Genomic DNA, 85,394 nt, shown 5'->3' with positions numbered 1-85,394 from the left:
GGCTGGGCTACGCATTGCATGAGGAACATACGATCGGCGAGGATGGTTGTATCAGGCAGGACAGCCTTGAGACCTACCGAGTGCCGCTGGCGCTCGACACCGTGCCTGTCGAGATCGACCTCTATGAAGGCGCACCGTCCATTGGTCCGTTGGGCGTGAAAGGCGCCGGTGAAGTACCGATCATGAATCCCCCTGCCGCGGTCGCCTGCGCCGTCGCCAACGCAACGGGGTGCCGGGTGCAGCAAACGCCGCTCACGCCACCGCGCGTGTTGGCGCTTTTGCTGGGCAGGGAGCCAGCTGTCGAGTTGCCTCACATCGCCGACAATTGGTGGGACAATGTGCTGACGAAGCCCAAGACACAGTGATTGGCGATACTTCGGCATCAATTGCCATCGGCAGGCGATTTCGAAGCCGTGCACGAATAGGTGCTATCGCGTTGCCTGCCGAACCTGGCGGTGCCTCCCACAGGGCCGATGGCCTCTGTGACGAAGATATAACCTACCTTCCCGCTTGACGAACGCATATCCCAATGGTTATACGTCAATCAATAGCCGTTCGGTTATTGATTATGAAATGACGCGGCGCACACTGCGAACGTGACAGACGGAGAACGTGCAAGATGAAGCTCAAATTGACCAGCGTATATGTCGACAACCAGGAGAAGGCCCTGCGCGTCTACACCGAGGTGCTCGGCCTTGCCAAGAAGGCCGATTTCAGCAACGGGCCGTATCGCTGGCTGACCGTGGCCTCGCCCGACGAGCCGGATGGAACCGAGCTGCAACTCGCGCTCAACGACAACCCGGCGGCCAAGGCCTACCAGCAAGCCATATTCCAGCGGGGCCAGCCCGCGGTCATGTTCTTCACCGACGACGTCAAGGGCGACTACCAGCGCATCAAGGCGCGCGGCGCCGAGTTCACCATGCCGCCGACCGAGGTGACCGGCTCGACCATCGCCCAGCTCAACGACACTTGCGGCAACCTTGTCCAAATCACCCAGCTGGCGCGCTGGTAAGGTGAGGACCATCGATCCCAAATGACGAACGCTCACGATGTGCTCTTCAGGACGCTCGCCGACCCGACCCGGCGGGCGATCTTCGAACGGCTGTGCCGCCAGGGAGAGCAGACCGTGGGCGCCCTGACTGCTCAGGCCGGAATCTCGCAGCCGGCCGTCTCGAAACATCTCGGCCTTCTGAGGCAGGCCGGTCTGGTGCGCGATCGCCACGAAGGACGACAGACCCATTATAGCGCGCAGCTCGGCGCGCTTGCCCCCTTGATGGACTGGACAAGCGAGATGGCCGGGTTTTGGGAAGCCCGGTTCGACCGCCTCGAAGACTTGCTGAAAAGGATGGACCAATGAATGAGACAACGGCCGAAACGCGTTCCGTCGTTGTCGAGCGTGAAATCCCTTATCCGCCGGAAAAGATCTGGCGCGCGCTCACGCAATCACACCTGATCGAGGAGTGGCTGATGATGAAGAACGATTTCAAGCCGGACGAAGGCAGCCGTTTCAATCTTAGCGCGGACTGGGGCGGCGTGGACTGCCAGGTCCAGGCAGTCGAGCCGGCCAAAACGCTGTCCTACACCTGGGACACCAAGGACCTCAGGAGTGTCGTCACCTGGACGCTCACCCCGACGAGCACGGGAACCCATCTGCGCATGGAGCAGTCGGGCTTCCGGGCGGATCAGCGGCCCTATTACCAGGGCGCGACGGTCGGCTGGCGCAAATTCTTCGCGAACCTGGAACAGGTCTTGGCGCGGTTGGACTGAGGTCTGCCAGACTGCAAAGAAAGCCCGCGCCAGGCGGGCCACTTCGGCTTGTCTTCAGAGGAGGTGTGAATTGAATTGGAACAATTGGGTCAGGCAGATCCACCGCTGGCTGTCGATTGCCTTTACGGTGACCGTCATCGCCAACTTCGTCGCCATGGCAAGAGGGGAACCTCCTCTCTGGATAGTCTACTCGCCGCTGCTGCCGCTCGCCTTGTTGCTGTTCACTGGCCTGTACATGTTCGTGCTGCCCTATGCCGGCAAATGGCGCAGCGGGCGAGGCGCCAGCGCAGTGGAGTGAACAATGGCCAGGACGTCGAAGAAGCCGGAGAAAATCGCAAAGGAGACCGCCGCCCAGCCGGCCGCCGGCAAGCCCGCCCTCCTCTCAGGCGGCAATCCCCAGATCGCGAAGGCCTATGGGGATGCCCCGGTGCAGGCCTATATCGCGGCCATGCCGGGCTGGAAAAGCGACGTCGGGCGCCGCCTCGATGCGCTCATCACCCGCACTGTCCCCGGCGTCTACAAGGCGGTCAAATGGAACTCGCCCCTCTATGGCATCGAGGGGGAAGGCTGGTTCCTCGGCATCCATTGCTTCACGAGATACGTCAAAGTGACTTTCTTCCGCGGCACGTCGCTGCAGCCTGTTCCTCCCGGCCAGTCCAAGCAGAAGGAAGTGCGCTATCTCGACATCCACGAGGACGACCGGCTCGACGAAGCCCAGCTCGCTGATTGGGTGAAGCAAGCCAGCCAATTGCCCGGCGAACGGATGTGAGCCGAGGGCAAGCGACAGCAACAATGAAGAAACGAGGACAACATGAAGAAGAGCGGCTCGACGGAAGGAGAAGCCTCTCCCTCCCAGTTGATAGATGCGAGAATCAGGGAACTGGGTGATTGGCGCGGCGAGACGCTCGCCCGGATTCGGCTTCTCATCAAGCAGGCCGATCCCGACGCTGTCGAGGAGTGGAAGTGGAGAGGGGTTCCGGTGTGGTCGCATGCCGGAATCATCTGCACCGGCGAAACCTACAAGAATGTGGTGAAGATGACCTTCGCCAAGGGGGCTTCCTTGGAGGACCCCTCGGGCCTCTTCAACTCCAGCCTCGAAGGCAACACCAGGCGCGCCATCGATATTCATGAGGATGACACGATCGATGAAGAGGCGTTGAAGGCGCTCATTCGCGCCGCCGTGGCACTGAACATGTCGGCGCGAACCCGCTCCGCCAGTTCCCGGAAGACGCCAAAGAGCGCTTGATGAGCATCTCCGGTTCTTGAAGCGGCTCCTTCGCCTGCTGATCGGCGCATGCTCGGCGTCTGCGATCACACACAGCAAGCACGTGTCGGGAAGGAAATTTGTTGCATCTTGCAATCAAATTTCTTTCCACGTGTCAAATTTCTTTCCATATGGTTCATACTTGCGTCCTGACGGGCAACGGGCCTGGAATTCTGCAACCAACGGAGCACCTTCGTGACCAAAACAACCGTCTCAAATCCACTGGGTGTTCATGCTCTGGTGTGGGTTGGCGACACGTCGCGCCAGTCGATCGAACGCGCTGTCGCCCGCACCTCGGAGTCGGGTTTCGACCTTCTCGAACTGTCGCTGCACGATCTCGACCGGCTGGACGTCGCTCATGCCAAAACCTTGCTGCATAATGCAGGGCTCCAGGTCGCCTGCTCGCGCGGCCTCGCCTTTGATGCGGACGTGTCCAACGAGGACACAGCGGTGGTGGAACGCGGCGCGCAGTTGCTCAAGGCATCGCTCGATGCGACGGCGGGTCTCGGCGGCCGCGTGCTCACCGGCGCGCTCTACAGTGCGCTTGGCAAATACGGCTATCCGGTAAGCGCCCGCGGCCGCGCCAATGCGGTATCCGTGCTTCGCGACCTCGCCAGGGCTGCCTCGGAAGTCGATGTCGTGCTTGGCCTGGAGGTCTGCAATCGCTACGAGACAAACGTCGTCAATACGGCGAGGCAGGCTCTCGAATTGGCCGACGACATCGGCGCCGACAACATCATGATCCACCTCGACACCTATCACATGAACATCGAGGAGGACGACCTGGTGCGCCCGTTGCATCTGGTTGGCGATCGGCTCGGCTATGTGCATATCGGCGAGAACCATCGCGGTCTGCTGGGCTCCGGCCATATCGATTTCACCGGTTTCTTCCATGCGCTCGACGACATTGGCTATCACGGGCCGATAACGTTCGAATCCTTCTCATCGGCGGTGGTGGCGCCAGGGCTGTCGCACGATTTGGCGATCTGGCGGGATCTGTGGACCGACGGCGGCGCGATCGCCTTGCATGCCCGCCAGTTCGCCGCGTCCCAGATCGAAGCGGCGAAGGCGAGGCCAAGTTCAGGCAAGCGACGCTAGAGGCCTCAGCGCCGCCCGTACCGGCCGACGACGAAATCGAGGAACGAGCGGATTTTTGGCGGCGGATGCCGGTCCGGCAGAGTCAGGACGTGCATCGGCTTTGGCAAGGGCAGGAAGTCCGGCAGCAGCGGGATCAGGCGGCCGGCCCGGACATCGTCGTCAAGCAGTATCTCGGGCTGCATGATGATGCCGAGCCCGCTCAAGGCCGCCTTGCGCAACGCTTCCCCATTGTTCACCGTCAAGGCGAGGGAGACAGGGACACTGATCTCGCCTTGCGGTCCTTGCAGCCGCCACTCGCGGCTGGCGACGGGATGGGCAAAGCCCATGCAGACATGCTCGGAAAGGTCCCTGGGGTGCTTGGGAGTCCCGTGGCTCTCAAGATAGGCGGGCGCGGCGCATACGATGGAGCGATAGGCCAGCAGCGGCCGGGCGATCATGGTGGAATCGGCCAGTTCGCCAATCCGAACCATGATCTCGAAACCCTCCTCGACCATGTCGATCGGCCGGTCGCTCAAGACCAGGTCTATGGCCACCTCTGGGTTCGACGAAAGATAGTCCGCGCAGGCCGGCGCCAGGGCATGAACGCCGAATGAGACCGGCGTCATCACCCGCAAACGGCCGCGCGGAACAGCCTGAAGGCGGGCAGCGCTGGACTCGGCATCGGCCACGTCGCCGAGGATCTGCTTGCAACGCTCGTAGTAGAGCTTGCCGACGTCGGTGAGGCTCTGCCGGCGTGTGGTTCGGTTGAGAAGACGTGCGCCAAGCCGCTCCTCAAGCGCCCGCACATGCATCCCAACCATCGTCCCCGTCAGCCGGAAGTCCTCGGCCGCGGCTGAAAAGCTGCCGCGTTCCACGGCTCGAACGAAAATGGCCATGCTCTGCAGGCGGTCCATGATTGCCAGTTGCCCCTATTGCCAAGTGCTGCTTCAGAAAGATCGAAATACTGGGCATGTTTATCAGATCGTACTTCCGTATCACAATCACAACACACAGGCCGGATGTGCTCGCTCAACTGATGAAGGCGCTCCCATCGCATCCAAATTCGTCTTGAAAGGAGAAACTGGAATGATCTCCAATCCCGAACTTCGCCGGCGCGGCCTTGCCCATTTCGAACGGCTTTTCGGCGCCGGAGCCGGCGAGGCCCTCGTCCAGGACATGGAAGGGCTCTGCCCCGACTTCACCGACATGTCGATAGAATGGGCGGTCGGCGGCATCACCACCCGTCCGGGTCTTGACATCGTCACCCGGGAGCTGGTGGTGATCGCCTCCTGCGTGACGCTTGGGCACACCGTCACTCAGTTGCGGGCGCACACGCAAGCCGCGCTCAGCGCAGGCGCAACACGCGAACAGATCATCGAGACTATCCTTCAACTTACCTTCTACGCCGGAGGTGCTGCGGTCCGGAATGCGCTTGTCAACGTCAAGGACATCCTGAACGGCACGGCGCCATCCTGAATCTTGTCATTGGTGATCCGATCGCGCAGCTTGTGCGCTGCGAACAGGGAGAACCAATCGATGGCCACCATGCCTGTTGATCACGAGTATTTTCTTCGCCATGCCTTCAAGGTTGCGATCCGGGCTCAGGAAACCGGCAATCATCCTTTCGGAGCGATCCTGGTCGGACCGGACGGCAGCGTGCTGATGGAGCAGGAGAACGCTTTCAACCCGACCCGCGACATGACCGGTCATGCCGAGCGCGTGCTGATGACCCGGGCCTCGCAGGGCTACGAGCCTGCTTTCCTGCGCCAATGCACCATGTACACGTCAGCCGAACCCTGTGCGATGTGCGCGGGCGCTGCCTATTGGACTGGCATTGGCCGGGTCGTCTATGGGCTCGGCGAAAGTGAGCTGAAGGCAATCACCGGCAATCATCCGGAAAATCCGACCCTCGATTTGCCCTGCCGGGTGGTCTTCGAAGCTGGTCAGCGTATCGTCGAGGTCATCGGGCCGATGCTGGTCGAAGAGGCCGCGAAATTGCACGAGGGTGTCTGGCAGGGTCCAGCTTAATCCCGGAGCAGGTCGAACATCAGTTCGAAGAAACGGTCCGCTCGCTTGTCATCCGCGCATGGCGACGAGAGCCTCTCAGCTCCCATCCAGTTTGGTCTGAAACTGGCGGGATATTCCTCGACGCCGGTACCAGTGTCCGAGTGCGGCTGGCGGCCAGTGATATGCATGATGCGATCGCTAGTCCGATCACCCTAGGTGATATGACGTTGTTGCACTCGAGGCTTACTGCTGTACCTTCCAAGGTTGTGGAGGTGTGAGCTCTTATGCTGCTTGAGCGAGAGGGGCCGCTTGGAACGTTGCTGGCCCAGGTCGAGAGAGCTGCGGCCGGCCACGGCGGGACTGTGCTGGTGGACGGCGAGGCGGGCGTTGGCAAGACGTCGCTCCTGCGCGAATTCGCGCAGGAGGTCGACGGGAATTGCCGCGTGCTGTGGGGCTGGTGCGAGGCGCTCTTTACACCACGCCCGCTCGGTCCTCTTCAGGACATGGCGCATCTGCTGGACCCTCGCGTGGCGGCTCTGCTCGAGGAGACCGCGGCGCCGGAGCGGCTTTTTCCGGCATTGTTGAGCGCGCTTCAGCACACCAAGGGCACGACCGTGCTTATTTTCGAGGATATGCATTGGGCTGACAATGCGACACTTGACCTGGTGAGATATCTCGGTCGCCGCGTCTCCCTGCTCCGCACGATGCTGGTGCTCAGCATGCGCAGGGACGAGATGAGTGCCGATCATCCTCTGACCCACGTGCTTGGCGACCTTCCGTCCGCCTCGGTGCGCCGGCTGACGCTGGAACCGTTGTCTTCCCAGGCAGTGACGGTGCTGGCCGAGCAGGCCGGCCGCCCCGCCGACGAACTCTATCGCATTACCGAGGGCAATCCCTTCTTCGTCACCGAACTTCTGTCCAGCAGTGAGGCCGAACCGGGGCGCGTGCCCGATTCCATACGCGACGCGGTCTGGGCGCGCCTCTCACGCCTGACGCCCGGAGAGCGCGAGGTGCTGGAGGTCATGAGCATTATGCCGGGCAGCGTTGAGCCATGGCTGATCCGCTCACTTCTCGGGCATGAGACAGAAGCTCTCGTGGACCGGTGCGTCGGGCGTGGATTGCTGCGGCGCGACGATCAGGGCGCGCTGACGTTTCGCCATGAGCTTGCCAGGGAGGCCACCCTCGACCGCCTCGCTCCGTCTCTTCAACGGTCGCTTCATGCGAAAGTCGAAGCAGTACTCTCCGAGCTTCCAGCGGCGCAGGCAAGCGCCCTGCTTTGGCGACGGGTGCACCATGCCGGGGGCGCCGACAACGGCGAACGCGTCCTGGAGCTTGCGCCGCGGGCCGCCCGGCAGGCCGCGCGTCTGGGCGCGCATCGCGAGGCGGCTTCACATCTGGCGACAGCACTCAGATATGTTTCAGAGGCGCCGTCGGCGCAGGCAGCCCAGCTTTGGGAAGACTGGGCCTATGAGGCGGGCCTGTCACAGTTCGTCTATGACGAAATCATCGAGGCACGGCATCGCGCCATTGCGATCTGGCGAGAGCTTGGGCGCATCGACAAGGTCGGGGCCAACCTGCGCTGGCTGTCGCGTCTCCACTGGCGCCGCGGAGAGGGCCAGGGGGCGGAAGACCACGCGGATCGGGCGGTGCGTGAAGTGGAGACTCTGCCGCCTGGGCCGGAACTGGCGATGGCCTACAGCACGCGCTCGCAGCTCCACATGCTGCATTATCGCTTTGACGAAGCAATCGATTGGGGCTCGCGCGCGATCGCGCTGGCCGATCAATTGGGCGAAGTCGAGACACGCGTCCACGCTTTGAACAATGTCGGCACCTCTCTCCTGTTCGCAGACCGACCAGGCGGTCGCGAACGGCTGGAGGAAAGCCTCGCGCTGGCACTCGAACACGGGTTTCACGACCACGCGTCGCGAGCCTATACGAACTTCGCCGAAGGAGCGGTGGTGTCCAAGGACTTCGCCTTGGCCGAACGGCTGCTCGCGGAAGGGATTGCGTATTGCGCCAGGCACGACCTCGATTCGGCGGCGCAATACCTGCTCGGCCGGCAAGCACAGCTTCGTACCGAGCAGGGCCGCTTTCGCGAGGCCGAGACGATTGCCCAGGGCGTCATGAATCTGGAACGCCTGCCGATGGTGATGCACCTGCCGGCTCTGACGGAACTCGGCAGGGCGCGGGTCCGGCTGGGTGGGCCCGGTGGCGCGGCCCTGCTGGAGCAGGCCCTCCAGGAGGGTCTGTCGACCGGCGAGGCTCAACGCATCATACCGGTTCGCCTGGCGCTGGCCGAGGCCGCCTGGCTTGCCGAGGAGCCCGGCGCCGGCCACGAGCAGCTGACGGCCCTCGCCGAAATGGACCTCGACAATTTCCGTCCCTGGGATATCGGCGAACTGGCAGTCTGGTGGCAGCGCTGTGGAATGGCGGGATCGCTGTCGGTGCCGGCCGCCCGCATTCCCTTGCCGCGAGCATTGGAACTTCGTGGCGACCCGCTGGCGGCGTCGGCCGAATGGTCCCGCCTGGGCCTTCCCTATGAGTCGGCGCTCGCCCTCATGCAGGTTCGCGGAAGCGATGCTGGCGCGGCGCTGGGTCGCGCCGTGACGACATTGGAGGGCCTCGAAGCGCGCCCAGCGGCAGTGCTGGCGCGAAAGCTGGCGCAGCGCATCGGAGCCGCCGGTCAACTGCCGAAGCAGCGCCGTGGGCCGTACACCGTGGCCAGGCAGCATCCGCTAGGCCTGACGAGGCAGGAACAACAGGTGCTCACGATGATTGCCCAAGGTTTGGGCAACAAGGAGGCGGCACGGCGCCTGTCGCGCTCACCGCGGACGATCGAGCACCAGGTTTCCGCCGTGCTCGGCAAATTCAGCGCGGCAAACCGGATGGAAATTCTGCTGCGCCTTCGCGGTGAGCCCTGGCTTTTGCCGCCAGCAGACGCACTGCAAGCCCGTGAAAGCTAGGCAGTTCGCGAAATCTGGGGAACCGGCCGCCCAAAAATGGGTGATGGCACCGATTTGCAGGCCCGCCGGCACACATAAAGTTGGTCTTGCAGCGTGGAAGATCCCCCAAGATCCATCCACGCCTTCCTGATCCGAAGGAACAGGGGCACTGGGGTGAGGCACAGGAAGCCGCTGACGGCGCCGAAATCGCGCGCCGTCGGCGGATGTGCGCACCTTCAAGCCGGGAGCGCCGCCCTTAGCGATCCACGCAATGATCAGGAGGTGCCGTGTCGCCTAATCCCGCAGCAGGTCGAACATCAGTTTGAAGAAACGATCCGCATCGACCTCATGCGCGATGCGGGCATTTTCCTTTTCGCCACGCTCGCCCCAGAAATCGGCGACGGTCGCGCCGAATGCGTAGCTGCCGGACAGGTCGACGCCGATATGGACGGGACGCGTGCGCACCAGCGTCGGATCGATCGCCAGCGCCAGGACGAGAGGATCGTGCATGGCCCCGCCGACGCCCATCGAGTTGCGGTGCAGCTTCTCGTAGAATAGCAGCCAGTCGTTGACGAGCCGGCCGAGCGGCGTATCGATCGTCGCCAGTTCGGCATATTGCGGCGCCTCGATCAGCACCTGCATGGTGACATCGAGGCCGACCATCAGGATCGGTATGCCGCTGTCGAGCACGATCTTCAGCGCCTCCGGGTCGCAGAAGGCATTGAACTCGGTCGGCGTGATGATCTCGCTCCTGCGGTAGAACACGCCGCCCATCCAGATCAGTTCCTTGATCTTGGGCAGCACGTCGCGATGCTTGAGGATCAAAAGGCCGATATTGGTCAGCGGTCCGGTCGCGACGACCAGGATCGGTTCGGGCGAAGCGCGCAGCGCATCGGCGAGGAAATCGACCGCATGCTGCTTGACCGGCTTGATCGTTGCCTGCGGCAGATAGGGCGAGCCTTCGAGACCGCTCGGTCCGTCAGCGGTGCCGAGCACCAGGGGCCGCGCCAGCGGACGGTGGCAGCCCTGCGCCACCGGCACGTCGCCGGCGCCGATGAATTCGAGGATGCGCAGCGCATTGGTGGTCGTCTTCTCGACCTCGGCATTGCCGCAGGTCGTGGTGACGCCGAGCAGTTTGATGGCCGGCGAGCGGTGCGCCATGACCAGCGCGATGGCATCGTCGTGACCGGGGTCGCAGTCGAACAGGATGGGCGTTGCAGTGGTCATGGTACCGTCCTTCATGCCGCCCGCTCGTACCGCGCGACAGTCTGCTTGAACATGTTGAGGAAGCGCCGGCCGTCGAGGTCGGTGCAGATGCGCGTGGTCTTCGGCCCGCCGCCGGGCAGCAATTGCCGGCCGCGATGGGCGACGGTCTGCCCGCGCGCGATGCGCCCGTCCAGCACGACATCGACGAACAGCGGCTCGCTCATGATGGCAAGGTCGGGATCGAAGGCCAGCGCCACGGTGATCACGTCGTCCATCGGGAACCCGACCAGGTCGAAGAACTCGCGCCAGATGTCGATGTAGATCGGGAAGCTGTCGGCGATCATGTCGAAAACGGGATTGTCCCTGGCGAGCGCCTGCATGTCGGCGATGTCGTCGCGCGTCAACATGGAGGCGGCGACGCGGTTGTCCTCGCAGATGTCGAGCGGCACGAGGATCTTGTCGACATCGGCGTTCAGCACGATGCGCGAGGCCTCCGGGTCGGCCCAGATGTTGTATTCCGACAGCGGCGTGATGTTGCCGGGCGTCTGGAAATTGCCGCCGAGCACCAGGAGGCGCTTGAGCACATCGGTCAGACGAGGCTCCTGCAGCAGCGCCATCGCCGCATTGGTCAGCGGGCCCGTCGTCACCAGCGTGATCTCGCCGGGATTGGCCATGACCGTGTCGATGATGAAATCGACGGCGTGCCCTGGCGTTGCCTGACGCGACGGGACAGGTGCGGGCGGATTGAATTTCTTCAGGCGGTCGCCGAAGCGAGCGACGAGCCGTTTCTCGAAATGGACCGGCGCCTCCATATCGGCCTTGGCATTGCCGACGATCGGCCGCCACGCGCCGGCGTGAACCGGGATGTCGTCACGCCCTGCAAGCGCCAGCGTGTTGAGGACGACATTGGTGACCTGCTCGATCGGGCCGGCCGCACCGGTCACGGTGGTCACGCCCTCAAGCTTCAGGTTTGGATTCGCCGCGGCAAACAGCACGGCGAGAATGTCGTCGCCGGCAGAATCCACGTCGAGGATTATGCGTTCCATGGAAAGTTCCTTCATGAGGGATGTTTGCCGCCTTGCTCGATATTCTTGTCGGTCGACAGCAATCTCTGCATCGAAGCCAGCGTCTCTGTGATGATTTTTGGTCGCGCGCGATAGGACAGCGCGAACAGCGCCGTGAGCGCCACGACATAGGGGACGGTGAGAACCAGATAGGATGGGTAGCCGAACGTCTGCAGGCGAAGCGAGAAGGCATCCGCGAAGCCGAACAACAGGCAACCCCACAGCACCTTCAGCGGATCGCCATTGGAGAAGATCAGGATGGCGACCGCCATGAAGCCGCGGCCCGACGACATGTTTTCGGTGAACATGGTGATATAGCCGAGCGACAGATGCGCGCCGGCAAGGCCCGCCAGCAATCCGCACAGCAGCGAAGCGATGTAACGGACGCGGGTGATCGAAATGCCGAGCGCCTCGGCGGCTTCGGGTTTTTCGCCGACAACCCGGATATAGAGCCCGAGACGGGTGCGATTGTAGAACAGCACCAGCAGCGGCACCGCGATGAAGCCGACATAGACGATCGGCGTGAAGCCGGAGATCAGCGGCGCCCATGAGCCGAGAACGGCGCGGGCGCCGGGCAGCTGGACTTTCGGCAGGCCGACGATGCCGTGGCCGACGATGGAGCCGCGCGTGCCGAAGATCGCCTTCATCAGCGAGATCGTCATGCCGCCGGCAAGGATGTTGAGCGCCAGCCCGACGACCACTTCATTGGCCCGGAAACTCACCACCAGGACGGCGAAGACCAGTGCAAAGGCGAGGGCGGCCGCGACGCCGCAGGCAACGCCGGCGAGTGCCGAACCCGTCCAGATCGAGCCGATGACGGCGAAGAAGGCGCCGGCAAGCATCTGGCCTTCGAGGCCGATGTTGAAGATGCCGGCCTTCGTGGTGAACGAGCCTCCGAGCGCGACCAGAAGAATGGGCGCGGTGGTCCGCAGCGTCGCCGCGATCAGCGCGACATTGACGAGCTTGTCTAGAATTTCCATCGCCGCTCCCCGGCCTGGCTGTCGCCGCGGCGCCTGACCAGAACCTGCGCTGACACGCTGAGGATGATCAGCGCCTGGATAACGGTGATGATCTCGCGCGACGCGCTGGTATCGACCTCGAGCAGCAGCGATCCGCTGCGGAGCGCGCCGAAGAACAGCGCGGTAAAGATGGTGGCGACGGGCGAGCCGTTGGCGAGCAGTGCGGCGATCAATCCGTCGAAGCCGAAACCCGGAGCGAAGCCCTCCATGAACCGGTGATGGACGCCGAGCGTCTCGATGCCGCCGGCCAGGCCGCCGACGGCGCCCGAAAGGAGCAGGACGACAAAACCCTGCCGTTTCACGTTGACGCCGCCATATTCGGCGAATTTCGGCGCCGAGCCGACCATCGTCACGCCGTAGCCCCAGCTGGTGTAGCGGAAGATCAGGGCCGCGCCGAGCGCCAGCACCAGGCCGATGATCAGGCCCCAGTTCAACCGCGAGAAGCTGAAGAGTTCCGGCAGATAGGCGCTTGGCAGGATCGGCGGCGTCTCCGACCAGCCACCTGGCCGCTTGAACAGGAAGATCGTGAAATAGGAGGTGAGCAGCACCGCGACGTAGTTCGACAGGATGGTCGAGACGACCTCGTTGGTGTTGTAGCGGGCGCGGAAATAGGCGGGGATGGCGACCCAGGCAGCACCGGCCACGACCGCGAGCGCCAGCGCCGCCAGCATGTGAAGGCCCGCTGGCAGGGCAAAGGCGAAGCCGACCCAGGCGGCGGCGAAGCCGCCGAGGAAAAGCTGGCCCTCGATACCGACATTGAACATGCCGCCGCGCAAGCCGATGCAGGCGGCGACGCCGCAGATCAGGATCGGCGTCGTCTGCAGCAAGGTGCCGGCGATCTTCTCCTGGTCGCCGAAGGCGCCGCGCAACAGTGTCGTCAAGACACGCAGGGGGCTTTCGCCGACCAGGAGAATGATGATCGCACCCAGGATCAGAGCCACGGCAATGGCGATGATCTGGCCGGAAACGTCACGCAAGCGATCCCTGATCATGCCGGCTCCGCGGCGGGTTCCGGCGCGGCCACGCCTGCCATCATCATGCCGATACGATCTTCGTCCGCGCCATCGCCGGCGACCTCGCCCATGATCCGCCCGTTGAACATCACCAGGATGCGGTCGGCAAGGGCGGCAAGTTCGTCGAGCTGCACGGATATCAAGAGGATGGCGCGCCCGGCGGCGCGCTGGCGCATGATCTCGTCATGGATGGCCTCCTGCGCGCCGATGTCGACGCCGCGCGTCGGCTGGTCGATCAAAAGGAAATCGGCGTCATTGGTAAATTCTCGCGCCAGCACGACCTTCTGGATATTGCCGCCCGAAAGCCGCTTCACGGCATCGCCTGGTCCTTGCGCGCGAATATCGAAATCCCTGATCAGCCTTGAGGCATTCTGGCTGATAGCGGTCCAGTTGAGCACGCCGCCGCTGCTCCATGGCGCGCGGTGCTGCCGGCCCATCAGCATGTTTGCCGCTATCGATGCGTTGCGGTCGACACCGCGCACCATCCGGTCGCCCGGAACATGGGCGAGACCGGCTTCGCGGATTTCCCTGGGGGAGAGCGTAGCAAGATCCCGGCGCTTCAGCCGGGCTGAGCCGTGGCTTGCAGGTCTGAGGCCCGAAAGCACCTCTGCCAGTTCCGTCTGTCCGTTGCCGGCAACGCCGGCGATCCCCACCACCTCGCCGGAGCGGACCGTGAAGCTGACATTGCGCAGCGCCGGCAGCCGGCGGTCGTCGCGCGCCCATAGTTCCTTGACATCGAGCACGACATCGCCTCGCGACGGCGTGCGCGGCCGGCGGTCGAAGCTGACCTCGCGGCCGACCATCATGCGCACCAACTCGTCCTTGTTGAGCTCGGCCGTCGGGCGCGTCGCCACCTTCTTGCCGTTGCGCAGCACCGTCACCGTGTCGGAGACCTCCATGACCTCTTCCAGATGGTGCGAAATGAAGATCACCGTCATGCCCTCCGCCACGAAGCTGCGCAGCGTCTGGAACAGTTCGCGGCTCTCTTGTGGCGTCAGCACCGCGGTCGGTTCGTCGAGGATGATGGTGCGCGCGCCGCGCACCAGCACCTTCAGGATTTCGATGCGCTGTTCTATGCCGACCGAGAGCAGCCCGACGCGCTCGGTCGGATCGACCTGCAGCCCGAACCGCTTCGACAATTCGCGCGTGCGCGCAATCTGCGCGGCGTGGTCGATCAGCCCATGGCGACGGATCTCCATGCCGAGAAAGACGTTGTCGGCGACCGAGAGCGAGGGAACCAGCTTGAAATGCTGATGCACCATGCCGAGCCCCGCCTTGATGGCGACGGCCGGGTCGGTGACCACCGTTTCCTCGCCGTTCAGACGGATCGAGCCTTCATCGGGCTGCAGCAGCCCGAACAGGATGTTCATCAGCGTCGTCTTGCCGGCGCCGTTCTCGCCGATGATGGCGTGGATTTCGCCCCGGCGCACGGCAAGGTCGATGCCGTCATTGGCGACGAACGCGCCGAAACGCTTGGTGATGCCTGTCAATGCGACGGCCATCTCGGCTTTCATGTGAAGGGTCGGCGACCCGGCGTTCGACACCATGGTTCTCACGGATTGGACGCTGGTCCGTCGCGGCAAGCCACGGCGAACCAGCGTAGCGCTTTCTTGGGAGGATGCGCTGTTGTTGTCCTATTTCGCCTTGGCGATCTCGATCTTGCCGTCGAGGATGCCCTTCTTGATCTCGTCCAGCTTGGTCGTCACGTCGGCCGGGATCGTCGGGGCAATGTCATCGCAGACCTTCACTTCGACGCCGCCCGAGGCGAGGTCGAAGGTGCGGGTGCCGGCGGTGACCTTGCGGCCCTCGACCTCGTCCTTGATCAGCGTGTAGACGGCGATATCGCCGCGCTTCAGCATGCTTGCGAGCACGTTCCCGGGGGCCGAGCCGCACATGTCGATATCGACGCCGATCGAATATTTGTCGGCCGCCGCACTCGCCTGCATGACGCCTTCGCCCGTGGGGCCGGCGACGTTGTAGACGATGTCGGCGCCCTGGCCGTAAAGCGCCTGGGCAAGTTCGCTGCCCTTGGCCGGATCGTCGAAGGTTCCGGCGAAGACGGAGTTCACCTTCACATCCGGAGCGGCATATTTCGCGCCTTGCTCATAGCCGCCGAGGAAGTTGCGGATGACGGGAATGTCGCGGCCGCCGACAAAGCCGATCGCCTTGCCGTCACCAATCTTGGGAAATTCGCTGCCTTTGGCCTCGATCATGCCGGCCAGCGCACCGGCCACGAAGGACCCTTGCTCCTCTGCGAAATTGGCATAGATCATGTTGGGATTGTCGAGCACGCCATCGATGAACACAAAGCGCTGGTCCGGGTATTCCTTGGCGACCTTCTGCAGCGAATCCACCAGTTCCCAGCCCATCACGAAGATGAGATCGTACTGTTTCGCCTTGGCCAGGTTCTCGAACTGCTCTTCGTAGTCGAGAGCACGATTGCCGGTGTCGACCAGTTTGAGGTCGATGCCGAAATCGGTCTTGGCCTTGTTGAGGCCATTGACGATGGAAACACCGAAGCCCTGTGCGAAATATCCGGAAATGGCGGCGATGGACACTTTGTCCTGGGCCGCGGCGGATCCGAACGAGATGGCAAGCATCGTGCCGGCCATGAATAAACTCTTGAGCGCCCTTTTCATGTCATTCCCCTTCAGCTTTTTTCAGCTTTTCAAGCCACGCCTTGACCATCCGCGCATAGTGCCGAGACAGCGGCTATTTTCGTTGATGGTCATATGAGTTTATGAGCGGCCCCGCAGGCTGTCAATCGTTCTGCAAGGCAGTTTCGTTGTGCCTTTTTTCACTTGCCTGATGTCGAAGCTTGACAAATGGTGGCTGGGGATAATTGTTGATACTCTAACGAGTTAGCAAACGACGGGAAGAGAGAGCGGACAATGCCGGCTGTGGTCGTCAGGAAATTTCTGGTTCAGGTCGAGGAGATATTCCATGAGGGCGGCCCCGTTGCGGCGCACCCGCTCAAGCGCGGCGCGGTCGTCGCCGTCATCGCCAATCCTTTTGCCGGGCGTTATGTCGAAGAGATCACCGGCTTCATGGACGATTTGAAGCCGCTCGGCCTCGATATGGCTCGACGCCTTATCGATGCCATCGGCGAGGGCGCCTCGGCGATCGAAGGCTACGGCAAGGGCGCCATTGTCGGTGCCGCCGGCGAGCTTGAACACGGCGCCCTCTGGCACAATCCGGGCGGCTACGCGATGCGCGAGCTGCTTGGAAACGCCAAGGCGATCGTGCCCTCGACCAAGAAGGTCGGCGGCCCCGGCACGCGCATCGACATTCCGATCACGCACATCAACGCCTCCTATGTGCGCAGCCATTTCGATGCGATCGAGGTCGGCATCACCGACGCGCCGCGCGCGGATGAAATGGCGGTCATCCTGGCGATGACGACCGGTGCGCGCGTTCATGCGCGGGTGGGCGGCCTTGCCGCCGCCGACATCAAGGGCGAGGACGGATTGAGATGAGCGTAGAAATCCGCCGGATCATCACCATCGTCGAAGAAACCCTGAGCGAGGGCGGTCGTCCCGTCGATCCGCCGACCCGCCGCGCGGCGGCAATTGCCGTGATCCGCAACCCTTATGTGGGCGACTATGTCGAGGACCTGTCGGCGTTGAGCGACATCGGCGAGGAGCTGGGCGAGATTTTGCCGAAGCGCGCGGTCGCCGCGCTCGGCATTCCCGGCGCCCGGGTCGAAAGCTTCGGCAAGGCAGCCGCGGTCGGCGCCGACGGCGAACTGGAACATGCCGCCGCCATCCTTCACCCCAAGCTTGGCGCCCCGTTCCGCGATGTGCTCGGCAAGGGCGCCGCACTCATTCCCTCGTCGAAAAAGCGGGGCGGCCTCGGCGTGCCGCTCGACATCCCGCTCGGCCACAAGGACGCCGCCCGCGTGCGCAGCCATTTCGACGGCATGGAGGTTCGCGTGCCCGACGCGCCGCGTGCCGACGAGATCGTCGTCGCCATCGCCGTGACCGATTCCGGCCGGCCTCATCCACGTGTCGGCGGGCTGACCAAGGACAAGATCGTCGGCAAGGATGGCGTCAGCTGAATCTCAGCGCACCCTGACGTCGTCAAACGGTGACGACTTCCGGCACCCGCATTGCCGGCGGAGTGTTGCGGCTCCGGCCGGTTCGCGCCACGCCGTCGATGACGACCATTCCGATACCCGGAAGGTTGCCCTGCGCCACGCTGTCGAGCAGCCCATCGCCGGCGCCGCCGATCGCCTGGTCCATGAAGACGAGGTCGGCGGCGCGGCCGACCTCGATCATGCCGCGATCGTGCAGCCCGCGCACGCGCGCTGTATTGCCGCTGGCAAAGCAGAATGCCACTTCCGGCGCGACGCCACCCAGCGAGGCCAGCATGGTCAGCGTCCGCAATATGCCGAGCGGCTGCACGCCGGATCCGGCCGGGCTGTCTGTGCCAAGCACGATGCGCGAAAGCTCGCCGCGCTCCCTGGCGAGGTCGAGCACGAACAGGCCGGTGCGCAGATTGCCGTTATGGACGATTTCCAGCGCCCGCGAACCCTTCTCGCAGATCTGCCGGATTTCCGCCTCAGGGAGCGCTGTCGGTCCGCCATTGACGTGGGCGACTATGTCGGCGTCGACCTCAAGCACGGTATCCGCGCCGATGCGGCCGGAGCCGGGCAGGGACGGCCCACCGGTATGGGTCATCGAGGTCATGCCGTATTTTCGCGCCCAGGCGATCATTTGCCGGCCGGTCGGCCCGTCCTTGACGCCGCCGAGGCCGACTTCGCCGATCAGCGTCACGCCAGCTTCGGCCAAATAGCGGAAATCCTCCTCGGTCAGGCCGGGCTCCAGGATCGGCGCGCCGGCCAGGACCTTCATGCCGTTAGGACGGAAATTGGAGAAGATCCGCTGCGCCGCGATGGCCAATGCCTTCAGCCCGACCAGATCGCGCGGGCGGCCTGGCGTGTGGACCTCTCCCGCCGAGACGATGGTGGTGACGCCGCCATGCACGGTCGAATCCATCCAGCCGATCTGGTTTTGCCTTGGCGTCCAGTCGCCGGCCACCGGATGGACGTGATTGTCGATAAGCCCGGGCGAGACGGCCGAGCCGCCGGCGTCGATCACGGTGTCGGCGGCGCCGACGTCAAGCGCGCCGGCCTTGCCGATGGCGGTTATCTTGCCGTCGACCACGACGATCATGTCGGCGTCGAGGATCGGCTGGGCGAGATCGCCGGATAGCATCAGGCCGATGTTGCGCATGACAAGCGTGTTGGGTTTCGGGTCGGGCGACATCGGCACCTCGTCTGTTATTCCTGGAAGTCGTTGGGACGCGGATTACTTGCCGCCGTCGCCGTTCGACGGGTCGTCGTCATTGATGCGGTTGAGCAGGCGAAGCAGCGTCGCCTGCTCGGCTGGCGTAAGCGGCGACAGAAACCGCCGCCCGACTTCGACGCTGCGTTCGAGCCGGTCGAGCGTGTATCTGGTTCCCTTGTCGGTCAGCGCGATCATCGACAGGCGCTGGTCGGTATCGGATGCACTGCGGGTGATAAGCCCGTTCTTGAGAAGCTTGCGCACGACGATGCTGATGGTCGACGGGTCCATCGCGGTCAGCCGTCCCAAATGGTTCTGCGACACCTCGCCCTGCCTGAGGATCGTGGCGAGCGCCGCGAATTGCGTTGGCGAAAGGTCTTCGCCGGCCATCACCTGCTGGAAGCGCAGCGTCGCGCGCTGATGCGCCCGGCGGATCACGTGCGCCGGATGGCGGTCGAGTTCGTAGCCGGTCTTGGCGTATCGCTGCAGCACCTGCTCGCGGCTCAGCGGCTTGGCGCCGTCATCCGGTCCCTTGGGCGCGGCTGCGCTGCTTTCGGGTTGCGATTCGATTTCAGTCTTCACGTCGCACTCCTGTCGCCGCTGTCTCGGATGCCGCAGGCTGGAAAGACGTTCAAGCCGCGACTTCAGTCGGTTGAAGCGACGCCCCGTCGCGAAGGGCCGCGACGACGCTTGCCGAATCGCTGACCACGCCAAAATGCGTCGCTATGTCGTAAAGCGAACTTTCCTGCTCGCGTGGTCCGGTCGCCGCACAGCAATCGCTGGGCACCACCACCTCATAGCCCTGGAAAAAGGCGTCATGGACGGTCGAGCGCACGCAGATATTGGTGACCACGCCGAAGATGACCAGTTGATCGACCTGCATGTCCTGGAGCGTAAGGTCGAGATCCGTTTGAAAAAACGCCGAGTAGCGCCGCTTGATCAGGTGGATTTCATCGTCGCGGGCGCCAAGATCCTCGATGATTTCCGGCCCCCAGGTGCCTTCCAGACAATGCGGCGTGCGCTTCACCCATTCGCGCTCGCGGCGCATGCCGGCCCGGTGGGTATCGTGCACCCAGATCACCGGGACACCAACGGCGCGCGCGGCCTCGATGACAGCCAATTGCGGCGCGACCAGCGTCTCATATCCCGGCAGCACCATCGCGCCGCCGGGCTTGCAGAATTCATTGACCATGTCGATGACGATAATCGCCGCGCGTTGCGGATCAAGGCGCATCGCGTCATCGTGCCGATGTGAGGAAAAGACGTCCACGGGCATGGCGAGCTCCTTTGGTCGATCGTTGATACTCATACAAAAAACCGTTGGGGACGCCAAGTCAATCCCGTTCAAAGCAAAGCCGGTTGCCGAATGTGCGCAAGCAGCGCCGACAAGGGCTTGCGCCGATTTCCGCCGCGAAAATGGCATTGACAAGCGAATACGATCATGTGTTCGATTTGTATGACCATCAATGATATTCAAATTCGCCGGACTTGCCGGGCCGAGGGCTGAGCCATGAGGACAATCGTTACCGGATCCAGCGGTCTGCTCGGCCGCCATGTGGCGACAGCGCTCGTCGCAGCCGGTCATGATGTGTTGGGCATCGATGCCGTTGCACCGAACGCTGTACCATGGCGGCATGCAAGCGCCGACCTGACGGATCTGGGATCGGCACTGCAATTGGTGCGCGATTGCGACGCGGTGGTCCATGTCGCGGCCATTCCGCGCCCGACCGGACGGGCCGGCGGCGAGGTGTTCAAGACCAATATCGCGACCGCCTACAATGTCGTCGAGGCGGCTGCCATGGCTGGCGCCAGCCGCTTCGTCTACGCCTCGTCCTTCAGCGTTTTCGGTTATCCTTTTTTCGAGAAGACCGTGCGCCCGCCCTATCTGCCGGTGGACATGAACCATCCTGTCGGTGCACAGGATCCTTACGCGCTGTCGAAATGGCTCGGCGAGGAAATCGTCGACGCGGTGGTGCGCCGCGGCGCTTTTTCGGCCGTCAGCATCCGCATGCCCTGGATCCAGACGCCGGAAACCTTCTTCGCCGGCGTCGGCCCGCGCCGCGCCACCGCCGACAGCGCCCGCGATCTCTGGGCCTATCTCGACGCGCGCGATGCGGGGCAGGGCTTCCTGCAGGCGTTGGAATGGGGAGGCGAGGGCCATCTCCGCGTCCTGCTCAGCGCCGCCGACACGTTCATGGAAGAGGAGACCGAGCCGCTGGTGCGCCGGGTCTACCCGGATGTCCCGCTATCGCGGCCGATCGCCGGCCATGACGCCGTGCTCGACACGGCCCATGCGCGCGAAACGATCGGCTTCCAGCCCAGCCATTCGTGGCGTTCCTATCCCAAGTTGTGTTGATATTCAGGTGATGCCGGCCTGCAAACGGCGATTTTCTGCGCTTCCGGTGCTCACGGACCCAAATGTCCGCTCCGCTCCGGTTCTCGAAAACCACCATTTTCGGCTCGTCCTGACCTGAATCTCAACACACCTTAAGCCGGAGTCTGGAAAATGAAGCGATTCGACGAAAAATGCGTGCTCGTCACCGGTGGCGCCGGGGCGATCGGCAGTGCGGCGGTAAGGCGTTTCCTCGATGAGGGTGCAAAGGTCGCCATTGTCGACCGCAACGGGGCGGCAGCGCATGCACTGGCCGCGTCTCTTGGCAAGCGCACAGTCGCCATCGAAGCCGACATCACGGATGAGGCAGATGTGCGACGCGCCGTCGAAAGGACCGTGGAGACATTCGGCGGGCTCGATGCCGTCTTCAACAATGCCGGCATTTCCGGCGTTATCGCTCCTGTTCACGAACTGCCCGTCGAGGACTGGGACACCATCATCCGCATCAATCTGCGCGGCATGTTCCTCGTCCTGCAGGCATCGCTGCGGGCGATGATCGCGGCCGGCAATGGCGGCTCGATCGTCAATATGGGCTCGTCCATGGCCGGCTGGGACGTGCTCGCCGGCGGCGCCGGCTATGTCGCCTCCAAGCATGGCGTGGTCGGGCTGACGCGGGTCGCCGCGCTCGATGCCGCGCCCTACGGCATACGGGTCAACGCCATCTGTCCGGGCGTGATCGAGACGACGCTCGGCGTGCCGGCGAGCGACCGCGATTTCAAGAGCAGTGTGCAGCATTTTGCCGACCGCATCCCGTTGCGCCGCATCGGCCAGCCGGACGATGTCGCCGCCGCCGTGGCCTTCCTCGCTTCCGACGAGGCTAGGCATGTCACTGGCGTGGATTGGCTGATCGACGGCGGCCAGACCTTGCAGAGCTGGGCCAACGCGCCGGCCGGCGGCGCGTTTCCGAAATTCAGATAGGGGCCTCGTCTCAAAGCCGCTTTGGCGGCATTGCCTGGATGATCTGGACGGCAAGGTCGAGATCGGCGAGACCGCCCGAAAGCGGCGTGCGCGGTTTTGCTCCGGCAAGGATGCAATCGGCGAAATGCTGCCATTCGCGCCGGAATGCGGTGTCGGGGATACCCGGGATCACGCGTTCCGACGCCGTCTCGCCGGCTGCTTCGCGCACCCGCACGATGGCCGAGGCGTTGCGGAAATAGGGGTTCTGGAAATCGATCCGCACCTCATCGCGCTCGCCATGCACGTGGATCCATTCGTCCCACCATTCATATTGGGCGAGCGCCATGTCGAAGAGACAGGGAATGCCGTCATAGTCGAGCACGGCCAGAAGCTGGTTCGGGCCGGTCTGCTGCGCATGGACGACGTGGCTCGGCGTGCCGAAGGCGCCGCGCATGACAGCGAGATCGTGGCTGCTCAGGCCGAGCAGCAAGAGATAGAGATCGCGGTAGCCGGCGTGGTCCGGCCCCAGCGCCACGTCCACGCGTCGCGCGACGGCGTCTCGCCCAGCCGCGAGCAGATCGGCCGGCACATCGGCGATGCGGGTCTGCGTGTAGAGCTTGCCGTAGCGGTCGAAGCGGCCGGCGAAATCATGGACATGGATCGACTTCGGCCGGCCGATGGCGGCAATGCGCTCGAGGCCGATCTCATAGCCGGGATCATAGAATTTCATGTAGCCGACAAGGGCGACGAGGCCACTGCGTTCAGCCTGTTCGACCAGCGGGCGTGCCTCCTCAGGCGTGAAGGCAAGCGGCTTCTCGACGATCAGATGCTTGCCGGCGCGGATGGCATCAGTGACCATCTCGCCGTGGTCGTAGGTGCAGATCACCACGGCATCGACATTCGGGTCAGCAAGCAGCGCGCGATGGTCGGTATAGCGGGCCGCGACACCATAGTGATCGCCGATCTTGTCGACAGTGCCCGGTGAGATGTCGCACAGCGCGGCGATGCGAAACGCCGGCAATTCCTGGAGATAGGGCAAGTGCATCAGCTGGGCGATCTCGCCGCAACCGATAACGCCAACGCCGATAATTCGATCCTGCATGTCAACCCTTGACGGCCCCGGCCGTCAGGCCGGCGATGAACTGCCGTTGCATGGCGACGAAGACGACGATCACCGGCAGTGTCGTGATCGTCAACGCGGCGAAATAGAGCGTCCAGAGCGAGTCGTATTGCTGGAAGAAGCTGACGAGCCCGAGCGGAATGGTCTGCACGGACGGGTCGCGCAGCAAGAGGAAGGCAAGGAAGAAATCGTTCCAGATCTCGATGAAGCCGAAGATCAGGATCAGCGCCACGCCCGGCCGGATCAGCGGCAGCATGATGTGGATCAGAATCGCCAGCCGGCTGGCGCCATCGACCCGCGCGGCGTCTTCGAGATCGGCGGGAAGCGTGACGAAGAAGCTGCGCAGGATGAAGACCGACAACGGCAATGACGTCGCGGCGTAGACGAAGGCGATGCCGAGCCGGTTGTTGATCAGGCCCAGATCGCGCGCCACCATGAACAGCGGAATGGCCATGACTTGCGGCGGCACCAGCATGGCCGCCACGGCCACCGCCAACACCAGGCCGCGTCCGGGAAAACGCAGCCGCGCCAGCGCGTAGGCGCAGGGGGTCGCGACGACGACCAGGATGATCAATGCCGAACCGGTGACGAAGACGCTGCTGACAATGCGCGATCCCATGCCGGCGATGCGCCAGGCGTCGACATAGTTCTGGAACACCAGGCTCGACGGCGGCCCCCAGATGTTGCTCAGCATCTCCTGCTTGGTCTTGAGCGAGCCGAACAGCACCCAGAGCAGCGGGTAGATCGTCTCCAAGAGCACCAGGAACAGTGCCGCATAGATGCCGACAAGTTCGAGGATGCCGCGCGCGCCGAGGCGGCGGCGATGGCTGGCCATGCCATTGCCAAGCGGAAGGGAAGGGTTGGCCGCGGTGCCCATCAGACGTCAAGCCTTTGCCGCCGCATCAGGGCGAGCAGCGCGACGCTGGCCAGCCCGACGATCAGGAAGAGCACGTAGCCGATGGCCGCGGCATAGCTCATGGCGCCGTCCTGGAAGGCCTTGCTCATCATGTAGGTGAGCACGACCTCGGTGGCGTGGTTCGGGCCGCCCTTGGTCAGCACGTAGACGATGTCGAAGTTGCGCACGAAGGCGCCGGAAAGGCCGAGAATCGTGTTGATGAAGACGATAGGCATCATCATCGGCAAGGTGACATGCCAGAAGCGCTGGATCGGTCCGGCGCCGTCCATCTTTGCCGATTCATAGAGTTCGGACGGGATCGTCTGCAACCCCGCGAGATAGATCACGGCGTGGAAGCCCAGCCACTTCCAGACATCGACGACGATGATCGAATAGAGCGCGATATTGGCATCGCCAAGCCATGATTGCTTCAGCCCGCTGAGACCGAACAGATCGAGCGCGCCATTCAGCAGGCCGAAGACCGGATTGTAGATCCATGACCAGAGCAGTCCGACCGCGACGAAGGACATCGTCACCGGGATGAAGGCGGCGGCGCGAAAGAAGGTGCGGCCGACAAGCGCCCGGTCGAGAAGCAGCGCCAGCCCGAGACCCAGCACGTTCTTGAGCACGACGACGGCGACGACGAAAATCAGATTGTTGCGCAGCGCGCCGAGGAAGATGCGGTCATGCGCGAGGCGTTGATAGTTGGACAAGCCTGCCCAGGTCGGGTCGGAAAACCCGTCCCAATTGTGCAGGCTGAGCCAGAAACCGTTGACGAAGGGCCAGAGGTAGAACAGACAAAAGAGGATCGCGGCTGGCAGGATCATGACGAAGGCGACCGCGCCATCGCCTGAAGCGAAGCGCCCGAAACGGCTCGTGGAAGGAGCCGCCTCTTGCGGTCGCGTGCTCATGCGGCCTTCGCGGTTTTCGGCGTCAGCACCAGCCCGAGTGTGTCGCTGATATAGGCGATGCTTTCCTGCGTGCTCTGCTCGGCCGTCTTCTTCGAAGCATCCAATTCGATGATGGCGAGGCCATCGTAATTCGCGTCGAGCAGCACGTCGACAATGCCGGCAAGGTCGACGACGCCGGCGCCGAGTTCGCAAAAGGCGCCGTAGCGGTCATAGCCTTTCAGCGCCGGATCGACCTTGGTGTCCTTGAAGTGCATATAGCGCACGGCCGAGATGTAGGTTCTGACCGCATCGACCGGATCGGAATTGGTATGGGCAAGATGCGCCGGATCGATGCAGAGGCCGGCGAGGTCCGTGTCGAGTTCATCCATCATCCGGTCGAGCTGGTCGCGGCGTTCGATGAAGGTGTCGAGATGCGGGTGATAGACCGTCTCAATGCCGAGGTCCTTGGTCCGCTTGCCGATATCCTCGAGCGCGCGGCAAAAGGCGCGGTAGTCGTCGGCCGTGTGAAGGCCGGCAATGGCTTCCGACGGGCCGCCGCCCAGAACCAGCACCGGTGAACCGAAGCCCTTCAGCATCCGGGTCAGCGCGACAAGCACATCGCGCTCATAAGGCCAGGCGACAGGGTTGGTGAAGATCGCGTTCACATAGAAGGAGGACAGCCTGATGCCATACTCGCTCTGGCCTTCCGAAAGCAGCGCGTAGCGCCGCAGGATGTCGGTGTCGGTGGTGACCCCCATCGGCGCCTGGTTGCCGAGCTGCATGTATTTGCGGGCGTACTGGTCCGAGAGGCTGGTGAAGGCGAGGATCTCGAACCAGCCGAAACCCTGATCGGCCAGGAATTTGATGGCTGGCCTGAGCGGAAGACCGGCGAGGTCCCAACTGTTCAGATGATAACCGATCGAGAAGCGCTGCCGCTCGGCGCGATTTGTCGTCATGTCCCTGTCTCCGGTAAGGGAGGCAGCCCGAGACGGGCGGCCCCTTTGTTTGATGGCTGGGTTTCATGCCTGCCAGGTCAGCCGAATGCGAACTCACTTGGGCGGCCAGTTGCCCTGCGCCTTGAGGTCGTCGAACGTGGTCTGGATCGAGGCCGCCGCATCCTCTGGCGTCGTCGTGCCGCCGACGATGCCGGCGATTGCCGAGGCGGTGGCTGTCGCGACTTCCGAAGGCCAGATCCAGTCGAGGAACTTGATCGTGCTCGGGAAGGCCTCCTTGCGCAGTTCGACGGCATAGGCATCGTCGACCTGCGGCACACCCTTGATCGAAGCCGCGATCGGCTGCTCGGGCGCAAGATAGAGCGTCGCCACCTCCGGCCGGGTCAGGTACTCGATGAACTTGATGGCCGCATCGAGCTTCTCCGGCGGGATCGACGAGGCCACGCAGATACCGTTGTCGGCGCCGCCGCCATGGCCGGGGGCGCCCGGCGTTCCGTCCATCTTCGGAAAGGCGAAGACGCCCCATTTGAAGTCCTTGACGCTCGACTGGAGCGACGGGATCTCCCAGGTGCCGCCATAATACATGGCGCTCTTGCCGGCGGCGAAGGCCGCGCGCATGCCGTCCTGGTCGACGGATAGCGAATCCTTGGAAAGGATGCCGTCATCGACCCATTGCTTGATCAGCTTGAACCCTTCGACATCAGCCGCATCGGTGAATTTCGCCGTGCCTTCCAGGTTCTTCTGCGTCTTGCCGATCGGGTCGCCCGAGGCCTGCGAAAAGGTCTCGAAATACCACATCGGCCACATGACCGTATTCGAGCCCTGATGCAGCAGCGGGATCACGCCTTCGGTCTTGAACTTCGGCACCGCCGCCTTCAGGTCGGCATAGGTCGGCGGCGTCGGGATACCGAGTTTTTGAAAGAGGTCGACATTGTAGAATATCGTCGATGTCGACAGGGTGGAGATGGGAACGCCATAGACCTGGCCATTGATCGTGAAGGCGCCCAGTGCTGCGGCGTCGATCCTGTCCTGGAACGGCTTGATCTTGTCGGTGATCGGCATCACCAGCTTGCGCCGGACATAGGCGCCATTGGTGTAGAAGGCCGGGCAGGCGATCAGGTCCATTTCCTGGCTGGCCAGTTTGGCGGTCATCAGCCGCTGGATGGAATCAGTCTGCGGCCCCTGCGCGTCCCACTCCACCGCCGAGACGTCGGGATTGGCTTTGAGGAAACCGTCGATGACCTGCTGCTGGATCTTTTTCTGCTCGTCCGGGGGTTGACGCGGAGCGAGCTGGTCGAGGGACGAACCGCCGAAAACCTTGAGCGTGATCCCGTCGGCATGGGCGATGCCGGGTAGCGTGATCAGGCTCAGGCTGAGCAGTGCGGCAGCAAGGATGGTGGGGCGTTTTGAACGATGGGTCACTCTCTGCTGAACGGGCATCTGGCTCTCCTTTACGCCAATGCCGAGGGGCAACCTCGGGACCAAGATCGTTGATGGTCATATGATCTTGGTCGCCTGTCGGGATTTTTGTCAATCGGAAGATGTGCCTGTTGTTTGATCAATCCCGAGGTCGGAGTTCGGTAATACGCGCGCAGATTGCCGCGCCGGTCGGGCTCGCCCCATCCGGTTGCCGAATCTCGGCCTTGCGTGTTGGTCGACGCTCTGCACGGCATCTAACGGCAATGCCAAGGTAAGACCTTGCAGGTTGACAAAAAACCAGCGCCCCACTAATCCGTATATTGGATGCAATTTGTTGAGCCTGTGCGAAGGGGCCGTATCCGCCGGCAGTTTCGTCACAAACCTGAGGATGACCGTCAATGAACCTGGATCGCGTCATTACCGTCGTCGGAGCCCATGCCGAAGGCGAGGTGGGCCGGGTCATCACCGGCGGCGTCCTGCCGCCGCGCGGAGCGACGATGTTCGAGCGCATGGAGGCGCTGGAACGCGACAGCGCCTGGCTGCGCAACATGCTGCTGTTCGACCCGCGCGGCAGCGTCAACGCGGCCGTCAACCTCATCACGCCGCCGATACGCGCCGATGCCGATATCGGCATGATCGTCATGGAGTCGGACTATTTTGTGCCGATGTCGGGCTCGAACCTGATCTGCACGGTCACGGTCGCCCTAGAGGCTGGCATGATCCCGATGCGCGGCGCCAGGACCATCGTCAGGGTCGATACGCCGGCCGGTCTCGTCGAGGTCGAGGCGGATTGCAGCGGCGGCAAGTGCCGCCGCATCACCTTCCGCAACATCCCCTCCTTCGTCATGCATCGCGACCGGATGGTCGAGGTGCCCGGGATCGGATCGCTGCGGGTTGATGTCGCCTATGGCGGCATGATCTACTGCATCGTCGATGCGCAGGACGTCGGCGTGACGCTGGCCCGCGACGAGGCGCGCGACCTGATCGGGCTAGGCGAGGCCATCAAGGCCGCCGCCGCCGAACAGCTTCCCTCGATCCATCCGGAGAACCCGTCGATCAACACCGTCAACCAGACGGAATTCGCCGGCCCGTTGCGGATCGTCGATGGCGTGAAGACCTCGAAGAACGCCGTCGTCGTTTCGCCCGGCCGGCTCGACCGCTGCCCCTGCGGCACCGGAACCTCCGCGCGGATGGCTTTGCTGCATGCGCGCGGCGATCTCGCCGTCGGCGAGAAGTTCCGGCACACCTCGATACTCGACACCGTCTTCGATTGCCGCATCGTTGAGCCGGCCATGGCTGGCAGTGTTCCCGCGGTGGTAACCGAGGTATCCGGGCGCGCCTGGCTGACCGGAGTGAGCCACTACGGAGTGGATCCGGAGGATCCATTCCCCGAGGGCTATCGGCTGTCGGACACATGGTTCAGGTAGCCGGCACATTTTGCCGGCTAATCAGACTGCGCAAGACCCATCACGCAACACGAACCGGACAGGCAAGCAAGCCATGACCACATCACAGGATACCGACCTGACCTGGCTCAACCCGCCGCCGCACCACGCATTCGGCGATAACACTTTGCAGGTGCGCACCGGCAAGGAGACCGATTTCTGGCGCGAGACATTCTACGATTTCTGGCGCGACAATGGTCACTTCCTGTATCGCCAGGTCGAGGGCGACTTCAGCGCCGAGGTCACGATCAGGGGCGACTATAAGGTGCTTTACGACCAGGCCGGATTGATGGTCCGGCTGAGCGAGACGCACTGGGTCAAGGCCGGCATCGAATATACCGACGGGCTGATGTATTTCTCCGTCGTCGTCACCAACGACGCTTCCGACTGGTCGCTGGTCAGCATTCCCTCAAGTCCGGACGGCATCAGAATCCGCTTGACCCGCCACGCCGAGGCGATCCGCGTCCAGTATCTGGATGCGTCCGACGGCCACTGGAAACCGGTTCGGCTTGCCTATTTCCCGCCCTCGAAAACGATCGATGTCGGCATGATGTGCTGTTCGCCGCAACGCGAGGGCTTCGAGGTCACATTCAGCGATTTCTCGGTCGGCACGGCGATTTCGAGGGAACTCCATGACTGAGGCGTCCAAAGTGATGCCGACCGCGAGCCGCGCGCGTCGAGATGCGGGCAAGGTCCGCTGGGCAATCGTGGGGGCGAGCCAGATCGCCCGCTCATGGGTCGCCAAGGCGATCCAGTCCGTGCCGGATGCAGAATTGGTGGCGGTCGTCAGCAGGAGCGCCGACCGTGGCCGCGCCTTCGCCGACGATCTCGGGATACCGGTATCCGCGACAAGCCTCAAATCGCTCCTTGCCGAAACCGCGATCGACGCGGTCTACGTCTCGACCAACAATGACAGGCATCGCGACGACACGCTTGAAGCCGCGGCGGCGGGCCTGCATGTGCTCTGCGAAAAGCCGCTCGGGCTGACGCTCTATGATGCGGTCGAGATGGCCAGGACCTGCGATCGCGCCGGCGTCGTCCTGGCGACGAACCATCATATGCGTGGCGCGGCGACGCACAGGGCGATCCGCGACCTGGTGCTGACAGGCCAGATCGGCCGGCCGCTCGCGGCACGCGTCATGTATTGCGAGTACCTTCCCAAGGAATTGCAGACGTGGCGTACGAAGGACAAGACGCAAGGTGGGGTCATTTATGACCTCACCGTGCACAATGTCGACGTTTTGCGCTTCGTGCTTGCGGACGAACCGGTCGAGGTCATGTCGATGAAGGCAAGCAGCCTGATCGGCGAGAATGGCGTGGAGGACCAGGTGCAATCCATCGTCAACTTCGCTTCCGGGTTGATTGCCTACATGCATGAGGGCCAGGTCTTCGCCCATCACGAGACGGCGCTCGAGATCCATGGCACCGAAGGGTCGATCTATGGCCGGGGCATCCTGGATGAGGCGCCGTCCGGTCGTGTCTACGTCCGCCGCGGCACCGAGATGACGGAAATCCCGGTCGAGCCCGCCAACCTCTACGCCACCACCATCGCCCGGTTCAATGCTGCCGTGCTGCATGGCGATCGTCCGGCGGCGACGGGATGGGACGGCGTCGCCTCGCTTGCCACGGCGCTGGCCGTCAGGCGCTCGGCGCAGGAGGGGGTGCGTGTGTCCGTGCCGCGTTTCGAGAAAAATCCGCCCGTGCCAGTGGCGTGACATGCCCGTTTTGACGCTGCAGCAACGCGGATTTCACGGTAGACTTTTGAATAGAATATTGTAGATTGGATACATTATTGCGAAAGCGAGTCCAAGGAGAGACCAGACGATGACGCATTGGCAGGGGGTATTCCCGGCGGTTACGACCAAGCTCGAGCAGGACGGTTCGATCAATCTCGAAGCGACACAGGCAAGCGTCAACCGTCTGATCGACAACGGCGTTTCGGGCATCATCGTCCTGCCGATGCTGGGCGAGAATGCCTCGCTGCTGCCGCGGGAGAAGGAAGCCGTCATCCGCGCCGCCAAGGAAGCCGTTGCCGGCCGTGTGCCGCTTCTCTCCGGTCTTGCCGAGATCTCGACCGCCGGCGCGGTCGCCGGCGCGCGCGCTTTCCAGGATCACGGCGCCGAAGGCCTGATGGTGTTCCCGAGCCTCGGCTACAAGACAGATCCGCGCGAGACCGCCGAATGGTACAAGGCGATTGCCGGCGCCAGCGACCTGCCGATCATGATCTACAACAACCCGATCGCCTACGGCGTCGATGTCACGCCCGCCATCCTCAAGATGCTGGCCGATTGCCCGACCATCGTGGCGGTCAAGGAAGAGACCGGTGATGTGCGTCGCGTCACCGACATGTTCATCGCGCTGGGCAATCGCTTCGATATCTTCTGCGGCGTCGACGACCAGATCGTCGAAAGCATGTCGCTCGGCGCCACGGGCTGGGTTTCGGGCATGACCAATGCCTGGCCGAAGGAATGCGTGCAACTGTTCAACCTGTGCGCGGCCGGCAACTTCGCCGAGGCGCGCGACCTCTATCGCATCCTGACGCCGTCCTTCCACCTCGATACGCATGTGAAGCTGGTTCAGTACATCAAGATGGCCGAGCACCTTGTCTACGGCGCGCCGGAATGGACCCGGGCGCCGCGATTGCCGCTGGCAGGCGAGGAGCGCGAGCGCGTCATCGCCACCATCAAGGCGACGATCGAAGAGCTCAAGCAGACGCAATCGCGCCGCGCTGCCTGATCCGTAGGGATGTTCGGAGTGCCACCGGAAAATCCGCATCGTCGGCTGCGTTTTCGAACGGTCGCAGCCGGCGGATGCGCCAGGAACGGATTGCATGCATAATATTCCCACATTCGGCGCGTCCGACCTGAAGCAGGTCCGCGAGACGGCGCGGCGGCTGGATTCAGCCTGGATCGGCGACGGCTTTTCCCGCGATGGCGGCTCCGACATCGCAAGCATCATGTCTCCCTTCGACGGGGAGACGATCAGCGAAGTCGCCTTTGCCAGCGAAAGGCAAGTCGATCTTGCCGTGCAGGCCGCCCGCGCGGCGCTGAAGGCGGATTGGGGCACGATGGGGCACGAAGGACGCGCGGCGTTGATCCGTGCGCTGGCGGACGCCGTCGAAAGAAACTGGCTCGAATTGGCGCTTCTCGAAAGCCTCGATGTCGGCAAGCCGATCCTGCATTCCTACAATGACGATGTGCCGGCGACGGTCGGCGTGCTGCGCTGGTATGCCAGCCTGACGGAGACCGCCTATGATCTCAGCCCGGCCCGTCGCAAGGGTGTGCTCAGCCAGATCGTGCGCGAGCCGCAAGGCGTGGTCGGCATCGTCCTGCCCTGGAACTACCCGCTGACCACGCTGGCGCTGAAGATCGGCCCGGCGCTGGCCGCCGGCAACACCGTCGTCTGCAAGCCGGCCGACGATACGCCGCTGACCACGCTGCGGCTGGCGGAACTCGCGATCGAAGCGGGGTTTCCGGCCGGCGTCATCAACGTCGTGCCCGGCGCTGGGCCGGTCGCCGGAAAGGCGCTGGGTCTGCATGATCATGTTTCGGCGATCAATTTCACCGGCTCGACCGCCACCGGACGGCGCTTCCTGCACTATTCGGCCGATTCGAATTTGAAGGAAATTTCGCTGGAATGCGGCGGCAAGAATCCCGCCATCATCCTGCCCCACGTCACTTCGCTCGACCGTTTCGCCGACGACATTTCGACCGGCTTCCTGATGAATTCCGGCCAGCTCTGTTCGTCCATTTCAAGGGTTCTCGCGCCGCGCGCGTTGGAAGGCGATCTTCGCGACATGCTCGTCGTCAAGATGAGGGAATGGCCGATCGGCGATCCCTTCGATCCGGCCACGCGCATCGGGCCGCTGGTCAGCGACGCCCACGCGGCCCAGGTCAATCGCGCTATCGACACCGAGAAGCAGCGTAACAATGATTTCAGCGTGTCGGCGGCCGAAATCACCGGCGCATCGCCGCGCCTGGTCGAGCCGGTCGTGTTCTTCAACGTCGCCGAAAGCGCCGGTGCCTGGAGAGAAGAGGTCTTCGGCCCGGTTCTCTCCGTCAGGTTCTACGACGATCTCGACAGCGCCATCCGCAGTGCGAACGATACGCAATATGGCCTCAGCGCCTATGTCTTCGGCGAGGATCCCCGCGCAATTCGCGAGGCGTCCACCACGCTCGACGCGGGTTTCGTGGCGGTCAACGCTTTCTGCGAAGGCGATTTCACCACCCCGTTCGGCGGCTTCAAGACGTCCGGCTTCGGCGGCAAGGACAAGGGCATTCATTCGCTCGATCAGTATTCCCGGACCAAAAGCATCTGGTGGGCGACATGAGCATTTTGCAGCCAAGTGGGATCACTTGGCGTCGCACAAATGCGGCTAAAACAAATAGATGGAGCGGGATGCATCCCGCTCCATAGAGGCTGGCCTGGACGTATTGGGCTGGGCACAAGTGAAGGTAAGGTCGATATGGCATCCAAGGCGTATGACTACATCGTTGTCGGGGCGGGCGCCGCCGGTTCGATCGTCGCCGCCAGGCTAGGCGAGGACAGGAGCGTCCGGGTGCTGGTCCTGGAAGCTGGCCCGAGCGACAATTCCATCTATGTGCGCATGCCTGCCGCCATGTCCTACCCGCTGACCGACCAGCGCCGGACCTGGAGTTTCGAGACGGGACCTGAAGAGGCGCTCGGTGGGCGCATGATCACGCATGTCAGGGGCAAGATGCTGGGCGGCTCCGGCTCGCTCAACGGCATGGTCTATGTGCGCGGCAATCCGCGCGACTTCGACGCGTGGGCCAAGGACGGCCTGGCGGGCTGGTCCTTCGCCCACTGCCTGCCCTACTTCAAGCGGATGGAAACCTACGACAAGGGCGCCAACACCTATCGCGGCGGCGATGGGCCGATCGCGATCACCACGTTGAAAGGCGATTTGCCGGTCTTCGAGGCGTTTCTTGAGGCCGGCCAGCAGGCGGGCCATCCGCTCAATCCCGATTACAATGCCTACCGTCAGGAAGGCGTCCATATCTACCAGGCAAACATCGACAGGGGCGTGCGGGCAAGCGGCGGCAGGGCCTATCTCAGGCCCGCGCTGCGCAAGGGCAATGTCGACCTCAAGCTGAACGCGCTGGTGCACCGGATCGACTTCGACGGCAAGCGCGCGGTCGGCGTGACCTATGAGGTTGACGGCGCGACCCAGACCGTCGAGGCCGGACGCGAGGTGGTGCTGTGCGGTGGCGCCTTCAACTCGCCGCAGCTTCTGCTCTTGTCGGGCGTCGGCCCCTCCGAGGAACTGCGCGCACTTGGCATCAAGCCGGTTGCGGATGTGCGGGGCGTGGGGAAGGGCCTCGTTGACCATGTCGCCGTTTCGGTGCGCTACAGGGCGTCGCGCCCGGGCGTTTCCCCCGCCATGGACCTGAACATGTTCAAGATGGGTCTGATCGGGGCGCGGTGGCTGTTTCTGCGCTCCGGCCTCGGCGTGACCAATCTTTGGGAAGTCGGCACATTCTTCAGGAGCAGCGCGGCCGCCGACTATGCCAACATCCAGCACGAGTTTCTGCCGATGCTCGGCGAACTGATGCATGGCAAGGTCAATATCGAAGAAGGGTTCCAGTATCAGACTTGCCTGATGCGGCCGAAGAGCCGGGGCGCTGTCACCTTGAAATCGACCGACCCGCGCTCCCATCCGTCCATCGTTTCCAACTACCTCGCCCATCCGCAGGACCAGCGGGATCTGATCGACGGCGTGCGCCACACCGACGAGATCATCCAGCAACGCGCCTGGGACGACATGCGCGGGCAAGCCCTGACGCCGGGGCTGAGGACGATGCCCGACGCCGAAGTGCTTGCCTGGCTGAAGGAGAATCTCGGCACGCAATACCATCCTTGCTCGACATGCCGGATGGGCGTCGACGACATGTCGGTCGTCGATGCCGACGGCAAGGTGCATGAGACCGAGGGGCTGCGTGTCATCGATGCGTCGGTCATGCCGCGCATCACCAGCGGCAATTTGCACTGCCCGACCATGATGATTGCGGAAAAGCTTGTCGACCGTGTGCGCGGGCGCGCACCGCTGCCGCCACAGATTGTTGATTATGCGGATCGGCATTGATGCATGTCGCCCAAAAGTGTGCAGCGGTTTTGGGATCACGACATGCATGACAAAGGCTTACCAAAGGATCTCGATTGGAAGGCTGGATTGGATCGGAATGAAATATTGGATACGATCGCCCGATAAATAGAGCGATTCTGGAAATGCCTGCCATGTCGACTTCGCCCAAGCCTCTGTTGCAGCGCCAGACCGTCACCGCGATGGTCGCGGAATACATCGCCGCCAAGATCATCGGTGGCGATTATCCGGGCGGCCACCAGATCCGCCAGGAGGCGATAGCGGCCGAGCTGGGTGTCAGCCGCATCCCCGTGCGCGAGGCGCTTCTGCAATTGGAAGCGGAAGGTTTGGTCGTCATCAGGACGCATCGCGGCGCGGTCGTCTCCGATCTGTCGGCCGATGATGCGATCGACCTTTTCGATGCGCGGCTTCTGCTCGAGCCCTTCATCGTCAAGAAGGCGATCGCGCGCATGTCCAGCCAGGACATCGCCAATGCCGAGCAGGCGCTTCATGATTACGAGGCTGCCATCGCCAGGGGCGATCCGAAGGAGCTCAGCCGTCTCAACTGGGCCTTTCACACGGCGCTGCTCGAGCCCTCCATGCGGCCGCGTTCGATGGCGGTGCTGCAAACGCTCTACAGTTCGGCGGATCGCTATCTGCGCCTGCAGATCGAACCGCTGAAGGCCCAGACCAAGGCGTTGCAGGAGCATCGCGACATCTTCGAGGCCTATCGCCTGCGTGACGCGGTCGAAACGTCGAGGCTGCTCAAGAAGCATGTCGCCGACGCCGCCGAAGAGATCGTCAGCCAGCTCAAGCGGGGCGAGGCAGCCGGCTGATCCTGTTCCGGATTTTCGATCCCGACCCGTTCACAGTTCCCTATTCACCGTAGAGAGTGCTGCCGCTTTGGCGGTCGAAGACATAGATGTCCTGCGGGTCGACAAAGAGGGGAAGTTCGATTCCTCGTCGCAACGAACCATCGGGCGGTACGCGCGCGACCGCCTTTGTGCCCGCGACGGTGAAGTGAACGAGCGTATCCATTCCAAGAGGTTCGACGAGTTCCGCGGTGGCGCTGATCCTGTTTCCGGATCGGCCGTCTTTTGGGCCAGGCGAAAGATGCTCGGGCCGGATGCCGAGGTCGACAACCTGTCCCGTCACATCGGCGAACCTGGAGACGTCGCTCGGCAATTCGAGGCGCGTACCATTGGACAGGACGCCGCTGAACTGATTTTCGTTTCGTTCGAGCGTCGCGCTTAGGAAATTCATGCCCGGCGATCCGATGAACCCGGCCACGAACTTGGTCGCGGGCCTCAGATATAGCTCCTGAGGCGGCGCGATCTGCTCGATCCTGCCGGCATTCATCACGACGACCCTGTCGGCAAGCGTCATCGCCTCGATCTGATCATGCGTGACATAGACGGTTGTGGTCGGCACCGCTTCGTGGATCTGCTTGATCTCGGCGCGCATCTGGACGCGGAGTTTGGCGTCGAGGTTCGAAAGCGGTTCGTCGAAAAGAAAGACCGCCGGATTCCTGATCATCGCGCGCCCCATGGCAACGCGTTGGCGCTGTCCGCCGGAGAGTTGCCTTGGTTTGCGTTTGAGCAGGTGTTCGATATCCAGGATCCGCGCGGTCTCGGCCAGCCGCGTCCGAATTTCGCTACGCGGCGTCTTCTTCAAACGCAACCCGAACGTGATGTTGTCCTCGACCGAGAGATGCGGGTAGAGCGCGTAATTCTGGAAAACCATGGCGATGTCGCGTTCTCCCGGCAACAGCTCGTTGACACGCCGCTCGCCGATCTTGATCTCGCCGTCCGTTATCGTCTCCAGCCCCGCGATCATGCGCAGCGTGGTGGACTTTCCGCAGCCGGAAGGGCCGACCAGGACTACGAATTCGTGATCCTTGATCGAGAGATCGATCCCGTGAACGGTTTGAACGCCTCCATAGGCTTTCACGACTTTGTTCAGCTCGATGGCGGCCATCGGACCCTCCGGCGCTGGATCTCAGGGCTATCTATCGCGGACGAGGACGTTGTCGCTCGCGAGCCAGAACGGCGCGAAATAAAGCGGTGTCGAGGAAAGCGGCAGGATGTCCGGCCGCAGCTCCACGCCGAGCTTGTCTTTCATGAAGTCGCGACGCGCCGCCATGCGTTTGAAAACCGCCGGATGTTTGGTCTCCAGCTCGGCCCGAAGCGCTTCATCGGCAAGGGCGACCGCGTCCTCGCAGTTCAAGGCCCAGCCATCGGCGATCGGCGTCGGGATGATATCGACCTGGAAAAGCATGCCCGAGCGGATACGATCCCCGGATCCTGGCCGGATCGGGCTGTGCGTCCATTCCTCGTAACCGCCGAGATGGCCCGGGTTGAGCGCCGGCTTCAGCTTCGCTTTCGCCAGCGTCGATGTTACGGCCTCATGGATGGCGCCGCCCTCGACACCGAGCGCCGCCGTCTCGTACCAGGAGATCAAGCCCTGGAAGTAGCCTTTGGCGATTGCGAGAAATTCGTCATTGGCACGATCGAGGAGGCCTGCCCGCGAGGAAAGACCGCCCCAGTGTCCGATCGCGGTCGTCACGCCATCGCCCCGCCCAAGCTTGCGGCCCGTTGCGCTCCGCAGGCCGATCACCGGCTCGCCCTTGCTGGCTGATGCGAACATGGTGTGGACGTTCAGTGGGTCTCCGGCATAACCCATGCGCGAAACGGCGTCGAACTCGCTGTCGCCCTCCCGCACCCCCGAAACAATCCGCCACATTGCCGACGAGCTGCGCGATGCAGCCCACTCGAACGCCGCGATCTGATCGGCATCGATGGTGACGGCGATGCCGTTTTCAGGATGCATCAGAACATGCGTCGCGTCCCGCAATCCGCCGGAAGCGCCGACCGCCCGCTGGAATGCCTGCACGTAGACTGCCGGAACGAAATAGGCGGTTTCGACAGCGTCGTCCTCGAATGGTTCGAGATATTTCCAGCCCGCCAGCCCCACGGTGTCGCCTGCCTTTATTCCAGCATCGCCGAGACGGTCGGAGAAGCGAGGGAAGCGAGAGCGATCCTGCGCCATGAGGCTCAATGTCTGGGCCAGAAGCACGCTCATCCCGGGCAGGCGCGCCAGCGGCGCGTAGCTCTCGCACTCGTTGCCCGTGACAAGCACGCGCTTGTTGTTTGGCCCAAGCAGGAGGAAGGCTTCCTCGAAGCGCGGCTCGAAACCGCTCAGGAAAGCGATGTTGCCGAAATGCTCCCGGTCCGCATAGATCGCCAGCCAGTCGCATCCTGCCTTGTCGTAAGCAGCGCGGGCGCGCGCATCGTATGTCTCAACGGGAATGTCCGGCTTTTCGCCGGGGGAACCGAAGTCCGGCAACCGAACGGATGTGAGGGAAATGGTCATTGGGGGTCCTTTTGTTCGTGTCGGTGCAAGAGCAGAAGATCGACTGCGAGGAAAATCAATCGCCGTAAATCCGGGCCTGCGCGTCCCATGCAAAATCCTTGTCGAGAGGGTAGGTTGGACGCGGCAAGACGTTCCATTGGAGCCGCGTCATGTCCAATTGCGAGGTGCCGTCGCTCAGCAAGAGGATATGCCGGGCTGAGATGTCCTCGAGTTGCGGGTGGAGATAGCCGAGCTTGACGACATACGCCTTGTGCATGGTCGGATCGATGTCCATTGCCAGGAAATGGTGCGGCGTGGTTATGCCAATGGCATTGGCGTGGAATGTTGCAATCACATTGCCGCTGCGAACCTTCGCCCACGCGCCTTCCCTTGACCGGTATGGCTGGAACCCCGGCAGCACCAGTTCTTCTCCGCATGCCTCGACGAGCACGTTTACGCGATATGCCGTCTTCGGGCGGGAAAGGTGCTCGCTTCCCAGTTCGATCTCGACAGTCGAGCCGACCCCGGCCTGGACGAGCCTGCCCACGGTTTCGGGAGCCGTAATGCCGGCGATGACAATATCGCGGATCTCCTCGTCTTCCAGCGCTGCCTGCAATACAAGGGTCAGGTCTCCAGCCGCGCCCGCCGTCGTGTTGTCTCCGGAATCGGATACGAAAACGGGACGCTCCGCGCATTCGACCGCGAGCCGCAGCCCGTGGCGAACCTCCGCGGTCTCCATCTTGAGATTGAAATCGGCGCGTCTGGCCCATATCGCCTGCGCCAACCGTGTCGCCTGCGCACGCGCGACCTCGGCGTCGCCATCGCTTACCGCAATCGCCGACACGGCGGTCCACGGCCTGTCGTTCCACGCGAACCCGACAAGAATGTTTGCTTCCATCATGCCCGGCACGCTGTCGTATTCCGGCAGCGCGCCGTAAAGGCTTTTCGCTGGTTCCAGCGCCGTGACCGCGGTTTCGCCAGGGACGAGGATCGGCAGGCTGACGACGGACTTCTTGGGCGTGATGCCGGTTCGAATGACCCGGATGAGCTGGTCTGCCGTCCGGTACCCCGTCTGCCTGTCGTCACGGTGTGGCGCGGTGCGCAGGACGCTGATGACCGTTGCTGCGTCGAGAAGGTCGGGAGTCATGTCGCCATGCAGATCGAGCGACAGTCCGATCGGCACATCCGGCCCAAGCGCATTCCTGATGGCACGGATGAAATCGGTGTCCGCGTCGACGTCCAGCCCCTGGACTTCCAACGCGCCATGATTGGCAATCAGCATTCCATCGAACGGACCGTGTTCGCCGATGAGCGCGAGCGTCTTGTCCTTGACCTCTCGATATGCCGACAATTCGAGCGGGCCGCCGGGCAGTGCAGTGGCCCAGTACAACGGGACCGCCTCGACGTCGCCATCCTCCGCCATGCGCGCCAGCATGCCTCGGACCATCCAGACATCGCCTTCGGACATCTCCTTGCCGGTGTAGTGTTGTATCGCGTCCCATGTGGTCGGGACCGGGGAAGCGAGCATGATCTCGATGGAGAGGCCGACAATAGCTATGCGCATTCTCTGACTTTCGAACTGACCTGAGCTGAATTCACGGAAGTACGTGAGGGGAATCGAGACCGGTGACACCATCGAGCGCGAGCGCGACGCCGCCAAGAAACGGGCTGACGGTCGACAATTGCGAGAAAATGACCTTGGTCTGAACCGACATCGAAGGATGCGCCAGTCGTTGCAGGGCCCGTTCGACCGCGGGCCGCAGGTAAGGCTCGGCGCTCGCCATATCGCCGCCGAGGCATACCAGCGGCGGATTGAAGATGTTCCCGAGACTGGAAATCGCCGAACCGAGGACGGCGCCGGCATTATCGAGCACGCCGACAACCACCTCGTCTTTGGCGTCGGCGCGATCGATAATGTCCTTGAACGAGGAGGGCCGATTGCCGGTCAGCCTGCCGATCTCCTCTGCCAGCCCGGGCTCGGAAAGGTAAGGTGAGAGGCAACCCGAGGCGCCGCACGAACAATAGCGGCCCTGCGGGACAACCTTGATGTGTCCGAGTTCTCCGGCCAGTCCGCTGGCGCCGCGGTAAATGTCGCCGTCCAGGAACAGGGCGCCGCCGACACCCGAGCCCGAGAACAGGTAGATGAAATCCTTGATGTCGATGCATTCGCCGAACATGTATTCCGCCATTGCGGCGGCCTTGCCGTCATTGCCGGCGAAGACGGGCGCATCGAGGGCCTCGGAGAACATGTCCACCACCGGGACCCCGCGCCATCCAAGGACGGGTGCGTGAAGCAGTACGCCTTCGTCGGTAAGGAGGCCCGGAAGCGAGATGCCGACACCGAGCGTATCGCCGGCGCGGCCGCATTCACCGACGATTTCCTTGACTCCCCGGGCGACGAGATCGGCGACCCCGTCAAGGTTCCCGTCGAAGGCCTGGGCCCTGGAGCACAGGGGGATTCCGTCGAGCGCGGCAGCGACATAGCCGATCGTGTCGGCCTCGATCTGGACGCCGACGATCAGGCCGCTTTCAGGAGAGATGGTAAGACCTTCCATAGGGCGGCCAGGTCTGTTGCTGGTCGCTACCGGATTGCGCTCGACCAGACCCAACTCACTGAATTGATTGATAATTGAGGAAACGACCGACTTGTCGATGCCCGTCCTTGCGACGATGTCGCGCTGCGAGACGTTGGGCTCGATGCGGATCCTGTGAAAGATCGCATTGGCATTGAAATGCCTGATGTACGACTTGCTCAAGCCTCGCTCCGATATTTTTCTTGTTATGAGAATAATTGATACGAGGAGATCAGCGGTATTGTCAATCGCCGGGTAGTTCCGGATTCGCAGCTGTCGAAAAAAACAATATGAAACAACGTGTTATGGAAAACCGTCGGGCAATCGAATTCGACGAGGCGGATATTTTTACGCGCAATCTGTTGACGTTTGTCGATTTTTGGAGGTAGGTTTTTCTTGTTTGCAGAATATATGCCGGGGACACCCAACGCCCGGCTCAACAGAGGGTAGAACAATGCGTAACTTGAAATGGTTTGGCGTGGCGCTTGGCGTGCTCGCCGGCGCATCAGCGGCCAGGGCCGACGGTCCGAAGGAGCTTTGGCATTATTATGCGGCCGGGTCTGAAAAGGCCGGTATCGAAGCCCTGATCGCTTTCGCCAACAAACAGAATCCCGACAACCAGATCGTCGGCAAGGTGATCCCGGGCAACGCGGTTGAAATGCGTCGCCAATTGCAGACCGCGTTCATGGGAAACACGCCACCGGCCGCATATCAGAGTTCGATGGCGTTCGAGCTCAAGACCTTCGTCGACAGCGGCAAGCTCCATGACCTTTCGGAGACCTGGGCGAAAATCAAGGGCGACGAGATCTTTCCGGAGGGGGTGCAGCGCGTCGTCAAGGTCGACGGCAAGCCCTACGGCATTCCCTATGATTTGTCGCTGATCAACAACATCTTCTACAGCAAGGCGATCTTCGAAAAGGCCGGGCTTCAGCCTCCCAGGGACTATGAGGGCCTTGTGGCCGTTTGCGACAAGCTGCGTGCTGCCGGCGTCGAGCCTCTGGGCAATGCCGGCGGTCCGTTCTGGAGCCTCTACAATTTCTACGCGCCGCTCGTCTCCACCGTCGGCACCGAGGGCTACTACAAGATCGCGAGCGGCGAACTCGGCTTCGATACCCCGGAATTCCGCAAGGCCCTCGAGCTTTATCGGGATACCATGGTCAAATGCTACGCCAAGAACTGGAGCGGCAAGACCTGGACCCAGACAGCCGACGATGTCGTCAACGGCAATACCGGGATGTTCATGATGGGCGCCTGGGCGGCCGCCTATTTCAAACAGGCGGGTTTCGCACCCGTTGAGAAGTTTGACGTGTTTCCAGCACCGGGCACGGAGGGCAAGGCCATCTTCCAGATGGATGCCTTTGCCGTGCCGGAAGGCCCGGCCGATACGCTCGAAACAGCCGAGAAATTCGTCATCTCCGCGGCGTCGGCCGAAGGCCAGGCGACCTTTGCGGTCCCGAAAGGCTCGCTCGCACCAAACGTGACCGTCGATCCGTCGATCTATGATGCCGTCGGCGCCAAATTCGCCAGGCAGCTGGCGGATGCGTCGAAGGCCAACGCGGTGCTGCCGAACCTGTTCTTCCTGCTGCCGACGAAGGTCGGCACCGAGCTCGGCGTCCAGCTCGAGAAATTCGCGATCGACCCTTCCGATTCGAACGAAAGCGAGTTGATCTCGACGCTTGAGAGCCTCCGCCAGGAAGCCCAGGCGGAGGGCGCCTACCTGAAGTGGTGATCCCGAGGCCGGGCCGACGGATGTCGGCCCGGCTACCTCCTTGACCGAGCGACCGAAGGCATCAGCTCACAAGAGACAATTCGACATGCCCAACTTCCAACTCATGCGCCGGAAGTTTCAGACCGCAGGGATGACGCACGCAATCTTTCTGTCGCTTCCCATAACCCTCTTTGCGGTCTTCTATGTCTATCCCATCGTCTCCACATTCAATCTGTCGCTTCACAGTTGGGATGGCTTCTCGCCCACGCCGAAATATGTCGGACTGCGGAACTACGTCGTGCTGCTTCATCAGTCGCGCTTCTACCACGCTGTCCTGAACAACATTTCCTGGCTCGTCTTCCTGCTGCTTGGACCGACAAGCCTCGGCCTGCTCCTGGCGGCCTTGCTCGACAGAGGGATGAAAGGCGAGTCGGTTTTCCGGGTCCTCTTCTTCCTGCCCTTCACCATCCCGGCCGTTGCCGTGGCCGCGATCTGGCGCTGGATGTATGAGCCGACCAGCGGTCTGCTGACGACGATCCTCCAGTCGGTCGGGCTGGGCGGCCTGGCCCAGAACTGGCTGGGCGACCCGTCGATCGTCAATTTCGCGCTCATGGGGTCGATGCTGTGGTGGACGACCGGTTTCGCCTTCCTGGTGTTCTTCGCGGGCCTTCGCAATATCCCGGTGGAGTACATAGAAGCTGCGAGGATCGAAGGGGCGACGCCTTGGCAGGTGTTCTGGAAGGTCAGCTTCCCGCTTCTGTGGCCCTCGACGATCGTCGTCCTCGGCATGGCGGCGGTCGACGCGATGCGCTTGTTCGACATCGTCTGGGCGATGACCAATGGCGGCCCTGCATACGCATCCGAGGTGCTCGCCACGCAGATGTACGATACTGCCTTCGGCAGGTTCGAAATGGGCCGCGCAAGTGCGATCTCGGTCTACCTGCTCGTGATCGCCGGCCTCATCATCATGCCTTACATCCACCAACTGGCAAAACGCGTCCAGGACGCCGAGGCGGAATAGGATGAACACAGCGGTTGCCAGGCGCACGGCGCTACCCTTTTCGATCCTGGTGGTGGCAGCGGTGATATTTGCCGCGCCCCTGGTCGTCGCGTTCCTGACGTCGCTCAAATCGCCATCCGAAATAACGCGGGTGATCGCGTTGCCGAACGAGCTCTACTTCCAGAACTACGCCATCGCTTACGATCGGATGGGGCGAAGCTTCCTGAACTCGATTGCGATCACGGTGCCATCGGTGATCTTCTCGCTGCTGGTCGGCGCGATCTCCGGCTATCCGCTTGCCTATATGCGCGGAGCCGGGGGACGCGTGGTCTATTTCTTCCTGCTGACGGGCATGCTCGTGCCGTTCCAGATCGTCCAGATTCCCCTGTTCTTTCTGATCAAGTCGCTCGGCCTTTACGACAGCATTCCCGGCATGTGGCTGGTGCACACCGCCTACAGCGTTCCCTTCTGCACTTTTTTCATGCGCAATTTCTTCGCCTCGGTGCCGAGGTCGATGTATGAAGCGGCGCTGATCGACGGTTGCACTCCGGTAGGTTATTTCTGGCGGCTTCTGCTTCCGGCATCGGGATCTGGTCTCGCCGCGCTTGCGATCATCCAGAGCCGCGCCATCTGGAACGACCTGCTCTTCGCCATCACCCTGACGACGAGTGACAAAGCGACGCCTGTCACGGCGACGATAGCCGGCTTCGCCAGCAGCCTGCAGGTCGAGTACGGTCCGCTGATGGCGGCCACGCTTATCTCACTTCTTCCGGTGATGGTCACCTATCTCCTCTTCCAAAAGGCATTCGTGCGCGGCCTGCTTGGCGGAGCCGGGAAATAATCCAGGTCGATCTGGATCCGGGCCGTCCGAAAGGACGGCGACACAATCCGAATTTCGGGCGCGCCATATTGGCGATCGGCTTTTTCGCACTCGCATGAAAACGTTGAGCGTCAGTCATTGCCATACCGGCGCTCGTAGCCTTGAGCGGGCCGGCGGCCAAGGCGGTCGATATCCCGATCCGCCATGAAATCTTCAAAAGGAAATCAAAGCCAGGCCCCAGCGGCAGGACGATTTCGTTTGACTCCGATGATTATTGTATCCAATATCCTGTAAAGCAAGGTTGTCGAAACTGCCATCAAAAAAAGGGGAACTCATCATGACGCGCAAAGCAGGAGACAATGCCAATTCGAGCTTGGTCACATCGGCGATCAGCAGGCGGGCCGCTCTCGCCGGAATGGCCGGCCTTGGAGCCGGGGCGTTCCTGTTGAGGCTGTCCTCGCTGCCGGCGCAGGCGGCTGCCGGGGGCGAACTCCAGGTCATGGCCTGGGAAGGTTATGACCTGACCAATGAGCTTGCAGACTGGCGCAAGACAAATGGCGTGACGGTGGAGGCCACGTCGATCGCCAATCAGGATGACGTGCAGGCAAAATTCGTCGCCGGCAACCCGCCGCCCATCGATCTGGCCGAATACAACCAGGCCTATGCGGATCTCTACATAAGGGAAATGAAGATCGTAACTCCGATCGATGTCTCGAAAGTGCCGAACTACAACGCCGACAATCTCTTCAGCCAGTTCTACGACCAGCCGACCTGGTTCGCCGAGGGGCAACATTGGGGATCGCCCTATATCTGGGGCTTCAACACCATCCTGTTCAATGCCGACAAGCTGGCCAAGCCGGCATCCTACGCCGACCTGCTCGATCCTTCGCTCAAGGGCAAGATCGCCATCATGGACGACACTGTGAGTTCCTGGCCGGTCGCCGCGCGCGTCGCCGGCCTTGGCGAGAAATATCCGCTGCTGACCAAGGACGAACTTGGCAAGGCTTTCGCGGAATTTTCCAAATACCGCGATCAGGCCCGCGTCATCGCCCTCAACCAGGGCGAGCTTGTCAACCTCATGGTTTCCGGCGAGGTCGTTGCGGCACTTTGCGCCGATCCCTCGATCATCACGCAGACCGACCAGCAGAACATGAAGATCGAGATGGCCATGCCGAAGGAAGGCCCGGTCCTGTGGGTGGATGCCTGGTTCATCCCGATTTCGGCGGACAATGTCGAGGCGGCTCATGCCTTCATCAACCAGTCGCTTGACCCAGCGGTGCAGGCCAAGGTCGCCATGGCCGTGGTTCAGGCGCCGGTTTCCAAAAAGGCAGTCGCACTGCTTGACGAGAAGTCGCGCAACCGCATCGACTACAATGCCATCGACAGCATCTTCGCCGCCGGCCTGCCCGGCATTCCGCCGCGGGCATCCGACACCCATGCCACCTATGACGACTGGATCGCGGCGTGGCAGGAATTCAAGGCAGGGATGTAGACTTCCCCGGTGTCAACAGGCTGAAATGAGACACGGCTATAGGCGTGATCGCCGATAGCGGGTCTTTGCGTGGGATAGGTCGTTCATGAAGGCACCAAGCATCAGGATGGGCGGCCTGCTGGCCGCGCCGGCCGTTCTGTACATGGTCATGTTTTTCGTCGTGCCGAGCCTGATCCTGTTCGTCTACAGTTTCTGGACGGCGGCTTCGTACAGGATCGTGCCGGACTTCGTGTTTTCAAACTATCTGAATTCGCTGATGTCGCCATTGTTCTGGACGGTGACGATCAACGCCATCCTGATCGGGCTGGTCACGGCATCGATCACGCTGGTGCTGGCGATCCCGGTCGGCTACTACCTCGTCTATGTCAGCCGCTCGCAGGTCATCCTCTACCTTATCCTGATCACCTGGTTCTCCAGCTACCTTGTCCGCATCTATGCCTGGCGCACCTTGCTTGGCACCAGCGGCGTCCTCAACACTATTCTCATCCAGGCCGGCATCGTCGATACGCCGGTAGACGTGTTCCTGTTCAGCCGCTTTGCGGTCGCCATCACGCTGATCCACATCTACCTGCCGTTCTGCATCCTTCTGGTGGTGTCCTCGCTCAGCGAGATCAAGAAGGATCTTATCGATGCCGCGCGCGACCTTGGCGCCTCTCCGCTTGGCGCCTTCTTCCGCGTCATCGCGCCCAACGCGGCCAGTGGCCTGGTCGGCGCCTTCATGCTGACCTTCGTCATGGTTGCGGGTGACTATGTCACGCCGCAGATGTTGGGCGGCTCGTCGGGCCAGACGACGGGACTGCTGATCGCCGATCAGTTCCGCAAGACCGGCAACTGGCCGCTGGGTGCCGCCCAGGCCTTCCTGATGTTCCTGGTGTCGATCGTCATCTACCTCTCGGTGATGGGGCTTGGGCGCGCAACGGGCCTGGTCGTGAAGCGCAGGCCGGCCAGAAAAGCGGGGGGCTGACGCGTGCTGCTCAAACTGGTGGTCTGGTCGATCCTGGCGTTCCTGTTGATGCCCCTGGTGATCATCGTTCTGTTCTCTTTCCATGCGAGCCCTTCGCTGTCGTTTCCTTTTGCCGGCTTCAGTCTGCGCTGGTACGCCGAAGTGCTCGGCAATGCCCAGCTCGGTTCGGCCCTGGTCAAGAGCCTCACCGTCGCCGGTTTCACCGCCTTGATCACGCTGGTCCTCGGAGCGGCGGCTTCTCTCGCCTGGCTTCGCCTGGGGCACCGCGGCCGCGCCTTGCTGGAGGTGCTGTGCCTGACGCCGATCGCACTACCCGGCCTCTTCGTCGGCGTCTCGCTTCTGGTGCTGTTCGCGCAGGCCCGCGTCCAGCTCTCGACGGTAACCATCGTCATCTCGCATGTGGTGCTGGCACTGCCCATTCTGATCGTGGCGATGCGCGCCAGGCTTGCTTTGTTCGATCCATCGCTGGAGGAGGCATCGCGCGACCTCGGCGCCAGTCAGATGCAGACCTTCGGCAAGGTGACGCTGCCTCTGATCGCGCCGACTTTGATCGCCTCGGCCATATTGGCGTTTGCCGTGTCTTTCGACGAATTCGTCGTGACCTCCTTCGTCGCCGGCACCGAGACGACATTGCCCATGTATATCTGGTCGATGATGCGCCGCACCGTGACGCCGCTCATCAACGCCATTTCCACTCTCGCTCTGGTGTTCTCCATCGTCATCCTCGTCGCCGCCTGGCTCATCGGCCATCTGCGCAGAAGATCGGCCGTCGCCGGCCGCACCGTGTCATAAGGATCGACAGGCATGACAATCCGCCCGCCCGTGATCGAGATCACCGCGGCCCAGAAAATGTTCGGCTCCTTCCAGGCGCTGAGCGACATCAACCTGTCCATCGAACAGGGCGAGATCGTAACCTTGCTCGGACCCAGCGGTTGCGGCAAGACAACCCTGATGCGGCTCATAGCCGGTTTCGAGGCGGTGACCGCCGGTTCCATCAAGATCGATGGCCGGGATTGTGCCGGCCAACCACCCGAGCGGCGGCCGGTGAACATGGTCTTCCAGCGCTATGCGCTTTTCCCGCATCTCGACGTTTTCGAGAACGTCGCCTTCGGCCTCAAGGTCAAGGGCACGCCCAAGGCGGAAATTCGCGAGCGCGTCCAGCGCATGCTGCACATCGTTCAGCTCGACAGCTTCGCCAACCGCTATATCAACGAGTTAAGCGGCGGCCAGAGCCAGCGCGTGGCGCTCGCCCGGGCGCTGGTCAATGGCCCGAAAGTCCTGCTGCTCGACGAGCCGCTTGCCGCGCTCGATCTGAAGATCCGCCAGCACATGCTGGTCGAGATGAAGCGCATTCATGCCGAGACCGGCGCCACCTTCGTCTACGTCACGCACGACCAGGACGAGGCGATGATCCTCTCGGATCGCGTCGTCCTCATGGAGAAGGGCCGCATCGTGCAAATCGACCGGCCCGAAACCATGTACGCGGCGCCGAAATCGCTGTTCGCCGCCAAATTCCTTGGCGAGACCAATTTGTTCGAGGCGGCAATGGCAGGCGACGATGCCTCCGGTATGACGGCCGTCACCGGATCGGGACTCCGCTTTCACAGCTCCATCGTCCCAGCCGGCGAATTGCGCGGCAAGGTGATCGTCTCAATTCGACCGGAATCCTTCCGCTTCAACCGGGACAATGACACCACGCAATCGGCGATCGGGCAGGTCGAGGATGTCATCTTCATAGGCAGCAGGTCGTTCTACACCATCCGTCTCGCTGACGGTGTCCGCGTTCGTGTCCAGGTCCAGCGCAGCACGCGCACAAGCCTGCCGAAACCGGGTGAGAATACGGAAGTTTTCTGGGACTCCGACAACGTCGTCATCCTTCCGCAATCCTGAACGCCGTCAGCGTTCCAGGCAGATGGCGACGCCCAGCCCGCCGCCGATGCAGAGCGAGGCGAGGCCGCGCTTTGCGCCGCGCTTGACCATTTCATGCAGCAGCGTAACGACGATCCGGCAGCCGGAGCCGGCCAGCGGGTGGCCGAGCGCGATCGCGCCGCCATTGACGTTGATCAGGCCGCCGTCCCAGCCCATCTCGCGATCGACCGCAATGGCCTGCGCGGCAAAGGCCTCGTTGATTTCGAGCAGATCGAGGTCCGATGCCGTCCAGCCGGCCTTGTCCAGCGCCTTGCGCGAGGCCGCCACCGGCCCTAGCCCCATCTCCATCGGCTCGACGCCGGCCGACGCGTAGGCGGCAATACGCGCCAGCGGCGTCAGGCCGAGCTCGTTCATGCGCTTTTCCGAGACCACCATCACCGCCGCGGCGCCATCGTTGAGCCCGGACGAATTGCCGGCCGTGATGGTGCCGTCCGTGTCGAAAACCGGCCGCAAACGGGACAGGGTGTCCAGCGTCGAGTTGGGATTGGGATGCTCGTCGGTTGCGACGACAAAGTCCTCGCGCTTCTCCGTGACAGTGACAGGCACGACCTCGCCGGCGAAGCGCCCTGCGGCGATCGCTTTGGCCGCTTTTTCCTGTGAGGCCAGCGCGAAGCGGTCCTGCTCGTCGCGTGTGATCTGATAGCGCCGCGCCAGGCCTTCCGCCGTCACCCCCATATGTACCTGGTTGGGTGCATCCCACAGGCCGTCGACGATCATCGAATCCTTGATCTCGTGGTCGCCCATCCTAACGCCGCGGCGCGCGCCGTAGATCAGATGCGGCGCCTCCGTCATGGAGTCCTGGCCGCCGGCAATGACGATGTCGGCATCGCCGCAGCGTATCGCCTGGGCGGCGAGATGGATCGACTTCTGGCCGGCGCCGCAGACCTTGTTCACGGTCATCGCTGGCACGCCGACCGGAATGCCGGCCTTCAGCGCCGCCTGCCGGGCCGGGTTCTGGCCGGCGCCACCGGTCAGCACCTGGCCCATGATGATTTCAGAGATCGCATCGCCGTCGATCCCGGTCTCTTCGAGCAGCGAGCCGATCACCGCTGCGCCGAGGTCGGCGGCGGGGATCCCGGCGAAGGCGCCGTTGAGCTTGCCGATCGGCGTGCGTCTGGCGGCTACGATGAACACGTCCTGCATGTGATTTGTCACTCCTGGGCGAAGACGGACAGCACCCGCTTCGGCTTCTTGACATTCTGGTTATAACCAATATTCTAGCTGGTGTCGGGCGCAACGCCAAGAGCGAAACGCCAAACGAATTTCCGGGAGGAATTGATGACATCCAGCGTGCTCTGGACGCCGGCTTCGGCCGCGTTCAAGAACTCCGGCCTTGCGCGTTTCGCCGCTGAAAACGGCTTCGACCCGCATGACTACGAGACGCTGCATCGCTGGTCGATTGGCGAGAAGGGCGCCTTCTGGCGCGCCGTCTGGGAGTTTGCCGGTGTCATCGGCGAGCCGGGCGCGATTGCGTTCCGCGCCGATCCGTCCGCCCCGATGACCGGCAGTGCCTTCTTTCCCGAGGCCAGCCTCAACCTCGCCGAGAACCTGCTGCGCGGCGATGACGACGCACTTGCCATCGTAGAGGCCGACGAAACCGGACATTTCCGCAACTACAGCCGCGGCGAATTGCGGAACATGGTCGCCCGCACCGCGCATGGCTTGAAGGCAGCCGGCGTCGGGCGCGGCGACCGCGTCGGCGGCATCCTGCCCAACCGCATGGAGGCGCTGGCGGCGCTGCTCGCCACGCTGTCCATCGGCGCGGTGTGGTCGTCCTGCTCGCCGGATTTCGGTGTCTCGGCCATCCTCGACCGGCTCGGCCAGATCGAGCCGAAGGTGCTGTTCGCCACGCCGCGCTACCGCTATGGCGGCAAGGATCACGATACTGCCGGCCGGCTTGGCGAGATCGCCGCCGGCATGCCCGGCCTGACAACGCTGGTGATCTGCGGCGATCAAGCTACGGTGCAGGCCCCGGCCGGCGTTTCCTGCATCGGCTTCGAGTCCTTCGGCAGGGAAGGCGACCTCGCCTTCGAACGGGTGCCGTTCTCGCACCCGGCCTACATCCTCTACACCTCGGGCACGACAGGCGCCCCCAAAGCCATCGTGCATTCCACCGGCGGTGTCCTGCTCCAGCACGTCAAGGAACATCTGCTGCATGGCGATGTCAGGCCGGGCGACGTCATGAGCTGGTACACCAACACCGCCTGGATGATGTATCACTGGCTGATCTCCGGCCTCGCCTGCAATGCCACGGTCGTGCTCTATGACGGCGCGCCGATCCTGAAGTCGCCAGGCGGTCTCGACCCGAGCCCGCTCTGGCGCGTCTCCGAAAGGGCCGGCGTCACCCATTTCGGCATCAGCCCGAAATATCTGGCTACGCTCGCCGACGAACACTACGCGCCAGGCACCAGGCACGATCTGTCGGCATTGCGTTCGCTGCTGTCGGCCGGCGCGCCGGTATCATCAGGCCAGTTCGACTGGGTCTATGAGAACGTCAAGCGCGACATGATCTTCGCTTCGATCTCGGGCGGCACAGAGATCATCGGCTGCTTCCTGCTCGGCTCGCCTTTGCATCCGGTGCGGCGGGGCCATCTGACGGTCAAGGGGCTCGGCCTGGCGGTCGCGGTGATGGACGAGCGCAACGCGCCGGTCATAGCCACCCAGGGCGACCTCGTCTGCACCGAGCCGTTCCCGTCGATGCCGCTGACCTTCTGGGGCGAGGGCGGCGACGAACGCTACCACGCCACCTATTTTGCCGCGCGCCGCGAAATCTGGACACATGGCGACATCGCCGAGATGACAGTGCATGGCTCGGCCATCGTCCATGGCCGCTCCGACACCACGCTCAAACCGGGCGGTGTCAGGATAGGCACCGCCGAGATCTATGCGGCCTGCGAGAAATTTGCGGAGATCGAGGACTGCCTGGTGTTCGGCGTGCCGATCACCGGCGACGAGGAAATCCTGCTCTGCCTGAAGCTGAAGGAAGGCAGCATCCTGACGGTGGAACTCGCCCAGCGCATCCGCAAGCATATTCGCGAGCAGGCCTCGCCGCGCCATGTGCCGCATCGCATCCATGCCGTCTCGGCCATTCCCTACACACTGAACGGCAAGCGGGTGGAGGGCGCCGCCCGCACGGTCATCGAGGGCAAGGCGGTGAAGAATCTGGGATCGCTGGCCAACCCGGAGTCGCTTGACGAATACCGGCTGCTCGACCGGAGCCAGGCGGCATGAGCGCGGCCAGATCACGCGGTGCCATCGCCGGCATCGGGGAGCTCAAGCCAACACGCCGCACCGAGGGGCGCACGACGCTGGAGATGATCGCCGAAGTCTCCAGGCTCGCCGTCCTTGATGCCGGGCTTGAACCCGGTCATATCGACGGCCTGCTGGTCGGGCCGCAGGTCGGCGAGACGCCGCAGCATGTGCCGGCGACGGTCGCCGAATATCTCGGCCTCAAGCCTGACATGGCCAATGTCGTCGATCTCGGCGGCGCCTCCGGCGCCGGCATGGTTTGGCGGGCGGCGGCGGCGATCGAGGCCGGCATGTGCGAGGCGGTGCTGTGCGTGCTGGCCAACACCCGCGAGGAGGTGCCGGCGCGCTCGCCCAACCGCAACCCGATCCGCGAATTCGACGTGCCGTTCGGCGCGTCGGGCGCCAATATTTCCTACGCGCTGCTGATGCAGGCGCATATGGCCGAATACGGCTCGACGCCGCAGGACTTCGCCGCGATCGCCGCCTGGGCGCGCCGCAACGCGCAGCTCAATCCCGATGCAATCTTCTACGGCAAGCCGGCCGATGTCGATGATGTGCTGGCCTCGCCGATGGTCGCCTCGCCCTTGCATCTCCTGGAGATCGTCATGCCGGTCGCCGGCGGCGAGGCGGTCGTCGTCGTCTCGGCTGAGCGGGCACGCAAGTTGGCAAAGCCAGCCGTGCATCTTTTGGGCGCCGGCGAGAAGGTGACGCACCGCGCGGTCTCGCAGGCGCCGAGCCTGACCTCCGGCCCGCTCAAGCCGGCAATGGCGCGCGCCTTCGCGCAGTCAGGCACGCGTGCCGACCAGATGAGCCTTTTGTCGCTCTACGATTGCTACACGATCATGGTGGCGGCGACGATCGAGGATGCCGGCCTCTGCACTCCGGGGCAGTTCGGCCAATGGGTACGCGACCACGATCTCGGTCCCTCCGGCGATGCACCATTGAATACGCATGGCGGCCAGCTCGGCTTCGGCCAGCCCGACCTTGCCGGCGGCATGACCCATGTCGTGGAAGCCGTGCGGCAACTGCGCGGCGAGGCGACAGGCCGGCAGATCGCCGACGCAAGGCTGGCGCTCGTCACCGGCAATGGCGCGACGATGAGCGAAGCGACCGCGCTCGTTCTGGGAGCCGGCCAATGAGCGTCGATCTCGATCTCCTGAAGACGCCAGGACCGACCATCACCGCGCTGACCGCGCCGTTCTGGCAGGCGGCGTCGCAGGGGCGGCTGGCGATCCAGTCCTGCGAGGCCTGCGGCAGGGCGGTGTTCTATCCCAGGCCGATCTGCCCACATTGCTGGAGCAATCGCCTCGCCTGGCGCGAGGCGTCGGGCCGCGGCCGGCTCAAATCCTTCTCGGTTGTGCACAAGCCCGGCCATCCCGGCTGGCTGCCGGCGGCTCCCTATGTCGTCGGCCTGGTCGAGCTCGAGGAAGGCCCAACCATGCTGAGCTTCATCGTGGCCGATGAAGCCGCCTGCGCCGTCGGGCAGCCGCTCGTGCTCGCGTCGACGCGGATCGGCGGCCGCCTGCTGCCCGCCTTCAAACCGTCGGCCGGTGCCGGCTCAACCAGACAACCCAACCATAGAGGGAACACGCTCATGAGCACAGAGACCAAGGACGGCTGGATCGGCGTCATCAAGGGTCGGCCGCAAGTCGGCGCCTTCGCCGAGCGTTCGCGGCGCACGCGGCTGGAGGACATCGAGGCGTTCACCGAAATGACCGGCGACCGCAATCCGCTGCACTACGACAAGGCGCTGGCCGAGGCCTCGGTCTTCGGCAAGCTCATCGTCCAGGGCGGCGTCACCTCGGGCATCCTCAACGCGCTGGTTGCGGAGGACCTCCCCGGTCCGGGCACGGTGTTCCTCGAAGTCGGCTGGAAATTCGTCAAGGCGGTCGGCGTCGACGAGATGATCACCGGCCGCGTCGAGATCAAGGAAGTGCGACAGGACAAGCCGATCTGCAAGATCGAGACGTCGGTACGCAACGAGGCCGGCGACATCTGCCTGACCGGAACCGCGACGGTGTTCACCGTGCCTTTGGCCAAGGCCTGAGTGACGTGGCGCTCTCGCGGGCCATTCCCGACGCAATGCACGGCGTCGACGATGCGCAGCGCTGGAGCGTCCTTGCCTTGCTTTGCCTCGCCGTGGTGCTGTCGCTGACCACCTGGTTCTCGGCAACCGCGATCACGCCCGAGCTGAAGGCGGCGTGGCACCTGTCCGGCGCCATCGAGGCCTGGCTGACCAATGGCGTGCAGGTCGGCTTCGTCGCCGGCGCATTGGCGTCGAGCCTGGCCAATTTGCCCGACATCGTCAGGCTGAACCGGCTGATGGCGCTCTCCGCCCTGCTTGCCGCAGCCGCCAATGCCTGCCTGCTGCTGCAGCCGGGGCCGGTCGGTCTGGTCTGCGCCCGCATCCTCACCGGAGTGGCGCTGGCCGGCGTCTATCCGCCGGCCCTGAAGCTTGTCTCGACATGGTTCGTGCGGGGCAGGGGCCTCGCGCTCGGCGCCGTCATCGGCGCGCTAACGCTGGGCTCGTCGCTGCCGCATCTGTTCCGCGCGCTGAGCGGTGCGCTCGACTGGCAATTGGTGGTCATCGCCGCGACTGTGGCGACTCTGATCGGCGCCGGCATCTTCTGGTTCTTCGCCGGCGAGGGGCCGTATCCCTTCGGCAAGGCGGTCTTCGATCCCCGTCAGATCGGCGCGGTCTTCCGCGACAGGCCGCTGGTCCTCGTCAATGTCGGCTATCTCGGCCATATGTGGGAGCTCTACGCCATGTGGGCCTGGCTGCTTGCCTATGCCCGCGCAGCGCTCGAAGCCCAGCAGGTTTCGCCGACCATGGCGTCGCTTCTGACATTCTGCGCAATCGCCGCCGGTGTCGGCGGCTGCCTGCTTGGCGGCGTGCTTTCCGACCGTTTTGGCCGTACCTTCACCACGGCTGGCCTGATGCTCGTTTCCGGCCTCTGCGCGCTGCTGATCGGTTTTGTCTTCGATGGGCCGCTTTGGCTGTTTGTTGTGGTCGCGCTTGTCTGGGGCATTTCGATCATCGGTGATTCGGCGCAGTTCTCGGCGGCGGTGACCGAGCTCGGCGACCGGCGCTTTGTCGGCACGGCGCTGTCCGTCCAGCTCGGGCTCGGCTTCGCGCTGACCGTGCTGGTGATCTGGCTGGTTCCGCATGTCGTTTCGCTGCTCGGCGGCTGGCGCTGGGCGTTCCTGCTGCTGGTGCCGGGACCATTCATTGGTGCGGCGGCCATGCTTGCTCTGCGGCGTCTGCCGGCGGCTACGAAAATGGCTGGCGGCAAGCGCTAGTGAAACCTCGTTTGGGTATTTTTGGGTCATTTATTGGGTAAAAGGCCGTTTTTTGATCTTTTGGGTATTTTTGGGTATATTTGGGTATGATTCTGAAGGTCGATTCCCTGCAAATTACCCCCGAAATCCTTGCCCTCGTCTCGGAGATTGACGAGTTCAAGGGGGCTTGGCGAGCGCTGGGCACGCTCGCGCCAGAGCGTCTCGCGGCTTTGCGCCGCGTTGCGACCATCGAGAGCATTGGCTCTTCAACCCGTATCGAAGGCAGCAAGCTTACGGACGCCGAAGTCGAGCGGCTGCTTGCTAACCTCGACATCAAATCCTTCGAATCCCGCGACGAGCAGGAAGTCGCAGGATATGCGCAGGTCATGGAAATGATCTTTGCGCATTTCGTTGCGATTGATCTGACCGAAAACCACGTCACGCAGCTGCACCGTGACCTGCTGGCGTTCAGCAACAAGGATGAGCGTCATCGCGGCGCGTACAAGACACTCGCCAACAACGTCAGTGCGTTCGATTCCGAGGGAAAAGAGATTGGCGTCATCTTCGAAACGGCGACGCCTTTCGATACGCCAAAGCGGATGAAGGAACTTATCGAGTGGACGCGCGGTACGCTCAACGAGCAAAGCCTGCATCCTCTGCTCGTCGTTGCAATCTTCACTGTGGTGTTTCTGGAGATCCACCCGTTTCAGGACGGCAATGGAAGGCTGTCGCGCGTTCTGACGACGCTCCTGCTGATGCGCAGCGGCTACGCGTATGTGCCCTACTCTTCGCTCGAAAGCGTGATCGAGAGCAGCAAGGAGGGCTATTATCTGGCCCTTCGCCAGACCCAGAAAACGATCCGCAGTCCGAAGCCGAATTGGCAGCCCTGGGCTGTGTATTTCCTGCGCGCCCTTCAGCAGCAAAAGCGGCGTCTTGAAAAGAAAATCGAGCGTGAGCGTCTCGTGCTCGGCACGCTGCCAGAACTCTCACTTCAAATCATTCAAGGCATAAAGGAGCGCGGACGCATGACTATAGGCGAGATCGTCAACCTGACAGGTGCAAACCGCAACACCGTCAAAAAACATCTGGCAATGTTGGTTGATGCAAAGCACTTGGCGCAGCATGGAATTGGGAAGGGCACATGGTATGGCAACGGCCAGACCGGCTAGACTGCCGGCTCACAGCGATGGTTCACCGCCGGGCTTGATTTCTCGCGTAAAGATTGAGTGTATCAGGCACGGCGATGATGCCGGTGCCCGGTTTTCCGACCGGGGCCTAGAGCAATTCCAGGAAAAGTGTGAAACGGTTTTCCGTCCGGAACTGCGCAAAAACGATGAGCCGCTCTAGAGTTCAAGGTGGGTGGATGCTGAAGACCCGGGGAAGACCGCGCTACGACCAGGAAGACGCGGAGGCTGCGGAAGCCTTCCGCGATATCGGCGCGAAGATCCAGCTCAACCGCGACAACGTCGCGCCGCTCTGGGTGCAACTGCGCAACCAGATCGAGGAAGCGATCAACACCGGCGTTCTGGCCGCCAATTCGCGCATCCCTTCCGAACAGGCGCTGTGTGATTTCTTCGGCGTCTCGCGTCCCGTGGTGCGCGCCGCCATCGGTTCGCTGTCCAATGGCGGCCGCGTCATCAAGATGCCGCGCAAGGGCATGTTCGTGGCCGCACCGCGCGAGCATGTCGACTTCATGACCTCGAACCTCAGCGTCTTCGGCGACTTGACGGCCAAGGGCCATGTCGTTTCGACTCGCACTTTCGAATTCTATCGCTGCCCGCCCAGCGAAAAGGAAAGCAGCGTCTTCGGCATACCCGAGACCGGCAGCGTTGTGCGCATCGGCCGCGTCTACATGACCGACGGCGCGCCGATCACGCTCACCCATATCAGCCTGCCCGGCCACAAGGTGCCGGGGCTGGAGACCATCAATATCGAAAACCAGTCGGTCTTCCAGACGATCAGGGAACGCTATGGCCTGACGGTGCTGCGCGCCGAGCGCTGGTTCACGGCCGCAATGCCGACGCTGGAGGAGGCGGAGCGGATGGGCGTGGCGCCGACCACGCCGCTGATCTCGATCGAATCGATTGCCTACGATGCCGATGGCGCCGCGCTCGAATATTACCAGGCGCTCTACAACTCGTCGGTGGCGCGCATCCACATGTCCATCGAGCAGAGCAGCGCGACCAACGCATAGGGATTGCCAGGCAACACATTGCCGATTTGCCCAGCTTGTAGAAATATTCTTTCTGGTAATAACCAGATTGACATAAGCGTGGAACGACCTTAGGGTCTGCTCATGCCGCCATCCCCTGGGTGACGAAATTCGTCATCCCAGGAGGGCGGGGACCGTCACCCCCTTAGGGGTGTCGGGAGGAGTTTTCGGAAGTTCGGATCTGAGGCGTCGCCGCGACGGCTGGCGACGAGCGCAAAGCTGTTGCCTTGCGCAGGGCGGAGCCGTGTTCCGACGCGGAGGAAGAGTATGGATTACAGGCGTCAACTGGATCTCGATGGCGAGGTCGCCGTGGTCACCGGCGGCGCGCGCGGCATCGGCTTCGAAGCGGCCAAGGCGCTTGGCTCCTGCGGCGCGCATGTCGTGCTGATCGACCTCGACCAGGGCGTGCTGGACGCGGCGGTTGCCGCGCTCGCGGATGCGAGTGTCACCAGCGTCTCGACAAGGCCGCTCGACGTCACCGATCCGGACGCATTGGAAGCCGCCGCCACCGATCTGGCGGCCGAATTGGGCAAGATCGACATTCTCGTCAACAGCGCCGGCATTGCCCGCCTCAATGCTGCGCTCGACACGCCTGATGAGGAATGGCGGCTGGTCATGGACATCAATGTCAACGGTGTCTACTGGGCCTCGCGCGCCTTCGGTCGCCAGATGGTGGCGAAAGGCAAGGGCAGCATCGTCAATCTCGGCTCGATGTCGGGCCTGATCGTCAACCGTCCGCAAAGTGCGGCGTCCTACATGGTCAGCAAAGGCGCGGTGCATATGCTGACCAAGGCGCTCGCCGTCGAATGGGCGCCGATGGGCGTGCGCGTCAATGCCCTCGCTCCTGGCTATGTCGCCACCGATATGACGCTGAAAATGCGCGACCGCCCCGAACTCTTCAATGTGTGGATGGACATGACGCCGATGGCGCGTTGCGGCGAGCCGCGGGAGATCGCCTCGGCGATCCTGTTCCTGGCGTCGCCCGCCTCAAGCTACGTCACCGGCGCGATCCTGTCGATCGACGGCGGTTATACGGCCTGGTGATGGGTCGGCAAGCAATGGGAAACTACATGTCGGCCTCAGATACGCAAATACGCCAGTCGATCATCGATGCCTGCATCGAGATGAACAGGGTCGGCATCAACCAGGGCACCTCGGGCAATATCAGCGTGCGCCACGGCGAAGGCATGCTGATCACGCCGACCAGCACGCCATACGAGACACTTGAGGTGCAGGACATCGTGTTCATGAACTGGGCCGGCGACACCGAAGGCAGGCTCGACGCTTCAAGCGAATGGCGCTTCCATCTCGACATCCTGAAGGCGCGGCCGGAGGTCAATGCGATCGTCCATGCCCACCCCAATTATTGCACGACCATTGCCATCATGGGCAGGAAGATCCCGGCGATCCACTACATGATCGCCGTTGCCGGCGGCAACGACATACGCTGCGCTCCTTACGCGACCTTCGGCACGGCCGAGCTTTCGGTCAACGCGGTCAAGGCGCTTGAGGGCCGCAAGGCTTGTCTTCTCGCGCAACACGGCATGATTGCCGTCGGCACCTCGCTCGACAATGCCATGTGGCTGGCGGTCGAGGTCGAGACGCTGGCGCGGCAATATCATGGCTGTCTGCAGATCGGAGAACCGCCGCTTCTGTCGGACGCCGAAATCCAGAACGTTCTCGGCAGGATGGCAAGCTACGGCCGCCGCGACGATGTCGATGCCGCATGAGCGTTCGAACGAATTGCCGGATCGAGCCGGTGAGGTCCTTCAGAGCGGGTTCTGAGGGTTATTGAAGGCAAAGTGGAGGAAACCAATGTCCAACAAACAGAGCAGATCACACAGCATCCTCAAGACGGCGGCCATCGCGCTGGCGGCTGCGTGCAGTTTCCAGTTCGTCCTGTCCGCCGCGCAGGCGCAAGAGCTTTCCCTCAAGGGCAAGCGCATCGGCGTTTCCATCGTCGGCACCGACCACTATTGGGACCTGATGGCGTTCCGCGGCATACAGGACGAGATCAAGGCGCTTGGCGGCGAGGCGATCGCGCTCGACGCCGGCCGCAAGGACCAACAGCAGATCGCACAGTTGCAGACGCTGATTGCCCAGAAACCCGACGCCATCGTCGAGGTGCTTGGCAATCTTGAAGTGCTTAACCCGTGGCTCGCCAAGATCCGCGAGGCCGACATTCCGCTGTTCACTGTCGATACGGCGACGCCCCATGCAATCAACAACACCACTTCGAACAACTACAATATCGGTGCCGAAATCGCCCTGCAGATGGTCGCCGACATGGGCGGCAAGGGCAACGTTCTCGTCTTCAACGGCTTCTACTCCGTGCCGGTCTGCAAGATCCGCTACGACCAGATGAAATATGTGCTGTCCTCGTTCCCGGACGTAAAGATCGTCGAGCCGGAACTGCGCGACGTCATCCCCAACACCGTGCAGGCCGCCTATTCCAACATCACCGACATGCTGACCAAGTCGCCTGAGAAGGGCTCGCTCAACGCGGTCTGGGCATGCTGGGACGTGCCGCAGATCGGCGCCACCCAGGCCGCCGAGGCTGCCGGTCGGCAGGAACTGAAGACCTACGGCATCGATGGCAGCCCCGAAGTCATCAAGATGGTGATGGATGCGAAATCGCCGGCCGCAGCGGTTGCCGCCCAGCAACCCTACGAGATCGGCAAGACCTCGGTGCAGAACGTGGCCAAGTTCCTGGCCGGCCAGAAGGTACCGCCGTTCACCTTCGTGCCTGCCGTGCTGATCAACAAGGAGAACGCCGCCGTCACCGGCAAGCCGTTCCTTGAGGCAGCAGAGAAGGCCGGCGTGAAATAAGGCCTCCCAAGCCTCATATCGCTCGGGCCGCGCCGCTTCGGCGGCGCGGCCTCCGGGGAGCGCCAGGTGTCGGATTCGACGCGCACGACGCGCTCCCGTATTTTCAAACCTGCGCATGCAACCGATCCCGGTTTCAGGCGTCATGCGCAAAGAGTACCGCGCAAGGAGCAGGGCATGACCGCGCAACCCGCCGCAGCTCAAATCGCCATCTCGATGACCGGCATCTCCAAGCGCTTTGGTCCGGTCCAGGCGCTTCACGATGCCGATCTGGAAGTAGCGCGAGGCACTATCCATGGCCTCGTCGGCCAGAATGGCGCCGGCAAGTCGACGATCATCAAGGTGCTGGCCGGCATATTGAAGCCCGACAGCGGCACGATATCAGTCAACGGCGAGACCGTCGGCAATCTGACCCCATCCTCAGTCGAACGGCTCGGCGTCCATTTCATTCACCAGGACCGCTTGCTGGTGCCGACCGCCACGGTCGGTGAGGCGGTATTCCTGCGCCATGAACTCGGCTTCGGCCCCTTCGTCAGCCGCCGTTCGATGAACCGGCGCGCCGCCGAACTCCTGAAGCGCTATTTCGACCTCGAACTCCCCGTGGGCATCCTGGTGCAGGACCTGACCACGGCGCAGCAGAAGATCGTCCAGATCACCCGCGCACTGGCGCAGAAGGCCTCGGTGCTGGTGCTCGACGAACCGACGGCGGCACTCGTCAAGCGCGAGGTCGACAGCCTGTTTGCCGTGCTTCGCCGGCTGCGCGACGATGGCATCGCCGTGATCTTCATTTCGCACTACATGCAGGAGATCGAGCAGCTCTGCGACCGCGTCACCGTGATGCGCAACGGCACCGATGTCGGCACCGTCGATCCGGCCCGGACGCCGATCGACGAGATCATCGCCATGATGATCGCGCGCGATGTCGGCGAGATGTTTCCCAAGCGCTCTGTCGAAATCGGCGCGCCGGTGCTCGAAGTCTCGCATCTCGGCATGGCCGGCAGTTTCGAGGACATCTCGTTCTCGGTGCGCCGCGGCGAGATCGTCGGGCTGACCGGCCTGCTGGGCTCCGGCGCCAAGGAGATCGTGCAGTGCCTGTTCGGGCTGGACCGCGACGAGCGCGGCTCGGTCAAGGTCGAGGGCAAGACTTTGTCGATGTCCTCGCCGGTTCACGCCGTCCGGGGCGGCATCGCCATGCTGCCGGAGGATCGCCGCGCTCATGGCGTGGCCATTGATCTCTCGGTGCGCGAGAACATCAGTCTTGCCAGCCTCGGCCGCTACAGCGGCAGCGGCTTCGTCAAGCGGCGGCAGGAGAACCAGGCGGTCGACGGGCTGATCCGCGAATTGTCGATCAAGACGCCCGGCCGCGACACGCTGGTGCGCCAGCTCTCCGGCGGCAACCAGCAGAAGGTGGCGATCGCCAAGTGGCTGAGCTGCCAGTCGCGCGTCTACATTCTCGACGAGCCGACCGTTGCCGTCGATGTCGGCGCCAAGGTCGAGATCTACAATCTCTTGAACCGTCTGGCCGGCGAGGGCGCCGCCATCCTGATGCTGTCGTCCGACCTGCTCGAACTGGTCGGCGTTTGCGACCGCGTGCTCGTCGTCTATCGCGGCAGGCTCGCCGGCGAATTCTCTGGTGCCGAGCTCGACGGCGACAGGCTGCTTGCCGCCTCTTCCGGTGCCCGTGTCGCCAAGGCGGAGGCCTTCTCATGACCGCAACAACGATGAAAGCCGCCGGCACGGACACCGCGCAGAGCGAGAAGCAGCCGCGCGTGCAAAACACCGGCAAGCGCCTCGGCGCGGCCGCCGTGCGGCTCGGCGCCATCGCCACCTTTGCGCTCATCATGATCTATTTCGCGCTGTTCGCGCCGGGCTTCCTGTCCTCCTTCAACCTCATCAACGTCGTCGAACAGTCGGCAATCCTCGGCGTGCTCGCCTTCGGCATGGCCGTGGTCATCATCGGCGGCGGCTCGAACGTCACCGAAGGCGGCATCGACCTGTCGATCGCGGCCAATATGGGCCTGTGCGCCGCAGTGTTCGCCACCGTGCTGCAGGCCGGCTATCCCGATGCCGTGGCGCTGCTTGCGGCCATCGCCTGCGGCATTGCGGTCGGCGCGCTGAATGCGGTCGCCGTCGTCGGCCTCGGTATCCTGCCGCTGCTGGCGTCGCTGGCGGTGATGAACATCGCCGCCGGCGCCGAGCTGACCCTGACGCAGAATACGGTGGTCGGCGCCGCCTCGCCGCTGCTCGCCTTCCTTGTGTCGGGCAGCTTCCTCGGCATTTCGGCGCTTGCCTGGTGCCTGATCCTGTTTTCCGCCATCATGCTCGTCTTCATCCACAAGACGACCTTTGGCCTTCGGCTCTATGCCGTCGGCGGCCATCCGGAGGCAGCGCGCGCCGCCGGCATCAACGTGCCGCTGCACGTCGGCTTCACCTATCTGTTCTCAGGCTTTTGCGCGGCCATCGCCAGCGTGCTGGCTGTCTCCCGGCTCAGCGCCAGCACGCCCGGCTCCGGTGAGATGCTTTTGTCGGTGCTGGCCGCCGCTCTGCTCGGCACCGTCTTTTCCCGGCGCCTGGTGCCGACCATCGGCGGCACGCTGCTCAGCGTGCTGTTCATCGGCTTCCTTGCCAATGGCTTCCAGCTCCTCAACGTGTCGAGTTATTGGGTCAATGGCGTGCAGGGCGCGCTGATCCTGCTGGTCGTCGCCGTCACCTCATTCGCCCGCGGACCGGAGGCATCACGATGAGCGTTTCGCAAGGCACAGGCGCCTCCGGCGCGCAAAGGCTCGGTGGTTTCATCGCCAGCTACAGCGTCATCATCACCTTCCTGGCGATCTGCCTGTTCTTCGCCGTGGCCAGCCCCACCTTCCTCACCGGGGCGAACCTTTACAACGTGCTGGTCAACAATGTGGTGATGCTGGCCATCGTCGCGCTTGGCCTCACCATCGTCATCTCGTCGGGCGGCATCGACCTGTCGGTCGGCGTCTCCGTCGACATGGCCTCGATGGTGTTCGTCATGCTGCTTGCTGCCGGCTATGGCGGCGTCTTCGGCGTCACCGTCGGGCTGCTGGCGGCCGTCGCCGTCGGCGTGCTCAACGCCATCCTGATCACCAGATTGAAGATCAGCCCGTTCCTGGCGACGCTCGGCGTGCTGTTCATCGGCCAGAGCACGCAGCAACTCGCGACCAGCGGCGGCCAGCCGATCTACCTGATCACCGGCTATGCCGGTGACCAGTTCAACGCCATCGCCAGGACCGCACTGCTCGGCGTGCCGACGCCGGTGCTGGTGCTGATCGCCTGCATCGTCGTCGTCTATCTCCTGCTGCACCGCTCGGTCTTCGGCCGCGCCGTGCAGGCGATGGGGGCGCAGCCGGGGGTCGCCTGGTATTCGGGCCTTGCCGTGCCGCGCCAGCAATCGCTGGTCTATATCGGCTGCGCGCTGCTTTGCGGCATCACCGGCATCCTGTTGTCGGCGACGGTGAAATCCTACGTGCCGCTGTCCGGCAATGCCTTCCTGCTCGACGCCATCGGCGCCACCTTCATCGGCACCACGCTCAGCGCCGAGCGCCGGCCGACAGTGGTCGGCACCCTGCTTGGCGTGCTGCTGCTCGCCGTGGTCAAGAACGGGCTGCTGCTCATCGGCTGGAATTTCTACTGGCAGCAGGTCGGCATCGGCGTGCTCGTCTTCCTGGTGCTTGCCGTGAGCTTCGGCTTGCGCCGCGCCCGCCACTGACTCTCCTGCCTTTCAAAGGATCAAAAAACATGCCCAGCTTCGATGTCAGTTCGGTCGGCTTCTATGTGCTCGACATTCTCGGCCGCCCTGTCTCGCGCATCCCGGAAGGCGGCAGGGCGGACTATATCGAGGAGATCCGCATGACCGTTGCCGGCACCGCCGGCGCGACCGGAATGGACTGCGCCATCCTCGGCCTGAAGACCCAGGCCGTGACCACGTTAGGGACCGACGACATGGGCGACTGGTTCGTCGCCAAGCTGCAGAAATACGGCCTCGACTGCGGTCTGGTCCGCCGCGACGGCAGCGTGCAGACCTCTTCCACCATCCTGCCGGTCCGCCCCAATGGCGAGCGGCCGGCTCTGCACGTGCCGGGCACTGCGACCGTCTTCCGTGTCGCCGACGAGGATCTCGACGCCGCGCTCGACGCGACCGTCGTCCATGTCGGCGGCACCGGCCTGCTGAAAAGCTTCGACGGCGAGCCGACGGTGCGCCTGCTCAAGCGCGCCAAGGAACTCGGCCGCACCACCACCTTCGATCTTATCCAGGCAACACCGGAAACGATCGCCTTCGTCGAGCCGTGCCTGCCCTATATCGACTATTTCGTGCCGAGCATCGACGAGGCCAGCGAAATGGCGAACGAGGCCGATCCGGCCAAGGTCGCCGCCTACTTCAAGTCGAAGGGCGTCAGGAACTGTCTGCTCACGCTTGGCGGCGAAGGCGTCTATGTCGCGCCGGAAAACGGCAAGCCGTTCCACCTGCCGGCTTTCGACATCCAGGTTGTCGACACCACCGGCTGCGGCGACAGTTTCACCGCCGGCATCATTGTCGGCATCGTCAAGGGTTGGGATCTCGAACGCTCGGCGCGTTTTGCCTCGGCGGTCGCCGCCAAGGTGGCGATGGGCCTCGGCTCGGACGGCAAGCTCGTCTCCTTCGACGACACCATCGCGGCGATGAATTCCCTTCCGGTCAAGGCGCCTGCGCGCACCTCAGCCCACGCCTGACAGCATTATCTCGAAAGGACGATTTCCATGAGCAATTCAAAAGTCGGCACGGTCGCGCTGGTCACCGGCGCCAGCCGCGGCATCGGCCGGGCGCTCGCCGTCGGGCTGGCGAAGTTCGGCTACGATGTCGCGGTCACCGACCTGCCGGGGCAGGCGAACGAACTCCACGCCACGCGTGCCGAGATCGAGGCCGCCGGCCGCAAGGCCTATGTCTACACGATGGACGTCAGCAGCAAGAAAGAGGTCGAGGCGACCGCGGCCGCGCTACTCGGGGACGCGGGTCGCATCGACGTGCTGGTCAACAATGCCGGCATCCTCAAGCCGAGCCTGCTGCAGGATCTCGACGAGGCCTCGTGGGATGCGCATTTCGACGTCAATGCCAAGGGCGTGCTGTTGATGTGCCAGGCGGTGCTGCCGCACATGCGGGCGCGCAAATCCGGCCGCGTCGTCAATATCGCTTCCATCGCCGGGCGCCAGGGCGTGCCGACGCAGGGTCACTACGCCGCAACCAAGGCGACCGTGATCACACTGACCCGGGTGCTGGCGCAGGAAGTCGGCATGGACGGCGTCACCGTCAACGCCATCTGCCCCGGCATCATCCTGACCGAGATGGGCAAGAACAACCTCGGCAGCGACGATGCCATCCGGCACTGGGAAGAGGTCGCGGCGCTGAAGCGTCTCGGTTACCCTGAGGATATCGTCGGACCGGTGTGCTTCTTCGCTTCGGAGCAGTCGGCCTTCGTTACCGGCCAGGCGCTGAACGTCTGCGGCGGGATTTATTTCCATTAGAGCGGGATGAGATTCTAGCAGTTCATCCCAAATCTCCCGTCAGCCTCCCCGATTCTGGTTGTTGCTACGCGCGCACCAACCAGTTTTCGAGTGCCAGTCCGGGCACGCGCGAGAACTCCCGCTCGTTATCCGTTATCAGCGTCGCATTGATGGCAAGCGCTTGCGCGGCGATCCAGGCGTCGTTTGCTCCGATCGCCGTTCCCTGGGCCTCAAGGAATGCTCGAATTTTCGCATAATGACGCGTGGTATCGTAATCAATCCCGATCAACGGGAGTCGTCGAGCCAGCGTGGCCAATCGCGCGCGATTGCGGTCGCCATAGGCGCTCTTTTCTGCGCCGAATTCCAGTTCTCCCAGAACAATGGCTGAAAGCCGCATGGTGCTCAGTTGCTCTGACTCCAGCCGTTTACGTATCTCTGCTCGTCCTTTCAAAGCCGCAATCAGTAAATTCGTGTCCAGAAGATAAAGTGATGGCACAGGCTTAGTCGTCCAACGAAGCGACATCTTCAGCCGGTCGGTCCTCCGGTGCCACCAGATCAATCTCATCGGCATCGGTCCAGAAGTCCCGAAACGCGTCGGCTGCCATGCGGGGACGGTCCGGAACCAGGCGCGCAATTACCTTGCCGTGCCTCGTGACGGCGATTTCTTCACCCGCTTCGACTTCGGCCAGCAACGCCGAGAAGCGGGCTTTCGCCTCAACGACCGTTATATTTTTCATCGGCGTTCCCATAAAATGACCATATGGTCAGAATATAGGTGTGAGCCCACGACTCGTCAACGACCGCTCCGTTCGCTTCCAAGGGGACGATTGCGCTCGCGAAGCTCAATCAGCGCGCGGCTTCGCGCAGCACGAATTTCTGGATCTTGCCGGTCGCCGTCTTCGGCAATTCGCGGAAGACGAAGCGTTTCGGGATTTTATAGCCGGCCAATCTGGCGCGGCAGAATGCCACCAGCTCTTGCGTCCCGACCTCTCTGCCCGCCTTGGTCTCGATGAAGGCGCATGGCACCTCGCCCCATTTTTCGTCCGGCATGGCAACGACCGCGGCCAGCAGGATGGCGGGATGCTGGTGAAGCACATTCTCGATCTCCAGGCTGGAGACGTTCTCGCCGCCCGAGATGATGATGTCCTTCAACCGGTCCTTGATCTCGATGGCGCCGTCCGGGTGGACGATGGCGAGGTCGCCGGTGTGGAACCAGCCGCCTGAAAACGCGCTCTCGCTCGCCGCCGCGTCGCGATAATAGCCGGCCATCAGCGTGTTGCCGGCAAGCTGGATCTCACCCAGGGTCTTGCCGTCGGGCGCCACCGGCGTTCCCTGCTCGTCGGCAACCCGGACCTGGCTTGCCGTGATATGCCGCACGCCCTGGCGTGCCAGGAATGCGGCCTTTTCTCCGGCGCTCGCCGTCGCCAGGCGGCCGGGCAGTTCGCACAGCGTCGCCGGACCGTAGGATTCGGTCAGCCCGTAGAGATGGACGAGGTCGACGCCCAGCGCATCGAGCTGTTCGATCAGTGTGCTGGTCGGCGATGCGCCGCCGGTCGCGACTGTGACGCGCTTTCCCAGGGCGCCGGCGGGGCGCCCAGGATGGTTGAGTAGCATGTAGAGAACCACCGGGGCGCAGGAAAAATGCGTCACGGCATGCTGCTTCAGCGCGCCGAACACCAGATCCGGATCGATCCGGTCGAGGCAGACATGCAGGCCGCCCGCGGCCGTCACCGCCCAGGTGTGGCACCAGCCGTTGCAATGGAACATCGGCAAGGTCCAGAGATAGACCGTGTCGCGGTCGAAGCCGAGCGCCATGACATTGCCCAGCGCGTTGAGATAGGCGCCCCGGTGATGATAGACGACGCCCTTGGGGCGGCCGGTCGTGCCTGACGTGTAATTGAGGCAGATCGGCTGCCATTCGTCGGCAACCCCGGTGATTTCGAAGCGGTCTTCGCCCAGATCACCGGACAGAAGATCGAGTCGGTCCTCCTCGCTGTCTTCGCCCTCAGCCAGCAGCACGACGCGGACGCCGCCGATGCGCCCGGCTTGCCGTGCAATGTCGATGCTTCCAGGGTCCGCCACGATGAGGCGGCTGCCGGAATGGTCGAGTATATAGGCGACGGTGTCGGCGTCGAGGCGGGTATTGATGCTGTTGAGCACCGCGCCGATGGAAGGCACCGCATAATGGGCGGCCAGCATCTCCGGCCGGTTGGAGCACATGAAACTGACCACGTCGCCAGCCCCGATCTCCTGCCTTCCGAGCCATGCGGCAAGCCGCGCCGCGACGCCACCGAATTGCCGGTAGGTCCAGCGCCGATCGTTCCAGGCTATTGCCGGGCGGTCCGGGTGGATCGCCACGGCCCGCACCAGGAAATCCGCAGGGGTGAGCGGTTGGAAATTCGCCGGCCGGCGCGAAAGATGTGGCTCTACCTGCATGCTCCTGATGTCTCTAAGGTTTTAGCGTCTCGACGAACCAGTCCCGCGCCATCGCCGCCGCCACCTTCACCTTGGACTGGTCCGAATAGAGCGTCATATGCGAAGTGTGCGGCAGCACTTCCAGTTTCTTCTTCGTCGATGGAATCTGGTTGAACGCGCCGATTTCGAGATCCCATAATGTCAGATCGTCGCCCTCGGCCACGATCATCAGCGTCGGCGTGTTGTAGATGCGTTTCACGAACGGCCCGACATCGTAGTTCATCAACAGGTCGACCGACTCCACCGTGCTGCGGTTCTCGTAAAGTGGCGCTTCCGAGGCCTTGATGGCCATGAAGGTGCGCACTGTTTCCGGGAACGGCCAGGCCGAGACTTCCGCGGCCGAGTTTTCGGTCGCATGCGGCAGATAGAGTTGTTCGCCGGGCTTCTCGTAGCGAAGCTTGCGATCCTTCAGCACAAGGTCCCAGAGCGCCCGGTATTCCATAGTTCCATGCGCGCGGCGCATGTTCTCGTAGCCGTCGATCACCGGGATCTGGCTGACGATGGTTTTTACGCGCGGGTCGATGGCGGCGAGGATGAGAGCGTGGCCACCCGAGTAGGAAATACCCCAGACGCCGATGCGGTCGGGATCGACATTGTCGTGCCGTTCGAGGAAGCTGATGGCGTTCTGATAGTCGCGGATCTGCTGCCAGGGATCCAGATGCTGGCGGTTGTCGCCATCGCTGACGCCCAGGTTGCGGTAGTCGAAGATCAGCGCGTTGATGCCCGCATCGGCGAATGCCTGGGCGTATGTCGGCATGACGATCTCGCGCACATAGCACCAGCCGCCGGCCAGCACCACGGTTGGCGCGCGCTTCGATGTGTTGGCCAGATACAGCCAGCCCCGCACGGTCGTGCCTTCGGACTTGAATTCGACGTCCACTCGCTTGGTCATGAGATTTCCTCTGCTAGTCAATCGATTGCATTTGGGGTTGAAATTTCGCGCGCGGCATATCCGTCAGCTCCGGTAGCAGACGGTGCGCGCCGCCTCGGCGATGCGGGCCGCATTGGGGATGAGTTCGCGTTCCAGTCCGGAATTGTAGGGCATCGGCACATCGGCCATCCCGACGCGCGCCACCGGCGCGTCGAGCCAGTCGAAGGCGTTCTCCATGATCAGCGCCGAGATCTCCGCGCCGAACCCGTGCGTGGTCCAGCCTTCATGAACGACGACGCAACGGTTGGTCTTGCGCACCGAGGCAAGGATGGTCTCGCTGTCGAGCGGCCGCAGGCTGCGCGGATCGATCACTTCGGCCTCGATGCCGTCGCGCGCCAGCTCGCGCGCCGCCGCAAGCGCGACGTCGACCATCGCCATCGTCGCGACGATGGTGACGTCCTTGCCCGACCGGCGAATGGCCGCCTTGCCTATCGGCAAGGCATAGGGTGCCTCCGGCACCGGGCCGCGGCTCTGCTGATAGAGCAGCTTGTGCTCGATGAAGACGACCGGATTGTCGTCGCGGATCGCCGCCGCCAGCAGGCCCTTGGCGTCGTAGGGGTTGGAGGGCGCCAGCACCACCAGGCCGGGAATATGCGCGAACCAGGTCTCCAGCGATTGCGAATGCTGGGCGCCGAGGCGGATGCCGCCGCCCTGCGGCCCGCGGATCACCAGCGGGATGCGCGCCTCGCCGCCAAGCATGAAGCGCAGCTTCGCCGCCTGGTTGACGATCGCATCCATCATGTGGGTGATGAAGTCGAAGAACTGCACCTCCACGATTGGCCGCAGGCCGGTCAGCGCCGCGCCTACCGCCGCATTGGCGATTACGTTCTCCGAAATCGGCGTGTCCCTGACGCGCTCGGCCCCGAAGGCCTGCTGCAGGCCCGCCGTGCACTGGAACAGGCCGCCGATGCGGCCGACATCCTCGCCGAGCACGATGACGCTATCGTCGCGCGCCATTTCCTGGTGCATGGCCTCGCGCACCGCCTCGACATAGCCGAGCTGGCGTGACCCGGCTTCAGGCTCGGGGGAGGCGGCCAAGGATGGCGCCATGACGGCCGGGAAAAGGATCTCCATTGCCGGCTCCGGCGCCTGCCTGGCCGCGGCGATCGCCTGTTCGACTTCGGCGTCAGCCTTGGCGGCGATGGCGTCGATACGCTCCTGGTTCACCTGCCGCTGCTTGAGCAGCGCCGTCATCTTCAGGATCGGGTCGCGCCGGCGCCATTCTTCTTCCTCGGCCTCGGGACGGTAGCGCGGCAGGTTGGTGCGCATCGAATGATCGCCGGACCGATAGGTCATCGCCTCGATCAGGCTCGGGCCTTCGCCGGCGCGCGCCCGTTGCACGGCGATGCCGACGGCATCTCTGACGACGACCGCGTCGTTGCCGTCAATGGTCTCGCCCGGCATGCCGTAGGCTGCCGCCCGGGTGGAAATCCTTGGCACGGCGGAGGCCTGCTCTACCCCCAGCGACAGCCCATAGCCATTGTTCTCGCAAACGAAGATGACCGGCAGCTTCCAAAGTGCCGCGAGATTGAGGGATTCGTGGAAGATCCCTTCATTGGCGGCGCCATCGCCGAAGAAGGCGACGCATACCTGACTGGTGCCGCGGATCGTTGCCGACAGTGCCGCGCCCGTGCCGATGCCGAGCCCGGCGCCGACGATGCCGTTGGCGCCGAGAATGCCGCGGTCGAGTGCCGCGATATGCATGGAGCCGCCGAGCCCGTGGCCGTAACCGGTGATGCGGCCGAACAGCTCGGCCATCATCTTGCCGGTGTCGGCGCCCTTGGCAATGCAGTGGCCATGGCCGCGATGGTGCGAGACGATGTAGTCGTCATCGCCGAGCACCGCGCAGGCGCCGACCGCGATCGCTTCCTGGCCGACGCAGGAATGCGCCGTGCCCTTGATGACGCCCGACTTGAACAGCTCCTCCGCCCGCTCCTCGAAGCGGCGGATGCGCCACATGTCGAGAAAATAGGTTTCAAGCTCGGTGGTCTCCAGCATGGGAGACACCGCAGCCGAAACCGCACTTTCCCGACGCGCCATGCTCATGAAAAGAGGCTCATGTGAACAGGCAACCACCATTGACGTCGATGGTGGCGCCGGTCAGGTACGAGCCGTCCGGTCCGGCCAGGAAACTGATCGCCGAGGCGATCTCCGACGGATAGGCGGCGCGGCCAAGCGGGATCTTGTCCCACTCCGTCTTCTTCATCTCCTCGAAGGTCACGCTGCGCTTCTCGGCCTCCTCGCGCAGCGCGTCGAGATGCATCGAGGTCGCGACATTGCCGGGCGCCACGGAATTGACCCTTATGTTGTCGGCCGCGAGCTCGGCCGCTGCCGTATGGGTCAGCGAGATGACGCCGGCCTTCGATGCGCAATAGGCGCCGAAAAAGCCATGGCCGCTTTTGCCGTACCAGCTCGACACCGTGACGATCGAGGCGCCCTTTGCCGCGCGCAGCGCCGGAATGAAATGCTTCATCAGGAACACATTGGCGCGCAGATTGACGTTGAAGACGCGGTCCCATTCGGCAATGTCGAGCGTTTCGATCGAGCCGACCTGCTGCAGCACGCCGGCGACCAGGCCGAGGAATTTCAGCGGCGCCCCGATCGAGGCGATCGCGGCATCGATGGCGCCATACTGATCGGGGTTGGTGATGTCGGCGGCGACGCCGATCACCTTCTGCCCGTCCCCGATTTTTATCCCCTTGGCGACCTCGGCCACATTGTCGAACTGGTCGACGAGCACCAGCGACCACCCGTCGGCGGCTAGCCGTTCGGCAGTCGCCCGCCCGATGCCACCGGCGGCGCCGGTCAAGACTCCCGTCTTCGCGCTCATTGCAGGATCATCCCGCCGTCGATCAGCAGCACCTGACCGGTCATGTAGTCGGATTGCGGCGACCACAGGAAGCGCACGGTGCCGACGACATCGGACGGCTTGGCGACCCGGCCGAGCAGGATCTGGCTGGCCAGCGAATTCATCGCTTCTCCCGGCGCCTTGCTGGCGCCCATCGCCAGCAGGTCGGCGTCGAGCTTCTCCCAGAGCGGCGTATCGACGACGCCCGGACCGAACGCATTGACCGTGATGCCCTTGCCGGCCAGCGCCCGCGCGCCGGCCTGCGTCAGGCTGATGACGACGGCCTTGCTGGCGGAGTAGGGCGCGAAATCGGCAAAGCCGGTGCGGCCGGCGATGGAAGCGGTGTTGATGATCTTGCCCTTGATCCCGCGCTCGATCATCGCCTTGGCGGCTTCCTGGATGCCGATCAGCACGCCAAGCGCGTTGACGTCCATGATCGCATGCCAGGTCTTTTCGCTGGCCTCGAGGAAGGGCTCCGGCTTGTTGAAGCCGGCATTGTTGACCATGACGTTGATGCCGCCGAATTCCTTGCAGCAGGCGGCGACCGCCGCCTTGACTTCGTCGCGCTTGGTGACGTCGACCTTGCTGAAGACGACGCGCCCGGCATGATCCTTCGACAGCTCCTTGACGGTCTGCTCGCCGACGGCCGGATCGATGTCGGCGATGACTACCCCGTAGCCATCCCTGAGCAACGCTGTCGCGATTTCCCTGCCGATGCCTCGCGCGGCGCCCGTGACGACGGCGCCGCCCCTGTTGTTCTCACTCATCCCGAAATCTCCTCTTTTTTGAAATCCTGCGGCACGGGCTCAGGCCCGCGCCGGTTGCAATTTGCGCCCACGCCGGCGCAGCCAATAATCGAGCAGCAGCATGGCGAGCAGGATGCCGCCGACAACGATGCTCTCGAACGAATTTGGTATGCCGCCGATCGACACGGCCGACGAGATCAGGCGAATGATCAGCGCGCCGAGCAGCACGTTGAGGATGGTGCCACGCCCGCCTTCGAGCGGCACGCCGCCGACGACGGCGACGGTGATCCCCGAAAGCAGGAAGCTGTCGAAGCCGATGCCCGAAGCCGAGCCTGAACGCATCGCAGCGAGAATGCCCGCACTTGCGCCGAGCATGGCCGATCCCGCGAACGCAGTCATATAGACCGGCAGGGTGGCGACGCCGGAGCCGCGCGCGCGCTCGAGGTTGCCGCCGACCGCATACATTGAGAGGCCAAGCCTGGTGTAGCGCATCAGCAGCCCGACGATGATGACGACGGCAAAGCCGATCAGGCCGAGCAGCGTCACCGGCCCGAACTGCGCGACCAGCGCATCCGAGGCCCAGAACAGGTCCGCGGGCAGAATGGCCGGGCGCTGCGGTGCCATGACCAGAGCGAGGCCGCGCAGCGCGATCAGCATGCAGACCGTCAGCACCAGCGAATTCACCCCGGTCTTTTCGATGATATAGCCGATGGCCGCGCCGTAGAGGCCGGCGGTGATCAGCGCCGCCGTAATGCCGAGCGCCAGCGAGGTCTCCGAGAGCGACAGCGCCATGATCGCGGCCACGGCGGCGACAGAAGCAACGGCAAGGTCGAGCTCGCCGACCACCATCGTCAGCATGATGCCGGTGCCGACCAGCGCGATCAGGCCCATATTCTCCGTGATCGAAGCGGCATTCGAGATGGAGGCGAAGCCCGGCATGGTGAGTGAGAACACGACCAGCAGGACCACGCAGATGGCCAGCCGCACCTGGAAACCGGTGTCGAGTTTGAGGGCGTATCTCATGAGCCGCGCGCCTTGAGCAGTCGCATCGACAGAAGCACGCCGGCCGCGAGCAATCCCTTCAGCAAGTCGCGCACGCCGGCATCGATGCCGAGCAACAGCATGATGTTGCCAAGCATGGTCAGCACGATCGCCCCGAAACCGGCGCGCCAGAGCTGGCCTTCGCCGCCCTGGATAGCGATGCCGCCGACCAGGATGGCGGCGACGACATCGATTGTCAGGCCGCGGAACATGTCGCTCTTGGCCTGCGACACCTGCCCGACCACGAGGATGCCGACAAGCGCCGCCGTCAATGCGGCGGCGACGAAGGCGATCATGACGATGCGGCGGGTCGGGACGCCGATGAGATTTGCTGCTTTCGGATTGGCTCCGGTCAGCACCATCTGGCGGCCGAGCTTCGTCCGCGACAGGAACAGCGAGCCGAGCACCAGGAGGACGACGAAGATGATCGCCTGATTGGGAATGCCGAACGTGGTGCCGCCGCCCAGCCATGCGATCGGATTGGGGCTGAGCGTGATCGTTCTGTTGTCGGCGAGCATGACGACGCTGCCGAACAGGGCCGAGCCGAAGGCCAGCGTGGTGACGATCGGGTTCAGCCCGCGCGACACCAGATAGCCTTGGACGAGGCCAAGGATGATGGCCACGGCGAAGGCCAGCACCAGAGCCAGGAGAACGGGCTGGCCCGCCGACACCGTCGCCGCGAACACATAGGCCGCCGTCACCGCCTGCTGCTCGATGGCAAGGCTGACGAACTTGCCCGAAATGGTGATGGCGGCGGTGCCGATGGCCGCGATGCCGGTGATGGCCGAAGCCTGGACGACGGCGATCAGATTGGGCGTGGTGCCGAAGCCGTCGACCGTCAGCGCCGCGATGATGGCCAGCGCCGCGATCGGCACGAAGGGGCCAACCCGCCTCAGCCAGACGCGGCGCCGGCTGTGCTCGGCCGTCGCGTCGCGCTGCTTTGCGGCCATGTCACTCACGGTCGATACTGCCATGTGTAATCCATGTCGCCAGTTGGTCGCGGGTCAGTTCCGCCGATGGCGCCTGGCGCACCAGCCTGTTGTCGTGGAAAACCAGCACGCGTTCGCCAAAACCCAGCACCTCGTCGAGGTCGGTGCTGGCAAACAGGATCGCCAGCCCGTCATCGGCCAGCGCGCGCAGCAAGCGGTAGATTTCCGCCCGGGCGCCGACATCGACGCCGCGCGTCGGCTCCTCGAGCAGCAGGATGCGCGGCTTGCTCGACAGCCATTTGCCGATCGATACCTTCTGTGCATTGCCGCCCGAAAGCGCATGCACCGGCCGCTCGCGATAGGCCGGCAATATGGTCATGCGCTCGGCGATCGCGTCGACGGAACGCCGAAGCCGCGATGGCCGCACCAAGCCCCACAGGCCGGACTGTGCGAGCCCCGGCGCGCTCATGCTCTCCCACACCGGCAGGTCGCGAAAGAACCCGTCCAGCTGGCGGTCGTCCGAGCAATAGGCGACAGCCTCTGCCTTGGCGTTGGCAGCCGTGGCGCCCTGGAATTCGATCGCTCCGCCCGACAGCGGGCTGACGCCGGCGATGGCGCGTAGCGGCTCGACGAAGCCGCTGCCGAGCTGGCCGCAGACCGCGACGATTTCTCCCGGCCGCAGATCGAGACTGACCGGGCTCGCAAGGCCGCCGGCAACGACATCCTTCAGCCGCACCACGGGCGCTGGCAGAGCCTGGTCTGCCCGAGCCGGCGTGTCCGGATAGAGCTCGTCGAGTTCGCGTCCGATCATCGCATGCACGATGCGGGTCATGCTGGCGTCTTTCGTGTCGAACTGGTCGGCGAGCCGGCCGTTGCGAAGAATGACCGCCGCATCGCAGATCTCGTCGAGTTCGTTGAGCCGGTGGGTGATGTAGAGAACGACATTGCCCTCGCTCGCCAGGCGAAGCACGGCCTTGTGGACGAGTTCGATGTCGCTGTCGGCGAGCGCCGCGGTCGGTTCGTCGAGGACCAGCACGCGGGCATCCTGGGAAAGCATGCGGGCAATCTCGACCAATTGCCGCTCGCCGATCGTCAACGCGCCGACGGCGGTGCCCGGATCGACATGTCCGAGCCCCAGCCGGTTGAGGTATGGCGCGCACAGGGCAGGGGCCGATCCCCGTCGCAGCCAGCGGGAAGGCTGTGTCAGCATGAAGTTTTCCGCCACGCTCAGATTGGGCAGCACGCTGATCTCCTGCTGTACCACCGCGACGCCCGAGCGGCTGGCGCGCTCGGGACTGGATAGATCGACCGGCGCGCCATTGACGCGGATGGCGCCGGCAGTCGGCGTGACCAGGCCGGAGAGGATCTTGACCAGCGTCGACTTGCCGGCGCCGTTCTCGCCGAGCAGCGCGGTCACCTTGCCGGGCTCGACGCTGAACGTCACGTCGCTCAGCGCGTGCACCGGTCCATAGGATTTGGACAGACCACTGATTTCAAGCATTTCGCAACACCGGCCATGGCTGGCGACATTCAGCAGTCGCCAGCACCTTGGTTTGTCGGGAAGGCTGCCTTACTCGCCTCCTCCAGATCAATAGACGCAATGGTCCGAGAAGGTCTCGCCCCAGAGCCTGAACTTGGAAAGGATCTCTCCGGCCTTGGCCTTGTCGGTGCCGACGACGACCTGCGGGTTCGGAATAATGTTGATCTCGCTTGGCGCGAAGTTGAACTCGGGCCGTGCATCCGCCGTGTCGGGAGCGATGTACTGGCCGTCCTTGACCTGCTTGCCATATTCGAAGTAGCGCGCCACGACATTGAGCGAGAACCAGCCTTCCAGGCCGGCGGCCTGCACGCCGGTGGCGAATTCCTTCGCCGACTGGATCGCCGAGATGTCGGCGATGCAGGTGGCGCTGATCAGGTAGACATCCTTGCCGGGCACGAGGCCGACTTCCTCCAGCGCCTGCACGGCGCCGGTCACCGGTCCGTCCGAAGCGCCATAGACGAAATTGATGCCTTTGCCGCGGATGCTGGGGATGAGCTGGCTCATCGCCTTGTAGCCGCTGGCATTGTCGAAGCCGGCATATTCCGACGCGATCACGTTGAACGGCTTGTCCTTCGTCGCGTCCTTGAAGCCGGCCTCGCGATCGTCGCCGGCCGAATATCCCGGTATGAACTTCAGGATGACCAGATTGCCGCCGTCGCTCGAAAGCTTGTTGCCGGCCGCGACATAGGCGTCACGCGCTGCGATGGCATTCTTGCCTGCCACTTGGCCGTTGAAGAAGTCGTCGACGCCGGCATAGGCGACGACGAGATCCTTGGCTTCGGGCCGCAGCGCCTGGTTGACCTGGAAGACCGGTACGCCGGTGCGGCTCAGGCGGCGAAGCGTCGCCAGACCGGCCTGGTTGTCGGCCGGCCACCAGACATAGGCCGCCGGCTGGTTGGGCGAGCCGATGCGCTGCTGGGCCTGCGCGTCCTGCTCGGTCTGGTCGAAATTGTTCTCGATGATGGTGATCTTGTAGTTCGCCTCGGCGGCGCTCTTTTCGGCGCCGCGGATCCACTGCGCCAGATAGGCGTTGCTGCGGCTGGGCATCAGGACGACGATTTCCTTGCCCTCGCCGTCGAGCTTGCCGTCGGCCTCCTGCGCCATGGCCGGCGCCCACGCCAGCGCCACGGCAAACAACGCCGCAAAGGCGGCACCAATCTTCGTTCTCATGACTTCCTCCCGGTTTGTCGTCAAATGAGTAAGCGCCTGAAAACATCTTGTCAATCGATTGCAAAAAGTGTTGTGATGTGACCAACGGTCGCTGGGAATCGACGGCCGAGCACAGGGGGAGAGCGATCATGGAGAGACGAGCAATCTTCCATTTGGCCATTCCGATAGTCACCACGGCAAGGCCGGCGGCGAACCATCGCTTGCCAAATATCGGCGGGCCTGCCAGCAAGATCATGGGATTGGGCGGCACAACGAGGATGCGGGCGAGGCCATGGCGCGCTTGAACATGCGGGAGCTCGCGCTCAAACTTGGCGTTGACCGCGCCACGGTCTCGCGCGCGCTCAGCAACGACAAGGCTCATCTGGTCGCGCCGGCGACGCGCGAACGTATCCGTCAGGCGGCCGGCGCTGCCGGCTACCGGCCGGACCTGACCGCCGCCACGCTTCGCCGCGGCCGCTCGCACACGGTCGGGATACTGGTGTCCGATCTCGGCAACGAAACCTTCATCGACGTCATTCGCACCATTTTCCGCCATCTCGACGCGCGCTCGGATGCGCCATCGATCACCCCGCTCATCGCCGAGACGCTGGACCATCCCGACGCCACCCGTCGTCTGATCCACACATTCCTGTCGCGGCGCGTCGACGCGATTATCTCGCTTGCTTCGACGGAAGCCGACACCGCGATCTTGCAGGATGCCGCCCGCGAAGTCCCCGTGGTGCTGGCAATCCGCGCCATTGCCGGCGCTGTCTTCCCGTCCGCCCTGTGCGACGACCGGGCGGGTGGCGCGATGGTGGCCACGCACTTTGCCGAGCGCGGCCACAAGATCGTCTGCCAGGTCCAGGGGCCGCCTTTGTCGGCGACCTTCAAGAACCGGGCGCTTGGATTCTCGGAGGTCTGCGCCTCACGATCCATCGTCGAAACGCCGCAGCGCATCTTCGCCGAGACCGCGACGTCGGCGGCGGGCAAGAGGACGCTCGACGCCTTGCTGGCGATCAGTCCGCGGCCGACGGCGATCTTCGCGCACAATGACGCGCTGGCGCTTGGCGTCATCGAGGCCATGCGCCATCGCGGGCTTCGCTGTCCCGAAGATCTCGCGATCGTCGGCTTCAACAACACGCAGCTTTCGCGGATTCTGGCTGTGCCGCTTTCGACGGTGGACTATCCGGTCGAGGAAGTCAGCCGCCACGCCGGCGAGCTCGTCCGCAACCTGATCGCCGATCCGTCATACCGCTTCGAAAGCCGGCTGTTTACGCCTTCCCTGATCGTTCGCGCCTCTTCCTGAAGGCGGCCCGATGTCGTGTGGCGCACAGAGCGTGAGGATTGCCCATCTCATGGCAATTTTCTGCAATCGATTGACAAGAGCCGGCATAGCGGTTCATAAAAATGCGACGGACATCATGTCGGGCACTCCGCGCCGGGATCGGGCAGGGCGTCGACTGAAGTCTCAAAATGATAAATTTTGCGGTTTGATCCGAGGCTTGGAACTGCAAACTGTCATGTGGGCGCCGGGGAGGGCGCCTCAGGTTAATCAGCGCATCAGGCAACAGTGACCGACCCGTTATCGGGGTCGGATCGATGACATGCAGACGGCGCAGCATCGTTCGCACAGGCGGCTGTCGACGGAAAAGGGTGAGGGAGATGCGGCGCAAGGGGAAACGCATCGCAAAAAAAGCAATCGATTGTAGAAACATCGAGAAATAACCAAGGGAGTGAAAAGCATGTCTCGTGAAGAAGATATTGTAAGGACGGTCTCGCAAATTCAGGATCCGATGTCGCGCCGCGTGTTCATGCAGCTCGCCGCCGCCGCCGGCATCAGCCTGCCGATGGGCACGGCGCTGGGCATGCGGGCAAACCAGGCCTTTGCCGCGCCAACCGGCAAGGCGGCGACCTGCGTGGCGACGCTCGCCAACGACTATTGGGCGGCCTTCATCAAGGGCTTCAAGGCGACGTCCTCGGCGCTGAAGATCGATCAGGTCGAACTCTACCACGACAATGACGCGGCCCGCGAAATCAGCCAGGTTCGCGGCCTGCCCACCCAGGGCGTCAACATGCTGATCAACACGGTTGTCGCCGCCGGCGAGGTGCCGATGATCGCCAAGCTCTGCCAGGAGAACAAGGTTTACTATTCGGCGATCTGGGAAATCCCCGCATGGTACACGCCATCCGATGTCGGCGACTACTTCGTCTCCTACATGACCGCCAACTCCGTCGAAGCCGGCTATCAGGTCGGCAAGGAATTGTTCAAGTCGATCGGCGGCGAGGGCGAGGTGGTCCATATCAAGGGCCTCGCCACGCCGACCGACGATGCCCGCACCGCTGGCATGATGAAGGCCGCTGCCGAATTCCCCGGCATCAAGGTCGTCGGCGGCTTGCGCGGCGACTGGGTCCGCGAAAAGGCGCGCACGGTCATGCTCAGCATGGTCACCGCCTATCCGAACATGAAGGCGGTGTTTGCGCAAAACGATTCCATGGCGCTGGGCGCGCTCTCGGTGCTCAAGGAGCGCAACCTGACCAACGTCAAGATCGCCGGTATCGACGGTCTCTCGGAAGGCCTGCAGGAAGTCGCCAAGGGTGGGCAGTTCGTCGCCACCAACACCTCGCTCGCGCCCTACCAGGCCGGCTTTGCCGCAGTCATGCTGTTCGATGCGCTGAACGGCTGGAAGCCTACGCTTGCGGAGCGCCTGCTCTACACCGGCTCGCTTACCGCGACCGGCGAGACGGCCGCCTCGATCGACGAGAAGGTCTACAAGGGCGCCGAGCTGCCGTTCGACTTCGCCAAGATGAGCCGCACCCTCAATCCCGACAATTGGGATCCGCAAAACAACATCTACCCGATCGATCCCGCCACCCAATGGGCGGGTCAGGAGGGCCAGGACAAGCTCAACGCCGCCTATGGCGACGCGGCGAAGTGGAAGGCCGAGTTCGACGCCGTCACCAAGCTCTACGCGGACCACTACAAGAGCGGCCCGTTCAAGTGACCTCCCTGACTGTGGTCGGTCGTCCGGATCTCCCGGGCGGCCGGCCGGCCGCAGCGCCCGCGCTCGAGCTTCGCGATATCTCCAAGACTTACCCCGGCACCAATGCGCTGACCGGGGTAAGCTTCGTCTTGCGTCGCCACCAGATGCTCGGTCTGGTCGGCGAGAACGGCGCCGGCAAATCGACATTGCTGTCGATCATCAACGGCACCGTGCGCCCGGACACCGGCACCATAGCGATCAATGGCGAGGCGGTGCGCTTCGGCCATCCGACGGAGGCGGCACGCCACGGCGTCGCCACCGTTTTCCAGGAACAGGGATTGATCCCGACTATTCCCGTCTTCGAGAACATCTTTCTCGGACGCGAGACCAAATTCACCGTCGCCGGCGGTCTCAGGCGCAATGCGATGATCGCCGAGGCGCGCGCCGTGCTCGAAGAGCTCGAAGTCGATGTCAGCCCGACGGCCCTCACCGGCGCCCTGTCCTTCGGCCAGCGCCAGCTTGTCGAAATCGCCAAGGCTTTCGCACTGAGCCGCGTCTATCCGGTCGAGCCGATCATCCTTCTCGACGAACCGACCAGCGCGCTTTCGGATCACGAGACCGCCAAGCTTTTCGACGGCATCAACCGCTGGCGCTCGCGCGCCTCCTTCGTGCTCGTGTCGCATCGCCTGTCCGATGTCTTCGCCATATGCGACGAGGTCGTTGCCTTGAAGGATGGCCATGTCGTCGATCAGCGGCCGATCAAGAGCATCGACGAGGTGGCGCTGCACGAACTGATCGTCGGCCGCCAGCGCAATGCCGAATACTATCGCGAGGCCGTCCAGCGCGAGCCGTCCGCCACTGTGGCGCTGCGCGCCACCGGCATCAGCAAACCGGGCCATCTGCGCGGGGTCTCGTTCGATCTGCGCGAAGGCGAAATCCTCGGCGTCGCCGGCGTCCTGGGTTCCGGCAAGTCGACGCTAGCCAGGATCATCGCCGGCGCCGAAGCGCAGGGCGATGGTGACGTCGTCGTCGAGGGCGCCACGCTGCGCCGTGGCTCGCGGCGCGACGCCATACGCCACGGCATCGGCTTCGTGCCCGCCGAGCGCAGCGTCGCCGGCATCATCGGCACCGACACGGTCGACTGGAACCTGACGCTGCCGAACCTCAAGCAGATCGCCTTGGGTTTTCTTGGCCTGATCTCGCCCAGGCGCAGCCGGGCGCTCACCGTCGAATGGATGCAGCGCCTCAAGGTGCGCGCACCGGGGCCGTCGGCAGCCTGCCGCACGCTGTCGGGCGGAAATCAGCAGAAGATCGTCTTCGCCAAATGGCTGGCGCGCGGCGTCCGCATCCTTGTCCTCGACGACCCCGGCCGAGGCCTCGATGTCGGCGCCAAGGAGGACATCTATTCGCTGATGCGCGAGATCGCCGACAAGGGCGCGGCCGTGCTTCTGGTCTCGGACAATCTGCCCGAACTGATCGGGCTCTCCAATCGGATCATGGTGCTTCGCGATGGCGTGGTTTCCGCCATCGTCGAAACGCCGAAGGACGCCAAGCCACGCGAAGTCGACGTGGTTTCGGCAATGCTATAGGGGTTGAAATGGCAGAAGTACCGGCCACCGTGGCCAAGAAGCAGGGTGACTTCAACCTTCGCACGATCGTTTTGCCGATCATCGCGATCGTCGTGCTGGTCGCCTATTTCTCCTATGTCAATCCGCTGTTCTTCTCGGCTTCCAACGCGCTCAACATCGGCCGGCAGTCGTCGGTGCTGCTGATGGTGGCGCTCGCCGGAACCGTGGTCATCCTGATCGGCTCGATCGACCTTTCGGTCGGCGCGCTGGTGACGCTGACCGGCATCCTTGCGGCGCTCACCGTCGACCAGTTCGGCCTCGCCGGCGCAACGCTGGTCGGCATCGGCGTCGGTGCCCTTGTCGGCCTGGTCAATGGCAGCCTCGTCACCATGCTCAAAGTGCCGTCCTTCCTGGTCACGCTCGGCATGCTGTCGATCCTTTCCGGCGTCGCCAACCAGATCTCGCAGGGCCAGTCGATCCTGTTCGCCGACAGCCTGCTGCCGGATCTCGTAAATGGCTCCTTCGTGCTCGGCATTCCCAACGTCATCTGGTTCGCGCTGATCGCCACCGCGGTGCTTACCGTCGTCGCCTTCCGCACCAAGCTTGGCCGCTATCTCTACGCGCTCGGGGGCGGTGAGATCGTCGCCTCGCATGCGGGCGTCCCGGTCACCTTCTACAAGATCCTCGCCTTCGTGCTGGCTGGCGCCATCTGTGGCCTCGCCGGCGTCATGCTGACCGGCCAGGTCGGCGCCGGCACGCCGACAGCGGGAAGCAGCCTGCTGCTCAATTCGATCGCCGCGGTCGTCATGGGCGGCACAGCCCTGTCAGGCGGCATTGGCGGCCCGCACCGGACGTTTCTTGGCGTACTCGTCATTGCTATCCTGACCAACGGCATGGACGTCACCGAGGTCAACAGCTTCACCCAGGACATCGTCAAGGGCTTCGTCATCATCCTGGCGGTTTCGCTCACCATCGACCGCTCGAAATATCTTTTCATCAAGTGACAGGAAGGGTTCTGTTCATGAACGCGTCGGACAAGAAGAAATTCGGCCGCACCGGCCTCGAAGTCACCACGATGGGTTTCGGCACGGCGCCGATCGGCAACCAGTTCCGCGCCGTCCCGGAAGCGGACGTTCGCGATGTCATCAGGGGCGCGTGGGATGCCGGCTTGCGCTATTTCGATACGGCGCCGATGTATGGCCATGGCCTGTCCGAGCGCCGGCTGGGCGAAGCGCTGCGTGCCTTCCCGCGCGACGAATATGTCCTGTCGACCAAGGTCGGGCGCCTGCTCGCTCCGGTGCCGAAGGGCGAGATGAAGTCCTTCTTCTGGGTCGACATGCCCCCCTTCGAGGTTGTCCACGACTATAGCTATGACGGCTGCATGCGCTCCTTCGAGGACAGCCTGCAGCGGCTCGGTGTGTCGCGCATCGATATCCTGTTCATCCATGACATCGATGTCTTCTCGCACGGCCCCGAACTGCAGAAGCAGCATTTCCGCACCGCCATGGACAGCGGTTACAAGGCGCTGGAAAAGCTGCGGTCCGAGAAGGTGGTTTCGGCCATCGGCGTCGGTTGCAATGAATGGCAGGTTTGCGAGGCGGCACTGCGCGAGCGCGATTTCGACTGTTTCCTGCTGGCCGGCCGCTACACGCTGCTCGAGCAGGAGGCGCTCGACACGTTCCTGCCGCTCTGCGAGGAACGCGACGTCGCCATCGTGCTCGGCGGCGGCTTCAACAGCGGCATCCTCGCCACCGGTGCTGTCAAGGGCGCGCACTACAACTACAGCGAAGCAGCAGAGCCGATCCTCCAGCAGGTCGGCAAGATCGAGGCGGTGTGCCGTGAGTTCAATGTGCCGCTCGCGGCCGCGGCACTGCAGTTCGTGCTGGCTCATCCGTCGATCCCGACCAACATCCCGGGCACCCGCACCAGGAAGCATCTCGACCAGAATGTCGCCCTCATCGGCCATTCCATCCCGGCCGAATTCTGGGCGGCGCTGAAGAAACAAGGTCTGATCCGCGAGAATGCCCCGACGCCGGCCTGACAGCCATGTTCCAGGACCTAAAGGGCAAGACCGCGCTGGTCACCGGCGCCTCCGGCGGGCTCGGGCTCTATCTTGCCGAGCTTCTGGCCCGGCACGGCGTTTCGGTCACGCTGGCCGCGCGCCGAAGGCAGGCGCTTGGCGAAGCCGCCGAAAAAATACGCGCGGCCGGCGGCAGCGCTCTCGCGGTCGAAATGGACGTCGCCGACAGCGCCTCGGTGGCGGCGGCGCTTGCACAGGTGGGCACGCCTTTCGACATCCTCATCAACAATGCCGGCGTCAGCGGAAGTTCGCCGGCGCTCGATCTCGACGAGGCAGGCTGGGACAATGTGATAGACACCAACCTCAAGGGCAGCTTCGTCGTCGCCCAGGCGGTCGCGCGCGGCATGCAGGCCTCGGGCCGAGATGGCGCCATCGTCAACATCGGCTCGATCCTCGGCCATCGTGTCGCCGGCAATGTCAGCGCCTACGCCGCTTCGAAGGCCGGCGTGATCCAGTTGACCAAGGCGCTGGCGCTGGAATGGGCGCGCCATGGAATTCGCGTCAATGCGCTTTGCCCCGGCTATATCGAAACCGACATCAACCGCGATTTCTTCGCATCGGAAGCCGGCCTCCAGCTTATCAGGCGCATTCCGCAGCGCCGGCTGGGCAGGCCGGATGAACTCGCCGGCGCGCTGCTGTTGCTCGCATCCGATGCCGGCAGCTACATTACCGGCTCGACCATCGAGGTTGATGGCGGCCATCTCGTTTCATCCTTGTGAGTGCTCATGAATTTCGACATTCCCGCCCGCACCGAAGCCTTTCGCGCCGAGATCGCCGACTTTGTCGCGCGCGAGATCCTGCCGCTGGAGGCTGACAGATCCTCCTACGATGCCCATGGCAACATCGCGCTGCCCTTGCTGGAGACGCTGCGGGCCAAGGCGCGGGCGGCTGGCCTGTGGTGTCTGCAACTGAAGCCCGAGACCGGTGGTGCCGGCCTTTCCAAGGTTGAGATGGCCGTCTGCTACGAGGAGATGAACCGCTCGATCTTTGGCCCGGTCGTGTTCAACTCCGCGGCCCCCGATGACGGAAACATGATGGTGCTGGAAGGGCTGGGGACGCAGGAGCAGAAGCAGAAATGGCTGCAGCCGATCGTCGAGGGCAGGGTCCGTTCGGCCTTCGCGATGACCGAGCCGCATCCGGGCGGCGGCTCCGACCCGTCGATGATCATGACCAGGGCCGAGCGGCGCGGCGACAAATATGTGGTCAGCGGCCGCAAATGGTTCATCACCGGCGCTGGCGAAGCCAGCCATTTCATTCTCGTCGCGCGCACCTCGGAAGATCCGCGTCGCGGGCTTTCGGCCCTTTTGTTCCACAAGGATCAGCCCGGCTGGCGGATCCTGCGCCGCATCGAGATCATGGGTCCGGAGGAGCATGGCGGCCATTGCGAACTGGAATTCGACGGGCTGGAGGTGCCGGTTGAGGATGTGCTCGCCGGCGAGGGTAGTGGGC

At 63.5% G+C, this 85,394-nt stretch carries 80 protein-coding genes and 1 pseudogene; 50 read left to right on the top strand and 31 right to left on the bottom strand.

What is annotated here, in order from left to right; genetic code table 11:
• The 8 genes and pseudogenes from CN311_RS10030 to CN311_RS09995 all read left to right on the top strand — a co-directional run.
• A pseudogene (locus CN311_RS10030) lies at positions 1-365 on the top strand (xanthine dehydrogenase family protein molybdopterin-binding subunit); the annotation flags it as partial.
• A gap of 254 nt (positions 366-619) precedes the next feature.
• Positions 620-1,012 (top strand): VOC family protein, encoded by a 393-nt coding sequence (locus CN311_RS10025; RefSeq protein WP_097573268.1) that lies wholly within the window; start codon positions 620-622, stop codon positions 1,010-1,012.
• Positions 1,013-1,033: 21 nt separating this feature from the next.
• The gene (locus tag CN311_RS10020; RefSeq protein ID WP_097573266.1) at positions 1,034-1,357 is read left to right on the top strand and encodes an ArsR/SmtB family transcription factor; all 324 of its coding nucleotides are present in this window, start codon (positions 1,034-1,036) and stop codon (positions 1,355-1,357) included.
• The gene (locus tag CN311_RS10015) at positions 1,354-1,767 is read left to right on the top strand and encodes an SRPBCC family protein (protein ID WP_097573264.1); all 414 of its coding nucleotides are present in this window, start codon (positions 1,354-1,356) and stop codon (positions 1,765-1,767) included. Before CN311_RS10020 ends, CN311_RS10015 begins: the two co-directional genes overlap by 4 nt.
• 70 nt (positions 1,768-1,837) lie before the next feature.
• Positions 1,838-2,065: a hypothetical protein gene (locus CN311_RS10010; RefSeq protein WP_097573262.1), complete on the top strand. Its 228-nt coding sequence runs from the start codon at positions 1,838-1,840 to the stop codon at positions 2,063-2,065.
• A gap of 3 nt (positions 2,066-2,068) precedes the next feature.
• Positions 2,069-2,536 carry a DUF1801 domain-containing protein gene (locus CN311_RS10005; protein ID WP_097573260.1) on the top strand — a complete coding sequence of 156 codons (468 nt, stop codon included), beginning with the start codon at positions 2,069-2,071 and terminating at the stop codon, positions 2,534-2,536.
• 42 nt (positions 2,537-2,578) lie between these two features.
• The gene (locus CN311_RS10000) at positions 2,579-3,013 is read left to right on the top strand and encodes a DUF1801 domain-containing protein (RefSeq protein ID WP_097573259.1); all 435 of its coding nucleotides are present in this window, start codon (positions 2,579-2,581) and stop codon (positions 3,011-3,013) included.
• Between the two features lie 213 nt (positions 3,014-3,226).
• Positions 3,227-4,129, top strand: coding sequence for a sugar phosphate isomerase/epimerase family protein (locus CN311_RS09995; RefSeq protein ID WP_097573257.1), 903 nt, complete (start codon positions 3,227-3,229; stop codon positions 4,127-4,129).
• A gap of 5 nt (positions 4,130-4,134) precedes the next feature.
• Here the strand turns inward: CN311_RS09995 and CN311_RS09990 are convergent, their stop codons facing one another.
• A complete protein-coding gene (locus CN311_RS09990) occupies positions 4,135-5,004 on the bottom strand; it encodes a LysR family transcriptional regulator (RefSeq protein ID WP_245440794.1) in 870 nt (289 codons plus the stop codon).
• Between the two features lie 190 nt (positions 5,005-5,194).
• On the opposite strand from CN311_RS09990, the gene CN311_RS09985 reads away from it, so the two are divergent.
• The 3 genes from CN311_RS09985 (at position 5,195) to CN311_RS09975 (ending at position 9,078) form a co-directional block, all read left to right on the top strand.
• The gene (locus tag CN311_RS09985) at positions 5,195-5,584 is read left to right on the top strand and encodes a carboxymuconolactone decarboxylase family protein (RefSeq protein ID WP_097573253.1); all 390 of its coding nucleotides are present in this window, start codon (positions 5,195-5,197) and stop codon (positions 5,582-5,584) included.
• A gap of 69 nt (positions 5,585-5,653) precedes the next feature.
• Positions 5,654-6,136, top strand: a complete 483-nt coding sequence (locus CN311_RS09980; RefSeq protein WP_097573278.1) for a nucleoside deaminase — start codon at positions 5,654-5,656, stop codon at positions 6,134-6,136.
• A 263-nt stretch (positions 6,137-6,399) separates the two neighbouring features.
• Entirely contained in the window at positions 6,400-9,078 is a 2,679-nt protein-coding gene (locus CN311_RS09975) for an ATP-binding protein (RefSeq protein WP_097573251.1), read from the top strand.
• A gap of 273 nt (positions 9,079-9,351) precedes the next feature.
• Here CN311_RS09975 and CN311_RS09970 read toward each other — a convergent pair whose 3' ends face one another.
• The 6 genes from CN311_RS09970 to CN311_RS09945 all read right to left on the bottom strand — a co-directional run bounded on the left by CN311_RS09970 (position 9,352) and on the right by CN311_RS09945 (position 15,998).
• The gene (locus CN311_RS09970; protein ID WP_097573249.1) at positions 9,352-10,299 is read right to left on the bottom strand and encodes a nucleoside hydrolase; all 948 of its coding nucleotides are present in this window, start codon (positions 10,297-10,299) and stop codon (positions 9,352-9,354) included.
• Positions 10,296-11,309 carry a nucleoside hydrolase gene (locus CN311_RS09965; protein WP_097573276.1) on the bottom strand — a complete coding sequence of 338 codons (1,014 nt, stop codon included), beginning with the start codon at positions 11,307-11,309 and terminating at the stop codon, positions 10,296-10,298. Before CN311_RS09965 ends, CN311_RS09970 begins: the two co-directional genes overlap by 4 nt.
• 11 nt (positions 11,310-11,320) lie before the next feature.
• Positions 11,321-12,307, bottom strand: coding sequence for an ABC transporter permease (locus CN311_RS09960; protein WP_097573247.1), 987 nt, complete (start codon positions 12,305-12,307; stop codon positions 11,321-11,323).
• Complete coding sequence (locus CN311_RS09955; protein ID WP_165779648.1) at positions 12,295-13,338, bottom strand: ABC transporter permease; 1,044 nt, start codon at positions 13,336-13,338, stop codon at positions 12,295-12,297. Before CN311_RS09955 ends, CN311_RS09960 begins: the two co-directional genes overlap by 13 nt.
• Entirely contained in the window at positions 13,335-14,906 is a 1,572-nt protein-coding gene (locus CN311_RS09950; RefSeq protein ID WP_097573245.1) for an ABC transporter ATP-binding protein, read from the bottom strand. The genes CN311_RS09955 and CN311_RS09950 overlap by 4 nt, the downstream gene beginning before the upstream one ends.
• A gap of 87 nt (positions 14,907-14,993) precedes the next feature.
• The gene (locus CN311_RS09945) at positions 14,994-15,998 is read right to left on the bottom strand and encodes a BMP family lipoprotein (protein ID WP_097573244.1); all 1,005 of its coding nucleotides are present in this window, start codon (positions 15,996-15,998) and stop codon (positions 14,994-14,996) included.
• A gap of 252 nt (positions 15,999-16,250) precedes the next feature.
• Between CN311_RS09945 and CN311_RS09940 the strand changes: the two genes are divergently transcribed.
• Positions 16,251-16,835: an amino acid synthesis family protein gene (locus CN311_RS09940; protein ID WP_097573242.1), complete on the top strand. Its 585-nt coding sequence runs from the start codon at positions 16,251-16,253 to the stop codon at positions 16,833-16,835.
• Positions 16,832-17,416, top strand: a complete 585-nt coding sequence (locus tag CN311_RS09935) for an amino acid synthesis family protein (RefSeq protein ID WP_097573240.1) — start codon at positions 16,832-16,834, stop codon at positions 17,414-17,416. Before CN311_RS09940 ends, CN311_RS09935 begins: the two co-directional genes overlap by 4 nt.
• A 22-nt stretch (positions 17,417-17,438) precedes the next feature.
• On the opposite strand, the gene CN311_RS09930 is transcribed toward CN311_RS09935, so the two are convergent.
• From CN311_RS09930 to CN311_RS09920, 3 genes are read right to left on the bottom strand one after another with little or no spacing between them, the layout of a single operon-like run.
• Complete coding sequence (locus CN311_RS09930) at positions 17,439-18,626, bottom strand: amidohydrolase family protein (protein WP_097573238.1); 1,188 nt, start codon at positions 18,624-18,626, stop codon at positions 17,439-17,441.
• A 42-nt stretch (positions 18,627-18,668) separates the two neighbouring features.
• On the bottom strand, positions 18,669-19,226 hold the full coding sequence (locus CN311_RS09925) for a MarR family winged helix-turn-helix transcriptional regulator (protein WP_097573236.1): 558 nt from the start codon (positions 19,224-19,226) through the stop codon (positions 18,669-18,671).
• 49 nt (positions 19,227-19,275) lie between these two features.
• The gene (locus CN311_RS09920) at positions 19,276-19,920 is read right to left on the bottom strand and encodes a cysteine hydrolase family protein (protein WP_097573272.1); all 645 of its coding nucleotides are present in this window, start codon (positions 19,918-19,920) and stop codon (positions 19,276-19,278) included.
• 234 nt (positions 19,921-20,154) lie between these two features.
• Here CN311_RS09920 and CN311_RS09915 point away from each other — a divergent pair, with 234 nt between their 5' ends.
• A complete protein-coding gene (locus CN311_RS09915) occupies positions 20,155-21,000 on the top strand; it encodes an NAD-dependent epimerase/dehydratase family protein (protein ID WP_097573234.1) in 846 nt (281 codons plus the stop codon).
• Positions 21,001-21,150: 150 nt separating this feature from the next.
• Positions 21,151-21,954 carry an SDR family NAD(P)-dependent oxidoreductase gene (locus CN311_RS09910; protein WP_097573231.1) on the top strand — a complete coding sequence of 268 codons (804 nt, stop codon included), beginning with the start codon at positions 21,151-21,153 and terminating at the stop codon, positions 21,952-21,954.
• 10 nt (positions 21,955-21,964) lie between these two features.
• Here the strand turns inward: CN311_RS09910 and CN311_RS09905 are convergent, their stop codons facing one another.
• The 5 genes from CN311_RS09905 to CN311_RS09885 all read right to left on the bottom strand — a co-directional run bounded on the left by CN311_RS09905 (position 21,965) and on the right by CN311_RS09885 (position 27,231).
• Complete coding sequence (locus tag CN311_RS09905; protein ID WP_097573229.1) at positions 21,965-23,035, bottom strand: Gfo/Idh/MocA family protein; 1,071 nt, start codon at positions 23,033-23,035, stop codon at positions 21,965-21,967.
• Between the two features lies 1 nt (position 23,036).
• Positions 23,037-23,930, bottom strand: a complete 894-nt coding sequence (locus CN311_RS09900) for a carbohydrate ABC transporter permease (RefSeq protein ID WP_097573227.1) — start codon at positions 23,928-23,930, stop codon at positions 23,037-23,039.
• Positions 23,930-24,859: a carbohydrate ABC transporter permease gene (locus CN311_RS09895; protein ID WP_097573225.1), complete on the bottom strand. Its 930-nt coding sequence runs from the start codon at positions 24,857-24,859 to the stop codon at positions 23,930-23,932. The genes CN311_RS09900 and CN311_RS09895 overlap by 1 nt, the downstream gene beginning before the upstream one ends.
• On the bottom strand, positions 24,856-25,794 hold the full coding sequence (locus tag CN311_RS09890) for a sugar phosphate isomerase/epimerase family protein (protein ID WP_097573223.1): 939 nt from the start codon (positions 25,792-25,794) through the stop codon (positions 24,856-24,858). The genes CN311_RS09895 and CN311_RS09890 overlap by 4 nt, the downstream gene beginning before the upstream one ends.
• Before the next feature lie 93 nt (positions 25,795-25,887).
• On the bottom strand, positions 25,888-27,231 hold the full coding sequence (locus CN311_RS09885; protein WP_097573221.1) for an extracellular solute-binding protein: 1,344 nt from the start codon (positions 27,229-27,231) through the stop codon (positions 25,888-25,890).
• A gap of 377 nt (positions 27,232-27,608) precedes the next feature.
• On the opposite strand from CN311_RS09885, the gene CN311_RS09880 reads away from it, so the two are divergent.
• The 7 genes from CN311_RS09880 to CN311_RS09850 all read left to right on the top strand — a co-directional run bounded on the left by CN311_RS09880 (position 27,609) and on the right by CN311_RS09850 (position 35,591).
• Positions 27,609-28,637 carry a proline racemase family protein gene (locus CN311_RS09880; RefSeq protein WP_097573220.1) on the top strand — a complete coding sequence of 343 codons (1,029 nt, stop codon included), beginning with the start codon at positions 27,609-27,611 and terminating at the stop codon, positions 28,635-28,637.
• Positions 28,638-28,710: 73 nt separating this feature from the next.
• Complete coding sequence (locus CN311_RS09875) at positions 28,711-29,295, top strand: DUF1349 domain-containing protein (RefSeq protein ID WP_097573219.1); 585 nt, start codon at positions 28,711-28,713, stop codon at positions 29,293-29,295.
• Complete coding sequence (locus CN311_RS09870; protein ID WP_097573217.1) at positions 29,288-30,370, top strand: Gfo/Idh/MocA family protein; 1,083 nt, start codon at positions 29,288-29,290, stop codon at positions 30,368-30,370. The genes CN311_RS09875 and CN311_RS09870 overlap by 8 nt, the downstream gene beginning before the upstream one ends.
• Positions 30,371-30,479: 109 nt before the next feature.
• Positions 30,480-31,391 carry a dihydrodipicolinate synthase family protein gene (locus CN311_RS09865; protein ID WP_097573215.1) on the top strand — a complete coding sequence of 304 codons (912 nt, stop codon included), beginning with the start codon at positions 30,480-30,482 and terminating at the stop codon, positions 31,389-31,391.
• Positions 31,392-31,485: 94 nt separating this feature from the next.
• Positions 31,486-32,985, top strand: coding sequence for an aldehyde dehydrogenase family protein (locus CN311_RS09860; protein WP_097573213.1), 1,500 nt, complete (start codon positions 31,486-31,488; stop codon positions 32,983-32,985).
• A 135-nt stretch (positions 32,986-33,120) separates the two neighbouring features.
• On the top strand, positions 33,121-34,758 hold the full coding sequence (locus CN311_RS09855) for a choline dehydrogenase (protein ID WP_097573212.1): 1,638 nt from the start codon (positions 33,121-33,123) through the stop codon (positions 34,756-34,758).
• A 152-nt stretch (positions 34,759-34,910) separates the two neighbouring features.
• The gene (locus CN311_RS09850; protein ID WP_245440792.1) at positions 34,911-35,591 is read left to right on the top strand and encodes a GntR family transcriptional regulator; all 681 of its coding nucleotides are present in this window, start codon (positions 34,911-34,913) and stop codon (positions 35,589-35,591) included.
• Between the two features lie 40 nt (positions 35,592-35,631).
• On the opposite strand, the gene CN311_RS09845 is transcribed toward CN311_RS09850, so the two are convergent.
• The 4 genes from CN311_RS09845 to CN311_RS09830 are packed head-to-tail and all read right to left on the bottom strand — an operon-like array spanning position 35,632 to position 40,862.
• The gene (locus CN311_RS09845; protein ID WP_097573208.1) at positions 35,632-36,732 is read right to left on the bottom strand and encodes an ABC transporter ATP-binding protein; all 1,101 of its coding nucleotides are present in this window, start codon (positions 36,730-36,732) and stop codon (positions 35,632-35,634) included.
• A 27-nt stretch (positions 36,733-36,759) separates the two neighbouring features.
• Positions 36,760-38,127: a M24 family metallopeptidase gene (locus tag CN311_RS09840; RefSeq protein WP_097573207.1), complete on the bottom strand. Its 1,368-nt coding sequence runs from the start codon at positions 38,125-38,127 to the stop codon at positions 36,760-36,762.
• 55 nt (positions 38,128-38,182) lie between these two features.
• Positions 38,183-39,670, bottom strand: a complete 1,488-nt coding sequence (locus CN311_RS09835; protein ID WP_165779647.1) for a M81 family metallopeptidase — start codon at positions 39,668-39,670, stop codon at positions 38,183-38,185.
• A 31-nt stretch (positions 39,671-39,701) separates the two neighbouring features.
• Positions 39,702-40,862 carry an ROK family transcriptional regulator gene (locus CN311_RS09830; protein ID WP_097573203.1) on the bottom strand — a complete coding sequence of 387 codons (1,161 nt, stop codon included), beginning with the start codon at positions 40,860-40,862 and terminating at the stop codon, positions 39,702-39,704.
• Positions 40,863-41,133: 271 nt separating this feature from the next.
• Between CN311_RS09830 and CN311_RS09825 the strand changes: the two genes are divergently transcribed.
• The 7 genes from CN311_RS09825 (at position 41,134) to CN311_RS09795 (ending at position 48,553) form a co-directional block, all read left to right on the top strand.
• Positions 41,134-42,408, top strand: a complete 1,275-nt coding sequence (locus CN311_RS09825) for an ABC transporter substrate-binding protein (RefSeq protein WP_097573201.1) — start codon at positions 41,134-41,136, stop codon at positions 42,406-42,408.
• A gap of 130 nt (positions 42,409-42,538) precedes the next feature.
• Positions 42,539-43,408 carry a carbohydrate ABC transporter permease gene (locus CN311_RS09820; RefSeq protein WP_245440791.1) on the top strand — a complete coding sequence of 290 codons (870 nt, stop codon included), beginning with the start codon at positions 42,539-42,541 and terminating at the stop codon, positions 43,406-43,408.
• Position 43,409: 1 nt separating this feature from the next.
• Positions 43,410-44,228, top strand: coding sequence for a carbohydrate ABC transporter permease (locus CN311_RS09815; RefSeq protein ID WP_097573197.1), 819 nt, complete (start codon positions 43,410-43,412; stop codon positions 44,226-44,228).
• Positions 44,229-44,544: 316 nt separating this feature from the next.
• Entirely contained in the window at positions 44,545-45,699 is a 1,155-nt protein-coding gene (locus tag CN311_RS09810) for an ABC transporter substrate-binding protein (protein WP_097573194.1), read from the top strand.
• 85 nt (positions 45,700-45,784) lie between these two features.
• Positions 45,785-46,663 (top strand): ABC transporter permease, encoded by an 879-nt coding sequence (locus tag CN311_RS09805; protein WP_097573192.1) that lies wholly within the window; start codon positions 45,785-45,787, stop codon positions 46,661-46,663.
• Between the two features lie 3 nt (positions 46,664-46,666).
• The gene (locus CN311_RS09800; RefSeq protein ID WP_097573189.1) at positions 46,667-47,455 is read left to right on the top strand and encodes an ABC transporter permease; all 789 of its coding nucleotides are present in this window, start codon (positions 46,667-46,669) and stop codon (positions 47,453-47,455) included.
• 12 nt (positions 47,456-47,467) lie between these two features.
• The gene (locus tag CN311_RS09795; protein WP_097573187.1) at positions 47,468-48,553 is read left to right on the top strand and encodes an ABC transporter ATP-binding protein; all 1,086 of its coding nucleotides are present in this window, start codon (positions 47,468-47,470) and stop codon (positions 48,551-48,553) included.
• 6 nt (positions 48,554-48,559) lie between these two features.
• Here CN311_RS09795 and CN311_RS09790 read toward each other — a convergent pair whose 3' ends face one another.
• Positions 48,560-49,735 (bottom strand): acetyl-CoA C-acetyltransferase, encoded by a 1,176-nt coding sequence (locus CN311_RS09790; RefSeq protein ID WP_097573185.1) that lies wholly within the window; start codon positions 49,733-49,735, stop codon positions 48,560-48,562.
• A 135-nt stretch (positions 49,736-49,870) separates the two neighbouring features.
• Between CN311_RS09790 and CN311_RS09785 the strand changes: the two genes are divergently transcribed.
• From CN311_RS09785 to CN311_RS09715, 14 genes are all read left to right on the top strand, one after another.
• Positions 49,871-51,823 carry an acetoacetate--CoA ligase gene (locus CN311_RS09785; RefSeq protein ID WP_097573183.1) on the top strand — a complete coding sequence of 651 codons (1,953 nt, stop codon included), beginning with the start codon at positions 49,871-49,873 and terminating at the stop codon, positions 51,821-51,823.
• On the top strand, positions 51,820-52,980 hold the full coding sequence (locus CN311_RS09780; RefSeq protein ID WP_097573181.1) for a thiolase family protein: 1,161 nt from the start codon (positions 51,820-51,822) through the stop codon (positions 52,978-52,980). The genes CN311_RS09785 and CN311_RS09780 overlap by 4 nt, the downstream gene beginning before the upstream one ends.
• On the top strand, positions 52,977-53,888 hold the full coding sequence (locus CN311_RS33375) for an OB-fold domain-containing protein (RefSeq protein WP_245440790.1): 912 nt from the start codon (positions 52,977-52,979) through the stop codon (positions 53,886-53,888). The genes CN311_RS09780 and CN311_RS33375 overlap by 4 nt, the downstream gene beginning before the upstream one ends.
• Positions 53,889-53,893: 5 nt before the next feature.
• Complete coding sequence (locus tag CN311_RS09765; RefSeq protein WP_342586615.1) at positions 53,894-55,141, top strand: MFS transporter; 1,248 nt, start codon at positions 53,894-53,896, stop codon at positions 55,139-55,141.
• Between the two features lie 86 nt (positions 55,142-55,227).
• Complete coding sequence (locus CN311_RS09760) at positions 55,228-56,289, top strand: Fic family protein (RefSeq protein ID WP_097573177.1); 1,062 nt, start codon at positions 55,228-55,230, stop codon at positions 56,287-56,289.
• Positions 56,290-56,483: 194 nt separating this feature from the next.
• Entirely contained in the window at positions 56,484-57,314 is an 831-nt protein-coding gene (locus tag CN311_RS09755) for a GntR family transcriptional regulator (RefSeq protein WP_097573175.1), read from the top strand.
• Between the two features lie 285 nt (positions 57,315-57,599).
• Positions 57,600-58,376, top strand: a complete 777-nt coding sequence (locus tag CN311_RS09750; protein ID WP_097573173.1) for an SDR family NAD(P)-dependent oxidoreductase — start codon at positions 57,600-57,602, stop codon at positions 58,374-58,376.
• A gap of 26 nt (positions 58,377-58,402) precedes the next feature.
• Entirely contained in the window at positions 58,403-59,062 is a 660-nt protein-coding gene (locus CN311_RS09745; protein WP_097573171.1) for an L-fuculose-phosphate aldolase, read from the top strand.
• A gap of 85 nt (positions 59,063-59,147) precedes the next feature.
• Positions 59,148-60,161, top strand: a complete 1,014-nt coding sequence (locus tag CN311_RS09740) for a sugar ABC transporter substrate-binding protein (protein WP_097573170.1) — start codon at positions 59,148-59,150, stop codon at positions 60,159-60,161.
• A 174-nt stretch (positions 60,162-60,335) separates the two neighbouring features.
• On the top strand, positions 60,336-61,868 hold the full coding sequence (locus tag CN311_RS09735) for a sugar ABC transporter ATP-binding protein (protein WP_245440789.1): 1,533 nt from the start codon (positions 60,336-60,338) through the stop codon (positions 61,866-61,868).
• The gene (locus CN311_RS09730; protein ID WP_097573168.1) at positions 61,865-62,902 is read left to right on the top strand and encodes an ABC transporter permease; all 1,038 of its coding nucleotides are present in this window, start codon (positions 61,865-61,867) and stop codon (positions 62,900-62,902) included. Before CN311_RS09735 ends, CN311_RS09730 begins: the two co-directional genes overlap by 4 nt.
• Complete coding sequence (locus CN311_RS09725) at positions 62,899-63,888, top strand: ABC transporter permease (RefSeq protein ID WP_097573166.1); 990 nt, start codon at positions 62,899-62,901, stop codon at positions 63,886-63,888. The genes CN311_RS09730 and CN311_RS09725 overlap by 4 nt, the downstream gene beginning before the upstream one ends.
• A 29-nt stretch (positions 63,889-63,917) precedes the next feature.
• Complete coding sequence (locus CN311_RS09720; RefSeq protein ID WP_097573164.1) at positions 63,918-64,889, top strand: carbohydrate kinase family protein; 972 nt, start codon at positions 63,918-63,920, stop codon at positions 64,887-64,889.
• Between the two features lie 27 nt (positions 64,890-64,916).
• Positions 64,917-65,678, top strand: coding sequence for an SDR family NAD(P)-dependent oxidoreductase (locus tag CN311_RS09715; protein ID WP_097573163.1), 762 nt, complete (start codon positions 64,917-64,919; stop codon positions 65,676-65,678).
• Between the two features lie 64 nt (positions 65,679-65,742).
• On the opposite strand, the gene CN311_RS09710 is transcribed toward CN311_RS09715, so the two are convergent.
• The 11 genes from CN311_RS09710 to CN311_RS09660 all read right to left on the bottom strand — a co-directional run bounded on the left by CN311_RS09710 (position 65,743) and on the right by CN311_RS09660 (position 77,337).
• Positions 65,743-66,153, bottom strand: coding sequence for a PIN domain-containing protein (locus tag CN311_RS09710; protein WP_097573161.1), 411 nt, complete (start codon positions 66,151-66,153; stop codon positions 65,743-65,745).
• Positions 66,154-66,157: 4 nt separating this feature from the next.
• Positions 66,158-66,394 (bottom strand): type II toxin-antitoxin system Phd/YefM family antitoxin, encoded by a 237-nt coding sequence (locus tag CN311_RS09705; RefSeq protein ID WP_097573160.1) that lies wholly within the window; start codon positions 66,392-66,394, stop codon positions 66,158-66,160.
• A gap of 109 nt (positions 66,395-66,503) precedes the next feature.
• Complete coding sequence (locus CN311_RS09700) at positions 66,504-68,093, bottom strand: AMP-binding protein (RefSeq protein ID WP_097573158.1); 1,590 nt, start codon at positions 68,091-68,093, stop codon at positions 66,504-66,506.
• Positions 68,094-68,106: 13 nt separating this feature from the next.
• Positions 68,107-69,024, bottom strand: a complete 918-nt coding sequence (locus tag CN311_RS09695) for an alpha/beta hydrolase (protein ID WP_097573156.1) — start codon at positions 69,022-69,024, stop codon at positions 68,107-68,109.
• Positions 69,025-69,087: 63 nt separating this feature from the next.
• A complete protein-coding gene (locus CN311_RS09690) occupies positions 69,088-71,109 on the bottom strand; it encodes an alpha-ketoacid dehydrogenase subunit alpha/beta (RefSeq protein ID WP_245440788.1) in 2,022 nt (673 codons plus the stop codon).
• A gap of 10 nt (positions 71,110-71,119) precedes the next feature.
• Complete coding sequence (locus CN311_RS09685) at positions 71,120-71,893, bottom strand: SDR family NAD(P)-dependent oxidoreductase (protein WP_097573153.1); 774 nt, start codon at positions 71,891-71,893, stop codon at positions 71,120-71,122.
• Entirely contained in the window at positions 71,890-72,678 is a 789-nt protein-coding gene (locus CN311_RS09680; RefSeq protein ID WP_097573152.1) for an SDR family NAD(P)-dependent oxidoreductase, read from the bottom strand. Before CN311_RS09680 ends, CN311_RS09685 begins: the two co-directional genes overlap by 4 nt.
• A gap of 39 nt (positions 72,679-72,717) precedes the next feature.
• On the bottom strand, positions 72,718-73,680 hold the full coding sequence (locus tag CN311_RS09675; RefSeq protein ID WP_097573150.1) for an ABC transporter permease: 963 nt from the start codon (positions 73,678-73,680) through the stop codon (positions 72,718-72,720).
• Positions 73,677-74,648, bottom strand: coding sequence for an ABC transporter permease (locus CN311_RS09670; protein WP_245440795.1), 972 nt, complete (start codon positions 74,646-74,648; stop codon positions 73,677-73,679). The genes CN311_RS09675 and CN311_RS09670 overlap by 4 nt, the downstream gene beginning before the upstream one ends.
• A gap of 1 nt (position 74,649) precedes the next feature.
• Positions 74,650-76,128 carry a sugar ABC transporter ATP-binding protein gene (locus CN311_RS09665; RefSeq protein WP_097573146.1) on the bottom strand — a complete coding sequence of 493 codons (1,479 nt, stop codon included), beginning with the start codon at positions 76,126-76,128 and terminating at the stop codon, positions 74,650-74,652.
• An 87-nt stretch (positions 76,129-76,215) separates the two neighbouring features.
• Positions 76,216-77,337 (bottom strand): sugar ABC transporter substrate-binding protein, encoded by a 1,122-nt coding sequence (locus CN311_RS09660; RefSeq protein ID WP_097573144.1) that lies wholly within the window; start codon positions 77,335-77,337, stop codon positions 76,216-76,218.
• 271 nt (positions 77,338-77,608) lie between these two features.
• On the opposite strand from CN311_RS09660, the gene CN311_RS09655 reads away from it, so the two are divergent.
• From CN311_RS09655 to CN311_RS09625, 7 genes are all read left to right on the top strand, one after another.
• Positions 77,609-78,622 (top strand): LacI family DNA-binding transcriptional regulator, encoded by a 1,014-nt coding sequence (locus CN311_RS09655; RefSeq protein ID WP_097573135.1) that lies wholly within the window; start codon positions 77,609-77,611, stop codon positions 78,620-78,622.
• A 436-nt stretch (positions 78,623-79,058) separates the two neighbouring features.
• Positions 79,059-80,318, top strand: coding sequence for a sugar ABC transporter substrate-binding protein (locus tag CN311_RS09650; RefSeq protein WP_097573134.1), 1,260 nt, complete (start codon positions 79,059-79,061; stop codon positions 80,316-80,318).
• A complete protein-coding gene (locus CN311_RS09645; RefSeq protein WP_165779646.1) occupies positions 80,315-81,886 on the top strand; it encodes a sugar ABC transporter ATP-binding protein in 1,572 nt (523 codons plus the stop codon). The genes CN311_RS09650 and CN311_RS09645 overlap by 4 nt, the downstream gene beginning before the upstream one ends.
• An 8-nt stretch (positions 81,887-81,894) precedes the next feature.
• On the top strand, positions 81,895-82,869 hold the full coding sequence (locus tag CN311_RS09640) for an ABC transporter permease (protein WP_097573132.1): 975 nt from the start codon (positions 81,895-81,897) through the stop codon (positions 82,867-82,869).
• 17 nt (positions 82,870-82,886) lie between these two features.
• Positions 82,887-83,906, top strand: coding sequence for an aldo/keto reductase (locus tag CN311_RS09635; protein WP_097573130.1), 1,020 nt, complete (start codon positions 82,887-82,889; stop codon positions 83,904-83,906).
• A 5-nt stretch (positions 83,907-83,911) separates the two neighbouring features.
• Positions 83,912-84,664, top strand: a complete 753-nt coding sequence (locus CN311_RS09630) for an SDR family NAD(P)-dependent oxidoreductase (RefSeq protein WP_097573129.1) — start codon at positions 83,912-83,914, stop codon at positions 84,662-84,664.
• Positions 84,665-84,670: 6 nt separating this feature from the next.
• On the top strand, positions 84,671-85,394 hold a 724-nt coding region (locus tag CN311_RS09625), incomplete at its 3' end, for an acyl-CoA dehydrogenase family protein (protein ID WP_208866466.1).

The organism is Mesorhizobium sanjuanii (genome assembly GCF_002529485.1).
Classification (GTDB): Bacteria; Pseudomonadota; Alphaproteobacteria; order Rhizobiales; family Rhizobiaceae; genus Mesorhizobium; species Mesorhizobium sanjuanii.
The sequence above is the reverse complement of the archived record's forward strand: the minus strand, read 5'-3'. Positions and strand labels throughout refer to the sequence as shown.

What these genes read in the sequence shown, in the direction of transcription:
- CN311_RS10025 (WP_097573268.1), top strand. Translation starts at nt 620, where the DNA reads ATGAAGCTCAAATTGACCAGCGTATATGTCGACAACCAGGAGAAGGCC.
- CN311_RS10020 (WP_097573266.1), top strand. Translation starts at nt 1,034, where the DNA reads ATGACGAACGCTCACGATGTGCTCTTCAGGACGCTCGCCGACCCGACC.
- CN311_RS10015 (WP_097573264.1), top strand. Translation starts at nt 1,354, where the DNA reads ATGAATGAGACAACGGCCGAAACGCGTTCCGTCGTTGTCGAGCGTGAA.
- CN311_RS10005 (WP_097573260.1), top strand. Translation starts at nt 2,069, where the DNA reads ATGGCCAGGACGTCGAAGAAGCCGGAGAAAATCGCAAAGGAGACCGCC.
- CN311_RS10000 (WP_097573259.1), top strand. Translation starts at nt 2,579, where the DNA reads ATGAAGAAGAGCGGCTCGACGGAAGGAGAAGCCTCTCCCTCCCAGTTG.
- CN311_RS09990 (WP_245440794.1), bottom strand. Translation starts at nt 5,004, where the DNA reads ATGGCCATTTTCGTTCGAGCCGTGGAACGCGGCAGCTTTTCAGCCGCG.
- CN311_RS09985 (WP_097573253.1), top strand. Translation starts at nt 5,195, where the DNA reads ATGATCTCCAATCCCGAACTTCGCCGGCGCGGCCTTGCCCATTTCGAA.
- CN311_RS09980 (WP_097573278.1), top strand. Translation starts at nt 5,654, where the DNA reads ATGCCTGTTGATCACGAGTATTTTCTTCGCCATGCCTTCAAGGTTGCG.
- CN311_RS09975 (WP_097573251.1), top strand. Translation starts at nt 6,400, where the DNA reads ATGCTGCTTGAGCGAGAGGGGCCGCTTGGAACGTTGCTGGCCCAGGTC.
- CN311_RS09970 (WP_097573249.1), bottom strand. Translation starts at nt 10,299, where the DNA reads ATGAAGGACGGTACCATGACCACTGCAACGCCCATCCTGTTCGACTGC.
- CN311_RS09965 (WP_097573276.1), bottom strand. Translation starts at nt 11,309, where the DNA reads ATGGAACGCATAATCCTCGACGTGGATTCTGCCGGCGACGACATTCTC.
- CN311_RS09960 (WP_097573247.1), bottom strand. Translation starts at nt 12,307, where the DNA reads ATGGAAATTCTAGACAAGCTCGTCAATGTCGCGCTGATCGCGGCGACG.
- CN311_RS09955 (WP_165779648.1), bottom strand. Translation starts at nt 13,338, where the DNA reads ATGATCAGGGATCGCTTGCGTGACGTTTCCGGCCAGATCATCGCCATT.
- CN311_RS09950 (WP_097573245.1), bottom strand. Translation starts at nt 14,906, where the DNA reads ATGGTGTCGAACGCCGGGTCGCCGACCCTTCACATGAAAGCCGAGATG.
- CN311_RS09945 (WP_097573244.1), bottom strand. Translation starts at nt 15,998, where the DNA reads ATGAAAAGGGCGCTCAAGAGTTTATTCATGGCCGGCACGATGCTTGCC.
- CN311_RS09940 (WP_097573242.1), top strand. Translation starts at nt 16,251, where the DNA reads ATGCCGGCTGTGGTCGTCAGGAAATTTCTGGTTCAGGTCGAGGAGATA.
- CN311_RS09935 (WP_097573240.1), top strand. Translation starts at nt 16,832, where the DNA reads ATGAGCGTAGAAATCCGCCGGATCATCACCATCGTCGAAGAAACCCTG.
- CN311_RS09930 (WP_097573238.1), bottom strand. Translation starts at nt 18,626, where the DNA reads ATGTCGCCCGACCCGAAACCCAACACGCTTGTCATGCGCAACATCGGC.
- CN311_RS09920 (WP_097573272.1), bottom strand. Translation starts at nt 19,920, where the DNA reads ATGCCCGTGGACGTCTTTTCCTCACATCGGCACGATGACGCGATGCGC.
- CN311_RS09915 (WP_097573234.1), top strand. Translation starts at nt 20,155, where the DNA reads ATGAGGACAATCGTTACCGGATCCAGCGGTCTGCTCGGCCGCCATGTG.
- CN311_RS09910 (WP_097573231.1), top strand. Translation starts at nt 21,151, where the DNA reads ATGAAGCGATTCGACGAAAAATGCGTGCTCGTCACCGGTGGCGCCGGG.
- CN311_RS09905 (WP_097573229.1), bottom strand. Translation starts at nt 23,035, where the DNA reads ATGCAGGATCGAATTATCGGCGTTGGCGTTATCGGTTGCGGCGAGATC.
- CN311_RS09900 (WP_097573227.1), bottom strand. Translation starts at nt 23,930, where the DNA reads ATGGGCACCGCGGCCAACCCTTCCCTTCCGCTTGGCAATGGCATGGCC.
- CN311_RS09895 (WP_097573225.1), bottom strand. Translation starts at nt 24,859, where the DNA reads ATGAGCACGCGACCGCAAGAGGCGGCTCCTTCCACGAGCCGTTTCGGG.
- CN311_RS09890 (WP_097573223.1), bottom strand. Translation starts at nt 25,794, where the DNA reads ATGACGACAAATCGCGCCGAGCGGCAGCGCTTCTCGATCGGTTATCAT.
- CN311_RS09885 (WP_097573221.1), bottom strand. Translation starts at nt 27,231, where the DNA reads ATGCCCGTTCAGCAGAGAGTGACCCATCGTTCAAAACGCCCCACCATC.
- CN311_RS09880 (WP_097573220.1), top strand. Translation starts at nt 27,609, where the DNA reads ATGAACCTGGATCGCGTCATTACCGTCGTCGGAGCCCATGCCGAAGGC.
- CN311_RS09875 (WP_097573219.1), top strand. Translation starts at nt 28,711, where the DNA reads ATGACCACATCACAGGATACCGACCTGACCTGGCTCAACCCGCCGCCG.
- CN311_RS09870 (WP_097573217.1), top strand. Translation starts at nt 29,288, where the DNA reads ATGACTGAGGCGTCCAAAGTGATGCCGACCGCGAGCCGCGCGCGTCGA.
- CN311_RS09865 (WP_097573215.1), top strand. Translation starts at nt 30,480, where the DNA reads ATGACGCATTGGCAGGGGGTATTCCCGGCGGTTACGACCAAGCTCGAG.
- CN311_RS09860 (WP_097573213.1), top strand. Translation starts at nt 31,486, where the DNA reads ATGCATAATATTCCCACATTCGGCGCGTCCGACCTGAAGCAGGTCCGC.
- CN311_RS09855 (WP_097573212.1), top strand. Translation starts at nt 33,121, where the DNA reads ATGGCATCCAAGGCGTATGACTACATCGTTGTCGGGGCGGGCGCCGCC.
- CN311_RS09850 (WP_245440792.1), top strand. Translation starts at nt 34,911, where the DNA reads ATGTCGACTTCGCCCAAGCCTCTGTTGCAGCGCCAGACCGTCACCGCG.
- CN311_RS09845 (WP_097573208.1), bottom strand. Translation starts at nt 36,732, where the DNA reads ATGGCCGCCATCGAGCTGAACAAAGTCGTGAAAGCCTATGGAGGCGTT.
- CN311_RS09840 (WP_097573207.1), bottom strand. Translation starts at nt 38,127, where the DNA reads ATGACCATTTCCCTCACATCCGTTCGGTTGCCGGACTTCGGTTCCCCC.
- CN311_RS09835 (WP_165779647.1), bottom strand. Translation starts at nt 39,670, where the DNA reads ATGCGCATAGCTATTGTCGGCCTCTCCATCGAGATCATGCTCGCTTCC.
- CN311_RS09825 (WP_097573201.1), top strand. Translation starts at nt 41,134, where the DNA reads ATGCGTAACTTGAAATGGTTTGGCGTGGCGCTTGGCGTGCTCGCCGGC.
- CN311_RS09820 (WP_245440791.1), top strand. Translation starts at nt 42,539, where the DNA reads ATGACGCACGCAATCTTTCTGTCGCTTCCCATAACCCTCTTTGCGGTC.
- CN311_RS09815 (WP_097573197.1), top strand. Translation starts at nt 43,410, where the DNA reads ATGAACACAGCGGTTGCCAGGCGCACGGCGCTACCCTTTTCGATCCTG.
- CN311_RS09810 (WP_097573194.1), top strand. Translation starts at nt 44,545, where the DNA reads ATGACGCGCAAAGCAGGAGACAATGCCAATTCGAGCTTGGTCACATCG.
- CN311_RS09805 (WP_097573192.1), top strand. Translation starts at nt 45,785, where the DNA reads ATGAAGGCACCAAGCATCAGGATGGGCGGCCTGCTGGCCGCGCCGGCC.
- CN311_RS09795 (WP_097573187.1), top strand. Translation starts at nt 47,468, where the DNA reads ATGACAATCCGCCCGCCCGTGATCGAGATCACCGCGGCCCAGAAAATG.
- CN311_RS09790 (WP_097573185.1), bottom strand. Translation starts at nt 49,735, where the DNA reads ATGCAGGACGTGTTCATCGTAGCCGCCAGACGCACGCCGATCGGCAAG.
- CN311_RS09785 (WP_097573183.1), top strand. Translation starts at nt 49,871, where the DNA reads ATGACATCCAGCGTGCTCTGGACGCCGGCTTCGGCCGCGTTCAAGAAC.
- CN311_RS09780 (WP_097573181.1), top strand. Translation starts at nt 51,820, where the DNA reads ATGAGCGCGGCCAGATCACGCGGTGCCATCGCCGGCATCGGGGAGCTC.
- CN311_RS33375 (WP_245440790.1), top strand. Translation starts at nt 52,977, where the DNA reads ATGAGCGTCGATCTCGATCTCCTGAAGACGCCAGGACCGACCATCACC.
- CN311_RS09760 (WP_097573177.1), top strand. Translation starts at nt 55,228, where the DNA reads ATGATTCTGAAGGTCGATTCCCTGCAAATTACCCCCGAAATCCTTGCC.
- CN311_RS09755 (WP_097573175.1), top strand. Translation starts at nt 56,484, where the DNA reads ATGCTGAAGACCCGGGGAAGACCGCGCTACGACCAGGAAGACGCGGAG.
- CN311_RS09750 (WP_097573173.1), top strand. Translation starts at nt 57,600, where the DNA reads ATGGATTACAGGCGTCAACTGGATCTCGATGGCGAGGTCGCCGTGGTC.
- CN311_RS09745 (WP_097573171.1), top strand. Translation starts at nt 58,403, where the DNA reads ATGTCGGCCTCAGATACGCAAATACGCCAGTCGATCATCGATGCCTGC.
- CN311_RS09740 (WP_097573170.1), top strand. Translation starts at nt 59,148, where the DNA reads ATGTCCAACAAACAGAGCAGATCACACAGCATCCTCAAGACGGCGGCC.
- CN311_RS09735 (WP_245440789.1), top strand. Translation starts at nt 60,336, where the DNA reads ATGACCGCGCAACCCGCCGCAGCTCAAATCGCCATCTCGATGACCGGC.
- CN311_RS09730 (WP_097573168.1), top strand. Translation starts at nt 61,865, where the DNA reads ATGACCGCAACAACGATGAAAGCCGCCGGCACGGACACCGCGCAGAGC.
- CN311_RS09725 (WP_097573166.1), top strand. Translation starts at nt 62,899, where the DNA reads ATGAGCGTTTCGCAAGGCACAGGCGCCTCCGGCGCGCAAAGGCTCGGT.
- CN311_RS09720 (WP_097573164.1), top strand. Translation starts at nt 63,918, where the DNA reads ATGCCCAGCTTCGATGTCAGTTCGGTCGGCTTCTATGTGCTCGACATT.
- CN311_RS09715 (WP_097573163.1), top strand. Translation starts at nt 64,917, where the DNA reads ATGAGCAATTCAAAAGTCGGCACGGTCGCGCTGGTCACCGGCGCCAGC.
- CN311_RS09705 (WP_097573160.1), bottom strand. Translation starts at nt 66,394, where the DNA reads ATGAAAAATATAACGGTCGTTGAGGCGAAAGCCCGCTTCTCGGCGTTG.
- CN311_RS09700 (WP_097573158.1), bottom strand. Translation starts at nt 68,093, where the DNA reads ATGCAGGTAGAGCCACATCTTTCGCGCCGGCCGGCGAATTTCCAACCG.
- CN311_RS09695 (WP_097573156.1), bottom strand. Translation starts at nt 69,024, where the DNA reads ATGACCAAGCGAGTGGACGTCGAATTCAAGTCCGAAGGCACGACCGTG.
- CN311_RS09690 (WP_245440788.1), bottom strand. Translation starts at nt 71,109, where the DNA reads ATGAGCATGGCGCGTCGGGAAAGTGCGGTTTCGGCTGCGGTGTCTCCC.
- CN311_RS09685 (WP_097573153.1), bottom strand. Translation starts at nt 71,893, where the DNA reads ATGAGCGCGAAGACGGGAGTCTTGACCGGCGCCGCCGGTGGCATCGGG.
- CN311_RS09680 (WP_097573152.1), bottom strand. Translation starts at nt 72,678, where the DNA reads ATGAGTGAGAACAACAGGGGCGGCGCCGTCGTCACGGGCGCCGCGCGA.
- CN311_RS09675 (WP_097573150.1), bottom strand. Translation starts at nt 73,680, where the DNA reads ATGAGATACGCCCTCAAACTCGACACCGGTTTCCAGGTGCGGCTGGCC.
- CN311_RS09670 (WP_245440795.1), bottom strand. Translation starts at nt 74,648, where the DNA reads ATGGCCGCAAAGCAGCGCGACGCGACGGCCGAGCACAGCCGGCGCCGC.
- CN311_RS09665 (WP_097573146.1), bottom strand. Translation starts at nt 76,128, where the DNA reads ATGCTTGAAATCAGTGGTCTGTCCAAATCCTATGGACCGGTGCACGCG.
- CN311_RS09660 (WP_097573144.1), bottom strand. Translation starts at nt 77,337, where the DNA reads ATGAGAACGAAGATTGGTGCCGCCTTTGCGGCGTTGTTTGCCGTGGCG.
- CN311_RS09655 (WP_097573135.1), top strand. Translation starts at nt 77,609, where the DNA reads ATGGCGCGCTTGAACATGCGGGAGCTCGCGCTCAAACTTGGCGTTGAC.
- CN311_RS09650 (WP_097573134.1), top strand. Translation starts at nt 79,059, where the DNA reads ATGTCTCGTGAAGAAGATATTGTAAGGACGGTCTCGCAAATTCAGGAT.
- CN311_RS09640 (WP_097573132.1), top strand. Translation starts at nt 81,895, where the DNA reads ATGGCAGAAGTACCGGCCACCGTGGCCAAGAAGCAGGGTGACTTCAAC.
- CN311_RS09635 (WP_097573130.1), top strand. Translation starts at nt 82,887, where the DNA reads ATGAACGCGTCGGACAAGAAGAAATTCGGCCGCACCGGCCTCGAAGTC.
- CN311_RS09630 (WP_097573129.1), top strand. Translation starts at nt 83,912, where the DNA reads ATGTTCCAGGACCTAAAGGGCAAGACCGCGCTGGTCACCGGCGCCTCC.